At 41.9% G+C, this 115,343-nt stretch carries 108 protein-coding genes, 10 tRNA genes and 1 rRNA gene (1 of these 119 cut by a window edge); 91 read left to right on the top strand and 28 right to left on the bottom strand.

Features of this window, described 5'->3' with window-relative positions:
- Positions 1–689: the 5' portion of a TetR/AcrR family transcriptional regulator gene (locus tag MKZ02_RS01070; RefSeq protein WP_120035997.1), read on the bottom strand. 178 nt of this gene lie to the left of the window's left edge; 689 of the gene's 867 nt are visible here — the first part of the coding sequence; it begins with the start codon at positions 687–689; its stop codon lies off the left edge, out of view.
- 239 nt (positions 690–928) lie between these two features.
- Here MKZ02_RS01070 and MKZ02_RS01065 point away from each other — a divergent pair, with 239 nt between their 5' ends.
- Positions 929–4,027, top strand: a complete 3,099-nt coding sequence (locus tag MKZ02_RS01065) for an efflux RND transporter permease subunit (protein ID WP_120035998.1) — start codon at positions 929–931, stop codon at positions 4,025–4,027.
- Between the two features lie 81 nt (positions 4,028–4,108).
- Here MKZ02_RS01065 and MKZ02_RS01060 read toward each other — a convergent pair whose 3' ends face one another.
- Genes MKZ02_RS01060 through MKZ02_RS01050 form a run of 3 tightly spaced genes read right to left on the bottom strand, consistent with a single transcriptional unit; the run spans position 4,109 to position 6,549 of the window.
- On the bottom strand, positions 4,109–4,987 hold the full coding sequence (locus tag MKZ02_RS01060) for a GNAT family N-acetyltransferase (protein WP_182917068.1): 879 nt from the start codon (positions 4,985–4,987) through the stop codon (positions 4,109–4,111).
- Positions 4,988–5,018: 31 nt separating this feature from the next.
- Positions 5,019–6,212 carry a chromate transporter gene (locus MKZ02_RS01055; protein WP_406909225.1) on the bottom strand — a complete coding sequence of 398 codons (1,194 nt, stop codon included), beginning with the start codon at positions 6,210–6,212 and terminating at the stop codon, positions 5,019–5,021.
- Positions 6,213–6,240: 28 nt separating this feature from the next.
- Positions 6,241–6,549, bottom strand: coding sequence for a PadR family transcriptional regulator (locus tag MKZ02_RS01050; RefSeq protein WP_120036001.1), 309 nt, complete (start codon positions 6,547–6,549; stop codon positions 6,241–6,243).
- Between the two features lie 397 nt (positions 6,550–6,946).
- Between MKZ02_RS01050 and MKZ02_RS01045 the strand changes: the two genes are divergently transcribed.
- The 3 genes from MKZ02_RS01045 to MKZ02_RS01035 all read left to right on the top strand — a co-directional run bounded on the left by MKZ02_RS01045 (position 6,947) and on the right by MKZ02_RS01035 (position 10,401).
- Entirely contained in the window at positions 6,947–7,975 is a 1,029-nt protein-coding gene (locus MKZ02_RS01045; RefSeq protein ID WP_120036002.1) for an STAS domain-containing protein, read from the top strand.
- A gap of 206 nt (positions 7,976–8,181) precedes the next feature.
- Positions 8,182–9,246, top strand: a complete 1,065-nt coding sequence (locus tag MKZ02_RS01040; protein ID WP_340851422.1) for a DUF5105 domain-containing protein — start codon at positions 8,182–8,184, stop codon at positions 9,244–9,246.
- Between the two features lie 15 nt (positions 9,247–9,261).
- Positions 9,262–10,401, top strand: a complete 1,140-nt coding sequence (locus MKZ02_RS01035; RefSeq protein ID WP_120036004.1) for a TcaA second domain-containing protein — start codon at positions 9,262–9,264, stop codon at positions 10,399–10,401.
- Between the two features lie 26 nt (positions 10,402–10,427).
- Here MKZ02_RS01035 and MKZ02_RS01030 read toward each other — a convergent pair whose 3' ends face one another.
- Together MKZ02_RS01030 and MKZ02_RS01025 are read right to left on the bottom strand one after the other, a co-directional pair.
- Positions 10,428–10,913 (bottom strand): GNAT family N-acetyltransferase, encoded by a 486-nt coding sequence (locus MKZ02_RS01030; protein WP_340851418.1) that lies wholly within the window; start codon positions 10,911–10,913, stop codon positions 10,428–10,430.
- Positions 10,897–11,529 carry a TetR/AcrR family transcriptional regulator gene (locus tag MKZ02_RS01025; RefSeq protein ID WP_340851414.1) on the bottom strand — a complete coding sequence of 211 codons (633 nt, stop codon included), beginning with the start codon at positions 11,527–11,529 and terminating at the stop codon, positions 10,897–10,899. The genes MKZ02_RS01030 and MKZ02_RS01025 overlap by 17 nt, the downstream gene beginning before the upstream one ends.
- A gap of 175 nt (positions 11,530–11,704) precedes the next feature.
- Between MKZ02_RS01025 and MKZ02_RS01020 the strand changes: the two genes are divergently transcribed.
- The 7 genes from MKZ02_RS01020 (at position 11,705) to MKZ02_RS00990 (ending at position 20,716) form a co-directional block, all read left to right on the top strand.
- A complete protein-coding gene (locus tag MKZ02_RS01020; RefSeq protein WP_340856287.1) occupies positions 11,705–12,184 on the top strand; it encodes a hypothetical protein in 480 nt (159 codons plus the stop codon).
- Between the two features lie 145 nt (positions 12,185–12,329).
- Entirely contained in the window at positions 12,330–14,375 is a 2,046-nt protein-coding gene (locus MKZ02_RS01015) for a transporter substrate-binding domain-containing protein (protein ID WP_340851411.1), read from the top strand.
- A complete protein-coding gene (locus tag MKZ02_RS01010; RefSeq protein ID WP_340851408.1) occupies positions 14,372–15,748 on the top strand; it encodes a sigma-54-dependent transcriptional regulator in 1,377 nt (458 codons plus the stop codon). The genes MKZ02_RS01015 and MKZ02_RS01010 overlap by 4 nt, the downstream gene beginning before the upstream one ends.
- Before the next feature lie 146 nt (positions 15,749–15,894).
- The gene (locus MKZ02_RS01005; RefSeq protein WP_340851407.1) at positions 15,895–16,905 is read left to right on the top strand and encodes a TAXI family TRAP transporter solute-binding subunit; all 1,011 of its coding nucleotides are present in this window, start codon (positions 15,895–15,897) and stop codon (positions 16,903–16,905) included.
- A 22-nt stretch (positions 16,906–16,927) separates the two neighbouring features.
- A complete protein-coding gene (locus MKZ02_RS01000; RefSeq protein ID WP_340851406.1) occupies positions 16,928–18,904 on the top strand; it encodes a TRAP transporter permease in 1,977 nt (658 codons plus the stop codon).
- A gap of 161 nt (positions 18,905–19,065) precedes the next feature.
- Positions 19,066–19,845: a hypothetical protein gene (locus MKZ02_RS00995; RefSeq protein WP_340851403.1), complete on the top strand. Its 780-nt coding sequence runs from the start codon at positions 19,066–19,068 to the stop codon at positions 19,843–19,845.
- Positions 19,846–20,008: 163 nt separating this feature from the next.
- Positions 20,009–20,716 (top strand): uracil-DNA glycosylase, encoded by a 708-nt coding sequence (locus MKZ02_RS00990; protein ID WP_340851402.1) that lies wholly within the window; start codon positions 20,009–20,011, stop codon positions 20,714–20,716.
- On the opposite strand, the gene MKZ02_RS00985 is transcribed toward MKZ02_RS00990, so the two are convergent.
- Positions 20,663–21,970, bottom strand: coding sequence for an MFS transporter (locus tag MKZ02_RS00985; protein ID WP_406909143.1), 1,308 nt, complete (start codon positions 21,968–21,970; stop codon positions 20,663–20,665). The genes MKZ02_RS00990 and MKZ02_RS00985 overlap by 54 nt on opposite strands.
- A 138-nt stretch (positions 21,971–22,108) precedes the next feature.
- On the opposite strand from MKZ02_RS00985, the gene MKZ02_RS00980 reads away from it, so the two are divergent.
- The 15 genes from MKZ02_RS00980 (at position 22,109) to MKZ02_RS00910 (ending at position 40,757) form a co-directional block, all read left to right on the top strand.
- On the top strand, positions 22,109–22,252 hold the full coding sequence (locus tag MKZ02_RS00980) for a hypothetical protein (protein WP_182917070.1): 144 nt from the start codon (positions 22,109–22,111) through the stop codon (positions 22,250–22,252).
- Positions 22,253–22,457: 205 nt separating this feature from the next.
- Entirely contained in the window at positions 22,458–23,399 is a 942-nt protein-coding gene (locus tag MKZ02_RS00975; protein ID WP_120036014.1) for a manganese-dependent inorganic pyrophosphatase, read from the top strand.
- A gap of 226 nt (positions 23,400–23,625) precedes the next feature.
- Positions 23,626–25,119 carry a peptide MFS transporter gene (locus MKZ02_RS00970; RefSeq protein WP_120036015.1) on the top strand — a complete coding sequence of 498 codons (1,494 nt, stop codon included), beginning with the start codon at positions 23,626–23,628 and terminating at the stop codon, positions 25,117–25,119.
- 121 nt (positions 25,120–25,240) lie between these two features.
- Positions 25,241–26,473 (top strand): alanyl-tRNA editing protein, encoded by a 1,233-nt coding sequence (locus MKZ02_RS00965; RefSeq protein WP_340851400.1) that lies wholly within the window; start codon positions 25,241–25,243, stop codon positions 26,471–26,473.
- Positions 26,474–26,667: 194 nt separating this feature from the next.
- Entirely contained in the window at positions 26,668–27,552 is an 885-nt protein-coding gene (locus MKZ02_RS00960; protein WP_340856285.1) for a DUF4003 family protein, read from the top strand.
- A gap of 571 nt (positions 27,553–28,123) precedes the next feature.
- Positions 28,124–28,807: a GntR family transcriptional regulator gene (locus MKZ02_RS00955; RefSeq protein ID WP_120036018.1), complete on the top strand. Its 684-nt coding sequence runs from the start codon at positions 28,124–28,126 to the stop codon at positions 28,805–28,807.
- 38 nt (positions 28,808–28,845) lie between these two features.
- Positions 28,846–30,060, top strand: a complete 1,215-nt coding sequence (gene lhgO, locus MKZ02_RS00950) for an L-2-hydroxyglutarate oxidase (protein WP_120036019.1) — start codon at positions 28,846–28,848, stop codon at positions 30,058–30,060.
- 19 nt (positions 30,061–30,079) lie between these two features.
- On the top strand, positions 30,080–30,406 hold the full coding sequence (locus tag MKZ02_RS00945) for a DUF3870 domain-containing protein (protein WP_182917071.1): 327 nt from the start codon (positions 30,080–30,082) through the stop codon (positions 30,404–30,406).
- A 293-nt stretch (positions 30,407–30,699) separates the two neighbouring features.
- Complete coding sequence (gene glaH, locus MKZ02_RS00940; protein WP_120036020.1) at positions 30,700–31,641, top strand: glutarate dioxygenase GlaH; 942 nt, start codon at positions 30,700–30,702, stop codon at positions 31,639–31,641.
- A gap of 347 nt (positions 31,642–31,988) precedes the next feature.
- A complete protein-coding gene (locus MKZ02_RS00935; RefSeq protein ID WP_340851397.1) occupies positions 31,989–33,338 on the top strand; it encodes an APC family permease in 1,350 nt (449 codons plus the stop codon).
- A gap of 256 nt (positions 33,339–33,594) precedes the next feature.
- Positions 33,595–34,890, top strand: a complete 1,296-nt coding sequence (locus MKZ02_RS00930) for a Glu/Leu/Phe/Val family dehydrogenase (RefSeq protein ID WP_406909140.1) — start codon at positions 33,595–33,597, stop codon at positions 34,888–34,890.
- A gap of 218 nt (positions 34,891–35,108) precedes the next feature.
- Complete coding sequence (locus tag MKZ02_RS00925) at positions 35,109–35,357, top strand: biotin/lipoyl-containing protein (protein WP_120036022.1); 249 nt, start codon at positions 35,109–35,111, stop codon at positions 35,355–35,357.
- Between the two features lie 106 nt (positions 35,358–35,463).
- Positions 35,464–37,593: a sigma 54-interacting transcriptional regulator gene (locus MKZ02_RS00920; protein ID WP_340851395.1), complete on the top strand. Its 2,130-nt coding sequence runs from the start codon at positions 35,464–35,466 to the stop codon at positions 37,591–37,593.
- Between the two features lie 266 nt (positions 37,594–37,859).
- A complete protein-coding gene (locus MKZ02_RS00915; protein WP_340851394.1) occupies positions 37,860–39,356 on the top strand; it encodes an aldehyde dehydrogenase family protein in 1,497 nt (498 codons plus the stop codon).
- Between the two features lie 27 nt (positions 39,357–39,383).
- On the top strand, positions 39,384–40,757 hold the full coding sequence (locus MKZ02_RS00910) for a putrescine aminotransferase (protein ID WP_120036024.1): 1,374 nt from the start codon (positions 39,384–39,386) through the stop codon (positions 40,755–40,757).
- Positions 40,758–41,006: 249 nt separating this feature from the next.
- Here the strand turns inward: MKZ02_RS00910 and MKZ02_RS00905 are convergent, their stop codons facing one another.
- The gene (locus MKZ02_RS00905) at positions 41,007–41,945 is read right to left on the bottom strand and encodes a LysR family transcriptional regulator (RefSeq protein ID WP_182917072.1); all 939 of its coding nucleotides are present in this window, start codon (positions 41,943–41,945) and stop codon (positions 41,007–41,009) included.
- 261 nt (positions 41,946–42,206) lie between these two features.
- Between MKZ02_RS00905 and MKZ02_RS00900 the strand changes: the two genes are divergently transcribed.
- The 4 genes from MKZ02_RS00900 to MKZ02_RS00885 all read left to right on the top strand — a co-directional run bounded on the left by MKZ02_RS00900 (position 42,207) and on the right by MKZ02_RS00885 (position 47,082).
- Entirely contained in the window at positions 42,207–43,508 is a 1,302-nt protein-coding gene (locus tag MKZ02_RS00900; protein ID WP_340851391.1) for an ArgE/DapE family deacylase, read from the top strand.
- A gap of 63 nt (positions 43,509–43,571) precedes the next feature.
- Entirely contained in the window at positions 43,572–44,909 is a 1,338-nt protein-coding gene (locus MKZ02_RS00895; RefSeq protein WP_340851389.1) for a flavin monoamine oxidase family protein, read from the top strand.
- A 108-nt stretch (positions 44,910–45,017) separates the two neighbouring features.
- On the top strand, positions 45,018–45,662 hold the full coding sequence (locus MKZ02_RS00890; RefSeq protein ID WP_340851388.1) for a GNAT family N-acetyltransferase: 645 nt from the start codon (positions 45,018–45,020) through the stop codon (positions 45,660–45,662).
- A gap of 64 nt (positions 45,663–45,726) precedes the next feature.
- Positions 45,727–47,082 carry an APC family permease gene (locus MKZ02_RS00885; RefSeq protein WP_340851386.1) on the top strand — a complete coding sequence of 452 codons (1,356 nt, stop codon included), beginning with the start codon at positions 45,727–45,729 and terminating at the stop codon, positions 47,080–47,082.
- A gap of 176 nt (positions 47,083–47,258) precedes the next feature.
- Here MKZ02_RS00885 and MKZ02_RS00880 read toward each other — a convergent pair whose 3' ends face one another.
- The 3 genes from MKZ02_RS00880 to MKZ02_RS00870 all read right to left on the bottom strand — a co-directional run bounded on the left by MKZ02_RS00880 (position 47,259) and on the right by MKZ02_RS00870 (position 48,565).
- Complete coding sequence (locus MKZ02_RS00880; protein ID WP_340851384.1) at positions 47,259–47,573, bottom strand: DMT family transporter; 315 nt, start codon at positions 47,571–47,573, stop codon at positions 47,259–47,261.
- Complete coding sequence (locus MKZ02_RS00875; RefSeq protein ID WP_120036031.1) at positions 47,570–47,908, bottom strand: DMT family transporter; 339 nt, start codon at positions 47,906–47,908, stop codon at positions 47,570–47,572. Before MKZ02_RS00875 ends, MKZ02_RS00880 begins: the two co-directional genes overlap by 4 nt.
- A gap of 78 nt (positions 47,909–47,986) precedes the next feature.
- Positions 47,987–48,565, bottom strand: a complete 579-nt coding sequence (locus MKZ02_RS00870; protein ID WP_340851381.1) for a TetR family transcriptional regulator — start codon at positions 48,563–48,565, stop codon at positions 47,987–47,989.
- A 207-nt stretch (positions 48,566–48,772) separates the two neighbouring features.
- Between MKZ02_RS00870 and MKZ02_RS00865 the strand changes: the two genes are divergently transcribed.
- From MKZ02_RS00865 to MKZ02_RS00820, 10 genes are all read left to right on the top strand, one after another.
- On the top strand, positions 48,773–49,315 hold the full coding sequence (locus MKZ02_RS00865) for a helix-turn-helix domain-containing protein (RefSeq protein WP_120036033.1): 543 nt from the start codon (positions 48,773–48,775) through the stop codon (positions 49,313–49,315).
- 18 nt (positions 49,316–49,333) lie between these two features.
- A complete protein-coding gene (locus MKZ02_RS00860; RefSeq protein WP_120036034.1) occupies positions 49,334–50,437 on the top strand; it encodes an ABC transporter ATP-binding protein in 1,104 nt (367 codons plus the stop codon).
- Entirely contained in the window at positions 50,430–51,233 is an 804-nt protein-coding gene (locus tag MKZ02_RS00855; RefSeq protein ID WP_120036035.1) for an ABC transporter permease, read from the top strand. Before MKZ02_RS00860 ends, MKZ02_RS00855 begins: the two co-directional genes overlap by 8 nt.
- A gap of 1 nt (position 51,234) precedes the next feature.
- On the top strand, positions 51,235–52,038 hold the full coding sequence (locus MKZ02_RS00850) for an ABC transporter permease (protein WP_340851378.1): 804 nt from the start codon (positions 51,235–51,237) through the stop codon (positions 52,036–52,038).
- Positions 52,035–53,108 carry an ABC transporter substrate-binding protein gene (locus MKZ02_RS00845; protein WP_340851376.1) on the top strand — a complete coding sequence of 358 codons (1,074 nt, stop codon included), beginning with the start codon at positions 52,035–52,037 and terminating at the stop codon, positions 53,106–53,108. The genes MKZ02_RS00850 and MKZ02_RS00845 overlap by 4 nt, the downstream gene beginning before the upstream one ends.
- Before the next feature lie 618 nt (positions 53,109–53,726).
- Positions 53,727–54,080, top strand: a complete 354-nt coding sequence (locus MKZ02_RS00840) for a lmo0954 family membrane protein (RefSeq protein ID WP_120036037.1) — start codon at positions 53,727–53,729, stop codon at positions 54,078–54,080.
- A gap of 12 nt (positions 54,081–54,092) precedes the next feature.
- Positions 54,093–54,743, top strand: a complete 651-nt coding sequence (locus MKZ02_RS00835) for a PspA/IM30 family protein (protein WP_340851374.1) — start codon at positions 54,093–54,095, stop codon at positions 54,741–54,743.
- A 99-nt stretch (positions 54,744–54,842) separates the two neighbouring features.
- Positions 54,843–55,586, top strand: coding sequence for a cell wall-active antibiotics response protein LiaF (gene liaF / locus MKZ02_RS00830; RefSeq protein ID WP_340851372.1), 744 nt, complete (start codon positions 54,843–54,845; stop codon positions 55,584–55,586).
- On the top strand, positions 55,583–56,665 hold the full coding sequence (locus MKZ02_RS00825; protein ID WP_340851371.1) for a sensor histidine kinase: 1,083 nt from the start codon (positions 55,583–55,585) through the stop codon (positions 56,663–56,665). The genes liaF and MKZ02_RS00825 overlap by 4 nt, the downstream gene beginning before the upstream one ends.
- Positions 56,662–57,294: a response regulator transcription factor gene (locus tag MKZ02_RS00820; protein WP_120036040.1), complete on the top strand. Its 633-nt coding sequence runs from the start codon at positions 56,662–56,664 to the stop codon at positions 57,292–57,294. Before MKZ02_RS00825 ends, MKZ02_RS00820 begins: the two co-directional genes overlap by 4 nt.
- Positions 57,295–57,297: 3 nt before the next feature.
- Here MKZ02_RS00820 and MKZ02_RS00815 read toward each other — a convergent pair whose 3' ends face one another.
- Positions 57,298–57,468 (bottom strand): hypothetical protein, encoded by a 171-nt coding sequence (locus MKZ02_RS00815; protein WP_340851369.1) that lies wholly within the window; start codon positions 57,466–57,468, stop codon positions 57,298–57,300.
- Positions 57,469–57,743: 275 nt separating this feature from the next.
- On the opposite strand from MKZ02_RS00815, the gene MKZ02_RS00810 reads away from it, so the two are divergent.
- On the top strand, positions 57,744–58,919 hold the full coding sequence (locus MKZ02_RS00810; protein WP_340851368.1) for an LL-diaminopimelate aminotransferase: 1,176 nt from the start codon (positions 57,744–57,746) through the stop codon (positions 58,917–58,919).
- Between the two features lie 16 nt (positions 58,920–58,935).
- The gene (locus tag MKZ02_RS00805; protein ID WP_120036042.1) at positions 58,936–60,462 is read left to right on the top strand and encodes an aldehyde dehydrogenase family protein; all 1,527 of its coding nucleotides are present in this window, start codon (positions 58,936–58,938) and stop codon (positions 60,460–60,462) included.
- A gap of 84 nt (positions 60,463–60,546) precedes the next feature.
- Here MKZ02_RS00805 and MKZ02_RS00800 read toward each other — a convergent pair whose 3' ends face one another.
- Complete coding sequence (locus tag MKZ02_RS00800) at positions 60,547–61,758, bottom strand: CdaR family transcriptional regulator (RefSeq protein WP_340851367.1); 1,212 nt, start codon at positions 61,756–61,758, stop codon at positions 60,547–60,549.
- A gap of 138 nt (positions 61,759–61,896) precedes the next feature.
- On the opposite strand from MKZ02_RS00800, the gene MKZ02_RS00795 reads away from it, so the two are divergent.
- The 5 genes from MKZ02_RS00795 (at position 61,897) to MKZ02_RS00775 (ending at position 65,795) form a co-directional block, all read left to right on the top strand.
- A complete protein-coding gene (locus MKZ02_RS00795) occupies positions 61,897–63,561 on the top strand; it encodes a thiamine pyrophosphate-dependent enzyme (RefSeq protein ID WP_340851366.1) in 1,665 nt (554 codons plus the stop codon).
- Between the two features lie 143 nt (positions 63,562–63,704).
- Positions 63,705–64,010 (top strand): antibiotic biosynthesis monooxygenase family protein, encoded by a 306-nt coding sequence (locus MKZ02_RS00790; RefSeq protein WP_120036045.1) that lies wholly within the window; start codon positions 63,705–63,707, stop codon positions 64,008–64,010.
- On the top strand, positions 64,007–64,354 hold the full coding sequence (locus tag MKZ02_RS00785; protein WP_120036046.1) for a hypothetical protein: 348 nt from the start codon (positions 64,007–64,009) through the stop codon (positions 64,352–64,354). The genes MKZ02_RS00790 and MKZ02_RS00785 overlap by 4 nt, the downstream gene beginning before the upstream one ends.
- Before the next feature lie 42 nt (positions 64,355–64,396).
- Positions 64,397–65,047 (top strand): cobalamin B12-binding domain-containing protein, encoded by a 651-nt coding sequence (locus MKZ02_RS00780; protein ID WP_120036047.1) that lies wholly within the window; start codon positions 64,397–64,399, stop codon positions 65,045–65,047.
- Positions 65,034–65,795, top strand: coding sequence for an STAS domain-containing protein (locus MKZ02_RS00775; RefSeq protein ID WP_340851363.1), 762 nt, complete (start codon positions 65,034–65,036; stop codon positions 65,793–65,795). The genes MKZ02_RS00780 and MKZ02_RS00775 overlap by 14 nt, the downstream gene beginning before the upstream one ends.
- Positions 65,796–66,016: 221 nt before the next feature.
- On the opposite strand, the gene MKZ02_RS00770 is transcribed toward MKZ02_RS00775, so the two are convergent.
- From MKZ02_RS00770 to MKZ02_RS00760, 3 genes are all read right to left on the bottom strand, one after another.
- The gene (locus MKZ02_RS00770; protein ID WP_120036050.1) at positions 66,017–66,472 is read right to left on the bottom strand and encodes a hypothetical protein; all 456 of its coding nucleotides are present in this window, start codon (positions 66,470–66,472) and stop codon (positions 66,017–66,019) included.
- Between the two features lie 84 nt (positions 66,473–66,556).
- Entirely contained in the window at positions 66,557–67,351 is a 795-nt protein-coding gene (locus MKZ02_RS00765; RefSeq protein ID WP_340851362.1) for an HAD family hydrolase, read from the bottom strand.
- A gap of 267 nt (positions 67,352–67,618) precedes the next feature.
- Positions 67,619–68,164, bottom strand: coding sequence for a hypothetical protein (locus tag MKZ02_RS00760; protein WP_340851360.1), 546 nt, complete (start codon positions 68,162–68,164; stop codon positions 67,619–67,621).
- 231 nt (positions 68,165–68,395) lie between these two features.
- Between MKZ02_RS00760 and MKZ02_RS00755 the strand changes: the two genes are divergently transcribed.
- The 7 genes from MKZ02_RS00755 to MKZ02_RS00725 all read left to right on the top strand — a co-directional run bounded on the left by MKZ02_RS00755 (position 68,396) and on the right by MKZ02_RS00725 (position 73,469).
- Positions 68,396–68,671, top strand: coding sequence for a hypothetical protein (locus MKZ02_RS00755; RefSeq protein WP_120036052.1), 276 nt, complete (start codon positions 68,396–68,398; stop codon positions 68,669–68,671).
- On the top strand, positions 68,668–69,549 hold the full coding sequence (locus MKZ02_RS00750) for a diacylglycerol/lipid kinase family protein (RefSeq protein ID WP_340851358.1): 882 nt from the start codon (positions 68,668–68,670) through the stop codon (positions 69,547–69,549). The genes MKZ02_RS00755 and MKZ02_RS00750 overlap by 4 nt, the downstream gene beginning before the upstream one ends.
- 130 nt (positions 69,550–69,679) lie before the next feature.
- Complete coding sequence (locus MKZ02_RS00745; protein ID WP_120036054.1) at positions 69,680–70,186, top strand: DUF4178 domain-containing protein; 507 nt, start codon at positions 69,680–69,682, stop codon at positions 70,184–70,186.
- Between the two features lie 19 nt (positions 70,187–70,205).
- Positions 70,206–70,877 carry a PspA/IM30 family protein gene (locus tag MKZ02_RS00740; RefSeq protein WP_340851357.1) on the top strand — a complete coding sequence of 224 codons (672 nt, stop codon included), beginning with the start codon at positions 70,206–70,208 and terminating at the stop codon, positions 70,875–70,877.
- A gap of 30 nt (positions 70,878–70,907) precedes the next feature.
- On the top strand, positions 70,908–71,468 hold the full coding sequence (locus MKZ02_RS00735; protein ID WP_120036056.1) for a DUF4247 domain-containing protein: 561 nt from the start codon (positions 70,908–70,910) through the stop codon (positions 71,466–71,468).
- Between the two features lie 27 nt (positions 71,469–71,495).
- Positions 71,496–71,891 carry a DUF350 domain-containing protein gene (locus MKZ02_RS00730; RefSeq protein ID WP_340851356.1) on the top strand — a complete coding sequence of 132 codons (396 nt, stop codon included), beginning with the start codon at positions 71,496–71,498 and terminating at the stop codon, positions 71,889–71,891.
- A gap of 24 nt (positions 71,892–71,915) precedes the next feature.
- A complete protein-coding gene (locus MKZ02_RS00725; RefSeq protein ID WP_340851355.1) occupies positions 71,916–73,469 on the top strand; it encodes a polyamine aminopropyltransferase in 1,554 nt (517 codons plus the stop codon).
- 98 nt (positions 73,470–73,567) lie between these two features.
- On the opposite strand, the gene MKZ02_RS00720 is transcribed toward MKZ02_RS00725, so the two are convergent.
- The 3 genes from MKZ02_RS00720 to MKZ02_RS00710 are packed head-to-tail and all read right to left on the bottom strand — an operon-like array spanning position 73,568 to position 77,245.
- Positions 73,568–75,052 carry a sodium/proline symporter gene (locus tag MKZ02_RS00720; protein WP_120036059.1) on the bottom strand — a complete coding sequence of 495 codons (1,485 nt, stop codon included), beginning with the start codon at positions 75,050–75,052 and terminating at the stop codon, positions 73,568–73,570.
- Positions 75,053–75,087: 35 nt separating this feature from the next.
- Positions 75,088–76,053: an ornithine cyclodeaminase family protein gene (locus MKZ02_RS00715; RefSeq protein ID WP_340851353.1), complete on the bottom strand. Its 966-nt coding sequence runs from the start codon at positions 76,051–76,053 to the stop codon at positions 75,088–75,090.
- A gap of 31 nt (positions 76,054–76,084) precedes the next feature.
- A complete protein-coding gene (locus MKZ02_RS00710; RefSeq protein ID WP_340851352.1) occupies positions 76,085–77,245 on the bottom strand; it encodes an NAD(P)/FAD-dependent oxidoreductase in 1,161 nt (386 codons plus the stop codon).
- A 161-nt stretch (positions 77,246–77,406) separates the two neighbouring features.
- Between MKZ02_RS00710 and MKZ02_RS00705 the strand changes: the two genes are divergently transcribed.
- Positions 77,407–78,615, top strand: a complete 1,209-nt coding sequence (locus tag MKZ02_RS00705; protein ID WP_340851350.1) for a CdaR family transcriptional regulator — start codon at positions 77,407–77,409, stop codon at positions 78,613–78,615.
- A 100-nt stretch (positions 78,616–78,715) separates the two neighbouring features.
- Here the strand turns inward: MKZ02_RS00705 and MKZ02_RS00700 are convergent, their stop codons facing one another.
- Positions 78,716–80,098 (bottom strand): FAD-binding oxidoreductase, encoded by a 1,383-nt coding sequence (locus MKZ02_RS00700; protein ID WP_340851348.1) that lies wholly within the window; start codon positions 80,096–80,098, stop codon positions 78,716–78,718.
- Between the two features lie 267 nt (positions 80,099–80,365).
- Positions 80,366–80,548 carry an SE1832 family protein gene (locus MKZ02_RS00695; RefSeq protein WP_120036064.1) on the bottom strand — a complete coding sequence of 61 codons (183 nt, stop codon included), beginning with the start codon at positions 80,546–80,548 and terminating at the stop codon, positions 80,366–80,368.
- Between the two features lie 47 nt (positions 80,549–80,595).
- Between MKZ02_RS00695 and MKZ02_RS00690 the strand changes: the two genes are divergently transcribed.
- Positions 80,596–81,717: an NAD(P)H-dependent flavin oxidoreductase gene (locus MKZ02_RS00690; RefSeq protein ID WP_340851346.1), complete on the top strand. Its 1,122-nt coding sequence runs from the start codon at positions 80,596–80,598 to the stop codon at positions 81,715–81,717.
- Positions 81,718–82,078: 361 nt separating this feature from the next.
- On the opposite strand, the gene cls is transcribed toward MKZ02_RS00690, so the two are convergent.
- On the bottom strand, positions 82,079–83,533 hold the full coding sequence (cls, locus tag MKZ02_RS00685; protein WP_340851345.1) for a cardiolipin synthase: 1,455 nt from the start codon (positions 83,531–83,533) through the stop codon (positions 82,079–82,081).
- Between the two features lie 156 nt (positions 83,534–83,689).
- On the opposite strand from cls, the gene MKZ02_RS00680 reads away from it, so the two are divergent.
- Positions 83,690–85,078, top strand: coding sequence for an L-cystine transporter (locus tag MKZ02_RS00680; protein ID WP_120036066.1), 1,389 nt, complete (start codon positions 83,690–83,692; stop codon positions 85,076–85,078).
- Between the two features lie 178 nt (positions 85,079–85,256).
- Positions 85,257–85,400: an Lmo0850 family protein gene (locus tag MKZ02_RS00675; protein ID WP_182917074.1), complete on the top strand. Its 144-nt coding sequence runs from the start codon at positions 85,257–85,259 to the stop codon at positions 85,398–85,400.
- 149 nt (positions 85,401–85,549) lie between these two features.
- Here MKZ02_RS00675 and MKZ02_RS00670 read toward each other — a convergent pair whose 3' ends face one another.
- The 6 genes from MKZ02_RS00670 to mgtE all read right to left on the bottom strand — a co-directional run bounded on the left by MKZ02_RS00670 (position 85,550) and on the right by mgtE (position 92,022).
- Positions 85,550–86,128 (bottom strand): YqaA family protein, encoded by a 579-nt coding sequence (locus tag MKZ02_RS00670; RefSeq protein ID WP_340851344.1) that lies wholly within the window; start codon positions 86,126–86,128, stop codon positions 85,550–85,552.
- An 85-nt stretch (positions 86,129–86,213) separates the two neighbouring features.
- Entirely contained in the window at positions 86,214–87,377 is a 1,164-nt protein-coding gene (locus MKZ02_RS00665; protein WP_340851342.1) for an MGDG synthase family glycosyltransferase, read from the bottom strand.
- A gap of 14 nt (positions 87,378–87,391) precedes the next feature.
- Positions 87,392–87,988, bottom strand: a complete 597-nt coding sequence (locus MKZ02_RS00660; RefSeq protein ID WP_120036069.1) for a DedA family protein — start codon at positions 87,986–87,988, stop codon at positions 87,392–87,394.
- A gap of 1 nt (position 87,989) precedes the next feature.
- Positions 87,990–88,706 (bottom strand): polysaccharide deacetylase family protein, encoded by a 717-nt coding sequence (locus MKZ02_RS00655; RefSeq protein ID WP_340851340.1) that lies wholly within the window; start codon positions 88,704–88,706, stop codon positions 87,990–87,992.
- A 166-nt stretch (positions 88,707–88,872) separates the two neighbouring features.
- Positions 88,873–90,240 (bottom strand): hemolysin family protein, encoded by a 1,368-nt coding sequence (locus MKZ02_RS00650; protein ID WP_340851339.1) that lies wholly within the window; start codon positions 90,238–90,240, stop codon positions 88,873–88,875.
- 423 nt (positions 90,241–90,663) lie between these two features.
- The gene (gene mgtE / locus MKZ02_RS00645; protein WP_340851338.1) at positions 90,664–92,022 is read right to left on the bottom strand and encodes a magnesium transporter; all 1,359 of its coding nucleotides are present in this window, start codon (positions 92,020–92,022) and stop codon (positions 90,664–90,666) included.
- Between the two features lie 190 nt (positions 92,023–92,212).
- Between mgtE and MKZ02_RS00640 the strand changes: the two genes are divergently transcribed.
- The 33 genes from MKZ02_RS00640 to MKZ02_RS00480 all read left to right on the top strand — a co-directional run bounded on the left by MKZ02_RS00640 (position 92,213) and on the right by MKZ02_RS00480 (position 115,210).
- Entirely contained in the window at positions 92,213–92,983 is a 771-nt protein-coding gene (locus MKZ02_RS00640; RefSeq protein WP_340851337.1) for a hypothetical protein, read from the top strand.
- Between the two features lie 510 nt (positions 92,984–93,493).
- Positions 93,494–94,549 (top strand): D-alanine--D-alanine ligase, encoded by a 1,056-nt coding sequence (locus tag MKZ02_RS00635; RefSeq protein WP_120036075.1) that lies wholly within the window; start codon positions 93,494–93,496, stop codon positions 94,547–94,549.
- Positions 94,550–94,566: 17 nt separating this feature from the next.
- Positions 94,567–95,943: a UDP-N-acetylmuramoyl-tripeptide--D-alanyl-D-alanine ligase gene (locus MKZ02_RS00630; protein WP_340851335.1), complete on the top strand. Its 1,377-nt coding sequence runs from the start codon at positions 94,567–94,569 to the stop codon at positions 95,941–95,943.
- 184 nt (positions 95,944–96,127) lie between these two features.
- Positions 96,128–96,829 (top strand): alpha/beta hydrolase, encoded by a 702-nt coding sequence (locus MKZ02_RS00625; protein WP_120036077.1) that lies wholly within the window; start codon positions 96,128–96,130, stop codon positions 96,827–96,829.
- Between the two features lie 117 nt (positions 96,830–96,946).
- Complete coding sequence (locus tag MKZ02_RS00620) at positions 96,947–98,410, top strand: DEAD/DEAH box helicase (protein WP_120036078.1); 1,464 nt, start codon at positions 96,947–96,949, stop codon at positions 98,408–98,410.
- Between the two features lie 179 nt (positions 98,411–98,589).
- Positions 98,590–99,072, top strand: coding sequence for a PH domain-containing protein (locus tag MKZ02_RS00615; RefSeq protein WP_445324334.1), 483 nt, complete (start codon positions 98,590–98,592; stop codon positions 99,070–99,072).
- Positions 99,065–100,531, top strand: a complete 1,467-nt coding sequence (locus MKZ02_RS00610; protein WP_340851332.1) for a PH domain-containing protein — start codon at positions 99,065–99,067, stop codon at positions 100,529–100,531. Before MKZ02_RS00615 ends, MKZ02_RS00610 begins: the two co-directional genes overlap by 8 nt.
- Before the next feature lie 5 nt (positions 100,532–100,536).
- Complete coding sequence (acpS, locus tag MKZ02_RS00605; protein WP_120036082.1) at positions 100,537–100,887, top strand: holo-ACP synthase; 351 nt, start codon at positions 100,537–100,539, stop codon at positions 100,885–100,887.
- A gap of 83 nt (positions 100,888–100,970) precedes the next feature.
- The gene (locus tag MKZ02_RS00600; RefSeq protein WP_120036083.1) at positions 100,971–101,987 is read left to right on the top strand and encodes a LolA family protein; all 1,017 of its coding nucleotides are present in this window, start codon (positions 100,971–100,973) and stop codon (positions 101,985–101,987) included.
- A gap of 371 nt (positions 101,988–102,358) precedes the next feature.
- The gene (alr, locus tag MKZ02_RS00595) at positions 102,359–103,522 is read left to right on the top strand and encodes an alanine racemase (RefSeq protein ID WP_340851328.1); all 1,164 of its coding nucleotides are present in this window, start codon (positions 102,359–102,361) and stop codon (positions 103,520–103,522) included.
- 182 nt (positions 103,523–103,704) lie between these two features.
- Positions 103,705–103,986 carry a CopG family ribbon-helix-helix protein gene (locus tag MKZ02_RS00590; protein WP_120036085.1) on the top strand — a complete coding sequence of 94 codons (282 nt, stop codon included), beginning with the start codon at positions 103,705–103,707 and terminating at the stop codon, positions 103,984–103,986.
- Between the two features lie 5 nt (positions 103,987–103,991).
- Complete coding sequence (locus tag MKZ02_RS00585; RefSeq protein WP_041100719.1) at positions 103,992–104,342, top strand: type II toxin-antitoxin system PemK/MazF family toxin; 351 nt, start codon at positions 103,992–103,994, stop codon at positions 104,340–104,342.
- A 376-nt stretch (positions 104,343–104,718) separates the two neighbouring features.
- Positions 104,719–105,552, top strand: coding sequence for an RsbT co-antagonist protein RsbRA (locus MKZ02_RS00580; protein ID WP_120036086.1), 834 nt, complete (start codon positions 104,719–104,721; stop codon positions 105,550–105,552).
- Positions 105,549–105,905 carry an STAS domain-containing protein gene (locus MKZ02_RS00575; protein WP_049659773.1) on the top strand — a complete coding sequence of 119 codons (357 nt, stop codon included), beginning with the start codon at positions 105,549–105,551 and terminating at the stop codon, positions 105,903–105,905. Before MKZ02_RS00580 ends, MKZ02_RS00575 begins: the two co-directional genes overlap by 4 nt.
- Positions 105,906–105,908: 3 nt before the next feature.
- Positions 105,909–106,304: an anti-sigma regulatory factor gene (locus MKZ02_RS00570; protein WP_120036087.1), complete on the top strand. Its 396-nt coding sequence runs from the start codon at positions 105,909–105,911 to the stop codon at positions 106,302–106,304.
- Between the two features lie 11 nt (positions 106,305–106,315).
- Positions 106,316–107,326: a PP2C family protein-serine/threonine phosphatase gene (locus tag MKZ02_RS00565; protein ID WP_120036088.1), complete on the top strand. Its 1,011-nt coding sequence runs from the start codon at positions 106,316–106,318 to the stop codon at positions 107,324–107,326.
- 73 nt (positions 107,327–107,399) lie between these two features.
- Positions 107,400–107,729: an anti-sigma factor antagonist gene (locus tag MKZ02_RS00560; RefSeq protein WP_120036089.1), complete on the top strand. Its 330-nt coding sequence runs from the start codon at positions 107,400–107,402 to the stop codon at positions 107,727–107,729.
- Positions 107,729–108,199, top strand: coding sequence for an anti-sigma B factor RsbW (gene rsbW, locus MKZ02_RS00555; RefSeq protein WP_120036090.1), 471 nt, complete (start codon positions 107,729–107,731; stop codon positions 108,197–108,199). Before MKZ02_RS00560 ends, rsbW begins: the two co-directional genes overlap by 1 nt.
- Positions 108,177–108,971 carry an RNA polymerase sigma factor SigB gene (gene sigB / locus MKZ02_RS00550; protein ID WP_120036091.1) on the top strand — a complete coding sequence of 265 codons (795 nt, stop codon included), beginning with the start codon at positions 108,177–108,179 and terminating at the stop codon, positions 108,969–108,971. Before rsbW ends, sigB begins: the two co-directional genes overlap by 23 nt.
- The gene (locus MKZ02_RS00545) at positions 108,971–109,564 is read left to right on the top strand and encodes a PP2C family serine/threonine-protein phosphatase (protein ID WP_340851319.1); all 594 of its coding nucleotides are present in this window, start codon (positions 108,971–108,973) and stop codon (positions 109,562–109,564) included. Before sigB ends, MKZ02_RS00545 begins: the two co-directional genes overlap by 1 nt.
- A gap of 58 nt (positions 109,565–109,622) precedes the next feature.
- Entirely contained in the window at positions 109,623–111,800 is a 2,178-nt protein-coding gene (locus tag MKZ02_RS00540) for a Tex family protein (protein WP_340851318.1), read from the top strand.
- A 27-nt stretch (positions 111,801–111,827) separates the two neighbouring features.
- Positions 111,828–112,298 (top strand): SprT family protein, encoded by a 471-nt coding sequence (locus tag MKZ02_RS00535; protein ID WP_340851316.1) that lies wholly within the window; start codon positions 111,828–111,830, stop codon positions 112,296–112,298.
- A 126-nt stretch (positions 112,299–112,424) separates the two neighbouring features.
- Positions 112,425–112,499: transfer RNA gene (locus tag MKZ02_RS00530), tRNA-Asn, on the top strand.
- A gap of 4 nt (positions 112,500–112,503) precedes the next feature.
- Positions 112,504–112,594, top strand: a tRNA-Ser gene (locus MKZ02_RS00525).
- A 19-nt stretch (positions 112,595–112,613) separates the two neighbouring features.
- Positions 112,614–112,688 (top strand) — tRNA-Glu (locus MKZ02_RS00520).
- An 18-nt stretch (positions 112,689–112,706) separates the two neighbouring features.
- A tRNA-Gln gene (locus MKZ02_RS00515) sits at positions 112,707–112,778 on the top strand.
- A 7-nt stretch (positions 112,779–112,785) separates the two neighbouring features.
- Positions 112,786–112,858, top strand: a tRNA-Lys gene (locus tag MKZ02_RS00510).
- A gap of 6 nt (positions 112,859–112,864) precedes the next feature.
- Positions 112,865–112,948, top strand: a tRNA-Leu gene (locus MKZ02_RS00505).
- A gap of 283 nt (positions 112,949–113,231) precedes the next feature.
- Positions 113,232–113,317: transfer RNA gene (locus MKZ02_RS00500), tRNA-Leu, on the top strand.
- A gap of 6 nt (positions 113,318–113,323) precedes the next feature.
- A tRNA-Arg gene (locus tag MKZ02_RS00495) sits at positions 113,324–113,400 on the top strand.
- 13 nt (positions 113,401–113,413) lie between these two features.
- Positions 113,414–113,490 (top strand) — tRNA-Pro (locus MKZ02_RS00490).
- A gap of 13 nt (positions 113,491–113,503) precedes the next feature.
- A tRNA-Gly gene (locus MKZ02_RS00485) sits at positions 113,504–113,577 on the top strand.
- A gap of 79 nt (positions 113,578–113,656) precedes the next feature.
- A 16S ribosomal RNA gene (locus MKZ02_RS00480) occupies positions 113,657–115,210 on the top strand.
- Positions 115,211–115,343: the final 133 nt, after the last annotated feature.

Genomic DNA, 115,343 nt, shown 5'->3' with positions numbered 1-115,343 from the left:
AATTCTTTCTTCATTGCTTGCAAGATCGTGTGAAGGGTACCGTTGCTTGGCAAAAAGATCGCTTTTGTTTTATTCAGCAAATCAGTGACTGTTTGTTCGGAAAGGAGAGGAAGATCAGTAGAAAGCCCCTCTGCCAAGCTATCCATTCTTCTCATAATGTACTCAGCAATTTCCTGAAAGTTAAAGCTGTCTGCATCCACTAATATGACCTTTATATAAGAGTGGAAAATCCCGTCCAGCATCGTAGATAAGTCCCAAACAAACGGTTCGAGCTTTTCGCCATAAATAGAAAGCAAGCCCTCCCGATAAAACATTTGAGATTCCATATGCATGCGGAAAAGCAGTTCTTTCACGGTATCATTTAAAGGGATCGCCTGTTCACGAGCCTGCATAATGATAAATTCTTTATGCTCGCTTAATGCTCCGATTAATTCTTTTAATTGATATACAAATTTTTCTCGCGGCGACAAGGCTTGATCTTCATATAGAGAGAGCCTTTTTTCAATAATATTAAAGTAATATTGAAGGGTGGAATAGAGCAAATCATCCTTGGATTTAAAATATAAATAAAAAGCTCCTTTTGATATGCCGGCTTCATCAGCAATTTCCTGAATGGACGTTGCGGCGAATCCTTTTGCAGCGAAGAGCTTAATAGCAGTCTCGATAACTAATTTTTCTTTCTCCTTCAACGGGCTCCCTCTTTCACTGTTATTTCAGGCTGTTCTTATGAAAAGCAGACTTTATCTACACTCAATAGTAGTTATAGTTATTATGCTTATTTTCACGGTTTTGTAAAACTTTTTTCAACTTTTATAAAAAAAAAGTAAAAGCAATTGACTTGTGACTGACTGGTCAGTTACATTTAAACAGTCAAATTATATAGTAAAGAAAAGTCCGAAGTCAATAAGAAAAAATAAGGAGAAAAAGCATGCAAAAAATCATTCAGTTTTCCTTGAAAAATAAGTTTGCTGTCTGGCTAATGACCATTATTGTGGCAGTTGCAGGGTTATATGCCGGAATGAACATGAAGCTAGAGACGATACCGGATATTAACACACCGCTCGTTTCTGTTACCACCATCTATCCTGGCGCTACGCCAGAACAGGTAGCTGAAAAAATATCAGAACCTATCGAAAAGAGAGTACAAAATATGGATGGGGTTACAAATGTAAGCTCATCATCTTTCCAAAATGCTTCTTCTATACAGATCGAGTATGATTTCGATAAAGATATGGAAAAAGCACAAGCTGAAGTACAGGAAGAACTGAGTAAGATAGAACTTCCTGAGGGTGTGGATGATCCCGATGTATCCCGTCTGAGTATTAATGCATTTCCAATTATGTCGCTAAGCCTTTCCAACAGTAAGCAGTCATTGGCCGAGCTGACAAAAACAATGGAAGATACAATTTTGCCAGAAATTGAGGGGATCGAGGGAGTATCAGCTGTTCAAGTTTCAGGTAGTCAAGTGTATGAAGTAGACATCAAGTTTGATAATGAAAAGATGAAGAAATACGGACTTGATGAGGAAACTGTTAAAAACCTGATTAAAGGCTCTAGCGTGACTATGCCGCTCGGTCTTTATACGTTTAAAGATGCGGAGAAATCCGTTGTAGTGGATGGAGAAATTGCCAGTCTGAAAGATTTAAAAGCAATGAAAATACCAGCAATGCCAGCTGGAGCTGGCGGCGGACAGCCACAAGGTGCAGCTGCAGCCAACCCGGCACCGGGAGCAGCAATCCCAACAGTGGAACTTCAGGACATTGCCGATGTGAAGTTAAATGGCAAAGCAGATTCAATATCTAAGACAAATGGTGAAACATCCATCGGTATGCAAATTGTTAAGGCTGCTGATGCGAATACAGTGGATGTAGTAAATGCAGTAAAAGATAAGTTGGATGACCTGGAGAAAGAAATAGATGGCCTACAGGCGACGCCGATTTTCGACCAAGGAAAACCAATCGAACAATCCGTAGAAACGATGTTAAGCAAAGCCATATTTGGAGCCTTCTTTGCTGTTATTATTATTTTGCTGTTCCTGCGTAATTTCCGTACGACAGTGATCTCAGTCGTTTCGATTCCTTTATCCTTGCTGATTGCCATTTTGTTGTTGAAGCAAATGGATATCACGCTGAATATGATGACACTTGGTGCCATGACCGTAGCGATCGGCCGGGTTATTGATGATTCTATTGTTGTCATTGAGAACATTTTCCGCCGCATGTCTCTGAAAGACGAAAAATTGCGCGGCAAGGAACTCATTGTGGCTGCTACGAAGCAAATGTTCATTCCTATTGCTTCTTCGACGATTGTTACGATTGCTGTTTTCTTGCCACTCGGTCTTGTGAAAGGGCCAGTCGGAGAAATGTTCCTGCCATTTGCTTTAACCATTGTTTTTGCTTTGCTTGCTTCTTTATTGATTGCCATTACGATCGTGCCAATGATGGCCCATTCTTTGTTCAAGAAGGAATTAGAAGGTGGCGCCAATCATAAAGAAGAAAAGCCGGGAAGATTGGCTGCCTTTTATAAAAAGGTGCTTAACTGGTCTCTAAATCATAAGATTATTACATCAGCTGTAGCGGTCCTGCTGTTAATCGGCAGTCTGGCGCTAGTACCGGTCATCGGTGTTAGCTTTCTTCCGTCCGAGGAAGAAAAAATGGTGATAGCAACGTATAAACCAGAACCTGGACAGACGCTTGCAGATGTAGAAAAGATCGCCGGAAAGGCAGAAGGTATGCTGCAAGATCGCGATGGGGTGAAAACGTACCAATTTTCTGTTGGTGGGGAAAACCCGATGAACCCGGGAGATTCTAATTCAGCGATGTTCTTCATTGAATATGATCCCGATACAAAAGGGTTTGATAAAGAAAAAGAAGCGGTTATCGATGATCTTCAAGAATTGACATCTAAAGGGGAATGGGCGAGCCAAGACTTCTCGGGAATGGGCTCAAGCAATGCTATGACTCTCCTTGTCTATGGTGAGGAAGCAAAAGATATTGAGCCAGTTGTTACAAAGCTAGAGAAGGTTCTTCAGGAGAATAAATCGTTAACAAATGTCAAAACAAGCTTATCTGATACGTATGATGAATACACGCTCGCTATGGATCAGGAAAAGCTGAGTCAGCTTGGTCTAACGGCCGCACAAATTGGCATGGAGCTCTCAGGTGCAGGACAGAATCAAGTATTGACTACCATTAAAGAAAATGGAAAAGAAGTCAATGTATATGTTGAATCAGAAAAAGAAGATTATAAAACAATTAATGATTTAACCAAGAAGACTGTTCAGTCACCACTTGGCATGGAAGTGCCGATCAAGGAAATCGCAAAAGTAAAAGAAGGCAGCACTTCTGATACGATTACCCGTCGCAATGGCCGCATTTATGCACAGGTAAGCGGGGAGATCACTTCCAAGGATGTAGCTAAAGTGTCAGCTGATGTCCAAAAAGAAGTGGATAAAATTAAATTGCCTTCCAATGTTGAGATTTCAATGGGCGGAGTAACAGAAGATATCGCTGATTCATTTAAGCAGCTCGGTCTAGCCATGCTTGCCGCTATAGCGATTGTCTATTTAATTCTTGTTATCACATTTGGTGGAGGGCTTGCTCCATTCGCCATCCTATTCTCCTTGCCATTCACAATTATTGGCGGTCTTGTCGGTCTGTTGATCGCTGGCGAAACATTGAGTGTCTCAGCTATGATTGGTGCCTTAATGTTGATTGGCATCGTCGTAACAAATGCGATTGTACTTATTGACCGTGTGATTCACAAAGAGCAGGAAGGCTTATCTACACGAGAAGCGTTATTGGAGGCTGGCGGCACACGGCTGCGTCCAATTCTCATGACAGCCATTGCAACAATTGGTGCTCTCGCTCCGCTTGCGGTTGGACTCGAAGGAAGCGGACTGATTTCTAAAGGACTTGGTGTTACTGTTATCGGCGGATTAACAAGCTCTACGCTGTTAACTCTGCTCATTGTACCGATTGTATATGAAAGCTTGATGAAGATTAAGAATCGGAAAAAGAAGATCTAAACAACAAAAAAGCCCGCAATTGGGCTTTTTTGTTTTTCGGAAAAGATTCTTTGCTGCTAATAAGAAATTATTAAGAAGATACTATGCCTGGGAAGTAATTGGATGCTGAAAAACTGCTGGGAGTGAAAAGCTATCTTTGGTACGAACAAACAGCTGATCTTTTGTCGTGTAGGCCTGTTTGCGCAGTTTGCTGTCTTCTAGATCAGGAGTGAAATAAAAAGAAATCTCGGTTGTATTTTCACCTGCTAGCTTGCTTATAATTTCTTCTATATTAAATGCTTTTTTGCTGATCAAGTCATAAATTTTTAATTGCTGTCCTTGCTTTTCAAAAATGGCTATCATGTCTTTCTCCGGCAAGTAATAAATATGTTCCGGAAAGATGTTCATGCAATGAAACATGAACAGGTCTTCTGCTTGTACCGTTCCAAAAACTTGCGAAACCGGCACGCGTTCTGCTGCAAATTGATAAATGAAGTTCAAGTCTTCAGAGTTTGTCCCATCGAGTTGCTTCATAGAAACGGGATTCTGTCCCGTTGGGAACCATTCCATGGAAAACTGGTAATCAGTTGTTCGGATAAATCCAAATTTCGGATAATAATCCAATACCGTTTTATTTGCAAACAAATAGATAAAGTCACATTGTTCCTCGTATTCTTGCAAAACCCGGTTCATCAATTTAGCTGAAAGACCGTTATTTCGGTGATCAGGATGAGTCATGACAGTGCCGATTTGAATGGCACTTTTTTTCTTTCCTTCAATGATTGTATCCAGTACATTAACAGACACATTAGCAATAATTTGATTGCCTAAAGCATAGGAAAATGGAATATAACGATGGCCCCAGTAGCCTTTTTCATACCAGCTTTTTAATTCAAGGCCGAACACGGAGTGCGCAAGCTTAAAGAAGCTGTTTCTCCATCCTTCATTTTCTTTGTAATCTTTTGCAAATTGAATATCCATTTGCGACATCTCCTCTTTTTGTCAATGTATGTTAAACATGAACAAAGGGTAAGATCAAGCCTCCAATAGAACCAGCCAGCACCACAATCCATGGGGGCAGCTTCCAATAAGCTAGCATGCTAAAGAGAATAGCTGCCAAAGCAAAATCACTAGGTTTTAAAATAGCGCTTGTCCAAATAGGATCATAAAGAGCGGCAGTTAGAATACCGACAACAGCAGCATTCACTCCCATAAGAGCGCCCTGGACGTGTTGGTTGCGGCGCAGGGAATCCCAAAAAGGCAAAGACCCCAAAATAAGCAGAAAGGCCGGCAGGAAAATAGCAAATGTCGCGAGCAGACCGCCTTTCCAGCCGCTGATCACAGTCCCAATATAGGCAGCAAAAGTAAACAGTGGACCGGGAACTGCTTGGGTTGCTCCATATCCGGTTAGAAATTGGGCCTCGCTTAGCCACCCGCCGGGAACGAATTCTCTCTCAAGTAAAGGCAGAACAACGTGCCCTCCACCAAATACTAACGAGCCGGCCCGATAAAAGCTGTCCATCATAGCGAGCCAATTCCATGGGAGAGCTTCCCGCAACAGGGGCAAAGCGATTAACAAACCTAAAAAAAGGCTAAGGCAAATGGCTCCGAACCTGCGGGATAGAGGAAAGGACAACGGTGTCAGTTGATCACAGGAGCTTGATTGTTTATACAGTAGGTAACCTGCTAGCGCACTGATTAAAATAAGGAGGATTTGGGCAAAAACTGTCTGCCAAAGCAGAGTGACGGTTAAAGAGAACAATAAGATAGTTTTTCTATACAAATCAGGTGACAGCTTTGCGGCCATTCCAGCAACAGCATGGGCAACTACTGCTACAGCAACTAATTTTAAGCCATGAACCCAGCCAGCATTTTTAATCTCCGAATTCTGAAGAACAAGAGCGAAGAGTATCAATGCAAGGACAGAAGGGAGGGTAAAGCCGATAAAAGCCACGATGCCTCCTGGTATACCTGCACGTATGACGCCAATGCCGATGCCAACTTGGCTACTTGCTGGGCCAGGAAGAAATTGGCACAATGCTACCAAATCGGCGTAATCTTTTTCATTGAGCCACTTTCTGCGTCGTACATATTCCTCATGGAAATAGCCTAAATGGGCAATGGGCCCACCAAATGAAGTGAATCCCAGCCGCAGAGAGACGAGCAAGATGTTTAGCAGTCCGGGTTCATTGGATTTTTCGTTAATTATAGTCAATTAATCTAACTCCTTTATGCTAGTCTCCAATTTCTTTAAACAGTTCATATGCCTTTTTTCGCGCTTCCTTTAAAGTGGTTAATCCCTTTGCAGATGTTGTATAATACTTACGGATTTTCCCTTCAACGAGACGGTCTTCGCGGGTTAGAAGGCCGTCACGTTCCATGGAGTGAAGGATGGGATAGAGGGTACCCGGGCTGATTGTGTAGCCATGTTCCCGTAATTCCTCTACCATCCAGGCACCAAAAACCGGGTGTTCCTTCGCATGATGTAAAATGTGAATGTGAATAAAACCTAAAAATAATTTTCTTAGTATTTTTTCCTCCACTTAAGGGTACCTCCTTTTGCCGCTTGCTAATTACGAAAAGCGATATCGAGAGTTATAATTGATTGTAATGTCTTCCTTCGAATAAATCTATGACATGCCAAGATTTTTACAAAATATTTACAAACCTGAAAGGCGAGAAAGCAGTAGAGAGGATGAAATCAAGCCTGCTTTCTTGTGTAGAATAGTCAGAGAGGAAGGAGCTAGGACCCGGTATCTTGAAGGAAATCAAATTCCTTGTTTTGACCTAATTTATAAGATATAACGGTAGGGAAGTAACAATAATTTCCGTACACCTTCAAGAGAGTTTTACAGGTATAATGGATAGTATGATTACTGGCAAAAAGAAAGCTGACAGCAGTTTTATTTATAAATAAAAGGTTGGAAGGAGACTTCGTGAATGACACGGGATCGTGTAACAAAGACACAAATCAATGTGGACGGTATTGATTTTAAATGGGATGTTGAAAATGGAGTTTTCGATTACAGCGGTGGCGATGCTGTTCTTTTCTGGATTACGAGCGCCATGAAAGTATTTTTTGATACAATTGAAGAGGTGTCCGGAGAGGAAGCTGCACAAGTTGTACTTGAAGCGACTGGTTTTCGCCAAGGGCTTGTTGTCAGCGAATACTTTAAAAAGATGCAATTAACGATCGAGCAAGTAGCAGAGGTTCTTCCTATTACATATGCTTCGGCTGGATGGGGAAAGTTGACTGTCGATCGCCTTTGTGAAGCGGAGAAGTTGGCTAATCTGCAAATTAAAAATAGCTGGGAATACAGAATCAATATAGAGCAAGGGAAAACGGAACCTGGGTGCTTTATTCCTGGTCATTTTTCTGGCCTCTTATCTGGTTTATTTGATACAAATATGACTTATCGTGTGATAAAAAGTGAAATCAAAGACGATGAGACATGTGAATTTGAATTTTTCCCTGCACAGCACTCTATGGATCAAAATATTCACACGTTAGCGAGAAGAAAAGAAGCGGAAGAGATTCAAAAGCTAGAGGCTGTAGTTGAAGAGAGAACGAGAGAGCTAAATGAATTAGTGAAGGAGATTTCTTCGCCGATTATTCCAGTGCTAGAAGACATTGTTGTTGTGCCGTTGCTTGGAAAATATGATGAAGCGCGTTCGCAGGAATTAATCGAAAAAACATTAACAAATCTTCCAAAGCATAAGGCACAGTACCTGGTTCTTGATTTGACAGGTTTGGAAAAAGATGTAAGTGGAATAACGGTAGATTTTATTGGGAAATTGAGCGCAGGGGCCTCACTCATCGGTACAGAGACCATTCTTGTCGGTATATCACCTGAGATCAGTATGGCTATCGCTTCGTCTAACTCCCATTTGTCTTCCTTTAATTGTTTCCGCAGTTTGCAGCATGGTATTTTATTCGCTTTATCGCAGCAAGGCAGACAGATTATTTAATTGAGAAAATTTGTTAGCTTTAAGAGAAGAAAGATTCTCTTAAAGCTTTTTTTTTAGTTAAATAGGCCTTAGAACTTTGAAATAATCAAGCCAAAACAGTAAAAACTCCCCATGGTTTCCATCTTGTTCTATTTAGAATGATTCTTTATCATGAATAGAGGAAGATAAATCTAAGAAAAAGCAACTTGTATAGAGGGGAGAACATAATGAAAAAGAAGATTAGTATATTGGCACTCGTGTTTGCTATTATGCTTGCTTTGGCCGGCTGCGGCGGATCAGATGCCAAAGAAGCAAGCGGAGGAGGAGCTGGCGAAAGCAAGGTAGCTGAAGTTACTATTGAAAAAGCTGAATATATATTAGCAGGAGATGACGGAGAATCCGAAGGCGAGGAAACCGGTTTGCTCGCTGTTGATTTAAAAGTAAAGAATAAATCGAAGTCTACTATTAATGTATCCTCATACGATGGCGTATACCTGTATGATGGGGATGAGCAGTTAAGCCCAGAGAAAAGTGTATATGCGCGCGGAATAGACCTTAAAGACGGAGGAAGCAGTGATATTGGTGCGGGCAAAGTAAAAACCATTCCTTTTTACTTTAATGTTGAAAAAGACAAAAAGTATGAAATTGGTGTAAAACCGCGTCTATCCGAACCAGGAGAAGAAGCGGATGAAATTATGCTTGGCCTTGACACAAAGAAATATGCAGAAAGTTTTGATGAAATTCAAGATCCTGCTAAAGCATTAACTGCTTACATCGATATTATTTACCTTGGAAAAGACAACAGTGATTATGAAAAGCTAGTAACCGCTGATAAGAAAGATGTTCAGGAAACAGCTAAAAGCAAATTTAAAAAGCAGTTGGATCTTTCTTTGCCAGATATGGTAACCGATGCGGATATTGATAAGTACTATAGCAGTTATAAGACTGTTCTGGGAGAAAAAGCAGAAGTGCAGACTAAAACAACGGCAAAAGCAGGTGATAAGGCCGTTGTAAAGCTCGACTATTCTACGGTTTCAACAGATGATCTTTACGATAAGCTCTACAACTATCAAAAAGAGTACCGGGAAAATACAGGCGGCTATGACACAGAGAAAGAAAAGCAATACGCACTTTCCAAGTTCGATACAGTTGTTCAATCCCTGGAAGTTGCTAAGAGTCAAAACGGAGCAGAAATTAGCATGATCAAAAAAGACGGAAAATGGACAGTGAATACTTCTGACCACTATTCTGACTACCTTGTACAGGCGTTTGCTGAAGGAAGAGCTTACTAGACAGGAGAGAAAGCTATGAATAAAAAAAGCTTGATTATTATTCCGGCTGTGATCCTACTTCTTGTCATCGGCGGCTTGTTTTTTGCTTTGAAGCAGGCAACTGCACCAGAAAAAGCGGTCGAAACATTAAAGAAAGCTGTTGCAAACGATGATCCGGCTCTGCTGCAAGATATGATTGTACCAGATAATAAGCAGGCTTCTGTAAACAAAACATCCGTTCAGGCGCTTATTACCTATTTAAAAGAAAATAGCAGCAGCTACGACGTGATTAAAGAGGGACTTGATGAACAAATCCAAGAGGATGATTATACAACAACCACTCAACAAGTTACCTTGACAGAGGACGGAAAGAAGTGGGGAATGTTCCCTCAATACAAATTGAAGGTGAAGACGGCTGCTATTAAAGTTACCGGTCAAAATGAAGACGATCGAATCAGCCTGGCTGCCGGCAAGTCGAACCAAGCAATTAAGAAGCAAAAAGACAATAACTACGGCCCTGTTATCCCTGGGACGTACAATTTAAAAGTTAAATTGATGAATGAACTTGGCACCTTTGAGAAAAAAGAGAAGAAGGACGTATGGGGCAGCCCGGAAGTCAGTGTGGTTATTGACAGCAACGCGTTGGCAAGCTCTGATAAAGGCATCCAAAAAGATGTCATCAAGGCAATGGATGTTTTTAATAATGATATCGCTGTATACCAAACGTCTGGCTTTAATAAAAGTAAGCTGACAAACGTGACAGATACTATTCTTGAAGGGTCTTTTACACTTCAGGAGAGTTTTAAAGCAGTACAAGGATATATTGATGAAATTCATGCGCAATATAATGGTGCTGTCGTTAATATGGATGACTTCTCTGTTCATTATTTTGATGGGCGCTGGTCGGCTGATGTAACGGCCCTCATCGCTTATCATAACAAAGTAAAGTACCGTGACATTCAGCAATTTGAGGATACTTCTTTCAAGGCCGTTAATACGTATTCATTGTCCTACGATCGAGCACAGAAAAAATGGTTGATTGACGACGTGAAAAATCGTGAGCCAGTTGGGAAAGAAGAAGAGTATTGGAAGAACAAACAAGAAGTAAAGGTAAGTAATCCGCCACTTCTGAAATGGAAGCGTGAAGGCGTAACAGGAACAGATATTGTCTTATAGAAAAAGAGGCTGCCTTGAAAAAATTTTCAAGGCAGCCTTTTTTCTTTCGTAAAGAAAGTAAGTGAAAGTCCCTCCGTAGTTATGATTTTCTCGATTTCTTTGAATCCACAATGCTTGTATAGTTGGACAGCAGGAGAATTATCGGTTCCGGTAGAGACGAGGATATCTTTTTTACCGGCCGCTAACTGCTCCACATGATGAAGAAGCGAACGGGCCACTCCTTGCCTGAAAAAATGAGGGTGAACCATCAGACGATGAATATGAAGCTTTGCCACTGTAGTTTTAAAAGACACAGCTCCGGCCAGTTGACCGTTGATGAATCCGCCATAAAAAGTTTCTCCGCATTGCTGCAGCGAGGCTGCTGTCTCTCTCAAAGGAGGAAGGTCCCAGAATTTGATGAGTTCTGCTTCTGCTTCATAGGCAGGTATTTGGATAGTCCATACTTTTTCAGCTATCTCCGAATCTTCGATATTCAGCTGCTGAATAGATAATCCATTATTTTTCTTTTTCATCTGCATGGCCTCCCGATACATTACTTTCCATGTCCTCACAAATGGAATCAATATGGCTTTTTAGCACATTGATAAGCCGTTCCCGACTGGTTCTATTAGGATCCAGCATAGCATGAAGAGCTAGCCCGTCAACGAGCGCATAGAGTTTTTCTGTTTCTATGCTGACATCCAGTCCTTCCTTCAATAGCTTTGATTCACGCAAGTAGTGAATCATCCGGCTGATGCCATTAAAAATGCCATCGTGCAAGACGTTAAAATCTGCTTCTTTATGACGGTTATAAGCAATAAAGGCAAACCAGATTTCCATTTCTGCCATCGTTTCTTTAGTGATTGGAACAAGCTCTATCAGGATCTTCAACATCATTTCTTTTGGCGGCAAATCCTCTACTACAATTTGATTAATTCTTGCCTCTGCCTGCTCTTTAACGAGTTCCATGGCATAAATGAGCAACTCATTTTGCGTAGAGAAATAATGGCGCAGGGCCCCGAGGGAGAGTCCAGCTTCTTTAGCGATGTTTCGCACAGTCGCCCCCTCCATTCCCTGCTCCAGAATGACTCGCCATGTGGCTTCAGCAATATGTTTTTTTCGTTTGTCGTGATCAACTAGTTTTGGCATAACTATATCTTATCAGGAAAAAAAGATTCAAGCAATTTTATAATACAGTTGTATTATAAAAAAAGAGGTGTTACAATTATTTTAAATAATACAATTGTATTAAAAAGAGAGGGGTTATGGTGTGATTGTTGGGCTGATTATTGCCTGTGAAGTCGCATTTTGGCTAGTCATTATAATGGGACTGACAGCTCGTTACTTGTTCAAACGGAAAAAACTTGGGCTGCTATTATTGGCCTTAACACCTTTAATTGACTTAATTTTAGTGGTGGCTACTGGGGTGGATTTAATGAGAGGTGCAACGGCTACTCAGGCACACGCACTTGCAGCTGTGTATATTGGTGTCTCCATTGGATTTGGAAAAAGCATGATTCAGTGGGCAGATGAGAGGTTTTTGTATTACGTAGTAAAACAAGGATCAAAACCAGCAAAAAGATATGGAATGGAATATGCCAAACATTATTTCTCAGGATGGCTTCGGCATGTAGCAGCCTACTTAATTGGTGCAGCCTTGTTAGTAGGATTGGTTTTTCTGGTTGGAGACCCTTCTAGAACAGAAGCGTTAAGCGGCATATTGCAAATATGGTCACTTGTATTAGGGATCGACTTTTTAATTGCTATCAGTCACTTTATTTGGCCGAAAAGAGCAAAAGCATAAGAGAAACATTGATCGCCGGCTGTATTTTGCAGCCGGCTAATTTATTGTGTAACGAAACAAAGACAAGATTTCTAATTTTCAATTTTATTGTGTTGCCTATATGGTACAATATGGACAAGATTTTTTAAAGGAGACATAGCAGGATATGCCCTTTTCAGTTCGATTATCCATATTAGTTATAGGTTTCCTCTTGCTTTCGAGTTATTCCCTCCATTTCGCTTCGGCTAGTTTACTTCACCATCCTGCCAGCCAGGTAGATCAGCGGCCCGTCAAAAAAGTGTATCGGATTGCAGGAGAAAAAAATCTGCCTCCTTTCTCTTATATCAATAAAAAAGGAAAGTTTACTGGCTTCAGTGTAGAGCTCTTTCGCTCTATTTCTGAAGAAGCAGGAGTAGAGTTTCGATTTTATCCAATGAACTTTTATGAAGCGGAACAGGCGCTGAAAGCGGGTAAAGTAGATGCCATTATGGGGATGAGATATTCCGCCGAGCAGAGCGAGCGTTTTCAATTTTCGGAGTCCTATTTTACGATGACAGATGTTCTTGTTGTACCGAAGGAAGCAACCACAGAGATCAAAAACTTAACAGATTTGCGGGAAAAAACGATTGTTATGCAGGAAGAGCCGGCGTCATTTGATCTATTGCTGAATATAAGAAGAGTGGAATTTCAACTAGCATTTAATCCAAAAGATGCATTTAATTTCTTGCTGCTAAAAAGAGCAGATGCCTTTTTAACAAACAAATGGACGGCAGAGTTTTATTTAAAGCAATCAGGTGAACAGGATCAATATCGAGTGCTTGAACATATCGGCGTGCCTTCTGATTTTGCGGCGGCCGTCCGTCCGGGAGAAACAGAACTTTTTTCGCTCATCAATCACTCATTGATGAACATGCAGGAGAACGGGGATTATCAAACTTTATATTCACAGTGGTTTGGTCTATATCCTGACGGTCAATTGAAAGAAATGCGCAATTGGATTATTGCCTTGCTGATTCTCAGCAGTTGTGCTGTAGCCGTTCTGATTTTTACTTATTTATGGAACAAGCGGCTGCAAAAAGAAGTAGCCAGGCGAACAGCGGCCTTAGCAGCAGCAAATGATCAATTAGAAGTCCAGCAGCGCGCTATTTCCGAAGCTTATGCTTTCAAGACCCAAATTATTCATCATATGTATTATGGGATTTTAACATTTGATGATTCCCTGCAGCTGACAAGCTTGAATGAACGGGCAAAAGCTATGCTCGGTCTTCAAGAGAAAGAATATGTCGAAACAGAGGATATTCTTGGGCAGCCGCAAATTGCCGATATTCTTCAGCATTACAAATATTTCGAGGATAATCAGGACAAACAGTTATTTTCAGAAGAACTAGTATTTGAAGCCGATGGAAACAAGCGGTTTATTTTATTCCGTCTCATTCCATTATATGAAGAAAGCGGAAAGAAAAACGGCTGCCTGTTGACATTAGCTGATCGGTCAGAGGCAAAGATGCTGGAGGAGAAGCTCGCAACCCAGGAGAAAATGCGGGCGCTCGGACAGCTTGTTGCGGGGGTGGCTCATGAAATTCGCAATCCGCTTACTTCCATGAAAACCTTTATTGATCTTTTGCCAAAGAAGTATGAAGATCAGTCATTTCGCCAAGAGCTTGTTAAATACGTACCGGAAGCGTTAAAGCGGATGAATACCATTGTTGAATCACTTCTTGATTATGCGCGGCCTAAGCACCCGCAAAAACAAAGGTTGCCGGCTGCTGCTTTTATCCAATCTGTGGTGGCAATCATTGAACCAACATTGAAAAAAAGCCATGTGCATTTGAAATTAATGATGGAACCGGAAGTGGAAATTATTTGTGATCCTGATCAGTTAAAACAAGTGCTGCTGAATTTACTGTTAAATGCATTGGATGCTATGGATAAGGTACCGAAGAAGCAGCTAACGGTAAAGATTCAAAGAATGGAGGCCATGGGAGTGATTCAAGTAGCAGATACTGGAATTGGCATGGATCAACATAGCGTTTCTCATATCTTTGAGCCTTTTTATACGACAAAGCCGCATGGAGTCGGGCTCGGATTAGCCCTATGCTATCAATGGATCAAAGAAAATAACGGTGATATGCAAGTGGAGACGGAGAAGGAGAGGGGGACGACTTTTACCGTTACACTGCCTGCCGCACAGAAAGAAGGGGAGAAAGAATGAAGCCTGTTGTCTTAATCCTGGATGATGAGCCGGCGATCGGGGCATCGCTGCGATTCGCACTTGAAAATCAATATGAAGTGATGGCAGCTACAAGAGTAGAGAATGCAATGGACGTGTTGCAGAAAAATCAGGTGCAGGTAATGCTATTGGATTGGCGGCTTGGGGAAGCGGACGGTCTGCACGTATTGGCTGAAGTGAAAAAGACTTACCCGCATATATCCGTTATTATGATGACGGCTTATGGCACAATTGAATCGTCTGTTGAAGCCATTAAGCAGGGAGCTTATCATTATATTACAAAGCCGCTCGATATTGATGAGCTGCATTTATTGATTGAAAAAGCGCTTGAACATCAGACGTTGTACAGCAAAATCCGGGAATTGAATGAAACCATTGAGAAGATTAAAGGCTATGATCAGATGATTGGCGAGAGCCCAGCAATGAGGGATATTTTTTCAATGATTGAGCGAGTGAAGGATATTGACTCAAGCGTTCTTATTTTTGGAGAAAGTGGGACAGGAAAAGAACTTGTGGCTAGGGCTTTACATAGACAGGGAAAAAGAAAGGACGGCCCATTTGTTTCGGTAAATTGCGCAGCCATCCCGGAGTCCTTGCTGGAGAGTGAACTGTTTGGCTATGCGAAAGGGGCATTTACTGGGGCGGTGGGCAGCCAGGAGGGAAAAATAGCCGCTGCGGATAACGGCACACTATTTCTTGATGAAATCGGCGACATGCCCGCCTCCTTACAGGCTAAAATGCTGCGCGTACTGCAAGAAAAGGAATTTACGCCGCTTGGCTCTACAGAAGTGAAAAAAGTAAATGTGCGGATCATTAGCGCAACAAATAAAAACCTCTCACAAATGGTGTCAGAAGGCTCTTTTCGAGAAGACTTGTTTTTCAGACTGAACGTCATACCGATCGAACTGCCATTATTAAGCGAGAGAAAAGAAGATTTGCCAGTGCTTATTCCCTATTTTCTCAGAAAGTATGCGGAAGAAATGCAGCGGCCGCTTCCATCCCTGTCAGAAGAAGCGTGGAATAGGTTGTTGGCTTATGATTATCCGGGGAATATTAGGCAATTGAGCAATATCCTTGAGTATGCTGTAGCGATGACAAAAGGAAGAGTCATTTCGGAAACTGATTTGCCGATTGCCATCCGTTCTGAAAATGAGACAGTGAAGCCGACGGTTAATTTTTCTCCTTCTATCATCCCTGTTCCTTTGGGTGCTACGATGAAAGAAGCCGAGAAAATGATTATTGAGTCTTCGCTGAAGCATTGCCATGGAAGTAGAAAAGAAACGGCAAAAATGCTTGGTATTAGTGAGCGCAGTCTGCGCAACAAGCTTCAGATTTACAGGGAAGAAAGTACATAAGAGAAAAAAATGCCGGTTAGGAATATTTTGCCGTTCCTAACCGGCATTTTTTGCCGCTTCTTAAAACAAACAGCTAATTTAACTGAATTTTAAAAATGGTATGAATGTTGCATTATGAAGAGTAGAACAGACAAAGGGGTGAGAAAATGAAATATCGTACAGGATTTATTTTACTTTTAGTTACCGTTCTTATAATGATGGCCGCCTGTAGCAATTCTGCTTCTTCGAAAGATGAGAAGGCAGAAGGGACAGGCAAGGCAGCCGGACCGCTGGCGGGGCAGCCGGTAACGATTTTAACTGGTGGAACATCAGGGATTTATTTTCAACTCGGCAATGCGCTTGCCAAGATTTATGGAGAAGAACTTGGCGCCCAGACAAGTGCCCAAACTACGGGAGCTTCAGCAGAAAACACAGCTAAGCTTTCGAGAAAGAAAGCAGAACTAGGCTTTGCCATGGCTGATACAGTAACAGATGCTTATCTGGGAGAAGGGAACTTTGCTAAAGCAGGAGCGCTTTCGAATGTTCGAGCTGTCGCTTCGCTCTACCCTAACTACATGCAAATTGTAGCTCCTAAAAAGCTCGGCATTAAGACTCTTAAAGATTTAAAAGGAAAAGATCTTGCTGTTGGTGCTCTTGGAAGCGGTACCGAAATTATGGCCAAGCGGATTTTGGAAGAAGCAGGCATCACTTACGATGATGTAAATGCAGACTTTTTATCCTTCTCTGAAGGAATTGAGGGCATCAAAAACGGAACGACGGATGTCGCTTTTCTATCTTCTGGTTACCCAAACTCAGGCATTATGGAGCTGGCCGCCACAGATGAAGTAGAAATCATCCCAGTGCCGAAAAAGATTACGGAAAGCCTTCAAAAAAAATACCCAGCCTTTGAAATCGGCAGTATACCCGCCAATACGTATAAAGGCGTAAAAAAAGATAGGGAGACAGTAAAAGTAAATAACCTACTAATCACTCACAAAGATTTGCCTGATGAAGAGGTTTATTTGTTAACAAAAACATTGTTTGAAAGTCTTGATCAACTCCAAAATGCCCATAGCTCAGCTAAGCATATCGAATTGGAAAAAGCAGCTGAGAAACTGCCGTTGCCGCTGCATCCAGGAGCGGAGAGATACTTTAAAGAGCAAGGTGTTTTGCAATAAGGAATAAGGGAGGGACATATAAATGGCAAACGCAACAAAAGAGATTCCTGAGACAGTAGAAGGCCAGGAGGAGATTCTGCAAAAGTATGACAGTGAATCACGATTCCGGAAAATTGATCATGGTTTTTGGCGTTGGGCTGTCTTTGCACTGAGCGTTGGTCTTGCCGGTTATCATTTGTATACTGCTTATTTTGGACCGCTTGATGCACTTCGCCATCGCTCGCTGCACACAGCCGTAATCGCCGCACTTGTGTTTATTTTATATCCTGCCTTTTACAAAAAGGGAACAAACAAAGTGACTCCAGTTGATGTCATTTGGATGGTTGCTGCGCTGGCGACTGGCGGTTATATGATTATCGATTATCAGGGAATTGCTGAAAGAATGTCGATTTATATGCCGAGCGGGGTGGATATTGCTTTTGGATTGCTCACGATCGCTGTGGTGATTGAAGGGGGCCGCCGTGTAGCTGGAAATGCTTTAACGATCTTAACAGCATTATTTCTGGCTTATGCCTTTTTCGGCCAGTACTTTCCTGACTTACTCAAGCACTCGGGAAAAGATCTAGAAGATATCGTGACCTATATGTATCTGTCAACAGAAGGAATTTATGGCATTGCTATTTCTGTATCTGCGTCTTATATTATTCTCTTTATTTTGTTCGGGGCTTTTTTAAACCGTTCAGGAATGGGGCAGTTTTTCACTGATATTTCGCTTAGTGTAGCGGGGCACACATCCGGCGGCCCGGCAAAGGTAGCCGTTGTTTCAAGCGGGCTACTTGGCTCAATTAATGGTAGTGCACTGGCAAATGTAGTAACGACAGGAGCTTTTACAATTCCGCTCATGAAACGCGTTGGCTATAAGCCGGAATTTGCTGGTGCGGTGGAAGCCACTGCTTCTGTCGGTGGGCAAATTATTCCACCGGTCATGGGAGCGACCGCGTTTATTATGGCAGAAACGCTGGGTATGCCGTACAACCAGATTGCCCTTGCTGCCATTTTGCCGGCTTTTCTCTATTATCTTGGCATTATTTGCATCGTTCATTTCCGGGCAAAAAAATTGGGCCTTCGCGGCATGTCTAAAGAAGAACTCCCGAACCTATGGCAAGTATTCAAAAAAGGCGGCCATCTGCTCATTCCGATTATTGTGCTGATCGGGATGTTGATTGCCGGAAAAACCCCGCTATATGCTGCTTTTTATGCGATTGTTCTTTCGATCGTTGTCAGCTGGTTTAATAAAGAAACACGGATGGGGATAAAGGAAATTCTAGGAGCGATGGAGGACGGTGTCCGGTCGGCGCTTGGTGTGGCAATGTCGTGTGCCATGGTTGGTTTAATCGTTGGCGTAAGCACGCTGACTGGACTAGGACCGAAGCTGACCCAATCCATCCTTGTTCTTGGTCAAGGAGAAATGTTCCTGACACTCATTTTCACAATGATTGCCTGTATTGTTATGGGAATGGGGCTCCCATCTATTCCGACATATATTATTACAGCTACAATGGCTGCACCGGCCTTGCTTGAACTGGGTGTTGCACCATTCGTTACTCATATGTTCGTCTTTTATTTCGGTATTTTAGCTAACGTAACGCCACCGGTTGCTCTTGCGGCATTTGCGGGAGCAGGTATCGCTGGTGCCAGCCCGAATAAGACAGGTTTTGAAGCACTGCGGCTTGCCTTGTCAGGGTTTATCATTCCTTATATCTTTGTATTTTCACCTGTTATCCTTATGCAGGATGTCACCAGCCCGCTTGAAGTTGTTTGGGTAACTGTGACAGCAATCATCGGTATTCTCGGGTTGAGTGCCGCATTGGAAAGATATTTAATCGCGGACTTGCCGCTGCCACTTGCTGCTTTATGCTTTATCGGCTCGATCACTTTGATTATTCCAGGCATCTGGACGGATGTGGTTGGACTAGGCATACTGGCCCTTGTGCTGATTCAGCAGTTCATCGCCCGTTCTAAAATTCGTTCCGATATACCAACTTCCAAAATTGTTTAAAGATATTCCGCTCGCGAAACAATAGAATGTATCCATAATAAAACCGCTGTAAGTATTCCTTACAGCGGTTTTATTATGGATACAAGTTGAGGGTTAAAAAGTCTGAGCTTTTCAGCTATGCTAAAAGCAGTTTTTATTTTTTTTAGATAGGAGTTCAGCTATTGAATAAGAAAAAAAAGTATTGGATCATGTTCATTTTAGGAGTGTCTCTATTCATAGGTGCGATGTTGCTGTCATTTCATTTACCAAGTTCTAAAAAAGAGACGGCAAAGGTAACTTCACAGAAAGTTGAAAAGGTGAAGACGGTGGAAAGCGGGGGGAGCGATCTTTTGAAAAAACCCGGTCAAAAAGTGAGGGAGAAAGATTGGGCGACCCTTGAATTAAGAGATTATTTCAATGTAAAAAAAGAATATGTTGTTGACCGTATGCACATTTACGTTAAGGAAGTTAAGCTGATTAAAATGATGGATATGGAAGACGAGGAAAAAGAGTATTTAGGCTATTTTAATAATAAAACAAGGAATGATTTGCTAAGAGAAGGAAACAAGTATGCAGACTGGGACGAGCTTAATGAAGCAGTGAAGCAGTCTGGGTGGAAAGTTAAAGAAAAGGTGTATTACATGGAGATTTCTTATAACGTGACTAATCAGTATGGAAAGGAGGTCCAATTTTTCAGCTTTCTGGATGTGCGGTTTGGTGGAGAAACATTTTTCGTGCCAAGGAGAAACTTTATCGCGAGTGATGATACATTTGTAGGCGAAAGCAGCTTTTCAAGGGTCGACTACCGCAAGGGGGAAAAAAGAGAGGGGAAAATTGGTCTGCTGCTGAGAAAACTGCCTAAGCAGATGGAAACCATACAATTTTCAACAGATGATGTGCTGGATGGGGAAACTCATGAGTTGATAAGTCATGGAAAAACCTTTCAGATTGATTTAAAGTAACCAAGCAAAGGAAGTCTTAAAGAATTCTTGAGTAGGCAGGCAGCGGATGGGTATATATTAATCATAAAAGGAAGAGGATGCATGATCGCTTAGCAGGTGCTCAGCCACTCGCTGCTGGTTGAGGGTCTAATGATAAGTATAAGCTGGAAAGGAGAAATGCATCATGCAAATACCGGAGTGGCTTGCGGAGCTCGGGAAAAAGAGAATTTACCCTTATCCTGTTGAAGGATTCGTTTACGGCAAGGGCCCTGAAAAACCGAAGCTAATGCTTGTCGGAGAGGCGCCGGGAGAGACAGAAATCCATAACGGCATTCCTTTCAGCGGCAGGGCCGGCAAGGAATTAATGAAGTTCTTGGAGAGGGCTGGAGTCTCCAGAGAAGAAGTGTACATAACTAGTGCAGTTAGAAGCCGTCCATACAAGTGGGGGGAGAAGCGAACACGAACAGGTGAAATAGTTAGGAGAAAGTATAATCGTGCGCCAACCTCCGCAGAGATTTTAGCTCATGCGCCTTTGCTTGATTATGAAATTGAACATGTCAAGTCGCCTGTCATTGTGGCTCTCGGCAACATCGGTTTGAAACGGTTATGCGGACCTGATGTAAAAGTAACCGAAGCGCACGGCCGGTTCATTAAGCAGCCTGTCAGACGGCTGAAGAACGTGGAAAGCAATGAATATGAATGGACAGAAAAGGAATATGTTATTTTTCCAACATTCCATCCAGCTTCCATCTTCTACAACCGTCGTCTGCTAGAGCTTATACATGAAGATATGGACAAGCTCGGAGGATACCTGAAAAACCTTGGCAATGACTCCCTTTTATATACGAATGCGACGGTGAACGACAAGGCCGATGAGAACAAGAACCATTAAAGAGCCTAGAGCTGTACGACTGGCTATATTTCCGTAGTCGGCAAGGACAAGTGTAATTGTGCCGTATAGAAATGGACCGACCATAGCGGAAATCTTGCCGGAAAAAGCAAACAAGCCAAAAAATTGTCCTCTTTTTTCTTCTGGGGTGTGTTCAATAATGAATGTTCTTGATGTTACCCAAACGGCTCCGAGAGATACGCCAAACAGACTGCCAGCAGCCCAGAACATCGCTTCATTGACAGCAAATGTGCCAATGAACAAAGCGGCGAGCAAAATTATCCCAACGACGTTTACGGCTTTTTTTGCTCCAAGGGCTTTCGTAATATAGCCAAATAGAAAAGAACCAATAATGCTCGCAATGGTGGAAACGAGATAGAGCAGAATGAATTGACCTGAAGAAAAGCCAACAATCGCTTTGGCATAAACAGCCATCATGGCAATCGCTGTAGCGATGGCATCATTCAAGAAAAAATAGACAATCATAAATAGAAAGATGATTCGGTGAGCTTTCATTTCTTTAAATGTAGACATTACTTCCTGATAGCCGCTAATAAATGACTTTTTTTCTGTGGAAGTCGGCAGTCTTGTTTCCCGTCCGGCGAGCATAAGCGGCAGGGAAAAGAGAAGAAATAAAATCGCTGTTGGAATAAACGCTCGGTGAAAATGGCCATCACCAATGAATGGATAAATAGCAAGTCCGGCCAGGGTGCCGATATAGCCAACAGCTACTCCGAAGCCCGATAACAGTGGGATCTCTTCTTTCGTTCCCAAGTCGGCCAGCATTGTGTCATAAAAGATCAAGCTGGAGTGATAAAAAAACTTTGCTGCTACAAACAAAAGAACAACAAAAATGAGGGCCGCCGGCAGGCCGAATAATTCCTGTTGTGAATGAGTGGAAGCCGCAAGCCCCATACCTATCGTGCAGGCTACGCAAATGAGTGTGAACGGGATAATATAACGTTTTTTCTTTCCTGTCCGGTCAATGAGGACACCAAAAAGCGGAGAAAATAACACGAGCAGCAAGCTGGCCGCTGCGTTCGCATAAGAAATAAAAGTGCTGGCTATCTGGTTAAGCTGATCGTTGCCGCCGATGGTTTCCTGAAGGTAAAAAGGAAAGAAGATCGTAATGATATTGGAAGAAAAAATCGTATTGGCAAAATCATAAAGTGCCCATGATAAAATCGGCAGGGAAAAGTACAATCCCCATAATGGCCGTTTTGTTGCTGTTTCACTTCGTTCTATTTGAGCCATCATCCCACCCTCTTTTTTACAGTTTCCTTTATTGTAGTTGAAGCTTATCCAAAAATAGCAAGAACTTTGTCGAATACAAAAAGAGTTTTATTAAAAATAATGAGGGAAAAGAGTTTTATATACATGAGAGGAGGGAAATCGATGGCCAATAATGACCATAACCATCTCAACGAAAAAGAAAGAAAGAAGCAGGAAGAACAGCAGCAGGAAAATGAATTTAGAAATCAAGCACGCTATCCCGATCAGCAAAATCGTTTAAAAGACCAAGAAAACATGAGAAAGTAAAACAGAAAAAGCTGTCTTGGACAGCTTTTTTGCTTGCAACGAAGAGGAAGACAATAAAGAATAAACTCAGTAAGCCAATCAATTTAATTAAATTTAGAAAGTTAACGAGAAATTTCAGTTGATTTGCGTTAAAATAGGAGCGTGAAGTGAAAGCAGGACCTAAAGGTGCTGCTCCCTATTATTTATATAAGTGAGGAGTTAAATAATGAGTAAAGTGCTTATTTTCGGACACAAAAATCCGGACACAGATTCTATTTGTTCTGCGATTGCGTATGCGGCTTTGAAAAAAGAATTAGGAGTAGAGGCAGAGCCTGTTCGTCTTGGTGAACTGAATGGCGAAACAGAATATGCATTAAATCAATTTAATGCCGAGCTTCCAAGACTAATTGACAAAGCAGCTCCAGAAGCAGCGCACGTTATTTTAGTAGACCATAATGAGCGACAGCAAAGTGTAGACGATATTAATGATGTGCGTATACTCGAAGTAATCGACCATCATCGAATCGCGAATTTCGAAACGAGTGACCCGTTGTACTATCGCGCTGAACCAGTAGGCTGTACAGCTACTATTTTAAATAAAATGTATAAAGAAAACGGCGTCGCTGTTCAAAAAGACATCGCGGGCTTGATGCTATCTGCGATTATTTCCGACTCGCTTTTATTCAAATCTCCGACATGCACAGAGGAAGATGTAAAAGCTGCTCAAGAACTGGCAAGCATTGCAGGTGTTGATGCTGAGGAGTATGGGCTTGCTATGTTAAAGGCAGGTGCTGATTTAAGAAGCAAGTCAACAGAAGAGTTGGTCTCACTTGATTCCAAAGTATTTGCGATGGGAGACTATCAAGTAGAAGTTGCACAGGTAAATGCTATTGATGTATTGGATGTATTGGCACGCAAAGAAGACATCGAAGCGGCTTTAGAGCGCACAATTGCAGAAAAAGGCCTCGATTTATTTTTATTCGTGATCACAGATATTTTAAACAGCAACTCCGTCGCAATTGTAGCGGGTAAAGAGGCAGCAGTTGTGGAAAAAGCATACAACACACCGATTTCTGATGACAGAACGATCATCCTTGAAGGTGTGGTATCACGAAAAAAACAAATTATTCCAGTTTTAACGGATATTTTTCAGGGTATGACAAAATAATAAAGACAGAAGCATGACCGAGCTGAGGCTTGTGTCATGCTTTTTTTTGAAAAGAAAAATTAGATAGAAGATTAAAATTATTTAGAAATAATAAAATTGGATTGACAACTTAAGTTAAACGCAATATGATTAAGTAGTTTCACTTTTTCGAAATAATTTATGCCTATTAAATTTTTTGATAATACTGCAAATATAAACTGGGCATGAGAAGGAAGGAGATCTTAAATTGGATAGCAATCAAAAGAAGAAGATTGCCGAAAGTGTACCTCAGACTGGCTTTTTTGGTCATCCTAAAGGTTTATCCACTTTGTTCTTTACGGAGTTTTGGGAGCGTTTTTCATATTATGGAATGAAAGCGATTCTGCTTTATTATATGTATTACGAAGTTTCTAAAGGCGGGTTAGGTCTTGATCAAGGCACGGCGGCCGCTGTTATGGCAGTTTATGGCTCACTCGTTTATATGTCTGGAATTATCGGAGGATGGCTTGCTGACCGCCTGCTCGGTACATCGAAAACCGTCTTTTATGGCGGTGTGCTTATCATGCTTGGACACATTGCCCTTGCTTTCCCGGGTGGTGTAACCGCTTTATTCATTTCTATGGGATTGATTGTTATTGGTACGGGCCTTTTGAAACCTAATGTATCAAGCATTGTCGGAGATATTTATGCTGATGAAGGTGCGCGCCGTGATTCTGGTTTTAGCATTTTCTACATGGGAATTAACGCTGGAGCGCTGATCGCTCCATTAATCGTTGGTACAGTTGGTCAGGAGTATAATTTTCATTTGGGCTTTAGCCTTGCAGCTATCGGAATGTTCTTAGGCTTGGTTGTATTCGCTGTAACAAAAAAGACCAGACTTGGTTTGGCCGGTACTTATGTACCTAACCCGCTGACGGGAGAAGAAAAAAAGAAAGTCTTTATTCAAATCGGTATTGGCACCTTAGTGATCGTTATTTTAGGTGCAATTGGAATGACAACTGGCTTATTAACTATTGACCGTTTTATTTTGCTTGTTAGTATTTTAGGAATTATTATTCCGGCTGCTTATTTCATTATGATGTACCGCAGTCCGAAAACATCAGAAATAGAGCGTTCTCGTCTTCTTGCTTACATTCCTTTATTCATAGCGGCTACTATGTTTTGGGCGATCCAGGAACAAGGATCTATTATCCTGGCAAGATATGCCGATGAACGGACGCAGTTGGACTTTGCAGGAATGCATTTACAATCTTCTTGGTTCCAAACATTAAACCCATTATTTATCGTTGCATTTGCACCTGTTTTTGCTTGGCTGTGGGTCAAGCTAGGCAAACGCCAGCCGTCTACACCAAAGAAATTCTCGCTTGGTCTGCTGTTTGCTGGGTTATCATTCCTTGTAATGATCATACCGGCCTATGTAAATGGAACAGAAACACTAGTTCATCCAATGTGGCTTGTACTTAGTTTCTTCCTTGTTGTTATTGGCGAGCTTTGCTTATCGCCTGTTGGGCTTTCGGCAACAACTAAACTGGCGCCAGCTGCTTTCTCAGCCCAAACAATGAGTTTATGGTTCTTAACAAGTGCATCTGCCCAAGCAATCAATGCACAAATCGTTCGTTTATATAAACCAGAAACAGAAATTATCTATTTTGGTGCCATCGGTGCTGCTTCTATCGTTCTTGGATTGATTCTTTATCTCATATCCAAGAAAATTCATACGATGATGAAAGGCGTTAACTAAAACGTTAACACCATTGCTTCAATTGATAGAAAAGCCATTTGCTAGTTTGACTAGCAAATGGCTTTTTTTGTCTCTCTTTTGCTATAGTAGAAGCAGAAAAGCGTGACAATGAGGTGGGAAAATGACAGAAAAACTATTTTATGAAGATGCGTATATTCAGTCTTTTACTGCAAATGTTCTAGAGGAGGGCGTAGATGAAGCAGGCCGAAGATTTGCTGTTCTGGACAGCACAGCTTTTTATCCGGAGGGTGGCGGCCAGCCGTGCGATACAGGAAAGATAAATGGCATAAGGGTAACGGACGTTCAATCTGTTAACGGAGTCATTCGCCATTATCTTGAAGAGGAGCTTGGAATGTCGCGCGAGAAGGTAAATGGAGAAATCAATTGGGAACGCCGTTACGATCATATGCAGCAGCATGCGGGCCAGCATATTTTATCGGCTGCGTTTGAGGAATTATTTGGAATTTGCACAACAAGTTTTCACCTGGGGGAAAAAACAGTAACGATAGATTTAGATACGGACTCTTTGACAGAGGAAGTGCTTAAGAAGGCGGAAAAGAAAGCTAATGAAATTATTTTAGAAAACCGTGCAATTGAAACGAAGTGGATAACCTTTGGGGAGGCTTCTCGCTATCCGTTAAGAAAGGAATTAGCTGTGACGGGGAATATTCGACTCGTTATCATTCCGGACTTTGATTATAATGGCTGCGGGGGAACACATCCACGCAGCACAGGTGAGGTGGTGGCGATTAAGCTGTTGAAATGGGAAAGGCAGCGCAAGCACGTTCGTTTGGAATTTGTTTGCGGCGGGCGGGTGCTAAAGCAGCTTGGAGAAAAGCAAGCAGTGATCCGAGAGCTTTCCCGTCTGTTGAACAGCCCTCAGGACAAGATGACTGGGGCAGCCCGTCAGTTGCTTGAAGAGAAAAAGGCATTACAAGCCGCACTTGACGAAGCGAAGGATCAACTGCTTGAGCATGAAGTAAAGGTGTTGCTGCAAAAAGCAATACATAAGGAAGGATATAAGCTGCTCGTTCAAGTATTTCGGAATCGCACAATACAGGAGCTTCAAAAAATGGCGCGGCTAGCAATTGAAAAGGATGCGGGAGTTGTCGCAGCCTTTGTAGCAGAAAATGAAAACAAGCTCCAGCTTACCGCGGCTAGTGGGAATGAAACGACGAATATTGATTTAAAAAAAGCGGCTTCTTTCATTTTCCCGCTTATTGAGGGGAAAGGCGGCGGCCAGCCTCACTTTATTCAAGGTGGCGGTCAACGCACTATGCCTGGCGAGGAATTAGCTAAAGCTTTTGAAGAGATCTTGGCCTCTGCGTCTCTTCAAATGGATAAAAAGTATTAGTTTATTAGAAGAGGGAGCAACAGGTTGAGCAGGAAGTTTATTGAAACTTTTTGCTCTTTTTTTCGTAAAGAAAATAAACAGAACGGAGGGGGATTATGGATAAAGAAAAAGCGAAACAAATAGCGAGCCGGTTTGCTGTGGATTATGAGCAGCTGGTGAAGGCAGTTAGTTGAGGAGTCGATAAACGCCAGCTACTGTCCATTGTTGCCCAATATGCAGCCGCCGGACGGACATTTTCAGCGAAGGAATTTTTGCAGCTTTCTGATCATATTAAAGCAAACTCGGGATGGTTGTCCGGATTGAAAGGTTCTTTTAACTATTCAATGACTGCTTTATTATCGACCGGTTTTGATGACCCATATAGTGGGTTTGAAAAGATGCAGCACAGCTATCAGTTGCTCGTGGATCATGGCTTTCGGAAAACAGCATTTACATACATTGCAGCCATTACGTTAGTTTCTATTACAGAAGATACAGAGGAAAGAACACGGACTGCCGTACAGGCAAAACAAATTCATAAAAAAATGAAAAAGAACCATTATTTCTTAACTTCTCAGGATGATTATCCGCTCTCTATTCTCCTGGCCCGGCAAGATCAGGGTGAATTGATAGATAAGATTGAATTTTACTATTCCAAATTAAGCGAAGGACCGTTCTGGAAGGGAAATGATTTGCAGCTGCTGTCCCACATTCTTGCACAAAGCAACAGTAATGACTGGGAATCGCTTGTTGAAAGAACATTTCGCTGGTTTGAAGAATTTCGTAGCCGTGGATTAAAAGTGAAAGGTCTTCATTACCCATTGATCGGCCTGTTGGCTTTGACAGCTTCTCCTCAGGAATTGATAGAAGAAGTATTGATATTAGCGGAGACGCTTAATCAGGAAAAGCTCTTTAAATGGTACAGAGACATAGGGCTTCTGATTGCCGGCCAAATCGTCGTGCGGGAAAAAATCTCCGAGGATCAAGCGGCCTTTACAAGTTTCGCAGTTTCCATTGAAGCAGTACTACAGGCCCAGCAAGCAGCGATGATTGCTGTTATGTCAGCTGGGGCGGCCGCTGCTGCTTCTTCCGGCGAATAAAAAATTAATTGACAGAAAAGTTAATCACCTGTAAGATAAGGGTATTGAATGAATAGTAAGCGGGCATGGAAAGTCACTTCTATAAAGACTTCCTCTTTATGATCAAGTGAAATGGCCATTCTGCTGTAATATACGTAGAAACTGTCAAATCTGTTCTAGTCTCAAGAAAAGGAGACAAGGGCGCAGATTAAGCCAGTGATATCTTCTGCTATGGGGATATTGCTGGCTTTTTTCGTTTCACTTTCCATCATAAAAATACGAGGAGGAAAAGAAACATGTGTAAAAAAACTGGTTGTGGAAAATGTAAAAACTGTCCAATGTTAGCTGCTGTCCAAGAAAGAAATGCACAAAAGAAACTAGCTGTTTTAAAAAGTGAGTCTAAATAATTGTATCCAATATGATTTGAAGTAGTCACTCCTGTTTAAGGGGTGACTATTATTTGTGTCCTTTTAATGTTGTTTTAATAGCGTTTATAAAAATATTCTTGCAATTCTATATTTTTTATGATAAATTTTTTGTATCCAATATCCAATATGGATGAGGTTAATCTTTCTTATCAGGGGGTCTATCTATGAGTTTTCAGCCCTCGAAGGACAAAACGACTGTCGTCAGTTATGTAACTAAAAACTTAAGACAGGCGATTTTAAATGGAACATTCGAGAAGGGAGAGAGGCTGATCCAGGAAGACTGGGCAAATACTTTGAATGTTAGCCGGATGCCGATCCGAGAAGCGCTAGCCCAGCTTCAAACCGAAGGTCTGGTGAAGCTTGTTCCACATAAAGGGGCAATCGTCACTCCGATTACAAAAGAAGATATTGAAGAAATTTATCATTTAAGATCTTATTTAGAAGGGCTTGCTGTTGAGAAATCTCTTCCTTTTTTAACGGAGGAAGATAAACAGGAGTTAAAAGAAATAGTAGAAAAAATGGAAGCGTTGCAATTGTCAGATGAAACAAATGATACCTATATTGCTTTAAATGAAAGCTTCCATAAGTTGCTGCAAAAGGGCTGCCCTTGGCCAAGGCTAACAAAGGCTGTAGAGAATTTGGGGATTTCTCCGATTGCTCCGAGTCTGCTGGCGGATTATTACTCGGAAACGCAGAAAGAGCACCGGTTTATCTATGAAGCAGCTGTCAGAAATGATCCTGCCGAGCTGCGAGCTGCAGTAGAGTATCACCTTTTGCGAACAAAAAATAATTTAATTTCTTATATGGCTGACTTAGAGTCGGCTGATGAACATCTATCCAAACAATAAAATCTATAAAATAGAGAAACGATGAAGGAGAAGATAACATGTACGACTTCGCTATTGTTGGCGGTGGGATCGTTGGATTGTCTACCGCAAAAGCGCTATATGAACGGTATCCAAATGCAAAGGTACTTTTAGTTGAAAAAGAAGCCGAGCTGGCAGCCCACCAAACGGGCCATAACAGCGGAGTAATCCACTCGGGCATTTATTATAAACCGGGAAGCTACAAGGCGCGCTTTGCTCGTCAAGGAAGCAAATCCATGACTGAGTTTTGTAAGAAGTATGATATTGAACATGACATTTGCGGAAAAGTGATCGTGGCAACGAAGGACGAAGAGCTGCCTCTTTTGGATAATCTGTATGAACGTGGCCTGCAAAATCAACTGGATGTAAAAAAGATTAGCAAAGAAGAGCTGAAAGAAATCGAGCCTCATGTAAACGGAAAGGCTGCCATTAAAGTAGCGGCGGCTGGTATTGTGAACTATAAGCAAGTAACAGAAAAATTTGCGGAAATTGTTCGCGAACAAGGTGCCGACATCCGTTTAAATACGAAGGTTGAAAACATTGGTGAATCCAATGATGGCATTACGATCGAAACGAATAAAGGCACATTCAGAGCGAGGTTTTTAATTAACTGTGCTGGTCTTCACAGCGATCGGGTGACGAAGCTTGCTGGTTACAAAACGGATGTAAAAATTATTCCATTCCGTGGAGAGTACTATAAGCTGATCCCTGAAAAAAGACACTTGGTAAAAAATTTAATTTACCCCGTACCAAATCCAAAATTCCCTTTCCTTGGTGTTCACTTTACACGGATGATTGGCGGAGAGGTAGATGCAGGTCCGAATGCTGTTCTTAGTTTTAAACGCGAAGGATATAAATTATCCGACTTTAATTTAAAAGACTTTGCTGAAGTCATGGGTTATCCGGGCTTCTGGAAGCTGGCAAGCAAGTTTATGGGTGAAGGGCTGGAAGAAATGGCGCGCTCTGTCAGCAAGGCAAAATTTGTAGCGAGTCTTCAAGAGCTCATTCCAGAAATTCAAGCAGAGGACTTGGTGCCAGGACCAGCAGGTGTTCGAGCCCAAGCGGTTAAAACGGACGGCGGCTTTGTCGACGATTTCCATATGATTAACGGAGAAAATAGCATCCATGTTTGCAATGCGCCATCACCGGCTGCCACAGCTTCGATTGAAATTGGCAAAGAGATTGTCAGCCAGATTACTGAACAACATCATTTAACAAGCGCAATTAGTTCGTAAGCGGAAAGGGGAATTTTTTATGATTAACTCAAAAGTAATGTTTATTGCAGGACATGCACGTCTGCCGCAAGGGATGGCAGCGAAGAGTGTGTTTGATACATTAACAATCACCGCAGAAGTTGACACCAAGTATGGAGTGATCATTGAAGCTTCCTGTACGCTGGCAACGGAACATGGCAGGGAATTTATCGGGCAACTGTTGAAGGGAGTCAGTCTGAAAGACGGGATCGAGGAGCCGCTAAAGCAGCTACAGCAATATTATAAAGGCAAAGCTGCTAATGCACTCGCTGCTGCCTTGAATGATTTACACCTTCATTATCAGCAAATAGCGAAAAATTCGAAATAAATAATTAAATATATTGACAATTATGTGTCGGTCACATACAATGATGTTAACTAGAATTAAATATTTGCCTTTTGAAAATAGCCTTTTCAAAAAACGCGAATATTACTATAGAACGATGTTTGAGTGGAAAATAAAATACCAAACTGAAATATTTACTGTGACTCCAATTCCATGGAGCAATGAAGTAATTATTAGCCAGTTTACTATCCTTGGACGCAAAGGGTGTAAACTGGCTTTTTTTATTTCCTACCCAGACAAAAACATTATTTTTCTACAAATAGGAGGAATTATTAATGAGTACTTTAGAAAAACAAGGCAAGAAATTCATTCAGAAAACAGCAGCTTATGAGGTGAAATCTCATCCGCAAAGCGATCGTTTATACCACATTGAGCTTGAACCTAAAGTGATCAGAGAATTTTTGGCAAAAGTAAAAGAAGAGGAAGTGTCTGTTCAGCATTTGGAGTATACTCCTTACGCACGACTTATCGTTGCTGATTACTTGCTTCAATTGACAGGAAAAGAGTTTCAAGACATTTTGAGAGGGATTGTTCATGACCGCGAAACAGGTGGTTTCACAATTGGTCTGCAAGGAGAAACGCTTGATACAGATGATTATGTAATTTTCTCTACAGCGATGACTCATATTGTTGGAACACCGAATTTCGACTCCATGACAGGTAAATATTATGCCAGATTTACTGTAGCTCATACAGACAACAGTGATTCTTACCTTCGTCAAGCCTACCGTCTGTTCACATTGCATACGGATGGAACATTCGTTGATGAGCCAACTGACTGGTTGTTAATGATGAAAATGAAGGAAGAAAATGCAGTGGGAGGAGAGTCGCGTTTACTGCACCTTGACGACTGGAAAGAGCTTGAGAAATTCTCAACTCATCCACTTGCTACTTATAAATTCACATACAAAGCGCCAAGCAGCAAAAACGTCAGCCAGGAAGTACAGCGCGCTACGTTCTTCAATGATAACAACAAGCCTTGCATTTGCTTTATCGACCAATTTGCTTATCCGGAAACAATTGATGAAGCGAAGTATTTAAAAGAGCTTTCTGATTCCATGGAAAGTGATGAAAGTGTTATTGAGCTAAAACTTCCAGTTGGTGACCTTGTTATGCTGAATAACTTGTTCTGGCTACATGGCCGTGCAGCATTCGAAGTGAATCCGGAATTAAATCGCGAACTTCTTCGTCAACGTGGTAGATTTGCAGAAATTTAATTAACTCTTATTGAAGAGAAAGAGGAGGCGGCTATTAGGCTGCCTTCTCTTTTTATTATTTAGAAAAAGTATTGGTATGTAAAACGGAATGATTTATGCACTTTTGAATAGGGTGATTGTAATTTGAGAAATAAAACGAGTTTTCGTTTTACTGTTATTTCATAATCATACATTTATTTACATGGGTGATTTGTATTAAATGAACTGTTAACACCTCTGTTATCCGCTTTCTTTTAGTTTTCAAAAAAATATAATATTTTTTGTTGTTTTTTGTACTTTTGGCATGAAAATTGTATAAATATTTTAATAATTAACATTTTAAGCGGTTACAACAGGAGGAATGATATATGCAGGAAAAGGTTCAATTAAAGAGATCGTTAGGTCTATGGGCAATAGTTATGTTAGGTGTCGGTTATATGACGCCTATGGTAGCGTTTGATACATTTGGAATTGTATCAGAGGAAACGGGCGGACACGTGCCGGCTTCCTACGTGATTGCTCTAGTTGGAATGCTATTTACAGCTGCCAGCTACGGAAAAATGGTTAGAGTTTACCCGGTAGCCGGTTCAGCTTATACGTATACACAAAAAACAATTAGTAAAAAGCTCGGCTTTTTTGTCGGTTGGGCTGCTTTGCTTGATTACTTGTTTTTGCCGATGGTGAATGCGCTTTTAACAAAGATTTACCTGTCGGCGCTATTTCCGCAAGTTCCTGGCTGGATGTGGGTAGTTGGATTTGTAGTGGTCGTAACGGCTGCGAACTTATTTAGTGTAAACCTGGCAGCTAATTTTAATAATTTTCTTGTGTTATTTCAATTCTTAGTCATTGCTATTTTTGTCATACTGGTTATCAAAGGGCTTGGAAATGGAGAAGGAGCAGGAACTGTCTTTTCGTTTATTCCATTTGCTGAAGAGGGCATGTCAGTTGGTCCGCTTATAGCAGGAGCCACAGTTCTATGTTTTTCTTTTCTTGGGTTTGATGCGGTTACCACATTATCAGAGGAAACACCTGATGCTGTAAAAACAATCCCGAAAGCTATCTTTTTAACTGCACTTGTAGGCGGCGTGCTTTTTATTACCGTTTCTTACTTCACGCAAATGTTTTTCCCTGATGTTTCTCGTTTCTCTGATCCGGAAGCTGCTTCACCTGAAATTGCTTTATACGTAGGAGGCAAGCTATTTCAGGCATTTTTCCTAGCAGGGACGCTGACAGGAACGCTCGCATCAGGTTTGGCTTCTCATACGAGTGTGTCGCGGTTATTGTATGTAATGGGGCGGGATAACGTTATTCCTTCAAAGTTTTTTGGATACATCCACCCAAAATGGCGGACACCTGCATTGAATGTTGTGTTGGTAGGTTTTATTTCATTAATCGCTATTTTTCTTGATTTAGAGACAGCCACCTCTTTAATTAACTTTGGGGCACTCATCGCCTTTACGTTTGTTAATTTGGCTGTTATTGCTCACTATGTAATTAGAAAGAAAAGATATAAGAATCCGAAAGACTTTATTAACTATTTAGTGTTCCCAGTTATCGGTGCAAGCATCGTAGTAGTCTTATGGATAAACTTGAATATTCATTCTCTTATTCTTGGAGTTATCTGGTCAGTTATTGGAATGCTGTATTTAATGTATATTACAAACTGGTTCCGTTCGCCTGTTCCACAAATGCATATGGAAGAAGTACACGAATTGTAAATTAGAAGATGAAGCCGGAATCGCTGGTGCAAATGTTATTGCCAGCAGATCCCGGCTTTTTTTGTTAGTTTAAAAGGTTTCTTTATGCGAAAAATAATAGGCTATGCAAATAAGCATAAAGCAGCAATGTAAAAAGAAAATTAGGAAGCTTCTAGAAGCCCGTCTCTTCAAGGGGAACAAGATTTTAAATTTTTTGAAGTTTTGGCACGGAAATTGCTTCTATAATAAGCAACAAATAAAAATGAGGTGTTATAAATTGGGTACGAATGTACAGACAGCAGAGACTAAGACAACAGCAGGACAGCATCATAAAGATAATCCGCAAGAGGAATTTAAGTTAATTCTAAAAGAAGCGGTAGAAATTCTTGGTTACTCTGAGGAAGTATTTGAATTTTTAAAAGAGCCGATGAGATTTTTGGAGGTTAATATCCCTGTCAAAATGGATAATGGCGAGACAAAAATTTTCAAAGGCTATCGTGCTCAGCATAATGATGCAAACGGACCGACAAAAGGCGGCATCCGCTTTCATCCGGACGTGACAGCAGATGAAGTAAAAGCATTGGCTGGCTGGATGAGCTTAAAATGCGGAATTACCGGACTTCCTTATGGAGGAGCTAAAGGCGGGATCATCTGCGAACCACGTAGCATGAGCGCAGGTGAGCTTGAGCGGTTAAGCCGTGGATATGTCCGGGCGGTGAGTCAGCTTGTCGGACCGACAAAGGATATTCCAGCACCTGATATGTATACAAATTCACAGATTATGGCATGGATGCTCGATGAATATGATCATATTAGAGAATTCGATTCACCAGGATTTATTACTGGGAAGCCGCTTGTTTTAGGTGGCTCAGAAGGACGCGAAACAGCGACTTCAAAAGGCGTTCTATATACACTGCAAATGGTCAGTGAATTAAAGAACATGCCGCTTGAAGGAATGAAAGTAATCGTACAAGGGTTTGGAAACGTTGGGGGTTACCTCGCGTACTACCTGCATGAATTAGGAGTGAAGGTAGTTGGAATTTCAGATGCTCTTGGTGCGATTTATGAACCTGAAGGTCTTGATATTCCGGACCTGCTTGGACGCCGTGATTCCTTTGGCATTGTTACTGGCCAGTTTGAAAATATAATTACAAATGAAGAGCTAATTGAGCAGGAATGTGACGTGCTTATTCCGGCGGCAGTTGGCGGAGTCATCACTACAGAGAACGCTGACAGACTGAAATGTAAGTTTATCGTTGAAGCGGCTAACGGACCAACAACAAAAGAAGCGATTCAAATGCTTGATGAGCGTGGCGTTTTAGTTGTTCCTGATATTCTTGCCAATTCCGGCGGAGTCATCGTTTCTTATTTTGAATGGTGTCAGAACAACCAAGGTTACTATTGGACAAAAGAGCTAGTAGAAGAAAGATTGAAAGAGAAAATTCATGCGAGCTTCTTGAACGTTCAGAATACTGCCGAACAATTTGGCATTAACATGAAAACTGCTGCTTATGTTGAAGGGATCCGCAAAATCGCTGAAGCTTCAGGATTGCGCGGCTGGATCAAGCTTTAATTAGCAGGAAGCCGTAAAGAGAGAATATAAGGGATGAGGTGGTTAAATCAGGGGATTCCGTCTAAGCATACAAAGCAAAATGATCGGGAAATCATTGGCAAAAGGCAGAGCAAATGGGAAAAGCGACGACGGAATAAAAGCTGATTTGGCCCGGGGAGGGTAAAAATAATTTTGAAAGCGGTTGTCCCACTTATATAAGGAAAAGGAGATGAGTACCATTGTTTGAAGAATTGATTACCAGCCCGTATAACGGAGTAGTTCAGCAAGTTCTTGTGAAGGAAAACGTAAGAATCTATGAATGGGAGCCGCTATTTATAATTAAGAACGAAAAAGGAGAAATGCTTCCAGTTAAAGTGGGTGTCAGCGGAGAAATTCAGTCGCTCGAAGTCCAAGAAGGGGACAAAGTCATTCCCGGCATGGTACTCGCTTACGTGAAGGAAGAATTAGTAGTAAGTGCTTGTGATTGATGAATAATCTAGTAGAGGAAGATGGTGTTTCCATCTTCTTTTTCTATTATTCTGTAAAAAGTTTGCTAAAATAATAGAAAGGGGACAGCTGAGAGGGGGATCGAAAATGTTTACGATTGATGAAAACAAATTAAATCCGATTGTTTCTATTCCGGTGGAAGATCAAGCGGATAACAGCTTCATAGACATTAGTGCAATCAAAGAACCATTTGTATTTATGAGTGAACATGGCAAGCTTACTTCTTACGTTCATTTAAAGAGTAACCGTCTGGCGCATAAAAGAGAAGTGACCTTCCAAACGCTGTTGTCTCAGTCCATTCCGATCGAACAAATCTATCATGTGAACAAAATTATTTCATTGCCTGTTATTTTTCAGGTGATCGGTGAGACGTTAACGATCATCAATGATGAAGAAGGGTCGCCGATTGGTTATTTAAAACGGGAAGAACTGCTGGCTGAGCTATTTAAACAAGAGGAGCAGGGAGTCAATTTATTTAAAACGCTGCTTACCTCTATTCCAATGGGAATGTTTGTAGTAGACAGAGAAAAGAAGATCATCAACTGCAACGATGCCGGGTTAAAAATGATAAAGTCGACTGCTGAAAAGGTGATGAATAAACCTGCAGAGTCTGTATTTGAGCGAGAGCATATTGAAAGTGTGTTTGCAACCGGAAAAACAATTTTAAACCAGGTGCAGCTGACAGATGAAATGGGCGTCCTTCTCGACTATTGTCCAATTTCAACCCAGGATCAGAAAATTGAAGGAATGCTAATTGTCGTTCAGGACATTCCTACTATTGAAGATATGGCAATGGAAATTGAAGATATTAAAAATCTTAATACGGATTTAAATGCTATTTTATCTACTATTTATGATGAACTGCTCGTGGTGAACAGCAAAGGTGAGCTCATCCGTTACAGTGAAAATGTAATCAGTGGATTTTGGGATACAGATTTACAAGACATGCTTGGGAAAAGCCTTCTTGAACTAGAGAAGAAAGGGATGTTCAGTCCTTCCGTGACGAGGCTAGTCATGGAAAAAAAGAAAAAAGTATCGATTGTTCAGGAAGCAAGAAGCGGCAGAAAGGTGCTGGCAGTCGGCAATCCTGTTTTTAATGAAAAGGGAGAGATTGATCGCATTATTATCGCTTCTCGGGATATTACAGAAACTTCTCGATTAAAAGATGAATTAAAAGAAATGAAAAAGATTTCTGAGAAATATAAGAAAGAGCTTGATACGTTTAAAAATCAAGATCGAACGCTAAAAAAACTAATGTATCGCAGCCCGAAAATGGAAAAGATTATTCTCCAGGTAAAGAAGATAGCCGAGTTTTCTTCTACCGTATTAATAACAGGAGAATCCGGGGTCGGGAAAGAAGTAATTGCCCAGGCGATTCATCAACTTGGACGTCGCTCAGAAAAGCCATTCTTGAAGCTAAACTGCGGGGCCATCCCGGAAAACTTGCTTGAAAGCGAACTGTTTGGCTATAAAAAGGGAGCCTTTACTGGCGCCGACAAAGAAGGCAAGGACGGATACTTTAAAATGGCTGATCAAGGCGTGCTTTTCCTCGATGAGATCGGTGAAATGCCCCTTCATTTGCAGGTCAAATTGCTGCGCGTATTACAGGAGCAGGAAGTTATCCCAGTCGGCAGTACCGTCGCTGAGAAAGTGGATGTGCAAATTATTGCGGCCACCAACAAGAAGCTTGAACAAATGGTAGAACAAGGAACGTTCCGGGAAGACTTATTTTACCGACTGAATGTTATCCCGCTTCATATTCCTCCTCTGAGAGAGAGAACAGAGGATATTTCAGTACTTGCTTTTCATTTTCTCCAGCAGCTTAATGAAAAGTATGATAAAAGTTTTTATTTAACACCTGATGCCATCAACGTGCTTGAATTCTATTCGTGGCCGGGAAATGTGCGTGAACTGCAAAACATTATTGAGCGGCTCGTCGTTTCTGCTGATGATCAGGCGATAGATGCTGAATTTGTCAGCCAGTTTTTATCGCTCGGTTATGATTTTAAAAAGGCACGGCCAATTATTACAAGGGTCGTTCCGCTGCAGGAGGCGCTTGAAGATGTGGAAGAGCAGCTGATTGTACTCGCCATGAAGCAATATAAAACAACGACAAAGGCGGCTAAGGCGCTTGGAGTAAGTCAGTCATCCGTGAGCCGTAAATATCAGAAGATTATGAGCAGCAGAAAATCTGACAATGAAGCGTCTCTTTATTAATTGCAAGCTGTTCAAAAGCTAGTGACTCACTGCTTTTGAACAGCTTTTTTTATATGTGGCAAAAATGTGTCTAAAAATGCTTATTTTCATCAATTTATTCATAAATTCATACATTATGCTAAATTGCATAAGAGCGATAAAACTCCAAATTTTTGTATGGAATAAAAAGCTTGATAGCACGCAGTTTTCAAAAATATTTTAAATATTTCAACTTGGCACGATAATTGCATTATATAAAGCAAACGGAGAATAGGAGGATGAAAAGCATGTTAGAAACGCAGGCTGTAAAAACTCTTGATTTGAAAATGTACATTAATGGGGAATGGACAAACTCCAGTGACAATAAAACACGTGAAGTATTCAATCCAGCTACTGGTGAAGTAATCGCTCATGCGGCTGAAGGTACTGTCGCAGACGCCAGAGCAGCTATTGCTGCTGCCAGGGAAGCATTTGAAAGCGGTGTCTGGTCAGATCTTCCGACTGTTGAACGCGCTGCATACTTATTGAAAATTGCAGACAAAATCGACGAAAAAGCAGAAGAGCTGACAGCACTAGAAACAATGAATAATGGTAAGCCACTTCGCGAAGCAGAAGGTGACATGGCAGATGCTGCAGCTTGTTTCCGTTACTATGCTGGTATGATCACTCAACCGGACGGCGAAACGTACCATGTAGCGGACCCAATGCAAGCGATGGTTGTGAGAGAGCCAGTTGGCGTATGCGGATTAATTGTTCCTTGGAATTACCCAATGCTTATGAGTGTTTGGAAAATCGCTCCGGCGTTAGCAGCAGGAAACACAGTTGTTTATAAACCTTCTGAAGTAACACCGGTTACACCGACAAAATTAATGGAAATTATCGAAGAAGTAGGCGTGCCAAAAGGCGTTATCAATATGGTACACGGCGCGGGCCCTGTTGTTGGAAATGAAATTGCTTCTCATAAGGATGTAGACATGGTGTCTTTCACTGGCGGTACAAAAACAGGAAAACACATCATGAAAACAGCTGCCGATACGATGAAGAAAGTTTCCTTGGAACTTGGCGGAAAATCACCAAATATCATTTTTGCTGATGCTGATTTTGAAGTGGCAGTAGATTACGCATTGTTCGGTATTTATTGCGGGTCCGGCCAAGTATGTTCATCCGGTTCAAGAATTCTTGTAGAAGAAAGCATTTATGATAAATTCATCGAGCGTTTCACAGAGCGCGCGAAACAAATTCAAGTGGGCAATGGAGCAGACCCAGAAACAGAAATGGGACCGCTTGTCAGCCAGCAGCACATGGAAAAAGTATTAAGCTACATTGAAATCGGTAAAGAAGAAGGAGCTCGCTTGCTATTCGGTGGAGAGCGTTTGACGGAGAACGGACTGGATAAAGGCTTCTTCGTAGCTCCAACAGCGTTTGCTGATACAACACAAGACATGAGAATCGTTCAAGAAGAAATTTTTGGGCCGGTAGTAGCGATTCAAAAATTCAAAGATGAAGCAGAAGCTATCCGCTTAGCCAACGATACGGATTATGGTTTAGCAGGTGCTGTATTTACTATTGATGGAGCGAAAGCACTTCGTGTGATCAAGAAATTGCGTGCGGGTATTACATGGATCAACTCCTACCATCCAACTTACAACGAAGCTCCTTGGGGCGGTTATAAGCAAAGTGGTATCGGCCGCAGCTTAGGAACATACGGATTGGATGAATTCCAAGAAATTAAACAAATCAACATCAACTTAGAAGTAGAACCAGTAGGCTGGTTTAAAAACTAATCAAAAATTGCAGGAGTGGAGATATAAATGAGTACAAAAACAGAATTGAAAAACAACGAGCAAATGGCACAAGTGAACGATTATATTAAACAAGTACTTGATATGATCGAAAAACAAGAGGTAACAGCAGAAGAAGCACAATGGGTAACAAAAGAAACAGTTGATAACTTCCGTGACCACGTCAACCCAGGCTTCCTTGCTTATCGTAAAACAGTAACAGAAGGTGGACAATTCGCAGCAGTTGAATGGTCTGACGAAGGTTCTTGTTTTACTGATATCAACGGCAAGAAGTACATTGACTGTCTTGGCGGCTTCGGTATTTATAACGTTGGCCATCGCCATCCAAAAGTTGTTAAAGCTGTAACAGATCAATTAAACCGTCAAGCTCTTCACAGCCAGGATTTACTTGATCCGCTTCGTGCGATGCTTGCTAAAATTTTAGCAGACATTACACCTGGCGATTTGCAATATTCTTTCTTTACAAACAGTGGAACAGAAAGCGTTGAAGCAGCATTGAAGTTGGCAAAAATGTACAGCGACCGCTCTACGATCATTTCAACAACACGCTCTTTCCACGGAAAAAGCTTAGGATCGCTTTCCGGTACTGCTAAAGGGGTATTCCGTAAGCCATTCCTTCCATTGATTCCTGGATTCCGTCATGTGCCATACGGTGACATCGACATGATGAGAAAGACGTTTGAATCTTGTGCCCTTGTTGGCGAAGATGTAGGCGCAGTAATCTTGGAACCAATTCAAGGTGAAGGTGGTATCATTATTCCTCCTGCCGGTTACTTGAAACAAGTAAGAGAATTGTGTGACGAGTATGATGTTGTCTTAATTTTTGATGAAGTACAAACTGGTATGGGTCGTACAGGAAAAATGTTCGCAGCTGAGTTATACGAAGTAACGCCTGACATCATCTGTCTTGCAAAAGCATTCGGCGGCGGTGTAATGCCAGCTGGAGCAGTTGTTGCAAACGAAAAAGTATTCAAAAACTTATTCGACAACCCATTCATGCATACAACAACATTCGGTGGTAACCCACTTGCTTGTGCGGCAGCGATCGCTACAATTGGCGTACTAATCGAAGAAAATCTTCCAGAAAGAGCAGCTGAAGTCGGCGAGTACTTCTTGAAAGGCTTGAAAGAAGCTGCTGCTGAGCATGGAGATAAAGTGTTAGAAATTCGCGGCCAAGGCTTAATGATCGGTATCGAGTTCCATAAAGATGAAATCGGCTATGAAGTATCAAAAGGCATGTTTGACCATGGCATCCTTGTAGCTGGTACACTAGTTAACTCAAAAACTATCCGTATCGAGCCGCCATTGACAATTAGCTATGAAGAAGTAGACACAGTAATCAATACATTTAAAGAAGTATTGGCTCAAGTAGCTGTACAATAAAAAAGAACCCCCCGGTCCTTGTACCGGGGGATTTCTTTTGATCTTAAATGAAGCATATATAGATGATCATCTATCAAAGTCATTAAAAATATATATTTCACTTTATTTGAAATCCGATATACGATAAATATATTAATTTTTATAAAGAGAGGTGGCTTTCTCGTTTGTTGAGTTCATTACTTGTAGTAACTTCTGATTTATTACGTATGGAGAATGCTAGTTTGACAAGTGCTGTTACCAGCTGAATAGTTATATGAAATTATTCATTAGATAGTTTGGATTCACGCTCGCATTAAGTTCTTTAGAAATTTGAACTACTTGCTGAAGAAAATGCTCAGTAGTTGCACTTCTAAATCTGCCTCTTAAAGTAATAAGCTCTAAACTGGATGTTAAAGAGGGAGATTCAATATCTTTAAATACAGGTAATCCCCCGCTGAATGGAAGGTATTTGTAAGAATTCGGTAAAAAGGTTACACCAACTCCTTTGCTGGCCAGAATTACCATAGGTAGCCCTTGGGTTCCCCAATACTTTACTTTTGGGGTAAATCCTACTTGTTTACACATCTTAATGATGTAGTCAGACAAGCCAGAGCCGGTAGTAGTAGTGTTTAGCAAAAAGTTCTCTTCAGCAAAATCTTTTAAATGCAGTCGGTCTTTTCTAGCAAAAGGGTGTTCGCTGTGAAGGCAAGCTACTATAGGTTCAGTAATAATAGAATATGTCTCAAAAATTTCTTCTGAAAAAGTAGTTCGAACAATAGCTGCATCCAACTGATTAGACAGCAATTGCTCTGATATATATTTAGTGTTTCCTTCAATGACATGGACTGTAACATTAGGAGCAGTCTTCTGCATATTTTCAACTATTTTCGGGATAATAATCAAATTTGCCGCTGTGGAACAGCCTACTTTGATTTCCCCGCGCATTCCTCTAGAAGCTTCATTTACTTCAACGAGCATATCGTCGACTGAGGTAATAACATTTTTGGCTCTTTTATAGAGTAGATTTCCTACATCAGTGAGTATCAGCCTTTTGTTTTCTCTTTTAAAAAGCAAAACACCCAGCTCCTCCTCAAGCTTCTTAATCATAATGCTTAAAGAGGGCTGAGAAATATTTAACTTTAGAGCAGCAGCAGAAACTCCTTGAGCTTCCACAACTGCCACAAAGTATCTAAGCCGGTTAATATCCATAGTAAGATTTATTTCTCCTTTCCCAAATAGCATAAATAATGGGCGATCGTACCGCTGCTTAAGAGAATTCTCTCACAAGCATATCTATATAAGCATTGTCTGGATATGCTTATGAAAATTGCAAGTAAGCCAATTTATATCAACAGTTATCAGAATAATTATAACATTTAATCTATTTTTAAGCTTTTAATTAGATTGGGCTGGAAGAGCAAATAAGGACTTTCCGCATAAAGAAAAATCAGGTGGTGAAACAAACAAAATATGAACATTTACCGAGAAAAGATCGAGCAATATATAGACAAAAATCAAGAACAATTAATAGAACACATACGCAATGTTGTGAAAATAAAGAGTGTCATTGGCGATGAGGAAGAAATGCAAGAATATATGAAGAGAATTTATCAAGAAATTGGATTGGAAATACATGAAGTGACTCCTAATTATCACAAGCTTGCAAACCATGAAGCGTTTGTTGATTCTGGCATTCCGTTTGAAAAACGAAAAAATATCATCGGTTTGTATAATGGGACAGGTGATGGAAGATCACTTACATTACACGGCCACGCAGATGTTGTTTCACCCAACCCTTTAGAAAAGTGGACGAAGCCACCCTGGGATGGAAAGATAGAAGGAAATAAGCTTTACGGGCGTGGATCGGCGGACATGAAGGGCGGATTGATTGCTAATTGGTTCGCTTTAAAAACACTGATAGATTTGAACATACAGTTAAAAGGAACGGTTCAGCTTCATAGTGTGATTGAAGAAGAAGCAGGAGGCGGAGGCGGAGCGCTTGCGTGTTTAGAGGCCGGATATATAACAGACGGTTATATTTCAACGGAACCCCACAATTTAAATGTAACGATAGCACATGCTGGAATTTTGTATTTCAGAATAAAGGTCATTGGCAAGACGGCTCATGCAGGCTTAGCCCACGAAGGCGTGAACGCTATAGGCAAGATATACAAAATTTATGATGCTATGGAGGCACTTAACCAGAAAAGAGCGAAGGAAATACATTTTGAGCTGTTTAATAAAGGCTCCGGCCAGTCGGTTCATTTGAATCAGGGAACACTTCATGCAGGCGATTGGGTTTCCAATGTAGCGGGACACGCAGTCTTAGAGTGTCGGATTGGGTTTATTCCTGGTGAGAGCCGGAAAGACATTAAAAAGCTAATACATGAAACGATTGAGAAAGTGATGAGAGAGGATGAATGGATGCAGCAGAATCCACCCGAAATCGAATGGTTTGGCTGGTCAACAGAGCCTTGGTATCAAGACCCGGAGGATGAGTTTGTCCAATCATTTGTCCAGACAGCTTCTAGCATTTTAGGGAAGCCAACGAAAATCATTGGCCGGGCCTCCGGGAACGATGCCCGTTTTACTCAGTATTACAACAAGCCGGGCATATGCTTTGGACCAAGGGGGAGTAACATACATGGTCCGGATGAATTTGTTGAATTGGATAGTGTCGTTAAAGTTGCTAAAGTGTTGGCGAATTATATTGTTGAATGGACGAGCAGCCCTCAGCTAAAAAAAGCCGACCAAAAGCCAGTTTTAAAGTAGAGCGTTTTTTGTATTAAAAAGCATGCAGAAAATTGAGATAGCAAAGAGGCGGAGGGATAAATAATGGTTCAGCAAACTGATTCGAAACAATATGACGCTATTATCGTTGGAGGGGGATTTACAGGTTTAGTTGCAGCCCGTGAGCTTAGTATGCTGGGACACAGTGTCACTTTGCTTGAAGGGCGGGATCGTTTAGGAGGGCGTACTTGGACTGATCACCAATTAGGAAGCAATCTCGAAATGGGCGGAACTTACGTTCACTGGTACCAACCTCATGTATGGACTGAGCTGACCCGTTACGGCCTTGAAGTGTACCAAGCTCCATCTGCTCAGAAAGCGTATTGGATTACGGGGGAGAAGGTACACTCAGGAACTCCTCAAGAGTTGAACTCTATAGTAAAAGAAAGCTTTGAGCGTTTGATGAGCCAAGCGAACAAACATCTTCCTCTTCCTCACAGTCCCTTACAATCTTCTTCTTTGCGAGAGTTAGATGGAAAATCAGTGATGGAATACCTGGAGAGTTTTACTCTAGCACAGGAGGAATATGACTTTTTAAGCAGCTTGTTAGCAACTGATTTTAATGGGTCACCGGAAGAGGGAGCCCTTACCCAGATGTTTCGCTGGTGGGCTTTTGCCAATGGAAATCGTTATGTCTTTGCTGATACGGTCTCAAGATTCAAAATAAAAACAGGAACCCGCTCACTTATCAATTCGATCGCAGATGATATTGATGCAGACATACAGCTATCTGTAGCTGTTGCTTCTATAGACCACACAGGTGATTATGTGGAAGTTCATACAGAAGATGGCCAGTGTTATGAGGCGAGAGCGGTTATTGTTACTGCTCCATTAGCGACATTAGATAACATTCAATTTAGACCGGAACTATCGAAAGAAAAACAAGCTTTTATAAACGAAAAGCAAGTCTCAAAAGGAGTTAAAGTCTGGGCACGCGTGAGAGGAGAGATGGAACCTTTTGTTGCTTATGCCCCTTCAGAGTATCCTCTTAACTCCGTTCATCTGGATCATACAGTTGAAGGTGACAGCATTGTAGTTGGATTCGGCCCTAATGCTGATCGCTTAGATCCTAATGATCGATATGCAATAGAGAAGGCATTGCAATGCTGGCTCCCTGATATAGAAGTGGTTGAAAGCGCGGGCCATAATTGGGCAGCGGACGAATTCTCCCGGGAAACCTGGTCGATGCTGAAGCCAAACCAATTAACCTCTTATATTGAAGAAATGAGACGCCGGGAAAACGGGGTATTTTTAGCAGGTGCAGCCTATGCAAATGGATGGGGAGGATTTATTGATGGAGCGATTGAAAGCGGCATTACTACAAGCAGAAGAGTAAGTAAATATATTGCTGCAAGCAAAGCTTGTCCATCCTACAATTTGTAAAGCTGATAAACCGGCAGAAACTTCTCTGAAGATCAGGCCTTTTATTTTTTTTTAAAATCCTCCATTATTTCATATTAATGAAATTTAACGGAAAAGGGGTAGCGGTTAATGTCAAAGTCTAAATTGGAATCAGAAATAACTGTTCATAATATTGGATACGAAGATATAGATGAGGTGGTAAACCTGTCCCAGGTAGTATTTGGACCGAGAATAGCATATAGGCGGGAGCAATTGGAAAGCCAATTGGAGATTTTCCCTGAAGGGCAAACCTGTATTAAATATAAAGAAAAAATCGTAGGCTCTTGTTCAAGTGTGATTGTTAACTTTGATGAATATGGAGTGCAGCATTCCTTTAAAGAAATATCAGATGAAGGATTTATTCAAAATCATAATCCGAATGGGATAAATTTATATGGAATTGACGTTACCGTTCACCCCGATTACCGTCAAATGAAGATTGGAAGGCGATTATACGAAACACGCAGAAATATTTGTCGGCAGTTTAATCTAAGAAGTATTATGTTTGGAGGCCGAATTCCTCACTATTACAAATACGCTGATAAAATGCCTGTAGATAAATATGTTGAATGCGTGATCCAAGGAAGTATTTACGATCCTGTACTCACATTCCAGCTGAGAAATGGCTTTACTGTAAAAACCATCATGAAAAATTATATTCCTGAAGACGAGGCTTCTTTAAAGTATGGAATATTAATGGAATGGTTAAATGACCATTATACTCCGCGTAATTAAGTTTCCCAAATAACAATTATTCATGAGAAATGAAAACGTTTCCGTGTATGGGAGGGAGTGCAGTATGAATACGAATGAGAGTAAATTGAAAAGGACACTTAAATTAAGGCATATTTTAGTTCTTGGGCTTGCCTACATGTCACCTTTTGCAGTTTTTGATACGTTTGGTATCATTTCTGAACTGACAAATGGCCACGTTCCTGCATCCTATGTGCTTGTTATGATTGCAGTATTGTTCACCGTTTTCAGCTATAGCAAAATGGCCAAGATATATCCTTCCTCCGGCTCGGCGTACACTTATACAAGACGAACAATAAATTCTGGTCTTGGTTTTCTTGTAGGATGGGCGGTTTTGCTTGATTATCTTTTTCTGCCTATGATCAATGCAATGTTTACCGGTATCTACCTTTCGGCTGTGTTTCCAACTGTTCCTTCATGGATTTGGGTTCTTGGAATGGTTATTTTAATTACGACGATGAATATTGCTGGTGTGAAGATCGCGGTTTCTGCTAATACACTTATGGTAATTTTCCAAGCGTTAATCGCTGCTATTTTTATTTTTCTGACAGCACGTTCTATTATTGTAGGGAATATCGGGTACTTTTCGTTTAATCCTTTCTATTCAGAAGCAATGAATTTCTCCACCGTCTTTGCAGGAGCATCGATTTTAATGTTATCGTTTCTAGGATTTGATGCTGTTACTACATTGTCAGAGGAAGCAGTCAAACCAAAAACAGATATTCCCCGAGCCATCTTTCTGGTCGCTTTTCTTGGAGGCATTTTCTTTTTGGCAGTTTCCTACTTTATGCAGAGCTTATTTCCTAGTGTAGGGGCATTGGTGCAAATTTCTCCTGACATAGAGGAAGCCTCTCCAAATATTGCTCTTTATATAGGTGGAAGTCTTTTTCAGGCTATTTTTCTTTCTGGGGCACTTACAGCCTGTATTGCATCCGGTCTGGCTGGACAAACGAGCGCCTCGCGTTTACTGTATGCGATGGGACGGGACGGCATTTTATTTAAAAGAGTTTTTGCTTATATCCACCCCAAGCTGGCAACACCGGTCTTAAATATTGTTTTAACGGGAATTTTAGCGTCTTCAGCATTGTTTCTCAGCTTACACACAGCCACATCGTTAATTAACTTTGGAGCTTTTACGGCTTTTGCATTCGTAAACTTGTCTGTTGTTTTTTACTATTTCAAAAGAAATAAAAGTCATACTATGCGCTCTGTGTTTAGTCATGTTGCTGTTCCTTTTATTGGCTTTTCACTTAATGCTTATTTGTGGTACAAACTGGATACCGCTGCTATGACACTCGGATTATCCTGGATGGCAGTCGGATTTATTTACCTTTTAAGTGCGACTAAATTCTTTACAAAAGCTCCACCGGAATTTAATTTTGATGAATCGGCGGCTGGCTGATGGGATTAATGAAGCATAAAGAAATAGGCAGTTAGGATAAAAATACTTCAAGCCCTTCTCATTTGTGTTCAATTGTTGGCACTTTTGCCCAGCAGGCTTTTTGAACTTGACTCTAAATTAAGTAAAAAGTGTCAGTATCAAGGTGCATAAAAGCATTCTTGATACTGACACTTTTTTTAAGAAGTAAATTTCAATCCGGCTACACCCAGCATAATAAATAGAAGCGAGAGAAGTTGAAATTTATTCAATTTCTCTTTAAACCAAATAATGCTGACGAGAGTAATACCGACTGTACCGATGCCGGTCCAGACAGCGTAAGCAATCCCTGCAGAAAGCTCTGTCATCGCTTTTGATAAACAATAGAAGGAGAAGATAAAGCCAATCACCATGACAGCAATCGGCCACTTTCTCTTTGTGCCATTTACATATTTCATTGCAATCGTTGCAATGACTTCTTCAAAGCCAGCTAGAACTAAAAAGACCCAACTCATTGATATTCACCTCGACTTTGGTCTTTCTGTGTTGATGTGGATAATTTCATACCCGCTACTCCCGAAAGCAGCAAGACAACGAATATTAACTGGATGAGGGAGAACGGTTCTCCTAAATAAATTCCCATAAAATACGTGCCTGCTGTACCAATGCCGACAAAGACAGTGTAGGCAGCGGCCAGCGGGATCGTTTTATATGAACGGATGAGCAGAAGGAAGCTAGTAGCAATCAGCACGGTGATGACTGCCCAATCCGTTAGAGAATCGGCATGCTTCAAACCTGTCGCCCATACGATTTCCAATAGACCTGCAATTAATACAATAAACCAACTCAATGTAAGCACCTCATTTATGAATGAATGTCATTCATTTTTTTGTTAAAAATTGAAACGCTTGGAAAAGCGTTTCGATACTTAGCGGGAAAGGGAGCGCTGTAGAAAAGAAAAGGTTTCCTCTTTACAGGCGGCTAAATCTCTTTTTTCTTCAGCGATATAAAAGCGCTCGGCAGCATTCTCAATTAAGTTAATAATAAGACGAGCCGTCCAATTGATATCAATGTCAGCAATGATTTCTCCCTTGCTGGCGGCTGACTGTAAAACTTCCTCTAGCCAATCATAGTAGGGAGTATAGATTGTTTCCCATTTTTCCATTGAATGCACAATGGCAAGGCCAGAGTAGCACAAAATAATAACCTCTTTGTAAGACTTCGTTAACTCAAACGTTTCATCGATAAGTGTTCGCATAATCTGCCAAAAGCCATTTATTTGTTTTGTTTCACTCTTAATTTTCTCTAGTGTCAAACTGAGCAAATCCTCTGCGATGGCAGGAATTAAATCTTTTTTTGAAGGAAAGTACAAATAAAACGTTCCCTGAGCAACGCCTGCCCGTTTAACAATGTCAGTAATTGAGGTTTGGTCGAGCCCTTTTTCAGAAATTACCTCGATCGCTGCCTGAAGAATTTTATTGTATTTGCCATCACTTTTTACCCGCATAGTAAATCCTCCAATAATAATGACTGAATATCATTCATTTTACAGTAATTTCTTATTGCTGTCAAGGCGTTGAAAAGTATAATTTTTGCTTGAGATTTCGTATATATACATTATAATGAGAAACTAGGTGTAAACTTACAGTTTTATAAAAGTAAACTTCATTTACTGAAAGTTTACTAAATATAAACAAAATCGAGGATTAAGAGGATGGAAATTGGGAAGAAAATTAAAAATTTAAGGTTGAAAAAGGGATTGACACAAGAAGAACTTGGAGAAAGAACAGATTTGAGCAAGGGGTATATTTCCCAATTGGAACGGGATTTAAGCTCACCTTCCATAGAAACACTCTTTCACTTGCTGGAAGTGTTAGGATGCTCTCCGAAAGACTTTTTTGATGAGGATAAGCGAGAACAGAAGGTTGTCTATGGAGAAGAAGATCAAACAGAGTATCTTGATGAGGAAAGAGGATATGAAATCCAGTGGCTGGTGCCTGAATCGAATGAAAAAGAGATGGAGCCGATTAAGCTGATTCTTCAAAAAGATGGAGAATTTAAGCGATTCGAACCATCACTGGCCGAAACATTTGGTTACGTGATGAGTGGCCGCATCAAAGTGCTGCTAGGCAATCAGGAATATGTGGCCGAGGCAGGAGAAGCGATTTATTTCCATTCATCCGAAGAGCATCAGATTATTAATGATTTTGATGGCCCATCTGAACTCATTATGACAGTGACAAAGTCTTACTTATAACAGAAAAGGGAGGGTATTATGGAAAAAGAAGTCATTATTCGCTTTGATAATGTAACGAAGCGCTATGATAACGATGCAGTTGTGTTGGATCGTGTAAGTTTTGAAATTGAGCGGGGGAAGTTTTATACACTTCTCGGGCCTTCCGGTTGTGGAAAGACAACGATTCTTCGGTTGATTGCCGGCTTTACGGAAGCATCAGAAGGAGACATTTATTTTAATGGCAAAAGGATTAATCAAGTACCTGCGAACAAGCGGCAAGTGAATACGGTTTTTCAAGACTATGCCCTTTTTCCGCACCTAAATGTCTATGAGAATGTTGCTTTCGGGCTGCGTATAAAAAAAGTCAAAAAAGATGAAGTGGATCGCAGAGTAAAAGAAGCCCTTCGTTTTGTCAATTTAAGCGGTTATGAGAATAGAGAAATTACAGAAATGTCCGGTGGGCAGCGACAACGGGTGGCCATTGCTCGGGCCATTGTAAACGAGCCAGAGGTTATTTTGCTGGACGAGCCGCTGTCTGCATTGGATTTAAAGCTGCGCACAGAAATGCAATATGAGCTGCGTGATTTGCAACAGCGTCTAGGCATCACTTTTATTTTCGTTACGCATGATCAAGAAGAAGCCCTGGCTATGTCCGACGAAATATTTGTTCTCCATGAAGGACAAATCCAGCAAAGCGGTACACCGACAGATATTTATGATGAGCCGATTAATCGCTTTGTAGCCGATTTTATTGGAGAGTCTAATATCGTGCCTGGCAAAATGATCAAAGATTTTGAAGTAGAATTTGCAGGGAAAGTATTTGAATGTGTCGATCAGGGATTGAACCCAAATGAATCGGTGGAAATAGTGATCCGTCCGGAAGACTTGGAGATTACTTCATGGAATGAAGGTAAAATTCAGGTCAAGGTAGATTCTCAGCTGTTCCGTGGTGTTCACTATGAAATGCTTTGTTATGATGAAGCGCAGAATGAGTGGCTTGTTCACTCAACGAAGAAGGCAGTGGTAGGCGACAAAATCGGACTTAGTTTTGAACCGGAAGCTATTCATGTTATGCGCCTCGGCGAAACAGAAGAAGAATTCGACAAGCGATTAGAATCATATCAAGAGGCCGGTCATGAATAACAAGACGCGACTGGTTTATTTGCTGCCATATATACTTTGGATCGGCCTGTTTGTCGTTACGCCTATTTTGCTCGTTATCTACTATTCTTTTTTTGATTTACACGGAAACTTTACCTTTGCCAATTATGAAAAGCTATTTACCTTTGTTTATATAAAGATGATTGCCAGCTCGTTCTGGTATGCATTTTTAATTACGTTGTTTTGTTTGATTATTGCTTATCCAGCGGCTTACTTTATTACGAAAACAAAATATAAGCAACTGCTTCTGTTACTTGTCATTTTGCCGTCGTGGATTAACTTGCTACTGAAGGCCTATGCTTTTCTTGGCATCTTTAGCACGTATGGAGCTGCAAATAATTTTCTTGAGCTAATCGGCATTGGCGCACATCAGATTTTATTTACTGATTTTAGCTTTGTATTTGTCTCAGTCTATATTTTCATTCCATTTATGCTGCTGCCTATTTTTAATGCGCTCGATAAGCTGAATCCTGCTTTGATAGATGCTTCGCGTGATCTTGGAGCTTCTGCATGGACAACGTTTCGGAAGGTCATATTCCCGCTTACGCTCAGTGGTGTAAAGTCAGGGGTGCAGGCTGTATTCATTCCGGCTCTATCCCTATTTATGATTACCCGTCTAATTGCCGGCAACCGAGTGATCACGCTCGGCACAGCGATTGAACAGCATTTTCTTGTCACACAGGACTGGGGAATGGGATCAGCCATTGCTGTATTTTTGATTATAACGATGGTCGTCATTATGGTTGTGACCGGAGCAAGAAAGCGGGGGATTCAGTAAAATGAAAAAAAAGACTGCTTGGCCAAGAGTCTATTTGGCTTTTATCTTTATCATTTTATACGCCCCTATTTTCTATTTAATGTTTTATTCATTTAATAGCGGCGGTACAATGAATAATTTCGAAGGATTTACACTGGATTGGTATAAGGAGCTCTTTGGTGATAAAAGACTGCTTATTATTGTGTTAAATACGATAATTATCGCTCTTTTGTCTGCAGCTATTTCCACAATAGTCGGGGTGATTGGGGCTCTCGCGATTGTATATATGAGACAGAGGACGGTAAAGCAAGCACTTTTATCCCTGAATAACGTCCTCATTGTTAGTCCTGATGTTATTATCGGTGCATCGTTTTTGATTCTATTTACAATGGTAGGAATTAAGTTAGGTTTTGCATCTGTGCTGTTATCGCATATTGCCTTTTCCATTCCGATCGTAGTCATTATGGTGCTTCCTAAACTGGAGGAGATGAGCAGCTCTTTAATTGATGCTGCGCGTGATTTAGGAGCGGGGCATTGGGATGTATTGTCAAAGGTTATTCTGCCATATATTTCACCAGGCATTTTTGCTGGTTTTTTCATGGCACTCACATACTCTCTTGATGACTTTGCTGTCACCTTTTTCGTTACCGGGAATGGCTTCAGCACATTATCCGTTGAAATTTATTCATTAGCTCGTCGAGGTATTTCTTTAAATATTAATGCGTTGTCCACGCTATTATTCTTGTTTACGATCATACTTGTGGCCGGTTATTACTTTATTATGCAGCGAAACAGCCGAACGGCTGGGGCGGGGGTGCGAAAATGAATAAGTTAATACGCGCATTTATAGCTATATTTGCTATCGCTTTTTTATTGATGTACGCTGTTTCGGCACTGAATGGATCAGACAAGAAGGTAGCGGGCAATACATTAACGATCTACAATTGGGGGGATTACATCGACCCCAAACTGATTACTCAGTTTGAAAAAGAAACCGGTGTTAAAGTAATCTATGAAACGTTTGATTCCAACGAAGCGATGATGACCAAAATTGAGCAGGGCGGCACTGCTTACGATATCGCGGTACCTTCTGAGTATGCAATTGACAAAATGAAAAAGGCAGACCAGCTGCTTCCGCTCGATCATTCGAAACTGCCAAACTTAAAATATATTGATCAACGATTCATGGATCTTCCGTTTGATCACGGCAACAAATATTCGATCCCTTATTTTTGGGGAACAGTCGGCATCATTTACAATAAAGATTTGTTGAAAGGAAAAGAGATCAAAGCGTGGAATGATCTGTGGAGCCCGGAGCTGCGCAACAATATTTTGCTTGTTGATGGAGCCCGTGAGGTAATGGGCATGGGGCTCAATTCCCTTCATTATTCATTGAACGATAAGAACAAGCATCATCTAATTGAAGCGAAGAAAAAGCTTGATCAATTGACGCCTAATATTAAAGCGATCATCGGTGATGAAATCCGTCTGCTGATGGAAAATGATGAAGCGGCCGTTGGGGTTGTCTGGTCGGGAACTGCTTCGGAAATTATGTGGGAAAAGGATAATCTGGAATATGTGGTACCAGAGGAAGGGTCCAATCTTTGGTTTGATAACATGGTCATCCCAAAAACAGCCAAAAACCTGAAAGCAGCCCACCAATTTATCAACTTTATGCTTGATCCGAAAGTCGCTGCGCAAAACGCAGAATATGTAGGCTATTCTACGCCGAATCAAAAGGCTCTTCAGCACATGCCGAAGGATGTCGTTAATGACAAACGTTTCTATCCAAGCCCGGAACAAACGAAGCATCTAGAAGTGTACGAAAACTTGGGAGCCGATATGCTGGCTTACTACAACGAGCTGTATCTTGAATTTAAAATGCATAAAAAATAATAAAAAGCGTCCGAATGCTGTTTCGGACGCTTTTTTGTTGTCCAGCTACAGGCGCTATCAGCTCGAGGACACAAGCCTGTCCGTCTAGAAGGTCAAGAGCAACCTTCTAGCTGGCCCGTCTTGTGATAAGCAAGCGCCTTCCACTTTTCTTTGTCCAGCTCCGCCTCCTTAGGACTCGAGGTCATATGCCAGCCTGACTGTGTGGCTGAAGAACACCACTTCGTCATCCTGTCATATGCTTGTCGTCCCAGGACAGTCGTCTCCGCTTTTCTTGTCCAGCTCCGCCTCCTTAGGACTCGAGGTCATATGCCAGCCTGACTGTGTGGCTGAAGAACACCACTTCGTCATCCTGCCATATGCTTGTCGTCCCAGGACAGTCGTCTCCGCTTTTCTTGTCCAGCTCCGCCTCCTTGGGACTCGAGGTCATATGCCAGCCTGACTGTGTGGCTGAAGAACGCCACTTCGTCATCCTGTCATATGCTTGTCGTCCCAGGACAGTCGTCTCCGCTTTTCATTGTCTCGGTCTTAAGGATGAGGGAAAGTTCCATCCGAAGCTCGTTATAGGAAAAGGGAAAGCGAGGTAAGATGAAATCAAGATATCGAAGGGAGGAAAAAATAATGAAAAAGGTGATGCTGTTTTGTATAGGAGGGCTTGCAGCTATGGTAGCCATTGCGAGTGCCGGTCCGGTTCTTGGCCTCGTAGCATGTGCAGCCATTATGTATGTGGCATGGAAACAGTACAGACAAGCACATTCCAAAGGGGTCAAAATTTTTTGGGGAGCAGCGGGAATTATCGCGTTCCTGGCAGCGGTCGGCAATGTGCCAGCTTTGCTTGGCGTCGCAGCTTTAGGTGTCCTGTATGTTGTGTATAAAAAATGGCAGGAAGAGGATGAAGACTTTGTTGCAGCAGCAAAAGAAGAAGATCCATTCGTCAATTTCGAAAAACAATGGAGCCAACTAAAAAATAAATAAGGAGAGATTAAGATGACAGGAATCTTTGCGAAAATTAAACGGACTGTAGAGGCAGAATTGTTCGACATCGTAGAAAAGAAAGAGCAGAAAAATCCAATTGCTATGTTAAATCAGTATTTGCGTGAAGCACAGAAAGAGACCGAAAAAGCAATGAAATTGTTAGAACGGCAACAATTATTGAAAAAAGAATTTGAACGCGAATGGCAGGATGCTGTTCGTATGCAGGATAAGCGCTTGAAACAGGCTGCACTCGCTGCTGAAGCGGGGGAAAAGCAGTTGGAAGAGTTCGCTGTAAGAGAAGCAGAGATATACAAAGAGAGAGCGGCTCGTTTGCAGCACTCCGTTTCTATCGCGGACGAACAAATCATAAAGCTTGAACGTCAGACAGAAGAAATGAAGCATAAATTGAAAGATATGAATGTGCGCCGCCTTGAATTAATGGGCCGGGAAAATGCAGCAAGAGCTCATTACAGCATGAGTAAAGTGTTGGATGAAGGATCAGGGAATAATCATCCGTTTGGCCGGTTTGAAGAGCTGGAGCAATATATTGATGAGTTGGAAGGCAAGGCGAGCAAGAAGTATGAAACGACATTAATGGACGCCCGTCTTGCAGAGCTGGAAAGACAATTTTATCAGCAAGAAAAGAACACACAGCAAGCATAAAACATGCTATGATTAACAATTGAAGAGAGTGAAACAAACCCGTGATTGCGGGTTTGTTTCGCATTGCAGCGTTGCTAATTCGAGGAAGGAGGAAAAAGAATGTCACCATTTAAAAGAACAGATATGCTTACTATGTTTTTACTTGCTGCTTTGATCATCATTTTAATTGAGGCGACATTTTTCCATAATGATTTTGTGTTTTCCCTCTTCTTCGGAGCAGCAATGATTTACTTTGGGAGAAAATGGAACAAAAGCTGGTTTGGTAAGCTATTGTTTTGGTTTGGCGTATTTTTATCAATCATGATGATTCTTAGCATGAGCAGTTTACGGATGCTTGTTCTTGCTGGTTTGATTTATATGCTGTACCGCTTCTTCCAATCGAAAAAAGAACCGGTACGCTTTTCTCTATCACCCGATACTGTGAGAGAGATGCCGATGGAGCCCGGTGAATCGATTAAGCACTCTTTTCTAAAAAATAAGTTGTTTTCTGTTCAATCTACACCGGAGCATTCATATGAATGGAAGGACATCCATATTCAAGGGGTGCTCGGCGATATTACTGTTGATGTAAGCAATACAGTGCTACCAAAGGGAACGGCGGTTATTTCCATCAGGCAAATGATCGGAAAGGTGAAAGTAGATATACCTTATGAAGTCCCCGTTCGTATGCGCTTCGCAACCGTTATAGGAAATGCTCATTTGTTCCAGCGTTTTCCCGTTCCTCTTTGGAATGATACGCTATATTTTGAAGATGAACATCATAGCGAGCAGGAAGGGGCAGAAACAACAATTATTCTTCTCATTTCCACGGTTATTGGCGATGTGGAGGTGAATCGGGTGTGAATATTTTTGCTAAGCAGATTCGTCAAGTTTTTTTAGCTGTTCTTTTTGTGGCAGGAGTGATCATTGCCGCTTTTGAAACGAGCTTTCCGCATCCGACATGGCGGGCTTACTTTGAACAGAAGCTATTTGAGCTTCCTCTTGCTGTATTTATAGCGGCGGCCATAGTAGGGACAGCTTTCCTATTTGGTGCATTATACGGATGGGGACAATGGACATCTTTAAAAACACTTGATCGAAGAATTGACTCCCTCATTTCTGGTAAAGACAAAGAGGAGAAAGACAGCATGCTGCCAGCCGACTTTTCGAACATTGAGCAAAAGTTTCAACAGCTTGAGCGTGTCATCATTGAACAGAAACAAGCAGCCCGACGTCTCGCTAGAGAAAAAGCAGAGAGCCAGGAAACGCTCATCCAGGAAATGGTTTCGCAGGAGCGGCAGCGGCTTGCAAGAGAACTGCACGATTCGGTTTCCCAGCAATTGTTTGCGGCTTCCATGATGATGTCGGCCATTAATGAAAATCGTGAATCTGCACCGTCCATAGAAACGAAGCAGTTAGCTATGGTAGAGGAAATGATTCAGCAGTCGCAATTAGAAATGCGAGCGCTTCTTTTGCATTTACGGCCTGTACCATTAAACGGCAAGTCTTTAAAAGAGGGGATTGACGATCTCCTCGTTGAATTAACGCAAAAGGTTCCGTTAGCTATTCATTGGACGACAGAAGAAATCTGCATGGACCGGGCAATGGAGGATCATCTATTTCGGATTGTGCAGGAATCGATTTCTAATACGCTGCGCCATGCCAAGGCTAATCGGTTGGACGTACTGAATGTGTGGCGTGATGGTTTCATTATTTTGCGGATTAGTGATGACGGAGTTGGTTTTGATCAGGAACAGACAAAAATGGGGTCCTATGGATTGCAGAATATGCATGAACGCGCAATTGAGATTGGCGGAACATTAAAAATTATTTCATTGCCTTCCCAGGGGACGAAGCTGGAGGTTAAAGTTCCGTTTGCAAAACAGCACTCAGATCAAACACAAATGGAAAAATCAGAAGAAAAGGTGGAAACGAACGAATGATAAGAGTTCTTCTCGTTGATGATCATGAAATGGTGCGCATTGGCGTGTCTGCCTATTTAATGGCCCAGCCGGATATTCAAGTAGAAGCTGAAGCGGAAGACGGTGAAAAAGCGGTGACGGCTGCTCTTGAACTAAAGCCTGATATTATTTTAATGGATCTGGTCATGCCGAAGATGGATGGAATTGAAGCGACCAAACGTATTACAGAAAAGTGGCCTGAGGCCAAAATCATCATCGTAACCAGCTTTCTTGACGATGAGAAGGTCTATCCTGCTCTTGAAGCAGGGGCTGTCAGTTACATATTAAAAACATCAAAAGCCAGCGTAATTGCTGATGCAATCCGCAAAACATATAGCGGGGAGCCAGTGCTTGAACCGGAAGTAACAGGGAAAATGATGAAGCGCATGCGCCAGGGTCAAAAGATGCCGCTTCATGAAGAGCTGACCGAGCGAGAGCTGGAAGTTTTGCTGCTTATTGCTCAAGGAAAATCCAACCAGGAGATTGCTGACGAGCTGTATATTTCTTTAAAAACAGTGAAAACGCACGTCAGCAATATCCTGTCCAAGCTGGAAGTAAACGATCGGACACAAGCGGTTATCTATGCCTTCCAAAATCGGCTTGTTCACTAACATCTACGGAATCAAGTCACCAATCGAGCGGAACAGAAAGCGGATGAACATCCATAACATCCGAAGTGGCCATAAGATGATATCAAGCAAAAAGTTTTCAAATAAAGCTTCGAATAACTCAGACGCTCCTTCACGAGAGCGTCTTTTTTTCTTTTTATTTGACGACTTGGACATCTTCTTCATCCTTTACTCAGTTTTTTTGTATATACGGATGAAAGCCCAAAAAGTTTCCAGCTGCCGTTAAATTTTCACGGATGATAGAAGTGGATGCCAGACAATCCAGTCTGGAATACTTCTTTTGTGAAAAGTATACGGATTTTTTCGATAATTTTCCGGGCATTTTTGTACAAAAAGACCATAGTTTATAAATGTAAAAGAAGATAAAGTAAAAGCATGAAAATGTTTACTAATTAAACAAGACGAATGTGAAGGGGTGGTGATCACTTTTCATGCGCTATCAATCGCAAAGAATCTCACAAATTCCCCCGTATATGTTTGCCGAATTCAATAAGAAGAAACAGATGATGCAAGAGGCTGGAGTGGATGTAATTGATTTAGGAATAGGGGACCCGGATTTACCAACGCCGCAGCATATAACAGATAAGCTGATAGAGGAAATGGCTTATCCGGAGAATTTTAAGTATCCGAGTTTCATTGGCTGCCTGGACTTTCGAAAGGCAGTAGCTGAGTTTTATAAGCGGGAATTCAACGTTGATTTAGATCCGGAAACAGAAGTGCTCGCTCTGATCGGTTCCAAGGAAGGGCTGGCCCATTTAGTGCCCACAATGATTGATCCCGGAGAGATTGTTCTGGCGCCGGATCCGGGTTATCCTCCTTACCGTATGGCGGTTTCCCTTGCAGGCGGAAAGTTACATACGATGCCGCTGCTGCAGGAGAATAACTTTGAGCCTGATTTTCAGAAGATTCCTGAAAATGTCGCTGCAGAAGCAAAGCTGATGTTTTTAAATTATCCGGGCAATCCAACGGCAGCTACTGTGGACGTTAATTTTTTTCGCAAAGCTGTGTCATTTGCCAAGCAGCATGAAATCGTTATCGCTCATGATGCTGCTTACAATATGGTTACTTTTGAAGGCTACAAGGCACCGAGTATTTTGCAGGCAGAGGGGGCGAAAGAAGCTGTTGTTGAGTTTGGCTCCTTATCCAAGACATACAGCATGACCGGCTGGAGAATTGGCTATGTTGTCGGCAATAAAGAGGTCATTAAGGCCCTATCGATTTACAAAAGCAATACCGACACCGGTCAGTTTATTCCTATCCAAAAGGCAGCCGCCCATGCTTTGGCGGGCAGCCAGGATTGCATCAAGGCAAGCAACGACGTGTATGCGGAACGAATGAAGGCAATGACGGCTGCTTTAACATCTATTGGCGTGAATACAAAACCGACGCGTGGCACATTTTTTATTTGGGCACCGGTACCGGATGGATACACGTCAGCTGAATTCGCAAACCGTGTGCTAGAAAAAACAGGCGTCATTATCACGCCGGGTCATGCATTCGGGGAAAGCGGTGAAGGGTATTTTCGTCTTTCGCTGTCTGTTCCGACTGACCGGCTCACCGAAGCCATTAACCGCATGAAAAAAGAGCTCACTATTATTACAAATTAAGAGGAGAGATCATGACATGAATAATCAAACGGTAAAAGATGCAGTTCAAAAAGATACAGCGGTAAAAAAATACTTAAATTTTATTAACGGTGAATGGGTAGAGTCTGAATCAGGCAGATTTACGCAAAATACAAATCCGGTCAATGGAGAAGTATTGGGAGAGGTAGTTGCCTCGACAAAAGCGGATGTGGATAAAGCTGTCCAGGCGGCAAAAGCAGCGCAAAAAAAGTGGCGTAACGTACCAGCTCCAGAACGTGCGGAGGTTTTATATAAAGTTGCTTATTTGTTAAAAGAGCGCAAAGAAGAGTTAGCGCAGATTCTGACAACAGAAATGGGAAAAGTGATTGCGGAAGCGCGAGGAGAGGTACAAGAAGCGATCGACATGGCGTTTTACATGGCCGGAGAAGGCCGGCGCATGTTTGGCGACACAGTGCCTTCAGAGCTGCACAACAAATTTGCGATGAGCGTCCGTGTTCCTGTTGGCATTGCCGGGTTGATTACTCCCTGGAACTTCCCGATTGCGATCGCTTCCTGGAAGTCATTGCCGGCGCTTGTAACTGGAAATGCGGTTGTTTGGAAGCCGGCCTCTGAAACCCCATTTCTAGCCGGAGAGTTTGCAAAAATCTATGAAAAAGCTGGCTTGCCGAAAGGTTTGTTGAACCTTGTCTATGGTTCTGGAGGCGAGGTAGGAAATGCGATCGTTGAGCATCCGGATATCGATATCGTGTCATTTACAGGCTCCAATGAAGTCGGCAAGGAGATTAATGGACGTGCTGGTGAGCTTCTGAAACGTACATCGCTTGAGATGGGCGGAAAAAATGCAGTAACTGTGCTTGAAGACGCGGATATTGACCTTGCAGTAGATGGAATCGTATGGAGTGCATTTGGCACGAGCGGACAAAGATGTACAGCTTGCAGCCGAATTATCGTCCATGAGTCTGTGAAGGAAGAGCTGGAGCAGAAGTTGCTGAAGCGCATGGAAACATTGAAGATCGGCGACGGATTGGATGAGTCGATCGATGTAGGTCCTGTCATTAACCGTTCATCGCTTGAGAGAATACATGAATATGTCAAAATCGGTAAAGACGAGGGGGCAAAACTGTTAAAAGGCGGAGAAATTCTAACTGAAAATGGTTTAGATAAAGGGAATTTCTATGCACCGACTTTGTTCACTGACGTCAAATCCGATATGAGAATTGCCCAGGAAGAAATTTTCGGACCGGTCGTTTCTATTATTCCGGTGAAAAGCCTGGAAGAAGCCATTGAAGTAAATAACAGCGTTGAATTTGGATTATCCAGCTCTATTTTTACGGCTGATATCAACCGGGCATTCCAGGCGATGAGAGACTTGGATACGGGGATTGTTTATATTAATGCAGGAACAACAGGCGCGGAAATTCATCTGCCATTCGGAGGAACGAAAGGAACAGGAAACGGGCATCGTGACTCCGGCGTTGCTTCACTGGACGTATACACTGAATGGAAGTCTGTTTATGTAGACTACAGCGGAAAAATTCAGCGAGCGCAAATTGATAACTATTAATTCCTTCTATTAACCATAAAAACAAGCAGGAATGCCTCGCAAAAAGCGTGATTGCATTTCTGCTTGTTTTTTCCAGGGAAGCGCTTACGCCGGACGAAACGACTTCTCTTTCGTTTCTTCATAGCAGCGTATGGCCATGTAAAGCAGCATGCAGTCCTGAAAGCTTCCCGTGTCTATGCCGGTCGCTTCGCTTATCCGTTCCAATCGGTAAATAATTGTATTGCGGTGAATAAACATGTTGCGCGCTGCCTCGCTTAAATTTAAATTGTACTCACAATATTTAAGAAAAGTCGTAGACAGTATTTCATAATTATCGAGATCAGCAAGAGGCTGAACGATATTTAAAAGCTTTCTTTGAAGTTCAGGAGTGATTTCTTTCGGCAGCAGTTGGAAAGTTGTCTGTTTTTCATTATAAATAAAAATGCCTGAGCCGGTATCTCCTTTTCTTCCAAAAATCATCGTCTTTTCAGCATTGCGGAACGACTCAGCAATGCCCCTGATTCCTTTTTGTACATCGCCAATCGCGATGGAGGCGGCTAAGTAATACTTCGTTTGCAAGAAATTATTTAGCTTTTGGAGCCTTTGCTCCAGAGAGGAAACGAGAGCTGTGTAAGCTTGCTCTGTTGTGATAGGTTTGACAATAATTAACCGCTCAATATTAATGAAGGAAAGAATGTCTTCTTCGGAATCATGAAAAATTAAATAAAGATAGTCCAATAGATCTCTTTGAAAATACGGAAGTGAATAAGGGTCATAAACCTCATTTGAGTTGGTTTGCACAGGCAAAGAGCGATGAATGTCTATTAAAATGCACGTTCGATAGATTTCCTGGTTGTAGCCGAGTGTTTTAGCATACTGAATCATCCGCTCATCTCGTTCGTCTGTGTCATAATGAATAATTTGCTGGATAAACACTTCAACCATTTTCGATTCCAGCTCTTTCATTTCTTTGCGAAAGGCATCCTGGCACATCATTTCGACTTGATTCTTTACAAGCTGAGCATATTTCTCAACTTCTTCAGGTTTTCCGACGATTCCAAGCACGCCGATGGCTTTATTATTAATCATGATTGGTACAGAAACACCTGGAAGGATTTGTCCGATTCCTTCATTGCGACAATTAATTAAGCCCTTTTTTCTAATAACGTCAAGTGAAGGACGGTGGAAGAGTCCCAGCCTTTCCTTATCAGTTGATCCGATAATATATCCTTCGTTATCTGTAATGCTGATTGGATAACCTAAAACAGCGCTTGTTTTTTCTGCGATGTCCTGAGCAATATGCTCTAAAATTTTCACTGACAGCACCCCTTGTTTTCCGAAATAGCCAGCTTAAAAGATAGAATATTGACCAGAGTATACCATATTTCCGAGTTAAATAGACGAACTATTTAGAAATTTGTCAAGTGCGTATTCTAAGAGAAAGTAGGGAGGTAAATGACAAAATTATCCGGAGGGCAAACGATTGTAAAAGTAATGGAAAAGGAGGGGGTTAAAAAAGCTTTTTGTGTGCCTGGAGAGAGTTACCTTGGAGTCATTGATGCGCTGTATGAGCACCCGTCTATCCAACTGATTTCTACCCGTCATGAGGGCGGGGCATCTTTTATGGCAGAAGCTTATGCAAAAGCATCGGGAGGCACAGGGGTTTGCATGGCTACACGGGGGCCGGGCGCAGCGAATCTTTCCATCGGTTTGCATACGGCTATGCAGGACTCTACGCCGCTCGTCGCTTTAATTGGACAGGTGGAACGGCCATTCAAAGGAAAGGAAGCATTCCAGGAAGTAGAATTCACAGCATTTTTCAGTCATTTGTGTAAATGGACAGTAGAAATTGAATCCATTGAAAGGATTCCGGAGTTACTTCACCGGGCATTCTATATAGCGAAGTCCGGCCGTCCAGGACCAGTAGTTGTTTCTTTGCCTCACGATATGCTTGAAGATACCGCAGAATATATAGAGCAGCACGTGCAGGATGAATATGTGCCTAAGCCTGCTGATGAAGCTGTTCACGTTGTTCTGGAAAAGATTCGGGAAGCTGCACGGCCTATTATCATTGCAGGCGGAGGAGTGACCCGGACAAAATCAGCTGACCTGCTCGTCCGCTTTGCAGAAACAATGAATGTTCCTGTGGCCACAGCCTTCCGTCGGTTTGATGCATTCCCAAATAGCCATTCACATTATGCCGGCTGGCTTGGCTTTGGTTCGGACAAAGAATTGCTCGATTACATTAAAAATGCTGATTTGGTAGTAGCATTAGGCACCCGTTTTTCTCAAGTGACTACGCAGGACTATACGCTGCTTGGCGAACAGACGAAGCTGATTCAAGTGGACATTTCTCCCGATAGCATTGGCAAGGTATATCCGCCTGTTCTTGGTATTACAGCAGACGTCAAACAGTTTTTGCAAAAAGCTTTGGAAGTATCAGTCCCTACGAAGGATGAAGCGAAGGAGCGGGTAGTCGAAAGGTTACATGCAGCGTATCTCACTTTTTCATCGGCACCAAAAGATTATTCAGAACAATACGTTGATATGGATGGCATGCTTTATGATATGATGCGTATATTTCCGAAAGATACCATTCTAACAAGCGATGCCGGCAACTTTTTTGGCTGGCTGTCACGCTATTACCGCTTTGACCGTCAGAACACTTATATTGGGCCAACGTCAGGTGCGATGGGGTATGGGCTGCCAGCGGCCATTGGCGCAAAGATAGCGCAGCCGGGCAAAATGGTTGTTTCTTTTTCCGGGGATGGAGGCTTCATGATGACGATGCAGGAGCTTGAAACGGCTGTTCGCATCCAGGTTCCAGTCATCGCTATTGTCATTAATAATAATATGTATGGAACGATCCGGGCCCATCAGGAAAAGCACTTTCCGGGAAGAGTAGTAGCAACAGAGTTATCCAATGCTAATTTTGCCGAGCTAGCCAAACTATTTGGCTGTCACGGGGAACAAGTGACAAAAAATGAAGATTTTCTGCCGGCTTTGGAAAGAGCAAAAGCGAGCGGGCGCCCGGCTGTGATAGAGGTACTGACAAACCCGGCACTTTTGTCTGCCAGCCAGTCAAAAACCATTCATTCAAACGTACAAAGGGCTACTTAACTCAATCAAGAATACAAGATGCAGAAACGGTACTGGAGAGCAGTGCCGTTTTTTACATTCTTTAAAAATAAACAATATAATAGATTAACAGGAAGTGGAAGTGATAGAGTAGTACATATACCGTAGAAGAAGGGGGATTTAATGTGTATGTTGTTCACTCGACATTTTCTGTGGGGGATCACCAGGCAGAAGAAGTAATCTCTATCTATAAGAATCGTTCGCGTTTGGTAGACAAGACAGAAGGCTTTCAGCATTTCTTATTGCTGCAAAATGATAAAAAACCAGGCGAACTGACGGTCCAACTGGCTTTTCAAACAAAAGGCGCCTATTTATCGTGGGTGCGCAGTGAAGAATTTAAAAAAATTCACGAATTGGAAAAAAACTATCCGGACAAAGAGCTGTCCGCCGTTATTCCAACTGTCCGCCAGTTTAAAGTGGTGGCTACATGAAAAAGGGCTGGAAGGCGACATTAGCGGAAAAGGCAACGGCCGAAATTTATAAGCGTGAGCCCGCTCTTCTTTCCCGGTTTGGAGAAGAAGGAAAGGCAAAGTGTCTCGAAGATAACAATCATCATATCAAACAGCTGGAGAGCGCTTTGCTTTTAGATAACGAGCAATTTTTTATCGACTATGCTCTTTGGTTGAATGGCATCTTAACGAAGCATGGGATGAGCACCCGGCATTTAATTGATAACTTTACGATTATCCAGCAACTGTTGATCGAAAATGGAGAACAGGAAAATGAAAAAGGTCTTTTCTATCTAAGTGAGGCTATATTCGCTCTGCAGCAATGATATAGCTTATTCGCTGCTAGAGAGGCAAGTGAGGTGAGGGAGATGAGCGAGGAAGCACGTGAGTTTGCCGAATATTTACTGGAAGGTGATGCGCTGGCATCCATAGATTTTATTAAACATCGAAAGCAGTTGACCACGTTGGAACTATTTAATCAGCTTGTTACACCTGCAATGAGGCATGTAGGAGAGCTGTGGGAAAATAATAAGATTACGGTGGCTGATGAGCATTTGGCTACCGGTACCTGTGACTTTGTCTTATCGCGATTGTTCCCATGGCAGAAGGAACAACCTTCAGTCAACAAAAAAGCCATGTTTTTATGTCCGCAGGGGGAACGCCATTACCTCGGATTAAAAATGGTGAGCAGCCTATTTGTGGAGTCAGGCTGGAGCGTTCGTTTTTTCGGTTCTGACCTGCCTTTAGAATCGGCACTGACAACCGCTCATAAATGGCAGCCAGATGTAATTGGCTTATCAGTAGCGATCGTATACCATCTTCCGCATTTACAAGATTATATCGAGCGGTTTTCTGATTTACCTTCCCGGCCCGCTATTATTCTTGGAGGAAGATTGGCCGGCATGTATGATCTAAAGCCGTATTGCTCAGAAAGCACAATAATTTTTGAGGATTTGCAGGCCGCTCATTTATGGTTGAAGAATAACAGGATAGAGGGGGAGTCGAATGTCTCCTTATAATCAGCCATTTCCTCTCCCCTATTTTCAAATTAATAAAGAGGGAGTCATTTTAGCTTATTCAGATGCAGCCGCTAATCTTTTTCATATTAATCAGGGAAATATTTTAGCCCTGGTAGATAAGGCGAGTGAAGAAAAGGTTAAAACATTTATTTTTAAGCGAGAAAATCCACAAAAAATCGAAGCGAATTTTAAGACAAAGATAAATTCAATCCAGCTATTTGATATTCATTTATCGTGGGATGAACAATCAAACGGGCATATGGTTCTGCTCGTGAAAGACCAGCTGAATAAGCATTTGGAAGACCGTCTTTTATCTTTGCAAAAACGTTTGTCTTCTACAAACTTCGAGCTATTTGAAAAAAAAGAGGAATTAGAAAGAACTCTAATTCGTTTAAGAGAGCTGTCTGGTCCATTTATTGCGTTGTCTTCCGGTTTAGCATTTATTCCTCTTTTCGGTGACATAACGAAGGAAAAGCTGGAAGCCATTACTGGAAAGGCATTGCAGTCCGCTTATGAGGGAGATTATAGCCATATTGTAGTGGATTTTACTGCGGTTGGACAAATAGAAAAGGAGGGCGTTGATAAGCTGCTCGAACTTTTCACTATGCTAAGATATATGAGTGGTGCCGAGATTGAAGTAGTCGGAATGAAGCCGCATCATTCTCAGATAATGAACTCCCTCCAAAATAATTGGTCTTTTTCATTTTCTTCCTCACTAGCAGAGGTATTGCAAAGAAAAAATAAATAAGCATCAATCGCTCAATAACCCGTGTGGTGATCTTCGAGTATGGATGAATGGAAGAGAGAGGAGAAGTGGCCCTTGCATCCAATAGGAGCACTTCTGTATGAAGTTTTACTAACCCAGCAGTCAGGCCAGCTCAAACAAGATAGATTGAAATTTGAAGTATGAGAACAGTCTTCTTTCGTCCACTAATAAAAAACAGCGACGGGCAAAAGCCCGTCGCTGTTTTAAAATTCCACTTGAACTTGCTGTAGTTCTTCTTCTGTTTTCTCTGTAAATGTGTAACCGAGCTCTTTTAGCTGGCTGCAGATATTTGTAGCACATTGATCGTCAACAATAAGAAATGTCTGATCAAATTGCATTTTATCCTTAATAGAAGCGAGCAAATCAAATAAAGCACTCGTTCTTTCTTCCTTAAGGGATTGAGTTAATGCGGAAGTTTCTGTTGTAACGGGTACAATCCAAAGCTCACATTTATTAGGCACTTTCAAAAGCTGTTCGAACACTTCTGCTTTTTCAAGGGGTGTCCGTAATGTTTCATCATGAATTTCATATACACGTTTCGATGACAAGACTTTTTCTCTAAATGGAAAAATTCCTTGCTCATCGAATACTTTTATCTCTAATTTAGAAGCCTGAGGCATTTGGTTTTCCTGCGCATTTTGTTTTAAATGGCTGGTCATGTTTCTCTCTCCTTTTCCTTCTTCCCCTGATATGTATAAAAGGGATGTGCTATTCTATTCCCTTTTTGAGAAGAAGAAAACCTATTAGACACTTGCTAATTTTTGGAGAGTATCAGCCACTTCACTTAGGGTGCGAACTGTATAAGTTGGCTTGGCTCCTTCTACTTTTCTATCATCACCGTGATCAATAAGGATAGAATCCATGCCAATACGAGTAGCACCAAGAATATCCGTCCCTAAGTTGTCGCCAATCATGATAGCCTCTTCACGTGATACATCCATCAGTTTTAATGCATGAGTAAAGATAGATGGGTCTGGTTTTCCAAATCCAAAGTTTCCTGAAATGACGATATGTTCAAAATAAGGCACAAGCTCTGGCGTCATCGTTAACTTTTCCAGTTGAAGGGATGGAGCGCCATTCGTTAAAAGCAAAAGTCGGAAGTCATTTTCTCTCAGCTTATCAAGCACTGTAATGGTGTCATCATATAAGAAGGGAGAGTAGCGGCGTACTTCTCGAAATCGCTCTCTTGCCCATTCTTCCGCCCCTTGAATGCCGACGGACTCTAAGCCGTTTTTCCATGTGTTTAATTGATAGTCACTAATATCTTTGCCCATCTGGCGCAGCTGCCAGTGATGGACGTCCCCAAAATCTCCCCAAAGCCCCTCAAATGGATTAATGCCAAGATGAAGCGTAACCGGGTAAAAAGAATATTTCTGGTATTGCTTTCGTGCTGCTTCTCTGACAGAGGATTCAATGGCATCCTTTTGAATTCCATATTTCTGTTCTAAGTCGCCGCATGTCACATCGAAGGCGGTTTGAATACTTTTGCGATCATTTAAAAGTGTGTCATCTAAATCAAAAAAGACTGCTTTTTTCATTCTATAAAGGCTCCCTTTTAAACATAATGTTGAACCTAATTCTACACAAATGTCAGAATTCCTGCAAAATAAAATGAAAGCCACCTTGTTAAAAGTGGCTTTGGCGTGCGCAGCTGAAATTTTTATCATGCACATGAATGTGATCGAAAATATTTGTCTTTCGAGGCGCAAAGCTTGATGAAGAATGGAGAACCAGGAGGACCATAAGTGCTACAGACAGGTGAGTAATGAAGAATGCGAGCGTTTGCCAACAGACTGAGAAGCCGCTTAATTAAAAGTGGCTTCATTCTTCTTTCCTCTAAAAATAGAAAACAAAGAAGGAAGTCGATATTTGGGCGGCTCTCTTTTTATAGGAGGAGGCTGCAGGCCATTTAGCAACAGGCGATCACGAATAGCTATCTCCTGGTGTTCCAATTTCTCCTTCATCCATCTTTGATATTGGGCAAGTTCTTTAACAAGTTCTTTGTTTACTTCGATCAGTGTCTCTTGCTGTTGCTCAAGCCGGGCAATCCGCTCATGTAATTCATCATTTTCAGCCGAGGTATGGACTATTTTTTTCGCTTCTTCTTTTTTTTCCGGCTCCACCTTCATTGCCAGCTCAATCGCTGTTTCAAGGGCCATATTTTGTTCCTGTATAAGTTTCAGCAGACGCTGGACAGTAATAATATCCTTTTGATAAAAGACACGGGAATTATTTAACCCTCTATCAAAACGATAACCGGCATCTTCTAACGCTAGCGCATACTTTCGGAGTGTGCTTGCACCGACTCCAAGGCTCTTGGCTACTTCCGAGCTGAAATAAGCCTGCTCCATGTTCATCCCTCCGTTAATTAGTTATGTGGTACTTCCTCAAGCGGCTGATTCCGGGACAATAGACTGTTATTACTACTTTCCATAGGAATAAATAAATTCCTTTCACTACTTTTGTTGATTGATCAGTAGTTTTGTCGAGAAGAGCTTAAAAGAATTTGCTGAAACCCTCAGTTGAAAAAGCAGAGAAAAGGGTATATAAAGGATATTATTTGATCAATGGGTGGATTGCTTATGAAGCTGAAAAGGTGGACCTATTCCCGTCGGTATAACATTAAGGCTGTTTTTGATAAGTTTCCTAATTCGAATGTTATTTTCCGAACGATTAACCAATTTTATTTTATTTATATTGTCAACTGGTCAGAAAAGGATCCGGTGGTAACAAGAGAGGATCTGGAACAGATGGAGAAATTGCTGAATGAAGAAATGGGAACAGCGCTCTTTTATCGTTACCGCAAGTCACAAATAGACGATGGGAAAGAGGAGCCAAATGGGGGGAAAGCTGAATGAAGAAAGCAATGGTTATTGCCAATCCTTCTTCAGGAAAAGAAGAGGCAGAGATTTATTTAAAAAAGATCCGTCGACAATTGGAGAGCAAGGAATATGAAGTGGATATCCGTTTGACGAGCAAAGAAGGTGATGCGGTAACATGGGCATCAGAGGCTTGTGCGAATAAGTATGAGGCAGTCGTTTCAATCGGAGGAGATGGGACGCTGAGTGAAACAATAAATGGTCTGGCGGAAAAAGAGTACAGACCGGCACTCGGTATCGTCCCGCTTGGTACGATAAATGATTTTGCCAGAGCACTAGGTATTCCACTTGATCCCGAAGAGGCAATCGCTATCATTGGAGGAAGTAAACTTCAGAAAACGGATATCGGAAAAATCAATAATCACTACTTTTTAAATATTGTAGCTCTTGGCGAGATCGCTGAATCAACGGCAGATGTATCAGCCGGACAAAAAACAGTGCTTGGATCATTTGCTTATTTTTTGGAAGGCGCAAAAACACTCGTTCATAAAACATCATTTGATGCGGCCGTTATCGCTGATGAACAACAGTGGGAGGGAGAGGCGCTGCTATTCCTTGCGGCTTTAACGAATTCTGTTGGCGGCTTTGAAAATATAGCGCCGGAAGCAAAAACGGATGATGGCAAATTGCACTGTTTTATTATTAAAGATACAGCTCTTCCGAAGCTTGTTCGAGTGATAGCCAACCTGTTGAAGGGCAATTTAAAAAAAGATCCCGATGTTCTCTATTTTCGCTCCAGCCAAGTAACCATTTCTTCAAGCGTACGGTTAAAAGCAAATGTGGACGGTGATACGGGGGAGAAAGTTCCAGTCACTCTTCAAGTGTTAAAGGAACATATAAATGTTTTTACACCATAAATGACTGAAAGTAAAAAATATGAATAAAATACAAAATAGTGAAACCACATACAGAAAAGAGCGTATATCATAAAGAGATTAGAGAATTCTTATGAAGAAGCGCTAGTACATGGTACATGGAGGTGAAAATATGGGGTTTTTTGACCGGTTGTTTAAAAAAGAAAAAGAGACGGTGAAGGTAGAAGAAAGAACCGTTTTAAACCTACAGGTCGGTGATATTGTTACATATGATCTGCTGGATTACCAAGTAACGGGGAAGCTTCATTATAATGACAGCGGCTTTATGTGGGATGCTTATCAATTGCAAGGAGAGACCGGAGTCTTATGGCTCGCTGTGGAAATGGATGATGAATTAGAACTTGGAATGTATCGTGCTGTTAAACTGCCGCTTGAAGAGCCAATTCCTAAAAAAATCACCTATGATGGCCGAGAATATAGAATGATAGAGAGCGGTAAGGCGTACGTTAAAGGAGAAGGGCGCAGCCAGAATGTGCATGGAAAAGAATTAAAGTACTTTGATTTTGAAGATGATTCCGAAGAGCATTTTTTGTCTGTTGAAATATGGGGCAGCGAAGTAGAAGTAAGCTATGGTTATGCCATTGAAGAATATGAACTAAAAATTTTAGCGGGAAGCTAACTAACTGGGAGGAGTAAATATGTTTCAATTTTTTAAAAGAATGAAGACCTACGTAGGATCAGAATTAAATGCAGCTTTAGACAAAGCGGAAGATCCGGTGAAAATGCTTGACCAGTTTATGCGGGAAATGGAAATGGACATCCGCGATGCAGAAACGGCTGTGGCTAAGCAGATTGCTAATGAAAAAATGCTGAAAAAGAAGCTGGATGAAGCCAATAACATGGTAGAAAAACGCCAGCAGCAAGCTATTACTGCGTTGGAAGCAGGAAACGAGGATCTTGCCCGCCGTGCTCTTGAAGATAAAAAAGTGTATGAAGGCCAGGCTGAATCAATGCGCTCAGCCCATGAACAGGCGTCACAAGATGCGGCTGTTTTACGGGAAAAGCTTGATGAAATGAAGAGGGAATATCAGGAAATGAAACTGAAAAAAGATTCGCTGAAGGCTCGTGCTGAATCAGCGAAGACAAGAACTAAAATGAACCGGGCGATGTCTTCCATTGGTGGGGATGAATCTCGTCGGGGATTTGAGCGCATGGAAGAAAAAGTATTGCAGTATGAAGCGGAAGCGGAAACATCTGATGACTTAAGGTCTTCTTCACGTGGGATTGATGAGGAACTGGATGCGTTGAAAACGCACAGTGCAATTGATGAGGAGCTAGCTGCGCTAAAGAAAAAATTAGGGAAAGAGTAATTCTTTCCTCTTTTTATTGGAGTGTTTTCCATGAAAAAACAACTATTATTGTTAGTTACTTTATTTACCTCCGCGGCCGTTTTGTTAGCAGGCTGCGGATCGGTACAAATAGAAGACTACATATCAGATAATTATTCGCTGATTGATGTCGTTCGCAGCCAAGCTGCAGAAGATTCTTATGTTTACTTGGCTGAAGATCAACAAGTGAAAGAGGTAGCGGATGAACTGATCCAGGTGCAGGAGCCTGATGAAATTGGAAAGTATGTAAATGGTAAACAAGTGCTTATTTATGATGATCAATTCGTCATTCTAACTGAGGCACCTAAAGAGCCGGACCAGACACTAATCGAAGTGTCTGACCAGGAATTTGTCCGTAATCATTATCATCCGGGCTTCTTTCAAGGGATGCTCCTCGGAAACATGTTAAGCAATATGTTTGGAGGAGGCTGGGACCGTGATCAGCGCTCGCGCTGCAATTCAGCTTACAATAACGATTGCTATGGCGGCTATGGTTCGACTGGTAGATGGAATCCTGGAGCAGCCGGACGTGGTTCTACTTTTCGAGGCGGGGGTCCGGGCACAGGAAAATAATTGATTACTCAGTAGAGGAGAAATGATATGAATCCGTTTTTATTAACCTTCCTTTATTTTGCTGTAGCCATTTTAATTGTATTGGCTGGTTTATTTATTTTTGAGATGGTTACGAGAAAATATAAAGATTGGCATGAAATTAAAGAAGCTAACATTGCTGTAGCATTGTCTATCGGTGGGAAAATCATCGGTATCTGTATTATTTTAATGTTCTCTATCCTTCATAATGATACGATTGTAGAAACGGTAATCTGGGGTGGATATGGAGTTGTTTTGCAAATGGCTGCTTATTTGTTATTTGAACTGTTTACGCGCAACTTCTCAGTACAAGAACAGCTGAAAGCACGTAATACGGCTGTTGGGATTGTTTCTTTCTGTGTTTCTGTTGGACTTTCGTTTGTAATTGGCGCGTCTATTACATAGGAGCGCATGACAGGTGGCACGCAAATGGATAAAAAAGAATTGTTAAAACAAAGCAGTAGTATTTACTGGGCATCAGGCATTGTTTCAATATGTGGCATTATTTTTGAAGTGCTGTTTGGTGCTCTTGGCTCTTACATACTTGGAGATGGCGTAAAGCAATACACGCTAACAATCTCGCTATTCTTAACTGGCATGGGCATCGGTGCCTTTATAAGTGAAAAAATCACAAAGCAGCTCGTCCTCTCCTTTATTTGGATTGAATATGGCATTGGACTCATTGGCGGATTTTCAGCTTTGCTCTTGTTTGGCGTAACGGCTTATTTACCGGATGGAACGGATGCGCTCTTTTTATATGCAGTTACACTTATTGTTGGTGCCTTAACAGGTGTGGAATTGCCGGTTTTAATCCGCAAAGCCAATGACATTGGTGTTGCTTTGCATAAAAGTACAGCAAAAGTGTTGTTTTCCGATTATGCAGGCGGGCTCATTGGCGGACTGCTATTTTTGTTTTTGCTGCGCCCTTATTTTGGCCTCGTGAAAACGGCCTTCATCGTGGCAATGATTAATGTGGCGGTTGCGCTTTGGGTAGCCGTGAAATTCAGGAAGGAACTGAAGCGGTTTTCTTTGCATGCAGGAGCAGGAGGCCTTTTGCTTTTATTGATCATCATCGGCATTTTAATGGGGGAAGAAGCAGCTTTTCACTTTGAACAAAAGCTATACAAAGATCCAATTGTTTATTCAGAGCAAACGAGTTATCAGCAAATTGTATTAACAAGAGAAGAAGGAGACACGCGGCTTTATTTAGATGGACAGCTACAATTTAGTTCAGCAGATGAACATCGCTACCATGAAACACTTGTTCATCCGGCTATGTCAGCAGCGGGCGGCCATCAGCGTATATTGATTCTCGGCGGGGGAGATGGGCTTGCTGTCAGGGAAGTATTAAAATATAAAGATACGCGCTCTATCACTCTGGTAGACCTTGATCCTAAAATGGTGGAGCTTGCTAATACGCATCATTTATTAACAGAGTTAAATAAACGCTCTCTTACAAATAAAAAGGTGGAAGCCGTTCATCAAGATGCCTTTCGCTTTCTGGAAGAATCAGATGGTTTCTATGATGTTATTCTGGTGGATTTGCCTGACCCGAATAATGAATCGCTTAACAAATTGTATACGATGGAATTTTATTCGCTGCTTCGCAACCATTTAACTCCCGGCGGAGCAATAATGGTCCAGGCGACAAGCCCAGTTTTTGCCCCACAAGTATACTGGACCATTGATAGAACGATACAGGCAGCAGGGCTTTCAACAAATAATCTTCATGTTGATGTTCCAAGTTTCGGCGGCTGGGGATTTGTTCTTGCTTCACGCCATCCGATTTCTCTCAAAGATTTACAAATAAAAGCAGAGACCCGTTATTTAACAACGGAGCTTTTGCCGGCGCTTGCCCGGTTTGGAAAAGATGAGGATGCCAAAATTGAAGACGAGAGCGGACATCCAGTTGAGTTAAGACCCAATACATTAATTCGGCCGAATCTTATTGAAGTATATGGAAAATCATGGAAATATTATTAAATGAACCAATGGTTCAAAAAAAGCTGTATCCAAGTCGATAAGTAACCGGCTTGGATACAGCTTTTTAATTATCTGGATTGATGCAGAACGCGGTCTGGCTATCCAATGCTTTTTGTTGATATATCGCTCTCTTTTTTATTTTTTATAATGCCGACACTTTCTTTCGCCGGGAACAGCAGGCTGAAAATGATGCCAAAGAAGGCAGCGATGAAAAAGGTAGTAAAGCGGGAAGAGATGATTGCCTCAAGTGGAGTGGAAATCCACACGACTGTGCTGATAAATCCGGCAAGAATCGTAGCGATGACCCCGATACCGGAATAACGCTTCCAGAAGAACGTGAGAATGATAGCTGGAGAGAGGGTACAACCAACGCCAGCCCAGGCCCAGCTAACGACAAGATATACAAGAGATTTAGATGTTAATGCAATGAGCAATCCTAGTAGGCCAGCTCCGATGATGGTTAATCTTGATACAGTTACCAGCTGTTTTTCTGTCATCTTTTTGCCTAGTGCGTTATTGACGATGTCTTCACTGACTGAGCTTGTAATGACAAGCAGTTGGGAGTCAGCAGTAGAAATAATGGCTGCCAAAATTCCTGAAAGTAAAATACCGGCCATCCATGCTGGAAGCAAGTCTAGCACCATAAAAGGTAAAATCGTTTCAACATCAGCAAACTCTTGCCCTTGGTATAACGTGAGAGCGGTCAGACCAATCATAAAGGCCCCGCCATAAGCAAGAAGGGTCCAAATGATAGCGACACGGCTGGCTGTTTTTGCTTCTTTATCATTTTTCAATGCCATAAAGCGAGCGCTGAGCTGTGGCTGGCCGCCTAGAAAGCCAAAAAACCAGGCGAAATTATTGAATAGAAGGAGGCCGAGGGCAAATCCAACTGCTCCACCTGTCCATGAATCCATCGTAGGACCGGAGGTGGCAAGTGCCGCACTAATAGAAAGGTCTGCGGCATGAATATGAAAAAGGGCAACAATTGGCAGGACGACGAGAGTGACAAGCATCATTAAGCTTTGAATCATATCTGTCCAGACAACAGATGTAAACCCGCCAAGATAAGAGAGGACAATAACGATAACAAGACTAAGAAGAGCTCCTACAGTGGGATCAATTTTAAAAACAGTAAACAAGGTTTTTCCGGCACCAGCAATTTGAGCGCCGAAATAAAACATCATAAAGCTGATAATTAAAATAGTAGACATCCACAGGATGATCTTTCCCTGGCTACCGAATCGTTTCGCTAAATAGCCGGGTAATGTCATAATTTTATGCTCTTCGGCTTCGTCCATAAATCGCTTCGCTAAAAATAACCAAGAGAAAACAATTCCTAAAGAGATGCCGACAGCTACCCATATACCAGAGAGTCCGGTAGAAAAGACAAAGCCAGTATAACCGAGGAGGAGCCATGCTGATTCACCGGTTGCCCTTTCTGAGAAAGCAAGCGCCCAACCAGGAAGCTGTTTGCCGCCGAGAAGGAAGGAAGCGTGATCCATTTCCCTTCGGCTGAATAGGTAACCAGCGCCAAGCATTAATAAGCAATAAAGAATGAATTCAACCATTATGATCGTTTGCATGTTTTATCATCCCTTTCAGAGTTTTTCACAGCTTTTTATAACTCTACGTCCATCCCAATTCCCTGTTGGACAGCTTTTTCATAGATGGCAGAGGCAGCAATCAAATCAAATAAGGCCATGCCAGTTGATTTAAAGATCAGCGGTTTTGGTGCATTTAACTGTAGATTGTGTTTACCAGAAACCACGCTGGAGAAAGGGATAATTTGCGACTGGGTGAACCAGCCTGCTCTCAACGGATCCATCACATCTCCTGATTCTTGGATAGCATCAAGTGTATCGATAAAGAGAGAATCAGCTTGTTTAAAGAGCTGTTCGGGAAGCTCGCGCATATGTGGTTGGAAAGACCCGATAGCGATAATCAGCTTGCTGTTATATAAAGAAGATTCATCCGGCAGGACAGGTGTACTGGACGTGGTGGCAGTCACTAGGATATCTGACCGGCTGATCACTTGGCTAAGATCATTTTCGATGTGAATAGTTATGCGCGGAGACAAGTAGGATTGAATTTTTCGAGAAAAGTTGGCAGCTTTTTCAGGTGTGCGGTTAAATAAGTAAATGTTTTGAATGTTACGTTCTAAGCATATAGCTAATAATTGATAAAAGCCTTGCACACCGGTACCGATCAATCCGACAGAGGCAGCATGAGCCGGAGCTAAATAGCGAGCGGCTAATCCTCCTAAGGCTCCTGTACGCAGCCCGGTTAAATAAGTGCCATTTAGTAAAGCTTTTGTTTGCCCATCCATGCCATCAATTAACATCATCGTTCCTTGGACAACGGGGCGGGATTGGTTGTCTGGAAAAACACTGACGATTTTTGTGCCGAATGATTGGCGGGCATAACAGGGCATAAGCAACAGAGTATTGTCTTCATAGGCAATGTGCGTTCTTGCATCCATCTGAAATTGTTCTTTGTCGTAAAGCTTATAGGCGATCTCCACTGCCTCGATTATGTCTGCCATTTCAACAGCCTGTTGCATGCTTTTTTGATCCAGTATTAGCAAATTACTCCCCCCTTTATAAAAAATAGATTAATTAAACAATAGCGTGTTCCAATACCAAATCATTTTCAGCAAATCTTTCTACGCGCAAAGGAGTAAGATCGAGCGTTTCGTATTTTCCTTTATAAATCAGTTCAGCTAATCCAAGACCAACCCCGGGAGCTTGCTGCATTCCGTGCCCGCTAAAGCCGAGAGAGAGATAATAGCCCTTCATTGTTGGATGCTCTCCAATAATGGCGTTTTGATCTTCGGTGTTAAAGTCATACAGACCTGCCCATCCGGACTCAAGCTTGGCCTCTTCAAAGTTGGGAACACGATGAGCTAACACTGGCCAAAGCTCTTCAAAGTAGGAGCGTTTCCAAGAAAAATCAATCCCCGGCTTCACGTCTTCTGAATAGCCAGTGATAATACGATCTCCTTCATGACGGAAGTAAACACCGGTTGGGTCAATTGTTAATGGCAATGGCTTTTCAAGTGGAACGGAAGGATGGAACTGGAATATTTGTCTCTTTAAAGGGACAACAGGCAGAGAAAGTCCGATTTTATCACTAAGAAGAGCTCCCCAGGCACCAGCACAATTAATCACTATAGGTGCATTAAATTCTTCTCCGTCCAGTAAACGGACCCCTGTTATTCGATGATTCTCCGTTAAAAAAGTATCTACCTCTTTAGAAATATAGTCGACGCCAAGCTTTTGTGCGTTTTTCTTATATGCCTGCATGACTGAGTAGGCATCCAAGTAACCGTCTTCGGAACAATACAGTCCGCCCGCCAGGTCGCTCACTTCCAGTTCAGGTATAATCGAGTGAAGCTCGGCAGGAGAAAGAAATTGAGAAGGCACCCCAAGCTCGTTTTGCAGTTTTCTTTGGCACTCAATCGCCGGCACCATTTCTTTTTTTGCTAAAAATAAGTAGCCTCGTTGCTGGAAGTCGATTTTAGCCGGTTCTCCATCAATGGACATGTCTTTGGAGAAAGATTGATATTTTTGCAGGCTATAACGGCTCAGTTTTACATTGATGGCCGTTGTAAATAATTGCCGGATACCACCTGCGCTCCGAGGAGTGGAGGAAAACTCATAAATTGGGTCTTTTTCAAACACGACGATCGTTCCCTCAAAACCAATTTTACGCAAAGAATAAGCTGTGCTTGATCCCATAACCCCGCCGCCTACGATAACAATATCTGCTTTTTTCATCTAAGAACCTCCTGTGTATTGTTTGAATTATTTACCATTATATTTAGAAAGCGCTTTCATTCAATGTGCAATTTATACAAAAATTTGATAAAATAAAAGAGAAAATTAATCCGAATATTCAAAATAGTTTCGCGAGGATAGCTAACTATTGAGGTGAAGACATGAAATTTTTTGAACAAATTGCCCAATCGATTGTAGAAAAAACGTCAGCTGTCTTAGAAGTATCGATGAGTATTACTGACGCAAAGGGAACAATCATTGGCTGCAGTAATTTAGAAAGGCTAGGTTCTCATCATGTTGTTACAGAGGAGGTAACAAGGGCGGGGCGATCGGTTATTTTTACGAAGGAAAACATAGCAGGCAGAGAAAATGTATTGCCGGGCGTAGCGACGCCGATACGCTTTCAGCAGCAAATTATTGGGGTTCTTGGCATTATCGGAGAACCGGATGAGGTAGGGAGATACGTAGAATTCGTCCGGACACATATAGAAATGCTTCTGCAAGAGTCTTTTCGAACAGAGACATTTTATTTGCAAATGAAAACTACCGAAATCTTTATCCAGCATCTCATCCATTTTAAGGAGTGGGATAACGAAGAGGCCCTTCACAATTACTGCGAAATGTCAGGCTTCCATTTTGACCGTCCCCGCATGTGTATTCTTATTGACATAGCCGCTTTGCATGCAGCAACAGAGGAGATAAAAGCAATCAGAATCTCGGAATATGATTTATTTCAAATTATTAGCAATTATTTTGAAGACCACTCTGAGGATATTATTAGCCCGATTAATCGGGGGCAATGGATGGTCCTAAAGTATATGGATGGCTATGACCCTTCGAAAACAAGGCGTCAGTGTGAGCAAGCATTAAAAGCTTTAAAAAGGTTTCTTCAAGCCCACCACATTCCTGGACATGTATCTATTGCTTACGGGAAGAGTTACACGGGCTTCGCAGGGGTCAGCCGCTCTTACCAGCAGGCTTTACAAACATTATTAACAGGAAAAAAATATAAAAAGAGCTTGTCGGGGGTGTATGCGTTCGATGACTGGAACATTTTATTAAATACTCTCATTCAAGAAATTAACCCGGCTTTCACCGAAACTTTGGGTGATTATGTTGAAAAGTTATTATCTCATCCCAATGCTTCGATATTGGCAGAAACGTTCCTTGTCTACTGTGAACAGGGATTGAATGTCAGCCGGGCGGCCAGGAAGTTATTTGTTCATCGCAATACTCTCTTATACCGCTTGAACCAATTGAATGAAATTCTTTTTATGGACACACAATCTTTTGAACAATGTATGCTTTTGTACATATCCCTGAAGAAAAATGGAGATCGAGACAGCAGGCAGCCTTTGCCTGCGAAGTAATGCCTTCGCTTTTATGAGAGTGTTTTAAAAAATGTTAAAGAGACACTGAAAGGTGGGACTATAAAAAAACTGTTCCGCAGGCCGCGGAGCAGTCTCAAATTTATAGTGTAACTTCTGTTGTGGCAGGAAGCAGTTTTCCAGGATTTAAGATATTATCAGGATCCAGCAGGTTCTTAATACCGGTCATCACGTTAAGCGCTTCGCCATGTTCTTGCCTTTGATACTTAATCTTGCCGAGGCCGACGCCATGTTCCCCTGTGCACGTTCCGCCGAGCGATAGAGCAAACGAAACAATTTCGCTATTTAGCCGTTCAATTTTACGAGTTTGCTCAAGGTCTTGTGGATCAAATAAGGTAAGAGTATGGAAGTTTCCATCACCAATGTGTCCAAGAACAGCCCCGTCCATCCCGTATGCTTCAATGCGTGCACGGGCATAATCGACCATTTCCGGCAGCTTCGATATCGGTACACATACATCGGTATTAATGGTTTGCAGCTTAGGGTTGCTGTGACGGAAAGCGTAGGATAAGTCATGCCGGGCTTTCCAAAGCTGTGCTCTTTTTAAGCTGTCCTTTTCAAAAACAAATGTGTAACATTGGTGTTCCTCTAACAATTCCTGAACGAATTGGGTGTCTGCTTCATTTCCAGCCTCGTTTCCGTGAAACTCCAAAAACAAAGACGGTTCTTCAGGAAAGTCTGTTCCGCTAAAAGCATTCACTTGAGCAATAGAGCGATCATCAACAAGCTCCATGCGGGCAATCGGAATGCCAGCAGTGAGTATAGAAACCGCTGCCTCTACACATTGTTTTACAGTAGGAAAGCAAGCTCTAGCCGCCATAATCGATTCGGGAATGCCATGAAGCTTTAATGTAATCTCGGTAAATAATCCGAGTGTTCCTTCCGAGCCAGCAAACAAACTGTTCAAATGATAGCCGGAAGAAGATTTTTTAGCGAGTGAGCCGGTATGAATGAGCCGACCGTCTGCCAGAATGACTTCGAGGTCGAGAATCTGGTCTCTCATCACCCCGTAGCGCACGGCCTGAGTACCGCTTGCATTCGTAGCAGCCATGCCGCCTATCGTCGCATCAGCCCCGGGATCAACCGGGAAAAAGAGGCCATGTTTATTTAGTTCTTGATTCAATTGCAGTCTTGTCACGCCAGGCTGTACTTTGACAATTAAATCTTCTGGCCGCAGCTCAATAATTTTGTTCATTTGGGTAAAGTCGACAGATATTCCTTGGTGCACAGGAATAGCATGCCCTTCAAGGCCCGAGCCGCTTCCGAAAGGAACGACGGGAGCCTTATATTCTTTAGCAAACTGAATGATCTTTTGTACGTCGTCTGTGGAGGCGGGAAATACGACAACATCAGGCAGGACAGGCTCAAAATGGGACTCATCCTTGCTGTGATGCTCTAATATCGTTTCATTGACTGTTACTTTTTCCGGGCCAAGTAGGCCGGTTAATTTTTCAACGAAATTCATCCTTTCACCACTTTCATGGAAATGATTTTTTTAAATATTCATTCATTTGAATGATAGCATACGAGGTAATTACTGTATACTAAAGATTGTCTATAATTGCCAGTGAGGAAGAGGTATGGAGTGTATCAGTGCGTAGTGAAGCTTCAGAAGTACGGAGATGGTTTATTTTCAATAAAGGGGACTTCTAGCTTGCCCATTGCAAAAAAACCGTCCGGTTCAGCGGACGGTTGAAGGCAGAAGATAGCTTATTAAATTTGTTGGAGAAGTCTATTTGGAGAGAGTGGCAAGCTCTTCATTAAGCTCTTGCAGTTCCTTCTCTATGCGTATGAGCTGTTCTTCGGCTTTCGATACACCGTTTCCTGTAGACTCAAGTTTTTCAATGTCTCCTTGGATCCGAATGTAGTCCATTTTCAGTTCAGCGATTTTTGATTCAATTTCAGATTTTGTCATTCTTTTTTCTCCTTTATTATTTTCTTATATATTAAGGGAGAGAAAGAATGGATGGCAACTTTAAAGAATGGAGGATAATGATGTTTGGATTAAATCTAAAATTGCCGGTGTGGCAAGCGCCGATGGCAGGAGTATCCACAGCAGAGTTAACAGCAGCTGCTTCAAATGCCGGTGTGCTTGGCAATGTTGGTGCTGGTTATTTATCGGGAGAGCAAACAGAAGAATTTATCCAGCGTGTAAAAAGACTGACAAATGCTCCTTTTGGCGTTAACTTGTTTGTGCCCGGGCAAGTAAAGACAACCCATGAGCAAGTAACAGCAGCCCATCAGCTGCTTTCTCCGTTTCGCGAGCAGCTTGGTATAGCAGAAGACGTAGACAGCATCTCCTTTAGCCCTCCTGCTTTTGATGAGCAACTTGCTGTTGTTTTGCAAGAAAAGGTAAAAGTATGTTCATTTACTTTCGGGCTGCCGCCGAAAAGAGCAATAGAGAAATTAAAGGAAAACGGGATCATTACGGTCGGCACAGCGACAACAGTGGATGAAGCCCTTGCTTGCGAAAAGGAAGGGGTGGATGCTGTTGTAATCCAGGGGAGTGAAGCAGGTGGACATAGGGGGACGTTTCAGTCACCTGAGAGCTTGATTGGTTTAATGGCGTTGCTGCCACAGGCTGCTCAGGAAGTGCGCATTCCCGTTATTGCAGCAGGTGGGATCATGAATGGAAAAGGAATTGCAGCTGCCCTTTGTCTTGGTGCTTCAGCTGTGCAGCTTGGCACAGCGTTTCTAGTTACAGCAGAAAGCGGTGCCCATCCACTCCATAAAGAGGCTATTCTATCAGCGAAGGAAAATGATGCGGTATTGACAAGAGCTTTTTCTGGGAAAACAGCCCGCGGCATTTCCAATCGATTTATAAAGGAAATGCAGCAGCATGAAGAAGTGTTTTTGCCGTATCCACTGCAAAACACATTGACACAACCTATAAGAAAACAGGCGGGAAAACAAAATAACAAAGAATATTTATCTCTCTGGTCAGGTCAGGGGACAAGATTGAGCAAACAGCAGACTGTCAATGAATTGGTTGAGAGTCTAGTAGACGAAATGGACGCCTCTTTATTAGCAGCTAACCGGACAGTACAGAATATAAGAAGAGGCTCTCTAACAGAACCACAATAATCATGATAAGAAAACAAATAAAAAATCAGCCCATAAACGGCTGATTTTTTATTTATATATTTAATAAAATTGCACAAAGTCAAAAGCTAGATTTAAAAAGAATAGGGAATGAATAGCGACAAAGATTAATCCTTGTTTGTTTAATTTTTGTGTGATTACTTGATCCATATATATCACCCCGTTAAAAGTTTGTAGGTTTATTATATAACCATTTTCACAAAATTTCAAAACTTTTTTAACTAATTTGTCACATTTTTTTTTTGATTGGGCCTTGACTTATTTTTTTTATATGGGAATTGCATCCTTTTTTTCAAAAAGAAAGACAAAACGAAAGAGAGCAGAGGCTCTCTTTCGTTTTGTCTTATAAAATTGGAGATAGCAGCCTGGAAATGGATTCCTTAAATTTAACCATTGTTGTTCGGTTTTTATAAAGCTCTGGAGTGAGCTCAAAGCAAAGTTCCATATCTTTTTCAAATATCTCTGCTAGTTTTCGTCCTGTCTCATGGTGGTAAATAAAAGCATTCACTTCAAAATTTAAACGGAAGCTGCGTACATCAATATTGGCTGTCCCGACGGAACTTAGTTTTTTGTCAACAACAATTGTTTTTGCATGAATGAAGCCGGCATCATAAATATATGTTCTAGCCCCGGCTTTTATTAGCTCGCCGATATAAGAATAGGTAGCCCAGTACACAAACAAATGATCAGGCTTGTTTGGTATCATGATTCGAACATCTACTCCTGAAAGGGCAGCAATCCGTAAGGCGTCCAGCAGGCTTGCATCAGGAATGAAATAAGGTGTTTGAATGTAAACGGACTCCCGTGCTGACGAAATCATTTTGATATATCCGTTTTTTATTTGTTCCCATTCTGAATCCGGCCCGCTTGTCACAATTTGCATGGACACATCATTATTAGAAGGGCTGTTTGGAAAGTAAGTATCTGAGTAATGGATGTCATGGCGATCCGAAGCCTGGTTCCAATCCAAGATAAATCGAGTTTGAATTGAAGGGACAGCTGTCCCTTCAATCCGTAAATGGGTATCCCTCCAGTAGCCGAATTTTGGATTAAGTCCTAAGTACTCATCGCCAATATTGAATCCGCCGACATAGCCAATGTTCCCATCAATAATCGCAAGTTTACGATGATTGCGATAGTTGAGGCGCAAATTAATAAAAGGGATTTTTGAAGGGAAAAAGATTTCAACGATGCCGCCAGCTTCTATCAATTCTTTGAAGTGTCTTTTGTGTACACCCCGGGATCCCATTTCATCGTATAAAACCCTTACTTTGACGCCTTGCTTTGCCTTTTCTGTTAACAAATGAACAATTTCTGATCCGAGATCATCCACACGAAAAATGTAGTACTGCAAATGAATATGGTGTTTTGCTCGTCTGATATCTTGAAGCAGAGAATGAAACTTATCTTTCCCGTCGATGAAAATGTTCACATCGTTGTCCTCGGTTAGAATGGCATCGTTATTGCGCAGCAGCATATAGACTAAGTCCTCGTTTTCTTCAGTATGAGGGTTGCGAAAACGAAACAATTGATTTTTAATCTCACGCATTTGAGTTTGGATGGTTGATTCAATGCCAATTTTCACTTTTTCATCCCAGTCAAACAAATGCCGTCTGCTTAAATTTTGGCCAAAAATTAAGTAAAGAATAAAACCAAGGATAGGAATAAACAATAAGACCATCAGCCACGCCCAGGTAGCTGCGGCATCCCGTCTTTCCATAAAGATAACGACAATAGAAAAAGAAAAGTTCAACAAAAAAAGAGCGTAAGCAATCCAGCTCCACATATGTGCTTCCATTGTTTCCACCAGCTTTATCGATAGTATTTAGATCTATGTTAACAAGGAAAGATAAATATTTCTATAAGTCAAATTAGGAAGAGGAATGAAAAACCTACTTGACACATAGGAATAGATGATATAGGCTATTCGTTAGTGAAAAGGAGGAAAGTACCTATGAACTTATTTTTCATCATTATAAATGTAGTAGCCCTGCTTGTTTTGGCAGGTGTTTTATATGGGATGCAGAAAAAGCATATCTCGTTTTCAAAGCGAGTATTTACCGCTCTAGGAATGGGAATTGTCTTTGGTTTTATCCTGCAGCTCATTTATGGGTTGGAATCAAAAACATTACTCCAGTCTACGGAGTGGTTTAATATTATCGGCACGGGCTATGTCAAACTATTGCAAATGGTAGTCATGCCGCTTGTATTTATTTCGATTGTTTCTGCTTTTACAAAGCTCACTCTCACAACGAATCTTGGAAAGGTTGCTGGGCTGATTATCGGTTTGCTTGTTGGCACGACAGCTATCGCAGCAGCTATTGGGATCAGTGCGTCTCTCGGATTCCATCTTGAAGCCGTCCAAATTCAGGGGGGAGAAACTGAGCAGGCACGGGGAATGGAAATTGAGCAACAGTATTCAGAGATTCAAGATCAGTCCTTCCCGCAAAAAATTATTGAACTCATACCGGCTAATCCGTTCCTTGACTTTACAGGCCAGCGGAGCACTTCTACCATTGCCGTTGTAATCTTTGCGGCCTTCGTGGGATTCGCTTATCTTGGCATTAAAAGAAAAGAACCGGAACAAGCTGAATTTTTCAAGAAAATGATTGATGCCATTTACTCGATTGTCATGCGTATTGTGACACTTGTGCTACGTATTACACCTTATGGAATCTTGGCTATCATGGCAAAGACGGTAGCAACGAGCAACTTTACGGCCATTGCAAAGCTCGGAGAATTCGTCTTGGCTTCTTATATAGCGCTGGCTGTTATGTTTATTATTCACTTGCTTATTTTAACTCTCGTCGGATTAAATCCAATGACTTATGTGAAGAAAGTATTGCCTGTTCTGTCATTCGCATTTACTTCCCGCTCAAGCGCAGGTACATTGCCTTTAAATGTTAAAGCGCAAACGTCATCACTAGGTGTGCCTGAAGGGATTGCAAACTTTGCTGGTTCATTCGGACTATCAATCGGTCAAAATGGCTGTGCAGGTGTATATCCAGCTATGCTTGCTGTAATGATTGCACCAACAGTAGGTATTAATCCACTTTCTCCAACGTTTATTTTGACATTAATCGCAGTGGTAGCGATCAGTTCATTCGGAGTAGCCGGCGTTGGTGGCGGAGCTACGTTCGCAGCTATCCTGGTATTATCAACAATGAACCTTCCTGTAGCGCTTGCTGGTCTACTTATTTCGGTAGAGCCATTAATCGATATGGCACGTACTGCAGTGAATGTCAGCGGCAGTATGACAGCAGGGGTCGTAACGAGCCGTATCACCAAAGAATTAGATACGACTGTTTACAATGAAGAACAAAAAGAAGCCATTTACAGTTAATAAAGAAGAAGATAAAAGCCGGCATTGCCGGCTTTTTTTGTAAAACAAATTTGAGATTTAAGGGATTAACTGCCGGAGAAAGGGGAATGTTAAAATTAAATAATTAATAAATTTTTGAAACCATTTTTAATAGAACTCGTAGAAAAAGGAGTAAAAAATTTTTAAAGAGGTGTGTAAATTGGGGAAAGACCATGAAAGAGTGTTAAAAATGATCGACCGGCTCGCTCAATTAGGTGTTAAAGTGTCAAAAACCAAATCCCGCATCGAAGTGTTTAACTCTTTAAAAAGATATCAAGATTTAGTGGATCATGTAAAGGCCTGAAAATAAAAGAAGTACATAATGAAATATAAAACAACCCGGCTGCGTGTAGAACGAGCCGGGTTGTTTTTATGAATAAGCAATCTGAAATGTCTTTTGTCCCTACATACAGTTCCAAAGAAACAGTGAAGGGCTGCTTGGCCATTTCTTAGCTAGCTTGTTTTTTTCTTTTGAATAAAGTGGTAAATAAAGAAAATGATAACGATCAGTAATCCGCCTGCAATAGTTAGCATGGTAAAGTTTTCTTCAATAAATGGCTTAGCTTGCTCACCAAGCCAGAAAATAATGAGCCCTTCCAGGAAAAAGCGAAGCCCACGCCCGATGAGTGACCAAATGAGAAGAACTCTAATACGAATCTTTGCTACTCCGGCAAAGATTGTAAACACCTTATAAGGAATCGGTGTAAAGCCGGCAATTAAAATGGCAAGAGGACCATACCTCTTGAATAGATCTTCTACTTTTAAGATTAATTCCTCAGAAACAAATTTTAATAAAATGGGACGGCCAAGCTTACGTCCAATCAACCAGCCAAGCAGAGCGCCTAAGACAGAAGCAATCGTTGTATATAGCGCGAAAAGGAGGGCACGGTCAGGATCAGCAAGGGCCAACGGCAGCAAGATGACATCCGGGGGAATAGGAAAGAAAGAAGATTCCGTAAAGGCAACGAGAATTAACCCTAACAATCCATATTCCAGCAGCCACTCTTCCAGATGATGAATCAACTCAGACATGTAAAAGAATTCTCCTTTAATTAAATTAACCACAAAAATTATAACATTATTCATTTAGACGAACGAGCAAGAGCTCAGTAAAAAATCAGCCGAGATATGGATCCCAGGCTGATTCTTTTACTGAGGAGACGTAGGTTCGTTCTTTGCTTTTAAAAACGGCAAGTAAGCTGTTTTTTATTTCAGCATCTTTTTCTAAATGATAATAGGCAAGCCGCTTGCGCCATTTATTCATCTCTACCTCATTGTTAATAACATCGGTAATCTGTGATTCAATCGGCTGCTGTATATCGAGCTTATACACCAGTTTTTGAGTTCTCAAGTAATGGCAGTTAATTTCTTCCTGACCTGGCAAGGTGTCCATAATAAAGACAGGCAGGGACTTTTCCAGAACTTCCGTAATTGTCACTCCGCCTGGTTTCGTGACAATGGCAGAGGCTCTTTCGTAATAGAGATTCATTTGTTCGCGACAGCTTGTATAAGGAATAGCTTCTATTTTTTTATGGTGAAGAGAGCAGATATGCTCATATAGTTTTTGGTTATGACCGCACAGCACTTTGTAAGAGTATCGGAGCTCAGAGGCAGATAATTGTTCAATTAATGAAGTTAAGTTGCCGAGCCCGCTATTGCCACCTGCGATTAACACATAGCCTTCCGACAAGGGGCGTGAAGGCTTTTGGAAAAAGGGGTGTATAGGAATGCCAGTTACAAATATTTGCTCTTGCTTTAACGAATATACTTTTATGAGCTTCTCTTTTGCTTCCTGGTGCGGAACAAAATGAAAATCAATATATTTTTTTCCCCATATATCATTCATAAAGAAATCCGTATACACATTTACGACGGGAACGTTAACTTTCCCTCTCTTTTTAAGGTGATTCAGAAGCTTAGAGGGATAACAGTGAGTGCAGATAATAAAATCTGGTTGTTCTTTTTCAATGAATTTCTCCATCCGCCAGGCAAGATAGCTGTCCCAGAAGCAAAGAGAAGAGCCAGAGGACAGATCATCTTTTGGCTTGTGCGAATAAATAAAAGAATGATAAAATTTACTATACAGCGCTGGTTTGCGGCTAATCCACTTTAAATATGTGTTTGAAATAATGGCCTCTATGCCGCTATGAAAATGACTCAAACAGTCAACCGTCTTTACTTCAATTTCCGCTTCTATATTGGATAAATGTCCAATAATGGCCTCAGCCGCTTTATGGTGTCCAGAAGGCATGCGGAAGAGGGGCAGTAATAAAATTTTCATAGGCGAAAACTCCTTTAGCGTTCGGTGCTGGTAGCTTTGTTTTTAGACTTTCTCCATTTATATAGCAGCTGAATCAAAAACGCAATAAGAAAAATCGCACCGGCGATCGTTAAGTAAATAGGCTTAACTGTTATATACGAGCTAACAACATACCCAATCATTATATAAGATAATACCCATATAAGTGAGCCCAAAACAGAAAGGAGGAGAAACAGAAGCAAGGGAAACTTCGCTACTCCAGCAAAATAAGGATTGAATTGTCTTATTCCAGGAATAAAGAACCCGGTAAATAAGGATTTCTTCATATCCCAGTGAAGAAGGACTTTCCTCCATCTTTTTTTGCTCATACCCAAATACTTCCCATACCGATCAAGCAAAGGCTTCCCCACCTTGCGACCAAGCAGGTAGCTTGTCAGCATACCGGAAAAAGCACCTGCAGAGATGGCCAGCCAGGCTGAGAGCAGTGGAATGCCCTGATGTCTCGCCAGAATGCCTACGTAGACGAATAAGCTTTCTTCAGGAACCGGAATGCCCACAATACCGAAAAAACCAACAATAAACAAAATAATTAATCCATATTGAGACAGATAATCAAGAATTTGAGATTCCATATTACAGCTTGCTCCCTTTGAAGGCTTGTAACATAGTATGAATATTTACAAAGCGATAGTTAGCTGAATCTTTATCTGCCAGAAAGATTTCCAATGCTTTTAATGTGTTTGCCGGGGCATGTTCATCGGCTCCAAAAGTGGTACCGCTATCGTGCAGTGTAATAATAGCGCCTTGCTTTCGCTCTTTTCTTAGTTTGTCGGCGAGTGCAGCAGGTTGAACACTCTCCTTCCAGTCACCGGGAATAGCAGTCCACATAATGGTTTGCAATGGTCTGACTGTATGCAATGTAAGTAAGTTAAAATGTCCCCACGGTGGTCTATAGTACATAGTTGGTTCTCCTGTTATTTCCATAATTGTTACTTGTGCCTTTGCCAGTTGTTTTTTAAACATCAAGGGTGAGAACAGCCAATTGGATAGGTGTGTGTCGTTATGTATACCGATCGTATGGCCTCTCTTCTTGATCTCTCGGACAATGTCCGGATAGGCACGGGCTTTAGCACCCACAATGAAAAAGGTGGCTTTTGCATGATGTTTTTCCAATAAATCGAGCAACAGGGGGGTATACCTAGGATCAGGCCCGTCATCGAAAGTTAAAGCGACCATATTTTCTCCTGTTCCGCGTTTATGTATTCCTATTTCAAATACTCGGATGAAAACAGTAGCTCCGACCGTATAGATAAAAAGGAAAAGCAAGACCAAAGTTGTTAGTAATAGCACTTATTATCATTCCCTCACAAAGAAGTGTTGGAGCAACTTTTCATAAATTCGCCCTTTTATAAAAAACTCCTGCTAGATAAACACTTTCAGAATAAAAAGAAAAGAGAATGTGCCAGCTGTTGAGCCGGTTCATTCTCTTTTAATACCTACAAGTTCAAGTAGACAGCTATATTGCTTTTGATTCTGCTAGGGGAAGGGTGGATTGTTTAGTTGGAAGAGTTTGCTCCTCCAGCTGTACCTGTGGCTTTTTTCGCACTTCCACATATTTAATTTGATGGTCTTCCATCGCTTTGATTGTGAAAAGATAGCCCTCATAATCAATAATGTCCCCTTGAACGGCTTCGTAATTTTCCGTAAGAATCCAGCCGCCAATTGTATCGATATCCTCGTCTTCCAGTGCCAGATGAAGAAGTGTATTTACCTCATTGATCAGTACTTTGCCGTCTATAATATAATGAGTATCAGCTATTTTTTGGATGAGCGGCACCTCGTCTGTATCAAATTCATCCTGAATCTCTCCAACGATCTCTTCTAAAATATCTTCAATCGTGACCAGGCCAGATGTCCCTCCGTATTCGTCCATTAATACAGCCATGTGAATTCGCTCTTTTTGCAGTTTAACGAGTAATTCATGAATAGGAATGGAATCGATGACACGAATAATGGGACGTACGTATTGCTCGAGTAAAACGGGACCGAGTTCCTTTTGCTTAACATAGTCGGTCAGCACCTCTTTAAAATTAACAAGGCCAATCACATGATCTTTGTCACCATCAATAACGGGATAACGTGTAAATCGCTCCTCACGCACGACATCAATGAACTCCTGAATCGTCATTTCTTTAGACAGCGTGACCATTTCTGTACGCGGAACCATAACTTCTTTCGCGATCCGGTCATCAAACTCAAAAATTTTATTTACATATTTAAATTCAGAAGGGTTAATTTCACCGCTTCTTAAGCTTTCCGATAAGATGAGACGCAGCTCTTCCTCTGTATGCGCCACTTCATTTTCAGAAACGGGCTTTATGCCGAACAGACCGGTAACGAGCCGGGCTGTTCCATTAAGCGTCCATATAAAAGGGTACATGGCTTTATAAAATATGATCAATGGCCGGGCAAAGAAAAGCGTCAGCGCTTCTGCTTTTTGAATAGCCAGTGTCTTTGGCGCGAGCTCCCCCACCACTACATGAAGAAAAGTAATAATGAAAAATGCCGCTCCTACAATGATTACCTGAGACAAAGAGGAAGGGATGTGAAGAAGATCCATAAGCGGCTTTAATACACCGGCCATAGCCGGTTCTCCGATCCAGCCAAGTGCAAGGGCTGTTATCGTAATGCCAAGCTGACAGGCTGACAAGTATTCATCAAGGCTTGAAATAACAAGCTTTGCAGCAGGTGCTTTTGGATGGCCTTCTTCCAGTAATTGATGAATCCGCGAGCTGCGGACTTTAACGATGGAAAATTCTGAAATAACAAAAAACGCAGTTAGAGCTATAAGGATGACGATGAACACCAGGTTAAATATGTCCAAATAGTTTCCTCAGTCCGCCGAGGGGCGGACAAGGAGTCACCTCCTGTAGAGTAAAGTTACCTGATTGCAAAAGCCAATCTTTCACTTCAACGAGCCGCATCTTCAGTGAGACGGGCTTATGGGAGAGCTCATATTGAACCTTCATTGTCCCATCGAATCACCTCTTAACGCACTTAAATAGTTATCAATAGTATAATAAATACTGATTTTTCAGTCAAATCAAAGATACTACTTTATATGCTAGGCGAGAGAAAAATATGCCTCAGACTGTTAAGAAGCGCTTGCTTTTTACCTGTCTGCGAGGTGTTTTTATAACCACTCCGCTTCTTGTCGAGTTTCAAGCTTTGAAAGAAGTTGTTTCTAAACAGCCTGAGAATGCCAGCATAGGTTTTATTTATACACTGGCAGATGTTAGTCCACTTGTTACATTAATTGATGCAGAAACCATGAGGCGATGGAAAAATAAATAATTAATGAAAAAATATCATTGATTGTCGTAATAAGCGGCCCGGACGCTACAGCCGGATCGATATTCAACTTGTAAAGAACTAATGGAATCACTGTGCCAGAAAGCGTTCCGATAATAAGCGTTAAGAGTAGGGAAGAGCTGACAACCACTCCTAGTATGGCGTTCCCTTGCCAAAAAAAGGCGATCAGGAAAATTAAAATAGCACATACAATACCTATAATAAAGCCCACGCCAAACTCTCGAGCGACAAGGCTCATCACCGTCTTCATATCAATGTCCCGGGAGGCGAGGCCACGTACAACAACAGCGAGGGATTGAGTACCTGTATTACCGGTCATGCCGGAAATCATCGGCATGAAAAAAGTAAGGGCCACTACTTGTTTCAGTGTGTCTTCAAAGCCTGAGATAATGCTTCCGGACACAAGGCCGATAAATAGAAGTAGAATAAGCCAGGGCAGCCGACGGAAAGCGGCAGTGGAAGCTTTTGTGTCAAAGTCAATCGCTTTACCAGAGGCAGAAAGCTTTTCAATGTCTTCGTTCGCTTCCTGAATGACGACATCAATAATATCATCAAACGTGACAATTCCAACAAGCACATCCTCGTCATTGACGACAGGAATAGCCAGAAAGTCATAACGCTCGATTAAACGGGCAATTTCTTCCTGATCCGTGTAAACGGAAACAGAAATCACCCGTCCATACATGACATCACTTACCTTTTCACTGGCGTCAGCTAAAAGCAGGTCGCGGTAGGAAACGACACCGACAAGCTTTTTTTCAGCATTAATAACATACAAATAGTTTATTGTCTCAGCAAACTCTGCAAAGGTTTTTAATTTATCAACTGCTTCCCGCACTGTATAAGTGTCTCTAATCCACACGAACCGGTTTGTCATGAGCCGGCCGGCAGTTTCAGCAGGATAAGCCATCATGCTTTCGATGATAGTCGACTCTTCTTTTTTCATGCCCGCTAAAAACAGTTTAATTTTTTCAGGGGACATATCGTCCAGCAGGGAAGCCAAATCATCGTTATCCATGTCATCAAGAACTTTTCGGGATCGCTCTTTTCCTACTTTTTTCAGTACATCCAGCTGATTTTCATTATCAAGTTCCTGGATCATATCCGTCAAAATAGGAATGCTGAGCTGAAGCAAAAATCTTGTCTGATGTTTTTCAGGCAAGTTTGTATAAATGGCTGCCATATCATAAGGATGCAGTTCGTCCAGCAGTTTTTGGAGCTCCTTCTTTTTTCCTTCTTTTAACGCTTTTATGATAAGAAGAGTCATTTGATCTTCAGTTAAATTTGTCAGCATAAGCATCCCTCCTTGGTGAAAAAATCATTCTTTCCTATTATAAAACGAACAGAAAAGGAAAGTGAAAAAAGAATCACATATTTATTAGATTTTAACATACGAGTTTTTGATTTCTTTTGCTAAAATAGAAAGTATAACATATTGATGCGGAAAAGACGTCGTAATTTCGAGAAAATCGGGGGGCATCGCTTTGAAGAGCCAAGGGACTATGAAAGAGCTTATTTATGTTCACTTAAATACAGCTCACCAATATGCAATTTCATATGGTATTGATTTTCATGATTTTGTTCGGAGCCTTTCTCAAGAGCTGAATCATTTATTGCTTTTGAAGCATGAATACAGCGAGGCGGGTTTTAATATGCATACGAGGTTTAATTACGTGGACGCAGAAGAAGTTAAGAACCTTCTTAAAGAACCGATTGCTGAATACGGCGACTTCTGCTGGCTGGATTTCGATGATATGGAAGGACTTAATGAGCTAGAGGGTCGAGAGATTGCCGAGCTACTTTACCTTGGCCATTGCAAGCATCATTTGCGGGTCCCTTTTTACAGTAAATTGAACAATCGCTATGCTTATCTTTCTGAAGAAGATGAATGGTTTAATAAAACATATTATCGTTATCTTCCTGATTTTTATTTTATGCTCGGGCAGGCCATTTCGTTCAAGCTCGGCTACTTTCGCAGCGAGAAGTCTTTTTTTGCCTTGCGAAAAGGTAATTCTTTTCCGCCTGTTCCAAAAGAAATGGTTGCTTCTTTTACAGATAAAATGAAAGAAGGCATGGTCATTTCTTTGACGAAGACGGTGCAAAGCAGAACAAAGGTAGAAGTGCCGGTATGGGTAGTAGGAGATTACATTAATATGGACGAAATGTTTGATGAATATGTAAATTGTTACAAACAGCCGCCAGATGGCCACTTTGAATTTGATAAAAAGACTCGTGAATGGAGTGTGTATTTTTAAGAAAGGAAAAGTCCTGAATCAGTCGTTGGATGGCTTATTCAGGATTTCTTTTTAGAGGGAGTGTAAAAATAAAGAGGAATTGAAGGCGAAACTTCCGCCTTGTTGTGGAACCTCGCTTGCAGAAGCAGCGTTTTTTCAGGTAGAAGGATAAGCATGAGCTCTGGCGTATTAAACGCATAAGTATCAAATAGGAAGAATAATAATCATTAATAAAAACTTTGACAAATAGGCTCAAAATTCACCAACTTGTCTGTCTCATGTCGCATTGGTGCAATCAGCCCTACTGTTCCTTGAGGAGTGGGAATGAGCAGCGAAGCTACTATAGAAATAAAATTCTGATGATTAATTTTTGCGTGCTGGAAAATTTTACTGATGCAAGCGCATGGTAGGCAGCAACTAGAAAGCGGAACAAATCGGGAAGATAGTTGCATGGAATTTTAGTTTTTCTTTGCTTAAAGCATGATAGAATGGAAACAATGAAATTTTTCATTTATTTATTGGAGGGCTAATATGAGAACGAAACTGTGTTTATTATATGGGGGAAAATCCGCTGAACATCAGGTGTCTTTACAAACGGCGAAAGCGGTTATTGGCGCACTTGATCTAAATAAATTTGATATTTATCCTATTTATATTACAACAGAGGGAAATTGGATTGAAGGGAACAAGCTGACTGGTCCCGTCAACCAAGTATCCGAGCTGCAGTTTGCGAGTGATGGCCAGCCGTCCACAGTGGCTCAAAGCCTCGTTTCCAAAAAATACGATGTCATTTTTCCGCTTTTACATGGGCCAAATGGCGAAGATGGTACTGTCCAAGGGCTGCTTGAGGTAATGAATCTTCCTTATGTCGGCAATGGCGTACTTGCTTCATCAGCCGGCATGGATAAAGTAATTATGAAAAATATCTTTGCTCAGGCTCATTTGCCGCAAGTAAACTACGTGTGGCTTACACGCAAAGGGTGGATGGAAGATAAAGAAGCAGCCTATGAGAAAGCAGAAAAAGAGCTGGGATACCCATGCTTCGTCAAGCCGGCTAACCTTGGATCAAGCGTAGGTATTAGTAAATGCACAAATCGAGAGGAATTGGAAGCAGCCTATGAGGAAGCGTTCCAGTTTGATCGCAAAATTATTGTAGAAGAGGGCGTCGCAGCAAGAGAATTGGAAATTGGCTTGCTTGGAAATGAAGACCCGAAATGTTCTATCATTGGTGAAATTGTTCCGAAAAAGGAATTTTATGATTATAAAGCGAAGTATGAAGACGGAAATACGGCATTAATTATTCCTGCTGAAATTTCTGAAGAGGCACAAGTTAACATGGAAAGAATGGCTATTACTGCTTTTCAGGCATTAGATTGCTCGGGGCTTGTTCGCGCTGACTTCTTCTTAACGGAAAAGGGAGAGCTGCTGATTAATGAAGTAAACACGATGCCTGGATTTACTCCTTTTAGTATGTTCCCTCTGCTTTGGAAGCATGCGGGCGTTGAATATCCTCTATTAATCGAAAGATTAATTGATCTTGCAAAAGAACGCTATGAGGAAAAACAGCAACTTAAATATACTTTTTAAAGGTGGACATTGACTTTATGATGCGTAAGACCATTGAACAAATAGCAAATATAATAAAAATAGAAAATAACTTTGAGTCATTCAAAGATTATCTTATTCAAGGAGTGGCCATCGATTCTCGCAAAGCGACGAACGGTCAGTTGTTTGTCCCGTTTAAAGGGGAAAATACGGACGGCCACCAGTATATTAGACAGGCGATTAACCAGGGGGCAGCTGCTGCCCTTTGGCAGAAGGACAGGCCAAACCCGCCCGAGGATTTGCCGGTGTTAGTTGTAGAAGATACTTTGAAGGCACTGCAACAGCTAGCTAAAGCCTACCGGGAAGAGTTGGATGTAAAGGTCATTGGCATTACTGGTAGCAATGGAAAAACAACGACGAAAGATATGACAGCAAGCCTGCTTTCTCGAAAATTCAAGGTGCAAAAAACAGAAGGAAACTTCAATAACCATATTGGTCTTCCGCTAACTATTTTATCTTTAAAGGAAGATACAGAAGCGGCTGTTATTGAGATGGGGATGAGCAGTAAAGGTGAAATCGACCTGTTAACGAAGATCGCTTCTCCAGACGTTGCTATCATTACTAATATTGGGGAAGCTCATTTGCAGGATTTAGGATCAAGAGAGGCAATTGCTGAAGCAAAACTAGAAATTATCAATGGTCTCGCTGCTGATGGTACGCTAATCTATCATGGAGATGAACCACTATTAAAGGAAGCCTTAAAAGAGACAGAATTAAAGACGGAAACCTTTGGTCTAGAGGCAGAAAACGATATGTATCCTCTCTCTGTTCAGACCCTTCAGGATGGAAGTCGGTTTAAGGTCAATAAAGCGCCTGACATGGAATTTTTTCTGCCTATCATCGGCAGACACAATGTATTAAATGCAATGGCTGCTATGCTGGCAGCCCACAAAATGGGTCTTACTTTTGAAGAGATTAAAATAGGTTTGACATCTGTCGAGTTAACAAAAATGCGGATGGAAATGAAAGATGGCATGAAGGGCACGAAGATTATTAATGACGCTTATAATGCCAGCCCGACTTCTATGAAAGCGGCTATTGAGTTGGCTGAAAAGATGCCAGGATTCAAGCGGAAGATTCTTGTGCTGGGAGACATGCTTGAATTAGGTCTAGATGAGGAGTTATTCCATTATCAAGTTGGCCAAACGGTAGAGGGGGAAGCGATTGATTATCTCTTTACACTTGGCCGGCTCGGTCAATTTATTGCGGCCGGCGCGAAAAACTCTCTTGGAGAAGACCGCATCTTCGCTTTCAGCGACAAACACGAGCTCATTGAGAAGCTAAAGTCGATTGTTGCTAGTGGCGATTTAATTGTTGTTAAAGCTTCTCGCGGTGTTAGACTTGAAGAAGTAGTAGAGGCACTTGAATGTAATTGACAGTAAGGGAAGCTGTGTCACAGCCGGAATGCAGGACAAGCATTTGAATGAAAGCGGGCGTCCGGACTTGTGTATAAATTCAACACCAGGTAGAGCCCCTGGTGTTTTTCTTTTGAACTGCAAGGGGAACGGGTAATGACTATCGTATATAAAAGAAAATAGTTAAGAAAAGGAAATGATGAAGATGATTGGTTGTTTATGCATTCACGGTTTTACTGGAGCTCCCTACGAAGTAGAACCTCTCGCTGAGTATTTGCATGAAAAAACAACTTGGAAAATCGTTGTACCTACACTTCCGGGTCACGGAGAGACTCTTTCCTTAAAAGGAATTACTTATCAGCAGTGGATTGGCCATGCAGAAAGAGAAATGAAAAACCTGCTTTCCGAGTGTGAGACGGTCTATGTCATTGGATTTTCTATGGGTGGATTGATTGCGGCTTACTTAGCAGAAAAATATCCTGTAGAGAAACTTATATTATTGAGCGCTGCGGCTAAATATATTAATGTGGGGCAATTACTTAAAGACATGAAGGAAATGTGGAAAGACGCTAGAAACGGTAAGCTGAGTGAAAATGAATTGTTTTTGCGCTACAAGAGTAAGTTTTTGCTCACGCCTATATCAGCAGCCTGGCAGTTCCGAAAAATGGCTGCTTATAGCAGGCCGCTTTTTTCGAGAATTCAGACGCCAACCTTCATTGCTCAGGGGTTGGCAGACGGGATTGTGCCGCCTAAGAGCGCCGAATATATCTACAGATGCTTGCCAGCTCACCAGAAGGAAATTTACTATGTGCCGCATGCGAAACACCATATTTGCCATACGGGAGAAAAGGAGCGGTTGTTTGAAAAAGTCTTTACATTTTTAACGGGAAGTAGTAGAGTGATTTAAATATCGATTGTGTTGTAATGAACCAATAAAAATGATATGATGACAATAACTTTTGCTCTTCATACGAAGAGTATTTTTTGTTTGATACGGCAATCGAAACAGAAGGAGAAGAAAATATTGACGAAATTTAAAGAACTAAATTTAAGTGAAACCACTTTAAAAGCTATTGATAAAATGGGATTTGAAGAAGCAACACCAATCCAGGCACAGACAATTCCAGCGGGTCTTGAAGGGCGAGACATTATTGGTCAGGCACAGACAGGAACAGGAAAGACAACGGCTTTCGGTGTGCCAATGATCGAAAAAATTGATACACATAACCACATGGTACAAGGATTAGTTATTGCTCCAACTCGTGAGCTCGCTATTCAAGTATCAGAAGAGCTTTACAAAATTGGCAGCGGCAAACGCGTCGGCATTTTAGCCGTATATGGCGGTCAGGACATTCAACGTCAAATTCGCGCATTGAAAAAACGCCCTCACATCATTGTAGGAACACCAGGACGGATTCTCGATCACATTAATCGGAAAACGTTGAAGCTTGATAACTTACAGACACTCGTATTGGATGAAGCAGATGAAATGCTGAACATGGGCTTTATTCAAGATATTGAGGCTATTCTTTCCCACATGCCGGCTGAACGCCAGACATTGTTGTTTTCAGCGACAATGCCTAAGCAGATTCGTGCGATAGCTGAAAGATTTATGAATGACCCTGTGACTATTCGAGTGAAGACGAAAGAGATGACTGTTTCCAACATTGAGCAGTTTTATGTAAAAGTGCATCAACGCGATAAATTTGACGTGCTTTCTCGCTTGATCGATGTTCATTCACCAGAGCTGGCGATTATTTTCGGCCGCACTAAAAGACGTGTAGATGAATTAGCCAATGCTTTAAGCCTTCGTGGTTATCAAGCAGAGGGAATTCATGGCGATTTAACTCAGGCAAAGCGCTTGACTGTGCTGAAGCGTTTTAAAGAGGGGAAAATCGATGTGCTTGTGGCGACAGACGTAGCTGCTCGCGGACTGGATATTTCTGGCGTTACCCACGTATATAATTACGATATCCCACAGGACCCAGAAAGCTATGTACACCGCATCGGTCGTACAGGCCGCGCCGGTAAAGAGGGAGTCGCTATTACATTCGTTGAACCGAGAGAAATGGGTTATCTGAAAGAAGTAGAAAGAACAACGAAGAAAAAAATGTCCCCGATGGCTGCCCCTACATGGGATGATGCATTGGTTGGACAGCAGCAGGCTGCTGTTAATGAACTAGAAGAGTCTGTTGCTAAAAATGATCTCTCTCAATATAAAGCATTGGCGAAAGGCTTACTTGACCAGTATGATGCTGAACAGCTTGTAGCTGCTGCTTTAAAATTGATCACAAAAGAGCCAGATCGGACACCGATTCATATTACAAATGAGTCTTCTCTTCCGCAAAAGAAAGATAAGTTCCGTTCTAAAAATTCAAGTTCTAAAAAGCCGTATGGCAGCCGCCAAGGCGGACGTTCATCCGGCGGCAATCGCTCTTACAACCGTGATCGCAAAAGCAATCCAAGAAGAAAATATACTTCCCAATAAATCATGAACGATAAGAGGCTGTCCCATGAAGTTAGTAAAGCGCTGACTTTGGGGCGGCCTCTTTTTTTCATGGAAGTTTCTTGATCACATACCGGTTTTTCTAGAAAAAGTGAAAGAAGATGAAACTTTTACCAGCTTTAAAACGTTATAACAGGAAAACAATGATGAAGGCTGTGAATATGAATATGGAAGAACCTGCAAAAAGAATTTCAAAAAAAGCTTTAAAAGTATGGAGAATATCAGGGAGCATCAGTTCTGTTTTCTTATGGCTCTTAATTATCGGAGCTGGTGTATTCATTGTGATTAAACAGTGGCCGTTATGGATTCTTTTTCTTCTTGTAGCAGTGGGCGTGTTAGAAGTGCTGACGGTTGTTATGGCTCTGCCGAATATGCGATGGAAAAGATGGAGGTATGAAGTGAGGGAGCAGGAGATTGAGCTGCAGCGAGGGGTATTTGTTGTTCGTCGTACGCTGATCCCTATGACCCGTGTGCAGCATGTCGATACAGAACAAGGACCGCTCTTGCGTAAATATGGTCTAGGGGCGATTAAAATCTCGACGGCCGCGACAATTCATGAAATACCAGCCGTTGAGATGGAAGAGGCGGAAGAAATGAGAAGGGTCATTTCGGCTCTTGCAAGGGTGGCGGAAGAAGATGTCTAATCCTAAGAAGCTTCATCCTATCGCTGCGTTGTTAACTTTTTTTAAGGAATTGAAAAGTCTTATCCTGCCTGTTGTTTTCGTGATTTTTATCGGAAACGGAGAGCGGAATAGTTTTTGGGACTATTTCCCGATTGTAGCTATAGGAATGGTCGTTCTATACGTTCTTATTTCTGGTATTGTTAAATGGCTGCGCTTTACTTATAGACTGGAAGAAAATGAATTTAAAATTGAATATGGTCTCTTCGTGAAAAAGAAACGCTATATTCCAATCGAGCGCATTCAAAGCTTAAATGTGTCAGAGGGGCTGCTGCACCGGATGTTTGGTCTTGTGAAAATTACAGTAGAGACAGCGGGAGCAGGGGCTGAATCTGAATCGGAAGCAGAGTTGACTGCTATTACAAAAGAAGAAGCACAAGCTCTTCAACAATTAATTAACCAAGAAAAAAAGCGAAAAGCCCCAGTAGATGTTACCGATGATCTCCTTGAGAAAGTAAAGACAAACGGGGAAGAAGACGTTATTTATCAAGCTCAACTGTCCGAATTGTTGCTCCTAGCCGCCACATCAGGAGGGATCGGTGTGGTCGTTTCGGCGGTATTCGCTTTTCTATCCCAGTTTCAAGATATCATTCCCTATGAGAAGATTTTTAAAGAAGCTTCACATTTTATCGAAATGGGAACCGTCTTTATTGCATTCATTGTTTTTCTGGCTTTATTTGCCGCCTGGATTATTTCAATTGGAATGACCTTATTGAGATATGCGGGGTTTACTCTGTGTCACAAGGAAGAAAGTTTGATCATCCGACGAGGACTGCTTGAAAAACAGCAGCTGACAGTCCCGATGGATCGTATACAGGGAATTACTATTCTAGAGAATCCGCTCAGGCAAGGGTTGGGTTACTGTTCTGTTCATCTAGAAAGTGCGGGAGGAACGGCTAAAGAGAAAGACAATGCAAATATGGTCGTTATGCCGATGGTAAAAAAAGAACAAGCACTAAAGATGCTGGCGGAAATCTTTCCAGATTATTGTTTTTCAGTAAAGCTGACTCCTGCTCCGGCACAAGCGATAAGCAGGTATATGGGAAGAGCTTGCTTATATCTGGCTTTACCGGTGGCGCTAGCTACCTGGTTTTTTTGGCCATTTGGCTTGGCGTTTCTAGCTGTTTTTCTGCCTGCGGCTCTTTATGGGTTTATTTGCTTCAAAGCGGTTGGATGGAATATTCAAGGGAACCAATTTACTGTTAGAACGAGAAGGGTCTCCCTCCAAACAGCTTTTATGATGAAGAATCGTATTCAATCGTTGGAAATGATAAATACATGGCGGCAAAGGCGAAAAAAACTGTCATCCATTCATTCAGTGATCAGGAGTGGGATAGGCGGCAAAAAAATAAAACTAATAGATGCTTCAGCAGTTGATGGGGAAAAAATATACCAGTGGTACGAATTAAGGAAGAAGGGTTAACTAACATGATAAGAGGCATTGGAATGGATATTGTAGAGATTAGCCGGATCCAAAGGCTCATACAAAGGCAGCCAAAGTTTGTTGAACGAATTTTAACAGAGAAAGAGAGAGAAGTGTTTAACAGCAGGAATGGCAGGCGCCAATATGAATATGCAGCTGGCCGCTTTGCTGCAAAAGAAGCGTTCGCTAAAGCGCTTGGAAGCGGCATTGGTGAGCAGCTGTCTTTTCAAGATATTGAAACAGAGGCAGATGAATACGGCAAACCTTATATTAAATCCCCTTTTTTTGAGGGAGTACATTTATCTATTACACATAGCAAAGAATATGCAGCTGCTCAAGTCATCATAGAAAAATAAATAAAAAGAAACAGCCCCTTTTGGACAATCATATTTTGAAAGGTTGTCTCATATATTTTTAATGCGAAAGGGGTTGTGAGGAAATGACAAAAAGAAGGTTAGTCTGGCTGCTATGCCTGGTTGCTTTATTTGTTCTTTCTGCCTGCGGAGCAAAATCTAAGGAGGATGTGACAAAGGATTTAAATGAGAAAGCGGAAGAGATGAAGGGATACAAGGCTACCGCGCAAATGACGCTGCAGACAGGAGAGGAAAAACAGGCATATCACGTGGAAATTTGGAATAAAGAAAATAACTTTTACCGTGTAGAATTGTCCAATGATAAAAAGGATCAAAGTCAGATGATCCTGAAGAACGAATCAGGTGTATATGTTTTAACGCCGTCTTTGAATAAAAGCTTTAAATTTCAAAGTGATTGGCCGAAAAACAGCAGTCAAGCTTATTTGTTCGAATCACTTGTCAAAGACATTAAAAGCGATCAGGAGGCAACCTTTGAAGAAACAGACAAACACTATGTGTTTGAAACAAAGACAAGGTATCCAAACAGCCACATGCTTCCGCTTCAGGAAATCACTTTTAACAAACGTGATTTGTCCCCTGTTTCTGTAAAGGTGATGGATCCGGACCGCAAACCGGTATTGACTGTCAGTTTTACAAAAGTAGATTTTAAAGCGAGTTTTGAGAAATCATCTTTTGATGTGAAAAAGAATATGACCGGAGCTCAATTGGAAATGCCGGTGCTTGCTCAGGAACAGGAAAAGGAGTTCACGGTTTTTTACCCGCAGGCAGAAGTTGTTGGCAGCCGTTTGCTCGAGGAAAATGAAATGTTAACAGCTAGTGGTAAACGAATTGTTCTTACGTATGGAGGAGACAAGTCGTTCACAGTGGTTCAGGAAAAGGCGGTTACTCCGTCAGCTGCCTCGGTGGAAACGGCTAGTATGAGCGGGGAAATGGCCGATCTTGGTTTTGCGTTTGGTGAGATCACAGATCAGTCCCTTTCTTGGACTTATAAGGGGATAGACTATATGATTGCTTCTAAAGATTTAAGCGAAGCTGAGATGATTGAAGTAGCCCGCTCTATGCAGGCGGAAATGGAAAAGTAGACGGATACAGCCGCCTTGGATTGGGCGCTTTAGGAACGGGAATTTGACGTTCCTTTTTCTTTATTTAAATATAAAACTTGTCAATGGAAAAAGGGAAATTTCAGAGGGTGTTTAACAAAGGAGCCAGCGGGCAGAAGATTTCGCTTACAGGCTCATTGGTGCTGGCAGGGATAGCTTTTTTAATTACTAGGCAGCCCAAGGGTGGAAGTAACATTTCTGGCTCTTAATTATTTCTTTTTCTGAGAAGGGAGTGAATCGAACATCCTTGTTATCTAGAATCTGTTGATCCCTTCTTGCTGTATACTTAAAATAAGGTTGACAAGCAATCTAATTTTACAGCTTCACGTATACAGATAAGAAAGAAGGGGCATATGTTGACAGTAGAGACTAAGTTTTACCGTGATACATGGGCAGAGATCAATCTTGATCATATTTCGCACAATGTGAGGGAGACACTGAAGCTGCTTCCTGAACATACAAAGCTGTTTGCTGTAGTGAAGGCCAATGCTTATGGGCATGGAGATATACAAATAGCAAAAACGGCTGTAGAGGCAGGAGCTCAAGGGCTCGCTGTCGCTTTCTTTGATGAGGCGCTTTCTGTAAAGGAAGCTGGCTTACCTGTGCCGCTGCTCGTATTGGGGGCGAGTAGTCCGCATACAGCAAAAATAGCGGCCGAGCAGCAAATCTCATTAACTGTCTTTCAGAAGGAATGGTTGGAAAAAGCTGAGAAGCATCTTGAGGATGGTCAGGTACTTCGCGTGCATATTAAGTGTGACACAGGAATGGGGCGGCTCGGAGTAAAGACAGCAGCAGAACTCAATGAACTTGCTGAGTTTATCGAGCGTTCACCTAAGTTCTTTCTGGAGGGAGTGTTCACTCACTTTGCCACGGCGGATGACTTGCACACAGATTACTTTGAAGAGCAGTACCAGACTTTTACAAAGATGATTGCTGCGCTTGAAATTAAACCGGCCTTCATCCATTGTGCCAACAGTGCAACGACGCTGCGTTTTCAAAAAGCTTATTTTAATGCCGTTCGTCTTGGTATCTCGATGTACGGCCTTTCACCATCTGAGGACATGAAAACAGAGCTACCGTTTCCATTAAAGCAGGCTTTCTCTCTTCATACGAGAATCGTTCATATAAAAAAGCTGAACAAAGGTGAAAAAATCAGCTATGGAGCCACGTATGAAACGCAGCAGGAGGAATGGATTGCCACGTTGCCGATCGGCTATGCTGACGGTTGGCTGCGCAAGCTTCAGGGACAAGCTGTGCTTGTCGGTGGGAAAAAAGCGCCGATTGTCGGCAGAGTGTGTATGGATCAATGCATGATCCGTCTGCCCGAAGAAATGCCCATAGGAACAAAAGTAACACTGATCGGCAAGCAAGGCGAGGAAGAAATTACCATGGATGATATTGCCCGGAAGATGGAGACAATTAATTATGAGGTTCCCTGTATTGTTACCGCACGCGTACCGAGAGTTTATAAGCAAAACGGAGAAATTGTCGAGATTGTAAACCCCCTGATTAAATAAAAATTCAAGTTTATATTTATCGGCATTTTCCGTCAAGCTTTTAGTGGATTTGCGCTTTTTTTCTCTGTTATTTTAAGATAATAGCTGGGAAATTTGAATTCGCCTTCCCTTGTAAAAGAAAAGATGATATGATGAAAAGGACAGTTAACGAGACGGTGTAGTGATTGGTGGAGGTGTAGTTCGTGTCTGAATCAAGCGCAACAACAGAAGTGTTAATTCGTTTGCCACAACAATTTGTTAAAGAACTAGACGGGTATGCTGAACTTGAGAAGGTTAACCGCAATGAATTTATCTACAGAGCAACAAAAATGTATCTTCGGGAAAGAAAAAAACGTCAGATTAGAGAATCTATGCGGCGCGGGTACATGGAAATGGCTAAGATCAACTTAGCTATCGCCTCGGAGGCCATGCAAGCTGAGTATGAGGCCGGAAATACTGTAGAACGTTTAGTAAGTGGAGGATAATCCGTGTGATAGTTAAGCGTGGTGACGTATATTTTGCAGACCTGTCCCCTGTTGTCGGATCAGAGCAAGGCGGCGTGCGGCCTGTGCTAGTAGTTCAAAACGACATCGGGAATCGGTTCAGTCCCACTATTATTGTTGCTGCTATAACAGCGCAAATTCAAAAAGCTAAGTTGCCTACACATGTTGAAATTGATGCAAAGCGTTATGGCTTTGAACGTGATTCCGTTATCTTACTTGAGCAAATCCGGACGATCGACAAACAGCGTTTAACGGATAAAATCACTCAACTTGATGAGGAAATGATGGAAAAAGTGGACGAAGCCTTGCAGATCAGCTTAGGTCTTATTCAGTTTTAAATAGACGCCCGCTAGGTTATACTAGCCGGGCGTCTTATTTTTTTAGATGATATTTTGCCGGCAGGCAGTACTCTCGCTTTTTAATTGACGAAATAAACATTATAATGTTTAGTAGTGACGATAAATATCGGCGGATACAAAAAAAGGAAATGGAAATCGGTTTAGTTTTATGTTCGAAATTGTTAAAATTGAGAAAGTGGATTTGGGGATAATAAGCGGACGGGGCTGTCTGGAAAGTAAGGAGTCAGCTGCCTTCGGTTTCCTTGGATGAAAATCTCTATGTGTTATAGAGAGGGAAGGAGCCGGGCGTTTATGGGACAGTCTCTACATAGAGCAGATGCGTAGTCATCGAAAAAGAAGAATTGGAGTTGTCTTAATGCGTAAATTAATTTTTAACTATGTGCAAACCCATAAGAGTCAAATATTGAGCGAATGGATTAGCAAAATGAAACAAGACGCAGATGAGCGTGCTGTTCAAACGATGTCTGATCAAATGTTTACACAAACAAGCAGTGAGTTTATCGAGTTGCTTATTTCCAATTTTACTGAAACGGAAGAAGAATTTCAGTCAAAAGTTACTGGATTTGCGGAGAAGATTGTCAGACTAGGATGGCCCCTTACTGTTATTACACTTGGGCTGCATACATTTAGCCACATTATATCCGAGGGAATGACAAAGGAAGAATTGGTTGGACAGCATAATTATATCGAATTTTCTTTTGAATTTGAGCGCTGGATGTTCCCTTTATATAACACGATTATTGATACTTATGCTGATACGTGGGAACGCACGGTTTCTTTGCAAAAGATTGCCCTTCAGGAATTATCCGCCCCTCTTATCCCGGTTTTTGAGAAAATATCAGTTATGCCTCTTGTAGGAACGATTGATACAGAAAGAGCTAAACTTATTATGGAAAACTTGCTTGATGGGGTAGTTAACCATCGTTCGGAAGTTGTTCTTATTGATATTACGGGGGTTCCGGTTGTGGACACGATGGTGGCACATCATATCATCCAGGCGGCGGATGCTGTCCGGCTTGTTGGTGCTAAATGTATGATCGTGGGCATCCGTCCGGAAATCGCTCAAACGATCGTCACTCTAGGTATTAATCTGGATCAGGTTATTACTACAAGTACCTTGAAAAAAGGGATTGAAGAAGCTCTTGAGATGACGGAAAGAAAAATCATTGAAGTGGAGGAAGAACGATGAGAATACCAATTTTAAAACTTCATGATTGTCTGCTGATTTCAATTCAATGGGAACTGGACGATCAGACTGCCCTGCAGTTCCAAGAGGATTTGCTGCACAAAATTCATGAAACGAGCGCCCGGGGAGTGGTGATTGATTTAACTTCTATTGATTTTATCGATTCTTTCATCGCTAAAGTGCTCGGAGATGTAATCAGCATGTCGAAGCTTATGGGAGCGAAAGTTGTGATCACAGGAATTCAGCCAGCCGTTGCTATTACCTTGATCGAATTGGGTATACGTCTTGAAGATGTCTTGACAGCTCTTGATTTAGAAAAAGGTTTGGAGAAACTTCAACGGGAACTGGAGGACTAATCTATGGATTCTTGCGTCAAGATTACAAATGAATGGGACATCGTAGCTGCAAGGCAGCTTGGCAGGAATGTGGCCAAAGATCTAGGATTTGGCACGGTCGACCAGGCCCGTATCACGACAGCTATCAGTGAGCTGGCGCGTAATATTTACCTTTATGCCGGTCAGGGCCAGGTATGCATAGAAAAGACAGAGGCTGCCGGAAAAACCGGGTTAATCATTATTTCAGAAGATCAGGGACCTGGTATCCAAGATCTTCGTAAAGCAATGGAAGACGGTTTCTCCACCTCTGGAGGACTTGGAGCCGGTTTGCCTGGGGTGAAACGCCTTGTAGATGAGTTTACAATTGACTCTACTCCAGGAGAGGGGACTCTCATTAAGGCAATCAAGTGGCTCCGATAAGGAGGGCAAGTATGGAATTTAGGGAAGCAATGCAAGAAAAATATAAAGAAATTCTTGAGAGCTATATGAGGGATCAAAACGAGCAAGCTTTGTATCTTAGTCAAAAGTTCAGTAGAAAATCCATTGAACATAAAGTCTCTCCCGAAGAAATTATCAGTCTCCATAGAACTGCTTTGTTGGAACTCGGAATAGAAACTTCCGAGGCGATGCTCCCCTCTTTCGACATCTTGCTTGAAGTGATGATGGCGTATGGTCTTGCTTATCGTGAGCATCAAAATTTGCGGACGATTCAGCAGGAATTAAAAAGTGAGATTGAAGTGGCGGCTAATATGCAGCAAACACTTCTAGGGACGCAGGTTCCGAATGTGGATTGCCTTGACATAGGAGCTATTAGCGTGCCGGCGAGACAAATGAGCGGGGATTATTATCATTTTGTTCAGGATGAGCAGGGAGCTGTCAGTGTGGCCATTGCGGATGTAATTGGAAAAGGAATTCCGGCGGCGCTGTGCATGTCAATGATCAAATATTCCATGGATAGTTTACCAGAGGGACGGCATGAACCGAGCCGCGTGCTGGAAAGCCTAAATAGAGTGGTAGAACAAAATGTAGACCCGACAATGTTTATTACCATGTTCTATGGGATGTATAATACAATGAATCATACATTCTATTATTCTTCCGCAGGTCATGAACCGGGCTTTTTCTACAATCATGAAACAAAAGAATTTGAAGAGTTGTATGCAAAAGGGCTCTTGCTTGGTGTAGATAAGAAAACAAAATACCGCCAGTTTGAGAAAAAAGTTGAAGTAGGGGATATTATTCTGCTTATGTCTGACGGCGTAACAGAATGCCGAACCGAAGAAGGCTTTATAGAAGTAGATACGTTAATGGGATACATTAAAAAATATATTCACCTGGAAGCCCAAGAGATTGCAGATAAGGTATATAAAGAACTTGAGTTTTTACAAGACTTCCAGCTGCGGGATGACTTCACTTTAATTATTTTAAAGAGAATAAAGTAAGAAAAGGTTTATCTCTCTTTCAGCTGGGTATACTTTAAAAACAGTGGAGTAATAAAGAAGAGGTGGGTTTAAAATGAATATTACAATTGACGTAAAAGAAACAGAACAACAAATCACAGTGAGAATCACTGGAGAAATTGATGCATATACAGCACCTAAGCTTCGTGAGACTGTTTTTCCATATACCGAGAAAGAAAAGGCGAACATAGTAATTGATTTGTCTGAAGTATCTTATATGGACAGTACAGGTCTAGGTGTATTCGTTGGGCTTTTCAAAAGTTTAAATGCTAATGGGGGCACTCTGCAGTTGATTGGTTTATCAGAACGCTTGAGAAGATTGTTTGATATCACCGGCCTTGCAGATATTATGAATATTAATTCTGAAGTAGAAGGTGGCGTTTGATGATGGAAGCGTTTGATTACATCGAGATGAAAATCCCGGCCAAGCCGGAATTTGTGGGCGTTATCAGGTTGACGCTTTCAGGAATTGCGAGCAGAATGGGATTTACATATGATGCGATTGAGGATTTGAAAATAGCTACTAGCGAAGCAATCACCAACGCTGTCCAGCATGCTTACAACGGCGATGAAGAAGGTGAAGTGGTGGTTGGCTTTGCTCTTTATCAGAAACATTTAGAAGTGATGGTATCTGATAACGGAAAAAGCTTTGATTTCCGCGAAACAAAGAAAGCATTAGGCCCTTACAAGGAGAATTCTGTGGAATTTCTGCGTGAAGGAGGCTTAGGTCTATTTCTCATCGAAACATTAATGGACGAAGTAAAGGTTCATCAAAAGGAAGGGGTTACTTTGTTCATGACGAAGTACCTCGAAGGAGAGCAGGTGGAGAGGGATGCGGAAACCATCTCAACCTAACCAGGATACAAAACAGCAAGTTGTTGAGTGGATCAAAGCTTATCAGAACGACAGTGATAATGAAGCACAAGAACATCTCGTAAAACATTACCAAGGATTAGTTGAATCCATTGCCCGTAAATATTCAAAAGGCAAATCTTATCATGAAGATATTGCTCAAGTCGGAATGATGGGCCTTTTAGGGGCAATTAGACGATATGATGATGCTTATGGTAAGAGTTTTGAAGCCTTTGCTATTCCGACAATCGTTGGAGAGATTAAGAGGTTTTTGCGGGATAAGACGTGGAGTGTTCATGTTCCAAGGCGGATTAAGGAACTGGGGCCAAAAATTAAATCCACAGTGGAGGAGCTAACCTCTAGCTTACAGCGTTCTCCAAAGGTAGATGAGATTGCGCGTTATCTTGATATTTCTGAAGAGGAAGTTTTGGAAGCGATGGAGATGGGCAAGAGTTATCAAGCTTTATCTGTTGACCACTCAATTGAAGCAGATTCCGATGGCAGCACAGTGACACTTCTAGATATCGTCGGGAATAGAGAGCAAGGTTATGAGAGGGTAGACCAGCGACTTGTACTTGAGAAGGTGCTTCACGTATTGTCCGACCGTGAACGTCAAATTATCCAGTATACTTATTTAGAAAATATGAGTCAGAAGGATGCGGGAGATAAGCTAAACATTTCTCAAATGCATGTATCGCGCCTGCAAAGAAGAGCAATCAAGAAGCTGAAAGAAGCAATTGATGCTGAATCAATGACATCGGAGCGGTTGACTTAATGAATTGTTTTCAAAATGAACAGCTAGAGATCTGTGCTAATAAAGCCGCAAAAGGCGGCCAGCCATTTTGCGGTGACAGTTACTATATTCACACAACAGATGACTATTTAATCTGTGTGTTGGCAGATGGACTGGGTAGTGGGGAGTTTGCTTTTCATTCTTCATCGGCTGTAACAAAAATAGTAGAAGAGAACCATCACGAGTCGGTTGATCTTCTAATGAGTTTAAGCAATAATGTTCTTTATCAAAAAAGAGGAGCAGCCGTTGCTATTTTAAAAGTTTATTTTAATACCCGTGAATTTGAATATAGTTGCGTTGGCAATATTCGGTTTTATTTATATACTGACAAGGAAAAATTAACTTACCCACTGCCGGTAACCGGTTATTTATCGGGCCGGCCTCAAAAATATCGGACACAACGCTTTACCTATGAGGCGAATTGCAAATTTCTTTTGCATTCAGACGGGATTAACGTTCTTAATGTCAAAGGACTAATGAGAAACCGTTCTATTCAACAAATCGCCTCTCTACTGGAGGAAGAAACAACCAAATCTGGCGATGACTCTACTTATATTATCGGAAGCCTGCTTTAATAAGCGCGGGCTTTTTTTCTTGTGATAAAATGAAAGATAGGAGAAGGAGGGGATTGGCATGCCCGTTGAAGCTATAATTGACAAAGAAAGCTTGATTAAACAAACAGCCCAGGATGAGAAATTAGAGGTAAAGAAAGTACGCGCAGTCATTGGGCTGATTGAGGAAGGAAATACTGTGCCTTTTATTGCCCGCTACCGGAAGGAAATGACTGGTGCGCTTAATGAAGTGGAGATTCAATCGCTTATCAATCGGTGGACCTACTTGCAAAACTTATCAACGCGCAAAGAAGAAGTCATTCGTCTAGTTGAAGAGCAGGGGAAACTAACGGAGGAATTGCGATCTGCTATTTTACAGGCAGAGAAAATTCAGGCTGTAGAAGATCTTTATCGTCCTTTCAAGCAAAAACGCCGGACAAAAGCAGCTATTGCCAAAGAAAAAGGATTGCTGCCGTTAGCAGAGTGGCTCTTGGAGATGCCTGCTTCTTCTGTAACAGCCCAGGCGAAAACATACATATCAAACGAAACAGGCGTCTCTTCTGTGGAGGAAGCAATTGAAGGTGCGCTGCATATTATTGCTGAGCAGGCGGCGGATGAAGCAGCGATTCGTCAGTGGATTCGCAGTGAAACCTTCAAAAATGGGAGCATTCATGCAACTGTTAAAAATAGGGAGTTAGACGAAAAGAATATATATGAAATGTATTATGATTACGAAGAACCTGTTGTGAAAATTGTTCCGCACCGCATATTAGCCCTGAATAGAGGGGAAAAAGAAGATGTTCTAAAAGTAAACATCCATACAGATTCAGAAAAAATCGTGCGTTACATAAGCAAGAAATATAAGGTGGATGACAAAGTCGAAGCTGGAGCATATGTACAACAAGCCCTTCAAGATGCATACAAGCGGCTCATCCAGCCATCCGTTGAACGGGAAGTACGCAATGAACTAACTGAAAAGGCGGAGGATCAGGCAATTCATATTTTCTCCGAAAACTTAAGGAAATTACTTTTGCAGCCTCCTTTAAAGGGAAAAGTAGTTTTAGGCGTCGATCCTGCTTACCGAACAGGCTGTAAGCTTGCAGTGGTAGATGAAACAGGTAAGGTATTATATATAGGTGTTATTTATCCGCACCCGCCGAAATCTAAAAGAGCCGAGGCAGAAGAGCATGTCCAAAAGCTTCTAAAGGAATATGGAGTGGAAATTATCGCGATTGGCAACGGAACCGCTTCGCGAGAGACAGAGCAATTTATAGCTGATGTCATTAAGAAAAGTGAATGTCAAACGGCTTATATTATTGTGAACGAAGCAGGGGCAAGTGTATATTCTGCTTCCGAAACAGCACGTGAGGAATTTCCGGATTTTCAGGTCGAAGAAAGAAGTGCTGTGTCAATAGCGCGGCGGTTGCAAGATCCTTTAGCTGAATTAGTAAAGATTGATCCAAAATCAGTTGGTGTAGGCCAATATCAGCATGATGTTTCTCAAAAAAAGCTAAATGAGTCGCTCACATTTGTAGTAGAAACAGCAGTTAACCAAGTAGGAGTGAATTTGAATACAGCCTCTTCCTCATTATTGCAGTATGTAGCCGGCTTGAATAAAACTGTAGCTAATAATATTGTTAAATTTAGAGAAGATAACGGTAAATTTAATAATCGCTCTCAAGTCAAAAAAGTTCCTCGGCTTGGTGCGAAAACTTTCGAGCAATGTATAGGGTTTTTAAGAATTATGGATGGGCAGGAACCGTTGGATAAAACAGCGATCCACCCTGAAAGTTATTCAGAAGTGAAAAAACTGCTTCAAAGTATTGGCTATACCACAAAAGATGTAGGATCCAAAGAGCTCAAAGATACATTGGATAAAGTTTCTGTTGAGCAGGCTGCAGAAGAGTTAGGCATTGGGGTCCTAACAATGCAGGACATCAAAGATGCCCTTCAAAGACCGGGACGTGACCCTCGCGATGAACTGCCGACTCCGCTGTTAAAAACAGGAGTAATGAAATTGGAGGATTTAAAGCCTGGTATGGAAATGCAAGGGACTGTCAGAAATGTGGTAGACTTCGGTGCGTTCGTTGATATTGGAGTAAAAGAAGATGGTCTTGTTCATATTTCCAAAATGAAAAAAGGGTTCGTTAAGCATCCTCTCGATGTGACAGCTGTAGGTGATATTGTAACTGTCTGGATTGAACAGGTGGATGAGAAAAAAGGGAGAGTCTCTTTAACAATGATTCCTTCAGAAAAATAATTGAAGAAGAAAAGGAGCGGCCGGCTAATGAATGATCAGGAACTTCAGTTGCTTACAGAAAAGATATCAATAGAGTTATTTGGCCGTCCGTTTCTTCATAAAGCAACATTTAATTCAAGATTAAGAACTACTGGTGGCCGCTATATGATGCGGTCCCATAATATTGAAGTGAATAAAAAGTATTTGGAGGCCTATGGGCGGGAAGAAGTGGAAGGTATTATCAAGCATGAGCTATGTCACTATCACCTGCATTTAGAAGGAAAAGGACATAAACATCGTGATCGGGATTTTAAGCAGCTGCTAGAAAAGGTGCAAGGGCCTAGGTATTGCACTCCGTTGGAGAAAACAAAGCCCAAACAGCTAAGGCGTTTGTTGGTTTATGAATGCACTAATTGCCACCTTGCGTACCATCGTAGAAGAAAGATTGATACAGCCCGTTATGTATGTGGAAAATGTAAAGGAACGATTAAGTTCAAAGAAGAGAGAGCAGTAGACTAAAAATAATGGTTGAATTTGGTGAATGAGGAAAAGGAATGGGGAGTTTTTAATTTTATTGGACAAAGTTGTTGACTCATGTACTCTACTTTAATATAATACAAATTGTCGATAAAATGAATTTTATATTCCGCAGTAGCTCAGTGGTAGAGCAATCGGCTGTTAACCGATCGGTCGCAAGTTCGAATCTTGCCTGCGGAGCCATTTTGGGGAAGTACTCAAGAGGCTGAAGAGGCGCCCCTGCTAAGGGTGTAGGTCGCGTAAGCGGCGCGAGGGTTCAAATCCCTCCTTCTCCGCCATTATTTTAATAAGCATTGTGGCCCCTTGGTCAAGCGGTTAAGACACCGCCCTTTCACGGCGGTAACACGGGTTCGAATCCCGTAGGGGTCACCATTTTCTTATTGTTAACAATGGGCTATAGCCAAGCGGTAAGGCAACGGACTTTGACTCCGTCATGCGCTGGTTCGAATCCAGCTAGCCCAGTCACTATGAGCCATTAGCTCAGTCGGTAGAGCATCTGACTTTTAATCAGAGGGTCGAAGGTTCGAGTCCTTCATGGCTCACTATTTGCGGGTGTGGCGGAACTGGCAGACGCGCTAGAATCAGGCTCTAGTGTCCGCAAGGACGTGGGGGTTCGACTCCCTTCATCCGCATTGATGTGAGGGCGGCTTGCGTGAGGCAGGCTGTTTTTTTATTAGTGAGTTTGTTCGAAGAACGGCAGTTGATCAGGAGTCTAGTAAGTAGATTTATTTCTTTAAAAAATAGTTGACTAATTAACATTATTGCTTTAATATATTTCTAGTGACGTTAAATCAAAGAAAAGTACCGATCGAAATGAACAATCGTCTTTTATTTTGAAGATAAATATTGTTTCGAAAAGTACTTGATTTGATAAAGGGTATATGATATAATTAAGTTCTGTTGTTAAAAAAACATGCGGTCGTGGCGGAATGGCAGACGCGCTAGGTTGAGGGCCTAGTGGGGGCGACCCCGTGGAGGTTCAAGTCCTCTCGACCGCACCATAAAATGCGCCCGTAGCTCAATTGGATAGAGCGTTTGACTACGGATCAAAAGGTTAGGGGTTCGACTCCTCTCGGGCGCGCCATTTATAAGTTTAACGGGAAGTAGCTCAGCTTGGTAGAGCACTTGGTTTGGGACCAAGGGGTCGCAGGTTCGAATCCTGTCTTCCCGACCAGGTAAGTATATATGCGGGTGTAGTTTAATGGTAAAACCTCAGCCTTCCAAGCTGATGTCGTGGGTTCGATTCCCATCACCCGCTCCAAAATTGATCTTTGAAAACTGAACAAAATACATGCCAGTAAGTTAATTCTTATTTTTAAAACATGAGCAAGTCAAACATCTTTTTGGAGAGTTTGATCCTGGCTCAGGACGAACGCTGGCGGCGTGCCTAATACATGCAAGTCGAGCGGACTTGACGGAGCTTGCTCTGTTCAAGTTAGCGGCGGACGGGTGAGTAACACGTGGGTAACCTGCCTGTAAGACTGGGATAACTCCGGGAAACCGGGGCTAATACCGGATATTCTTTTTCTTCGCATGAAGAAGAATGGAAAGGCGGCTTTTAGCTGTCACTTACAGATGGACCCGCGGCGCATTAGCTAGTTGGTGAGGTAACGGCTCACCAAGGCGACGATGCGTAGCCGACCTGAGAGGGTGATCGGCCACACTGGGACTGAGACACGGCCCAGACTCCTACGGGAGGCAGCAGTAGGGAATCTTCCGCAATGGACGAAAGTCTGACGGAGCAACGCCGCGTGAGTGAAGAAGGTTTTCGGATCGTAAAGCTCTGTTGTCAGGGAAGAACAAGTACCAAAGTAACTGTTGGTACCTTGACGGTACCTGACCAGAAAGCCACGGCTAACTACGTGCCAGCAGCCGCGGTAATACGTAGGTGGCAAGCGTTGTCCGGAATTATTGGGCGTAAAGCGCGCGCAGGCGGCTTCTTAAGTCTGATGTGAAAGCCCACGGCTCAACCGTGGAGGGTCATTGGAAACTGGGAGGCTTGAGTGCAGAAGAGGAGAGCGGAATTCCACGTGTAGCGGTGAAATGCGTAGAGATGTGGAGGAACACCAGTGGCGAAGGCGGCTCTCTGGTCTGTAACTGACGCTGAGGCGCGAAAGCGTGGGGAGCGAACAGGATTAGATACCCTGGTAGTCCACGCCGTAAACGATGAGTGCTAAGTGTTGGAGGGTTTCCGCCCTTCAGTGCTGCAGCTAACGCATTAAGCACTCCGCCTGGGGAGTACGGCCGCAAGGCTGAAACTCAAAGGAATTGACGGGGGCCCGCACAAGCGGTGGAGCATGTGGTTTAATTCGAAGCAACGCGAAGAACCTTACCAGGTCTTGACATCCCGCTGACCGGTCTGGAGACAGATCTTTCCCTTCGGGGACAGCGGTGACAGGTGGTGCATGGTTGTCGTCAGCTCGTGTCGTGAGATGTTGGGTTAAGTCCCGCAACGAGCGCAACCCTTGATCTTAGTTGCCAGCATTCAGTTGGGCACTCTAAGGTGACTGCCGGTGACAAACCGGAGGAAGGTGGGGATGACGTCAAATCATCATGCCCCTTATGACCTGGGCTACACACGTGCTACAATGGATGGTACAAAGGGCTGCAAGACCGCAAGGTTTAGCCAATCCCATAAAACCATTCTCAGTTCGGATTGCAGGCTGCAACTCGCCTGCATGAAGCCGGAATCGCTAGTAATCGCGGATCAGCATGCCGCGGTGAATACGTTCCCGGGCCTTGTACACACCGCCCGTCACACCACGAGAGTTTGCAACACCCGAAGTCGGTGGGGTAACCCTTACGGGAGCCAGCCGCCTAAGGTGGGGCAGATGATTGGGGTGAAGTCGTAACAAGGTAGCCGTATCGGAAGGTGCGGCTGGATCACCTCCTTTCTAAGGAAATTGTGAACCGTGTCAGGCTTTTAGCCGCACGTAGTAGCAACAGAGAACGCTGTTCTCACAAACGAATTAACGGCACTGTTTTTTGTTCAGTTTTGAAGGATGAATTCCTTCTCTATAGGTAAGC

The sequence above is a fragment of the Pseudobacillus sp. FSL P4-0506 genome, from assembly GCF_038003025.1.
Taxonomy (GTDB): domain Bacteria; phylum Bacillota; class Bacilli; order Bacillales; family Domibacillaceae; genus Pseudobacillus.
The sequence above is the reverse complement of the archived record's forward strand: the minus strand, read 5'-3'. Positions and strand labels throughout refer to the sequence as shown.

Bases quoted from the DNA above. Each gene is read 5' to 3' on its own strand.
- MKZ02_RS00820 (WP_120036040.1), top strand. From the start codon at position 56,662: ATGATAAGAGTTCTTCTCGTTGATGATCATGAAATGGTGCGCATTGGC.
- MKZ02_RS00895 (WP_340851389.1), top strand. From the start codon at position 43,572: ATGGTTCAGCAAACTGATTCGAAACAATATGACGCTATTATCGTTGGA.
- MKZ02_RS00955 (WP_120036018.1), top strand. From the start codon at position 28,124: ATGAGTTTTCAGCCCTCGAAGGACAAAACGACTGTCGTCAGTTATGTA.
- MKZ02_RS00665 (WP_340851342.1), bottom strand. From the start codon at position 87,377: ATGAAAATTTTATTACTGCCCCTCTTCCGCATGCCTTCTGGACACCAT.
- MKZ02_RS01005 (WP_340851407.1), top strand. From the start codon at position 15,895: ATGAAATATCGTACAGGATTTATTTTACTTTTAGTTACCGTTCTTATA.
- MKZ02_RS00705 (WP_340851350.1), top strand. From the start codon at position 77,407: ATGAAATTTTTTGAACAAATTGCCCAATCGATTGTAGAAAAAACGTCA.
- MKZ02_RS00840 (WP_120036037.1), top strand. From the start codon at position 53,727: ATGAAAAAGGTGATGCTGTTTTGTATAGGAGGGCTTGCAGCTATGGTA.
- MKZ02_RS00965 (WP_340851400.1), top strand. From the start codon at position 25,241: ATGACAGAAAAACTATTTTATGAAGATGCGTATATTCAGTCTTTTACT.
- MKZ02_RS00600 (WP_120036083.1), top strand. From the start codon at position 100,971: ATGACAAAAAGAAGGTTAGTCTGGCTGCTATGCCTGGTTGCTTTATTT.
- MKZ02_RS00900 (WP_340851391.1), top strand. From the start codon at position 42,207: ATGAACATTTACCGAGAAAAGATCGAGCAATATATAGACAAAAATCAA.
- MKZ02_RS00760 (WP_340851360.1), bottom strand. From the start codon at position 68,164: ATGGAGCAGGCTTATTTCAGCTCGGAAGTAGCCAAGAGCCTTGGAGTC.
- MKZ02_RS00730 (WP_340851356.1), top strand. From the start codon at position 71,496: ATGAATCCGTTTTTATTAACCTTCCTTTATTTTGCTGTAGCCATTTTA.
- MKZ02_RS01045 (WP_120036002.1), top strand. From the start codon at position 6,947: ATGACACGGGATCGTGTAACAAAGACACAAATCAATGTGGACGGTATT.
- acpS (WP_120036082.1), top strand. From the start codon at position 100,537: ATGATAAGAGGCATTGGAATGGATATTGTAGAGATTAGCCGGATCCAA.
- MKZ02_RS00880 (WP_340851384.1), bottom strand. From the start codon at position 47,573: ATGAGTTGGGTCTTTTTAGTTCTAGCTGGCTTTGAAGAAGTCATTGCA.
- MKZ02_RS00610 (WP_340851332.1), top strand. From the start codon at position 99,065: ATGTCTAATCCTAAGAAGCTTCATCCTATCGCTGCGTTGTTAACTTTT.
- MKZ02_RS00735 (WP_120036056.1), top strand. From the start codon at position 70,908: ATGAAAAAACAACTATTATTGTTAGTTACTTTATTTACCTCCGCGGCC.
- MKZ02_RS01020 (WP_340856287.1), top strand. From the start codon at position 11,705: ATGGGACTGACAGCTCGTTACTTGTTCAAACGGAAAAAACTTGGGCTG.
- MKZ02_RS00535 (WP_340851316.1), top strand. From the start codon at position 111,828: ATGAATGATCAGGAACTTCAGTTGCTTACAGAAAAGATATCAATAGAG.
- MKZ02_RS00890 (WP_340851388.1), top strand. From the start codon at position 45,018: ATGTCAAAGTCTAAATTGGAATCAGAAATAACTGTTCATAATATTGGA.
- MKZ02_RS01000 (WP_340851406.1), top strand. From the start codon at position 16,928: ATGGCAAACGCAACAAAAGAGATTCCTGAGACAGTAGAAGGCCAGGAG.
- MKZ02_RS01010 (WP_340851408.1), top strand. From the start codon at position 14,372: ATGAAGCCTGTTGTCTTAATCCTGGATGATGAGCCGGCGATCGGGGCA.
- MKZ02_RS01030 (WP_340851418.1), bottom strand. From the start codon at position 10,913: ATGAAAAAGAAAAATAATGGATTATCTATTCAGCAGCTGAATATCGAA.
- MKZ02_RS00765 (WP_340851362.1), bottom strand. From the start codon at position 67,351: ATGAAAAAAGCAGTCTTTTTTGATTTAGATGACACACTTTTAAATGAT.
- MKZ02_RS00635 (WP_120036075.1), top strand. From the start codon at position 93,494: ATGAGAACGAAACTGTGTTTATTATATGGGGGAAAATCCGCTGAACAT.
- MKZ02_RS00775 (WP_340851363.1), top strand. From the start codon at position 65,034: ATGTCTCCTTATAATCAGCCATTTCCTCTCCCCTATTTTCAAATTAAT.
- MKZ02_RS00670 (WP_340851344.1), bottom strand. From the start codon at position 86,128: ATGTCTGAGTTGATTCATCATCTGGAAGAGTGGCTGCTGGAATATGGA.
- MKZ02_RS00905 (WP_182917072.1), bottom strand. From the start codon at position 41,945: ATGGATATTAACCGGCTTAGATACTTTGTGGCAGTTGTGGAAGCTCAA.
- MKZ02_RS00990 (WP_340851402.1), top strand. From the start codon at position 20,009: ATGCAAATACCGGAGTGGCTTGCGGAGCTCGGGAAAAAGAGAATTTAC.
- MKZ02_RS00975 (WP_120036014.1), top strand. From the start codon at position 22,458: ATGAGTAAAGTGCTTATTTTCGGACACAAAAATCCGGACACAGATTCT.
- MKZ02_RS00805 (WP_120036042.1), top strand. From the start codon at position 58,936: ATGAATAATCAAACGGTAAAAGATGCAGTTCAAAAAGATACAGCGGTA.
- MKZ02_RS01015 (WP_340851411.1), top strand. From the start codon at position 12,330: ATGCCCTTTTCAGTTCGATTATCCATATTAGTTATAGGTTTCCTCTTG.
- MKZ02_RS00810 (WP_340851368.1), top strand. From the start codon at position 57,744: ATGCGCTATCAATCGCAAAGAATCTCACAAATTCCCCCGTATATGTTT.
- mgtE (WP_340851338.1), bottom strand. From the start codon at position 92,022: ATGCTGACAAATTTAACTGAAGATCAAATGACTCTTCTTATCATAAAA.
- MKZ02_RS00755 (WP_120036052.1), top strand. From the start codon at position 68,396: ATGAAGCTGAAAAGGTGGACCTATTCCCGTCGGTATAACATTAAGGCT.
- MKZ02_RS00695 (WP_120036064.1), bottom strand. From the start codon at position 80,548: ATGACAAAATCTGAAATTGAATCAAAAATCGCTGAACTGAAAATGGAC.
- MKZ02_RS00565 (WP_120036088.1), top strand. From the start codon at position 106,316: ATGGAATTTAGGGAAGCAATGCAAGAAAAATATAAAGAAATTCTTGAG.
- MKZ02_RS00815 (WP_340851369.1), bottom strand. From the start codon at position 57,468: ATGTCCAAGTCGTCAAATAAAAAGAAAAAAAGACGCTCTCGTGAAGGA.
- MKZ02_RS01060 (WP_182917068.1), bottom strand. From the start codon at position 4,987: ATGGATATTCAATTTGCAAAAGATTACAAAGAAAATGAAGGATGGAGA.
- liaF (WP_340851372.1), top strand. From the start codon at position 54,843: ATGTCACCATTTAAAAGAACAGATATGCTTACTATGTTTTTACTTGCT.
- MKZ02_RS00575 (WP_049659773.1), top strand. From the start codon at position 105,549: ATGAGAATACCAATTTTAAAACTTCATGATTGTCTGCTGATTTCAATT.
- MKZ02_RS00835 (WP_340851374.1), top strand. From the start codon at position 54,093: ATGACAGGAATCTTTGCGAAAATTAAACGGACTGTAGAGGCAGAATTG.
- MKZ02_RS01025 (WP_340851414.1), bottom strand. From the start codon at position 11,529: ATGCCAAAACTAGTTGATCACGACAAACGAAAAAAACATATTGCTGAA.
- MKZ02_RS00625 (WP_120036077.1), top strand. From the start codon at position 96,128: ATGATTGGTTGTTTATGCATTCACGGTTTTACTGGAGCTCCCTACGAA.
- MKZ02_RS00770 (WP_120036050.1), bottom strand. From the start codon at position 66,472: ATGACCAGCCATTTAAAACAAAATGCGCAGGAAAACCAAATGCCTCAG.
- MKZ02_RS00540 (WP_340851318.1), top strand. From the start codon at position 109,623: ATGCCCGTTGAAGCTATAATTGACAAAGAAAGCTTGATTAAACAAACA.
- MKZ02_RS00740 (WP_340851357.1), top strand. From the start codon at position 70,206: ATGTTTCAATTTTTTAAAAGAATGAAGACCTACGTAGGATCAGAATTA.
- MKZ02_RS00660 (WP_120036069.1), bottom strand. From the start codon at position 87,988: ATGGAATCTCAAATTCTTGATTATCTGTCTCAATATGGATTAATTATT.
- MKZ02_RS00710 (WP_340851352.1), bottom strand. From the start codon at position 77,245: ATGAAAAAAGCAGATATTGTTATCGTAGGCGGCGGGGTTATGGGATCA.
- MKZ02_RS00745 (WP_120036054.1), top strand. From the start codon at position 69,680: ATGGGGTTTTTTGACCGGTTGTTTAAAAAAGAAAAAGAGACGGTGAAG.
- glaH (WP_120036020.1), top strand. From the start codon at position 30,700: ATGAGTACTTTAGAAAAACAAGGCAAGAAATTCATTCAGAAAACAGCA.
- MKZ02_RS00545 (WP_340851319.1), top strand. From the start codon at position 108,971: ATGAATTGTTTTCAAAATGAACAGCTAGAGATCTGTGCTAATAAAGCC.
- MKZ02_RS01035 (WP_120036004.1), top strand. From the start codon at position 9,262: ATGAATAAAAAAAGCTTGATTATTATTCCGGCTGTGATCCTACTTCTT.
- sigB (WP_120036091.1), top strand. From the start codon at position 108,177: ATGCGGAAACCATCTCAACCTAACCAGGATACAAAACAGCAAGTTGTT.
- cls (WP_340851345.1), bottom strand. From the start codon at position 83,533: ATGGAAGCACATATGTGGAGCTGGATTGCTTACGCTCTTTTTTTGTTG.
- MKZ02_RS00680 (WP_120036066.1), top strand. From the start codon at position 83,690: ATGAACTTATTTTTCATCATTATAAATGTAGTAGCCCTGCTTGTTTTG.
- MKZ02_RS00850 (WP_340851378.1), top strand. From the start codon at position 51,235: ATGAAAAAAAAGACTGCTTGGCCAAGAGTCTATTTGGCTTTTATCTTT.
- MKZ02_RS00720 (WP_120036059.1), bottom strand. From the start codon at position 75,052: ATGCAAACGATCATAATGGTTGAATTCATTCTTTATTGCTTATTAATG.
- MKZ02_RS01040 (WP_340851422.1), top strand. From the start codon at position 8,182: ATGAAAAAGAAGATTAGTATATTGGCACTCGTGTTTGCTATTATGCTT.
- MKZ02_RS00780 (WP_120036047.1), top strand. From the start codon at position 64,397: ATGAGCGAGGAAGCACGTGAGTTTGCCGAATATTTACTGGAAGGTGAT.
- alr (WP_340851328.1), top strand. From the start codon at position 102,359: ATGTTGACAGTAGAGACTAAGTTTTACCGTGATACATGGGCAGAGATC.
- MKZ02_RS00785 (WP_120036046.1), top strand. From the start codon at position 64,007: ATGAAAAAGGGCTGGAAGGCGACATTAGCGGAAAAGGCAACGGCCGAA.
- MKZ02_RS00795 (WP_340851366.1), top strand. From the start codon at position 61,897: ATGACAAAATTATCCGGAGGGCAAACGATTGTAAAAGTAATGGAAAAG.
- MKZ02_RS00915 (WP_340851394.1), top strand. From the start codon at position 37,860: ATGTTAGAAACGCAGGCTGTAAAAACTCTTGATTTGAAAATGTACATT.
- lhgO (WP_120036019.1), top strand. From the start codon at position 28,846: ATGTACGACTTCGCTATTGTTGGCGGTGGGATCGTTGGATTGTCTACC.
- MKZ02_RS00700 (WP_340851348.1), bottom strand. From the start codon at position 80,098: ATGAATTTCGTTGAAAAATTAACCGGCCTACTTGGCCCGGAAAAAGTA.
- MKZ02_RS00945 (WP_182917071.1), top strand. From the start codon at position 30,080: ATGATTAACTCAAAAGTAATGTTTATTGCAGGACATGCACGTCTGCCG.
- MKZ02_RS00845 (WP_340851376.1), top strand. From the start codon at position 52,035: ATGAATAAGTTAATACGCGCATTTATAGCTATATTTGCTATCGCTTTT.
- MKZ02_RS01065 (WP_120035998.1), top strand. From the start codon at position 929: ATGCAAAAAATCATTCAGTTTTCCTTGAAAAATAAGTTTGCTGTCTGG.
- MKZ02_RS00630 (WP_340851335.1), top strand. From the start codon at position 94,567: ATGATGCGTAAGACCATTGAACAAATAGCAAATATAATAAAAATAGAA.
- MKZ02_RS00580 (WP_120036086.1), top strand. From the start codon at position 104,719: ATGCGTAAATTAATTTTTAACTATGTGCAAACCCATAAGAGTCAAATA.
- MKZ02_RS00570 (WP_120036087.1), top strand. From the start codon at position 105,909: ATGGATTCTTGCGTCAAGATTACAAATGAATGGGACATCGTAGCTGCA.
- MKZ02_RS00865 (WP_120036033.1), top strand. From the start codon at position 48,773: ATGGAAATTGGGAAGAAAATTAAAAATTTAAGGTTGAAAAAGGGATTG.
- MKZ02_RS00985 (WP_406909143.1), bottom strand. From the start codon at position 21,970: ATGATGGCTCAAATAGAACGAAGTGAAACAGCAACAAAACGGCCATTA.
- MKZ02_RS00860 (WP_120036034.1), top strand. From the start codon at position 49,334: ATGGAAAAAGAAGTCATTATTCGCTTTGATAATGTAACGAAGCGCTAT.
- MKZ02_RS00725 (WP_340851355.1), top strand. From the start codon at position 71,916: ATGGATAAAAAAGAATTGTTAAAACAAAGCAGTAGTATTTACTGGGCA.
- MKZ02_RS00920 (WP_340851395.1), top strand. From the start codon at position 35,464: ATGTTTACGATTGATGAAAACAAATTAAATCCGATTGTTTCTATTCCG.
- MKZ02_RS00615 (WP_445324334.1), top strand. From the start codon at position 98,590: ATGAATATGGAAGAACCTGCAAAAAGAATTTCAAAAAAAGCTTTAAAA.
- MKZ02_RS00855 (WP_120036035.1), top strand. From the start codon at position 50,430: ATGAATAACAAGACGCGACTGGTTTATTTGCTGCCATATATACTTTGG.
- MKZ02_RS00560 (WP_120036089.1), top strand. From the start codon at position 107,400: ATGAATATTACAATTGACGTAAAAGAAACAGAACAACAAATCACAGTG.
- MKZ02_RS00870 (WP_340851381.1), bottom strand. From the start codon at position 48,565: ATGCGGGTAAAAAGTGATGGCAAATACAATAAAATTCTTCAGGCAGCG.
- MKZ02_RS00980 (WP_182917070.1), top strand. From the start codon at position 22,109: ATGGCCAATAATGACCATAACCATCTCAACGAAAAAGAAAGAAAGAAG.
- MKZ02_RS00750 (WP_340851358.1), top strand. From the start codon at position 68,668: ATGAAGAAAGCAATGGTTATTGCCAATCCTTCTTCAGGAAAAGAAGAG.
- MKZ02_RS00690 (WP_340851346.1), top strand. From the start codon at position 80,596: ATGGATGGCAACTTTAAAGAATGGAGGATAATGATGTTTGGATTAAAT.
- MKZ02_RS00885 (WP_340851386.1), top strand. From the start codon at position 45,727: ATGAATACGAATGAGAGTAAATTGAAAAGGACACTTAAATTAAGGCAT.
- MKZ02_RS00935 (WP_340851397.1), top strand. From the start codon at position 31,989: ATGCAGGAAAAGGTTCAATTAAAGAGATCGTTAGGTCTATGGGCAATA.
- rsbW (WP_120036090.1), top strand. From the start codon at position 107,729: ATGATGGAAGCGTTTGATTACATCGAGATGAAAATCCCGGCCAAGCCG.
- MKZ02_RS00910 (WP_120036024.1), top strand. From the start codon at position 39,384: ATGAGTACAAAAACAGAATTGAAAAACAACGAGCAAATGGCACAAGTG.